This is a genomic window from Flavobacteriales bacterium (assembly GCA_029248105.1).
Taxonomy (GTDB): Bacteria; Bacteroidota; Bacteroidia; order Flavobacteriales; family UBA7312; genus UBA8444.
The window spans coordinates 1-108,904 of record JAQWJZ010000003.1; the positions used below are offsets into that span (position 1 = coordinate 1).

86 protein-coding genes, 6 tRNA genes, 3 pseudogenes and 1 riboswitch are annotated in these 108,904 nt (G+C 35.5%); of the genes and pseudogenes, 60 read left to right on the forward strand and 35 right to left on the reverse strand.

Annotation, left to right across the window (positions count from 1 at the left end; all coding sequences use genetic code 11):
* From P8I29_00110 to P8I29_00120, 3 genes are all read left to right on the forward strand, one after another.
* The coding region (locus P8I29_00110) for a MazG nucleotide pyrophosphohydrolase domain-containing protein (protein ID MDG1916207.1) at positions 1 to 201 on the forward strand (201 nt) is incomplete at its 5' end.
* Positions 202 to 390: 189 nt separating this feature from the next.
* The gene (locus P8I29_00115; protein ID MDG1916208.1) at positions 391 to 759 is read left to right on the forward strand and encodes a hypothetical protein; all 369 of its coding nucleotides are present in this window, start codon (positions 391 to 393) and stop codon (positions 757 to 759) included.
* A 4-nt stretch (positions 760 to 763) separates the two neighbouring features.
* Positions 764 to 1,186: a hypothetical protein gene (locus P8I29_00120; GenBank protein MDG1916209.1), complete on the forward strand. Its 423-nt coding sequence runs from the start codon at positions 764 to 766 to the stop codon at positions 1,184 to 1,186.
* Here P8I29_00120 and bioB read toward each other — a convergent pair.
* From bioB to atpD, 7 genes and pseudogenes are all read right to left on the reverse strand, one after another.
* A pseudogene (bioB, locus tag P8I29_00125) lies at positions 1,176 to 2,275 on the reverse strand (biotin synthase BioB). The gene P8I29_00120 and the pseudogene bioB overlap by 11 nt on opposite strands.
* A 31-nt stretch (positions 2,276 to 2,306) precedes the next feature.
* Complete coding sequence (locus tag P8I29_00130; protein ID MDG1916210.1) at positions 2,307 to 3,473, reverse strand: beta-ketoacyl synthase N-terminal-like domain-containing protein; 1,167 nt, start codon at positions 3,471 to 3,473, stop codon at positions 2,307 to 2,309.
* A 16-nt stretch (positions 3,474 to 3,489) separates the two neighbouring features.
* Positions 3,490 to 4,755, reverse strand: coding sequence for an adenosylmethionine--8-amino-7-oxononanoate transaminase (gene bioA, locus P8I29_00135; protein MDG1916211.1), 1,266 nt, complete (start codon positions 4,753 to 4,755; stop codon positions 3,490 to 3,492).
* Positions 4,755 to 5,366: a dethiobiotin synthase gene (gene bioD, locus P8I29_00140; protein ID MDG1916212.1), complete on the reverse strand. Its 612-nt coding sequence runs from the start codon at positions 5,364 to 5,366 to the stop codon at positions 4,755 to 4,757. Before bioD ends, bioA begins: the two co-directional genes overlap by 1 nt.
* Positions 5,363 to 6,430 carry a pyridoxal phosphate-dependent aminotransferase family protein gene (locus P8I29_00145; protein MDG1916213.1) on the reverse strand — a complete coding sequence of 356 codons (1,068 nt, stop codon included), beginning with the start codon at positions 6,428 to 6,430 and terminating at the stop codon, positions 5,363 to 5,365. Before P8I29_00145 ends, bioD begins: the two co-directional genes overlap by 4 nt.
* Positions 6,431 to 6,501: 71 nt before the next feature.
* On the reverse strand, positions 6,502 to 6,738 hold the full coding sequence (atpC, locus tag P8I29_00150; protein MDG1916214.1) for an ATP synthase F1 subunit epsilon: 237 nt from the start codon (positions 6,736 to 6,738) through the stop codon (positions 6,502 to 6,504).
* 10 nt (positions 6,739 to 6,748) lie between these two features.
* A complete protein-coding gene (gene atpD, locus P8I29_00155) occupies positions 6,749 to 8,257 on the reverse strand; it encodes a F0F1 ATP synthase subunit beta (GenBank protein ID MDG1916215.1) in 1,509 nt (502 codons plus the stop codon).
* A 157-nt stretch (positions 8,258 to 8,414) separates the two neighbouring features.
* Between atpD and P8I29_00160 the strand changes: the two genes are divergently transcribed.
* Both P8I29_00160 and P8I29_00165 read left to right on the forward strand, forming a co-directional pair.
* On the forward strand, positions 8,415 to 9,341 hold the full coding sequence (locus P8I29_00160; protein MDG1916216.1) for a bifunctional riboflavin kinase/FAD synthetase: 927 nt from the start codon (positions 8,415 to 8,417) through the stop codon (positions 9,339 to 9,341).
* A 61-nt stretch (positions 9,342 to 9,402) separates the two neighbouring features.
* Positions 9,403 to 10,404, forward strand: a complete 1,002-nt coding sequence (locus P8I29_00165; GenBank protein MDG1916217.1) for a hypothetical protein — start codon at positions 9,403 to 9,405, stop codon at positions 10,402 to 10,404.
* Between the two features lie 52 nt (positions 10,405 to 10,456).
* On the opposite strand, the gene P8I29_00170 is transcribed toward P8I29_00165, so the two are convergent.
* The 5 genes from P8I29_00170 to P8I29_00190 all read right to left on the reverse strand — a co-directional run bounded on the left by P8I29_00170 (position 10,457) and on the right by P8I29_00190 (position 14,925).
* Positions 10,457 to 12,661, reverse strand: coding sequence for a TonB-dependent receptor (locus tag P8I29_00170; protein ID MDG1916218.1), 2,205 nt, complete (start codon positions 12,659 to 12,661; stop codon positions 10,457 to 10,459).
* Positions 12,662 to 12,714: 53 nt separating this feature from the next.
* Positions 12,715 to 12,805: riboswitch (TPP riboswitch) on the reverse strand.
* 23 nt (positions 12,806 to 12,828) lie between these two features.
* Entirely contained in the window at positions 12,829 to 13,332 is a 504-nt protein-coding gene (locus P8I29_00175; GenBank protein ID MDG1916219.1) for an ATP-binding protein, read from the reverse strand.
* Positions 13,333 to 13,335: 3 nt separating this feature from the next.
* Positions 13,336 to 13,596 (reverse strand): YkoF family thiamine/hydroxymethylpyrimidine-binding protein, encoded by a 261-nt coding sequence (locus P8I29_00180; GenBank protein MDG1916220.1) that lies wholly within the window; start codon positions 13,594 to 13,596, stop codon positions 13,336 to 13,338.
* Positions 13,574 to 14,347, reverse strand: coding sequence for a geranylgeranylglyceryl/heptaprenylglyceryl phosphate synthase (locus P8I29_00185; protein MDG1916221.1), 774 nt, complete (start codon positions 14,345 to 14,347; stop codon positions 13,574 to 13,576). The genes P8I29_00180 and P8I29_00185 overlap by 23 nt, the downstream gene beginning before the upstream one ends.
* Before the next feature lie 14 nt (positions 14,348 to 14,361).
* Positions 14,362 to 14,925 carry a 4'-phosphopantetheinyl transferase superfamily protein gene (locus tag P8I29_00190; GenBank protein MDG1916222.1) on the reverse strand — a complete coding sequence of 188 codons (564 nt, stop codon included), beginning with the start codon at positions 14,923 to 14,925 and terminating at the stop codon, positions 14,362 to 14,364.
* Positions 14,926 to 14,990: 65 nt separating this feature from the next.
* Between P8I29_00190 and ahcY the strand changes: the two genes are divergently transcribed.
* Together ahcY and P8I29_00200 are read left to right on the forward strand one after the other, a co-directional pair.
* On the forward strand, positions 14,991 to 16,304 hold the full coding sequence (ahcY, locus tag P8I29_00195; protein ID MDG1916223.1) for an adenosylhomocysteinase: 1,314 nt from the start codon (positions 14,991 to 14,993) through the stop codon (positions 16,302 to 16,304).
* A gap of 55 nt (positions 16,305 to 16,359) precedes the next feature.
* Positions 16,360 to 18,123 carry a T9SS type A sorting domain-containing protein gene (locus P8I29_00200; protein MDG1916224.1) on the forward strand — a complete coding sequence of 588 codons (1,764 nt, stop codon included), beginning with the start codon at positions 16,360 to 16,362 and terminating at the stop codon, positions 18,121 to 18,123.
* On the opposite strand, the gene P8I29_00205 is transcribed toward P8I29_00200, so the two are convergent.
* A complete protein-coding gene (locus P8I29_00205; protein ID MDG1916225.1) occupies positions 18,120 to 18,530 on the reverse strand; it encodes a hypothetical protein in 411 nt (136 codons plus the stop codon). The genes P8I29_00200 and P8I29_00205 overlap by 4 nt on opposite strands.
* Before the next feature lie 127 nt (positions 18,531 to 18,657).
* Here P8I29_00205 and P8I29_00210 point away from each other — a divergent pair, with 127 nt between their 5' ends.
* The 5 genes from P8I29_00210 to P8I29_00230 all read left to right on the forward strand — a co-directional run bounded on the left by P8I29_00210 (position 18,658) and on the right by P8I29_00230 (position 28,463).
* Positions 18,658 to 22,320, forward strand: a complete 3,663-nt coding sequence (locus tag P8I29_00210; GenBank protein MDG1916226.1) for a carboxypeptidase-like regulatory domain-containing protein — start codon at positions 18,658 to 18,660, stop codon at positions 22,318 to 22,320.
* A gap of 22 nt (positions 22,321 to 22,342) precedes the next feature.
* Positions 22,343 to 26,467, forward strand: a complete 4,125-nt coding sequence (locus P8I29_00215) for a hypothetical protein (GenBank protein MDG1916227.1) — start codon at positions 22,343 to 22,345, stop codon at positions 26,465 to 26,467.
* A 19-nt stretch (positions 26,468 to 26,486) separates the two neighbouring features.
* A complete protein-coding gene (locus tag P8I29_00220; protein ID MDG1916228.1) occupies positions 26,487 to 27,518 on the forward strand; it encodes a PorV/PorQ family protein in 1,032 nt (343 codons plus the stop codon).
* 79 nt (positions 27,519 to 27,597) lie between these two features.
* A complete protein-coding gene (gene greA, locus P8I29_00225; protein MDG1916229.1) occupies positions 27,598 to 28,071 on the forward strand; it encodes a transcription elongation factor GreA in 474 nt (157 codons plus the stop codon).
* On the forward strand, positions 28,071 to 28,463 hold the full coding sequence (locus P8I29_00230) for an HIT domain-containing protein (protein ID MDG1916230.1): 393 nt from the start codon (positions 28,071 to 28,073) through the stop codon (positions 28,461 to 28,463). The genes greA and P8I29_00230 overlap by 1 nt, the downstream gene beginning before the upstream one ends.
* Here P8I29_00230 and ruvC read toward each other — a convergent pair whose 3' ends face one another.
* Positions 28,464 to 29,021 carry a crossover junction endodeoxyribonuclease RuvC gene (gene ruvC, locus P8I29_00235; GenBank protein MDG1916231.1) on the reverse strand — a complete coding sequence of 186 codons (558 nt, stop codon included), beginning with the start codon at positions 29,019 to 29,021 and terminating at the stop codon, positions 28,464 to 28,466. It abuts the gene before it with no gap.
* Between the two features lie 19 nt (positions 29,022 to 29,040).
* Between ruvC and P8I29_00240 the strand changes: the two genes are divergently transcribed.
* Genes P8I29_00240 through P8I29_00250 form a run of 3 tightly spaced genes read left to right on the forward strand, consistent with a single transcriptional unit; the run spans position 29,041 to position 32,116 of the window.
* Complete coding sequence (locus P8I29_00240; protein ID MDG1916232.1) at positions 29,041 to 30,012, forward strand: lysylphosphatidylglycerol synthase domain-containing protein; 972 nt, start codon at positions 29,041 to 29,043, stop codon at positions 30,010 to 30,012.
* Positions 30,009 to 31,070 carry a glycosyltransferase gene (locus tag P8I29_00245; GenBank protein MDG1916233.1) on the forward strand — a complete coding sequence of 354 codons (1,062 nt, stop codon included), beginning with the start codon at positions 30,009 to 30,011 and terminating at the stop codon, positions 31,068 to 31,070. The genes P8I29_00240 and P8I29_00245 overlap by 4 nt, the downstream gene beginning before the upstream one ends.
* Positions 31,043 to 32,116 (forward strand): ABC transporter permease, encoded by a 1,074-nt coding sequence (locus P8I29_00250; GenBank protein ID MDG1916234.1) that lies wholly within the window; start codon positions 31,043 to 31,045, stop codon positions 32,114 to 32,116. Before P8I29_00245 ends, P8I29_00250 begins: the two co-directional genes overlap by 28 nt.
* On the opposite strand, the gene P8I29_00255 is transcribed toward P8I29_00250, so the two are convergent.
* The 3 genes from P8I29_00255 to P8I29_00265 are packed head-to-tail and all read right to left on the reverse strand — an operon-like array spanning position 32,113 to position 34,710.
* On the reverse strand, positions 32,113 to 33,444 hold the full coding sequence (locus P8I29_00255) for a TIGR00366 family protein (GenBank protein MDG1916235.1): 1,332 nt from the start codon (positions 33,442 to 33,444) through the stop codon (positions 32,113 to 32,115). The two genes, P8I29_00250 and P8I29_00255, sit on opposite strands and share 4 nt — an antisense overlap.
* 4 nt (positions 33,445 to 33,448) lie before the next feature.
* Complete coding sequence (locus P8I29_00260; GenBank protein MDG1916236.1) at positions 33,449 to 33,808, reverse strand: DUF3127 domain-containing protein; 360 nt, start codon at positions 33,806 to 33,808, stop codon at positions 33,449 to 33,451.
* Positions 33,805 to 34,710, reverse strand: a complete 906-nt coding sequence (locus tag P8I29_00265; protein ID MDG1916237.1) for a flavin reductase family protein — start codon at positions 34,708 to 34,710, stop codon at positions 33,805 to 33,807. The genes P8I29_00260 and P8I29_00265 overlap by 4 nt, the downstream gene beginning before the upstream one ends.
* A gap of 121 nt (positions 34,711 to 34,831) precedes the next feature.
* Between P8I29_00265 and P8I29_00270 the strand changes: the two genes are divergently transcribed.
* Positions 34,832 to 34,913: transfer RNA gene (locus tag P8I29_00270), tRNA-Leu, on the forward strand.
* 30 nt (positions 34,914 to 34,943) lie between these two features.
* Here P8I29_00270 and P8I29_00275 read toward each other — a convergent pair.
* The gene (locus P8I29_00275) at positions 34,944 to 35,162 is read right to left on the reverse strand and encodes a helix-turn-helix transcriptional regulator (protein MDG1916238.1); all 219 of its coding nucleotides are present in this window, start codon (positions 35,160 to 35,162) and stop codon (positions 34,944 to 34,946) included.
* 165 nt (positions 35,163 to 35,327) lie between these two features.
* Between P8I29_00275 and P8I29_00280 the strand changes: the two genes are divergently transcribed.
* Positions 35,328 to 35,819: a hypothetical protein gene (locus P8I29_00280; protein ID MDG1916239.1), complete on the forward strand. Its 492-nt coding sequence runs from the start codon at positions 35,328 to 35,330 to the stop codon at positions 35,817 to 35,819.
* Positions 35,820 to 35,992: 173 nt separating this feature from the next.
* Here P8I29_00280 and murB read toward each other — a convergent pair whose 3' ends face one another.
* Complete coding sequence (murB, locus tag P8I29_00285; GenBank protein MDG1916240.1) at positions 35,993 to 36,997, reverse strand: UDP-N-acetylmuramate dehydrogenase; 1,005 nt, start codon at positions 36,995 to 36,997, stop codon at positions 35,993 to 35,995.
* Positions 36,998 to 37,057: 60 nt separating this feature from the next.
* On the opposite strand from murB, the gene P8I29_00290 reads away from it, so the two are divergent.
* Positions 37,058 to 38,140 (forward strand): glycosyltransferase, encoded by a 1,083-nt coding sequence (locus P8I29_00290; protein MDG1916241.1) that lies wholly within the window; start codon positions 37,058 to 37,060, stop codon positions 38,138 to 38,140.
* Here the strand turns inward: P8I29_00290 and P8I29_00295 are convergent.
* Together P8I29_00295 and P8I29_00300 are read right to left on the reverse strand one after the other, a co-directional pair.
* Positions 38,115 to 38,996, reverse strand: coding sequence for a glycosyltransferase (locus P8I29_00295; protein ID MDG1916242.1), 882 nt, complete (start codon positions 38,994 to 38,996; stop codon positions 38,115 to 38,117). The genes P8I29_00290 and P8I29_00295 overlap by 26 nt on opposite strands.
* The gene (locus tag P8I29_00300; protein ID MDG1916243.1) at positions 38,997 to 39,662 is read right to left on the reverse strand and encodes an ATP-binding cassette domain-containing protein; all 666 of its coding nucleotides are present in this window, start codon (positions 39,660 to 39,662) and stop codon (positions 38,997 to 38,999) included.
* A gap of 144 nt (positions 39,663 to 39,806) precedes the next feature.
* Here P8I29_00300 and P8I29_00305 point away from each other — a divergent pair, with 144 nt between their 5' ends.
* The 3 genes from P8I29_00305 to gyrB all read left to right on the forward strand — a co-directional run bounded on the left by P8I29_00305 (position 39,807) and on the right by gyrB (position 46,625).
* The gene (locus P8I29_00305; GenBank protein ID MDG1916244.1) at positions 39,807 to 42,878 is read left to right on the forward strand and encodes a tetratricopeptide repeat protein; all 3,072 of its coding nucleotides are present in this window, start codon (positions 39,807 to 39,809) and stop codon (positions 42,876 to 42,878) included.
* Positions 42,868 to 44,565 (forward strand): hypothetical protein, encoded by a 1,698-nt coding sequence (locus P8I29_00310; GenBank protein ID MDG1916245.1) that lies wholly within the window; start codon positions 42,868 to 42,870, stop codon positions 44,563 to 44,565. The genes P8I29_00305 and P8I29_00310 overlap by 11 nt, the downstream gene beginning before the upstream one ends.
* 122 nt (positions 44,566 to 44,687) lie before the next feature.
* The gene (gene gyrB, locus P8I29_00315; GenBank protein MDG1916246.1) at positions 44,688 to 46,625 is read left to right on the forward strand and encodes a DNA topoisomerase (ATP-hydrolyzing) subunit B; all 1,938 of its coding nucleotides are present in this window, start codon (positions 44,688 to 44,690) and stop codon (positions 46,623 to 46,625) included.
* A 68-nt stretch (positions 46,626 to 46,693) separates the two neighbouring features.
* Here gyrB and P8I29_00320 read toward each other — a convergent pair whose 3' ends face one another.
* The 3 genes from P8I29_00320 to P8I29_00330 form a co-directional block, all read right to left on the reverse strand.
* Positions 46,694 to 49,183 carry a gliding motility-associated C-terminal domain-containing protein gene (locus tag P8I29_00320; protein MDG1916247.1) on the reverse strand — a complete coding sequence of 830 codons (2,490 nt, stop codon included), beginning with the start codon at positions 49,181 to 49,183 and terminating at the stop codon, positions 46,694 to 46,696.
* A 194-nt stretch (positions 49,184 to 49,377) separates the two neighbouring features.
* Positions 49,378 to 50,385 (reverse strand): gliding motility-associated C-terminal domain-containing protein, encoded by a 1,008-nt coding sequence (locus tag P8I29_00325; protein ID MDG1916248.1) that lies wholly within the window; start codon positions 50,383 to 50,385, stop codon positions 49,378 to 49,380.
* A 244-nt stretch (positions 50,386 to 50,629) separates the two neighbouring features.
* Complete coding sequence (locus tag P8I29_00330; protein MDG1916249.1) at positions 50,630 to 51,778, reverse strand: hypothetical protein; 1,149 nt, start codon at positions 51,776 to 51,778, stop codon at positions 50,630 to 50,632.
* A gap of 137 nt (positions 51,779 to 51,915) precedes the next feature.
* Here P8I29_00330 and mdh point away from each other — a divergent pair, with 137 nt between their 5' ends.
* Complete coding sequence (gene mdh / locus P8I29_00335) at positions 51,916 to 52,851, forward strand: malate dehydrogenase (GenBank protein MDG1916250.1); 936 nt, start codon at positions 51,916 to 51,918, stop codon at positions 52,849 to 52,851.
* 51 nt (positions 52,852 to 52,902) lie between these two features.
* Here mdh and P8I29_00340 read toward each other — a convergent pair whose 3' ends face one another.
* A complete protein-coding gene (locus P8I29_00340; protein MDG1916251.1) occupies positions 52,903 to 55,086 on the reverse strand; it encodes an FG-GAP-like repeat-containing protein in 2,184 nt (727 codons plus the stop codon).
* 151 nt (positions 55,087 to 55,237) lie between these two features.
* On the opposite strand from P8I29_00340, the pseudogene secDF reads away from it, so the two are divergent.
* A pseudogene (gene secDF, locus P8I29_00345) lies at positions 55,238 to 58,198 on the forward strand (protein translocase subunit SecDF).
* Positions 58,199 to 58,304: 106 nt separating this feature from the next.
* The gene (tatA, locus tag P8I29_00350) at positions 58,305 to 58,529 is read left to right on the forward strand and encodes a twin-arginine translocase TatA/TatE family subunit (GenBank protein MDG1916252.1); all 225 of its coding nucleotides are present in this window, start codon (positions 58,305 to 58,307) and stop codon (positions 58,527 to 58,529) included.
* 66 nt (positions 58,530 to 58,595) lie between these two features.
* Here tatA and P8I29_00355 read toward each other — a convergent pair whose 3' ends face one another.
* Positions 58,596 to 59,603 (reverse strand): glutamine synthetase beta-grasp domain-containing protein, encoded by a 1,008-nt coding sequence (locus P8I29_00355; protein ID MDG1916253.1) that lies wholly within the window; start codon positions 59,601 to 59,603, stop codon positions 58,596 to 58,598.
* Positions 59,604 to 59,775: 172 nt separating this feature from the next.
* On the opposite strand from P8I29_00355, the gene P8I29_00360 reads away from it, so the two are divergent.
* From P8I29_00360 to P8I29_00515, 32 genes are all read left to right on the forward strand, one after another.
* Positions 59,776 to 61,806: an OmpA family protein gene (locus P8I29_00360; protein MDG1916254.1), complete on the forward strand. Its 2,031-nt coding sequence runs from the start codon at positions 59,776 to 59,778 to the stop codon at positions 61,804 to 61,806.
* A gap of 63 nt (positions 61,807 to 61,869) precedes the next feature.
* The gene (locus tag P8I29_00365) at positions 61,870 to 63,036 is read left to right on the forward strand and encodes an AIR synthase-related protein (protein ID MDG1916255.1); all 1,167 of its coding nucleotides are present in this window, start codon (positions 61,870 to 61,872) and stop codon (positions 63,034 to 63,036) included.
* Positions 63,037 to 64,107, forward strand: a complete 1,071-nt coding sequence (prfA, locus tag P8I29_00370; GenBank protein ID MDG1916256.1) for a peptide chain release factor 1 — start codon at positions 63,037 to 63,039, stop codon at positions 64,105 to 64,107.
* A gap of 2 nt (positions 64,108 to 64,109) precedes the next feature.
* Complete coding sequence (gene pyrF, locus P8I29_00375) at positions 64,110 to 64,928, forward strand: orotidine-5'-phosphate decarboxylase (GenBank protein ID MDG1916257.1); 819 nt, start codon at positions 64,110 to 64,112, stop codon at positions 64,926 to 64,928.
* A gap of 36 nt (positions 64,929 to 64,964) precedes the next feature.
* Entirely contained in the window at positions 64,965 to 67,403 is a 2,439-nt protein-coding gene (locus P8I29_00380) for a TonB-dependent receptor (protein ID MDG1916258.1), read from the forward strand.
* 4 nt (positions 67,404 to 67,407) lie between these two features.
* Positions 67,408 to 68,325, forward strand: a complete 918-nt coding sequence (locus tag P8I29_00385; protein ID MDG1916259.1) for a DUF4249 family protein — start codon at positions 67,408 to 67,410, stop codon at positions 68,323 to 68,325.
* Positions 68,326 to 68,707: 382 nt separating this feature from the next.
* The gene (locus tag P8I29_00390; GenBank protein MDG1916260.1) at positions 68,708 to 69,280 is read left to right on the forward strand and encodes a DUF2851 family protein; all 573 of its coding nucleotides are present in this window, start codon (positions 68,708 to 68,710) and stop codon (positions 69,278 to 69,280) included.
* Positions 69,281 to 69,822: 542 nt separating this feature from the next.
* Positions 69,823 to 70,845 (forward strand): potassium channel protein, encoded by a 1,023-nt coding sequence (locus P8I29_00395; protein MDG1916261.1) that lies wholly within the window; start codon positions 69,823 to 69,825, stop codon positions 70,843 to 70,845.
* Positions 70,838 to 71,002: a PspC domain-containing protein gene (locus P8I29_00400; protein MDG1916262.1), complete on the forward strand. Its 165-nt coding sequence runs from the start codon at positions 70,838 to 70,840 to the stop codon at positions 71,000 to 71,002. Before P8I29_00395 ends, P8I29_00400 begins: the two co-directional genes overlap by 8 nt.
* Positions 71,003 to 71,007: 5 nt before the next feature.
* On the forward strand, positions 71,008 to 71,904 hold the full coding sequence (locus P8I29_00405) for an SDR family oxidoreductase (protein MDG1916263.1): 897 nt from the start codon (positions 71,008 to 71,010) through the stop codon (positions 71,902 to 71,904).
* A gap of 16 nt (positions 71,905 to 71,920) precedes the next feature.
* Positions 71,921 to 73,432, forward strand: a complete 1,512-nt coding sequence (locus P8I29_00410) for an alanine/glycine:cation symporter family protein (GenBank protein ID MDG1916264.1) — start codon at positions 71,921 to 71,923, stop codon at positions 73,430 to 73,432.
* Positions 73,433 to 73,600: 168 nt separating this feature from the next.
* On the forward strand, positions 73,601 to 74,110 hold the full coding sequence (locus tag P8I29_00415; GenBank protein MDG1916265.1) for a helix-hairpin-helix domain-containing protein: 510 nt from the start codon (positions 73,601 to 73,603) through the stop codon (positions 74,108 to 74,110).
* Positions 74,079 to 74,606, forward strand: a complete 528-nt coding sequence (locus P8I29_00420; GenBank protein ID MDG1916266.1) for an adenine phosphoribosyltransferase — start codon at positions 74,079 to 74,081, stop codon at positions 74,604 to 74,606. Before P8I29_00415 ends, P8I29_00420 begins: the two co-directional genes overlap by 32 nt.
* Positions 74,607 to 74,609: 3 nt before the next feature.
* Positions 74,610 to 75,749, forward strand: a complete 1,140-nt coding sequence (locus tag P8I29_00425) for an acyl-CoA dehydrogenase family protein (protein MDG1916267.1) — start codon at positions 74,610 to 74,612, stop codon at positions 75,747 to 75,749.
* 55 nt (positions 75,750 to 75,804) lie between these two features.
* A complete protein-coding gene (rpsU, locus tag P8I29_00430) occupies positions 75,805 to 75,996 on the forward strand; it encodes a 30S ribosomal protein S21 (GenBank protein MDG1916268.1) in 192 nt (63 codons plus the stop codon).
* An 85-nt stretch (positions 75,997 to 76,081) separates the two neighbouring features.
* Entirely contained in the window at positions 76,082 to 76,963 is an 882-nt protein-coding gene (locus P8I29_00435; GenBank protein MDG1916269.1) for a tyrosine-type recombinase/integrase, read from the forward strand.
* A gap of 11 nt (positions 76,964 to 76,974) precedes the next feature.
* Positions 76,975 to 77,274 (forward strand): ribosome-associated translation inhibitor RaiA, encoded by a 300-nt coding sequence (raiA, locus tag P8I29_00440; GenBank protein ID MDG1916270.1) that lies wholly within the window; start codon positions 76,975 to 76,977, stop codon positions 77,272 to 77,274.
* A gap of 125 nt (positions 77,275 to 77,399) precedes the next feature.
* A tRNA-Thr gene (locus P8I29_00445) sits at positions 77,400 to 77,473 on the forward strand.
* Positions 77,474 to 77,502: 29 nt separating this feature from the next.
* Positions 77,503 to 77,584, forward strand: a tRNA-Tyr gene (locus P8I29_00450).
* 13 nt (positions 77,585 to 77,597) lie between these two features.
* Positions 77,598 to 77,671: transfer RNA gene (locus P8I29_00455), tRNA-Gly, on the forward strand.
* A gap of 10 nt (positions 77,672 to 77,681) precedes the next feature.
* Positions 77,682 to 77,753: transfer RNA gene (locus P8I29_00460), tRNA-Thr, on the forward strand.
* A gap of 68 nt (positions 77,754 to 77,821) precedes the next feature.
* Positions 77,822 to 79,009, forward strand: coding sequence for an elongation factor Tu (tuf, locus tag P8I29_00465; protein ID MDG1916271.1), 1,188 nt, complete (start codon positions 77,822 to 77,824; stop codon positions 79,007 to 79,009).
* 64 nt (positions 79,010 to 79,073) lie between these two features.
* Positions 79,074 to 79,146 (forward strand) — tRNA-Trp (locus tag P8I29_00470).
* A gap of 18 nt (positions 79,147 to 79,164) precedes the next feature.
* Complete coding sequence (gene secE, locus P8I29_00475) at positions 79,165 to 79,356, forward strand: preprotein translocase subunit SecE (protein MDG1916272.1); 192 nt, start codon at positions 79,165 to 79,167, stop codon at positions 79,354 to 79,356.
* Between the two features lie 8 nt (positions 79,357 to 79,364).
* Complete coding sequence (gene nusG, locus P8I29_00480) at positions 79,365 to 79,907, forward strand: transcription termination/antitermination protein NusG (protein ID MDG1916273.1); 543 nt, start codon at positions 79,365 to 79,367, stop codon at positions 79,905 to 79,907.
* An 83-nt stretch (positions 79,908 to 79,990) separates the two neighbouring features.
* Positions 79,991 to 80,437 carry a 50S ribosomal protein L11 gene (gene rplK / locus P8I29_00485; GenBank protein MDG1916274.1) on the forward strand — a complete coding sequence of 149 codons (447 nt, stop codon included), beginning with the start codon at positions 79,991 to 79,993 and terminating at the stop codon, positions 80,435 to 80,437.
* Between the two features lie 4 nt (positions 80,438 to 80,441).
* A complete protein-coding gene (gene rplA, locus P8I29_00490; protein ID MDG1916275.1) occupies positions 80,442 to 81,131 on the forward strand; it encodes a 50S ribosomal protein L1 in 690 nt (229 codons plus the stop codon).
* A 14-nt stretch (positions 81,132 to 81,145) separates the two neighbouring features.
* The gene (gene rplJ, locus P8I29_00495) at positions 81,146 to 81,667 is read left to right on the forward strand and encodes a 50S ribosomal protein L10 (protein ID MDG1916276.1); all 522 of its coding nucleotides are present in this window, start codon (positions 81,146 to 81,148) and stop codon (positions 81,665 to 81,667) included.
* Positions 81,668 to 81,747: 80 nt separating this feature from the next.
* The gene (gene rplL / locus P8I29_00500) at positions 81,748 to 82,125 is read left to right on the forward strand and encodes a 50S ribosomal protein L7/L12 (protein ID MDG1916277.1); all 378 of its coding nucleotides are present in this window, start codon (positions 81,748 to 81,750) and stop codon (positions 82,123 to 82,125) included.
* Positions 82,126 to 82,231: 106 nt separating this feature from the next.
* On the forward strand, positions 82,232 to 86,047 hold the full coding sequence (gene rpoB, locus P8I29_00505; GenBank protein ID MDG1916278.1) for a DNA-directed RNA polymerase subunit beta: 3,816 nt from the start codon (positions 82,232 to 82,234) through the stop codon (positions 86,045 to 86,047).
* A 34-nt stretch (positions 86,048 to 86,081) separates the two neighbouring features.
* Entirely contained in the window at positions 86,082 to 90,383 is a 4,302-nt protein-coding gene (gene rpoC, locus P8I29_00510; GenBank protein ID MDG1916279.1) for a DNA-directed RNA polymerase subunit beta', read from the forward strand.
* Between the two features lie 12 nt (positions 90,384 to 90,395).
* On the forward strand, positions 90,396 to 90,704 hold the full coding sequence (locus P8I29_00515; GenBank protein MDG1916280.1) for a DUF3467 domain-containing protein: 309 nt from the start codon (positions 90,396 to 90,398) through the stop codon (positions 90,702 to 90,704).
* A 56-nt stretch (positions 90,705 to 90,760) separates the two neighbouring features.
* Here P8I29_00515 and P8I29_00520 read toward each other — a convergent pair whose 3' ends face one another.
* The 3 genes and pseudogenes from P8I29_00520 to P8I29_00530 form a co-directional block, all read right to left on the reverse strand.
* Positions 90,761 to 91,840: an acyl-CoA desaturase gene (locus P8I29_00520; GenBank protein MDG1916281.1), complete on the reverse strand. Its 1,080-nt coding sequence runs from the start codon at positions 91,838 to 91,840 to the stop codon at positions 90,761 to 90,763.
* Positions 91,841 to 91,921: 81 nt separating this feature from the next.
* Positions 91,922 to 92,893: pseudogene (locus tag P8I29_00525) on the reverse strand (cysteine synthase family protein).
* A gap of 30 nt (positions 92,894 to 92,923) precedes the next feature.
* Positions 92,924 to 94,141 (reverse strand): ABC transporter permease, encoded by a 1,218-nt coding sequence (locus tag P8I29_00530; protein MDG1916282.1) that lies wholly within the window; start codon positions 94,139 to 94,141, stop codon positions 92,924 to 92,926.
* A 2-nt stretch (positions 94,142 to 94,143) separates the two neighbouring features.
* Here P8I29_00530 and P8I29_00535 point away from each other — a divergent pair, with 2 nt between their 5' ends.
* The gene (locus tag P8I29_00535) at positions 94,144 to 95,295 is read left to right on the forward strand and encodes a DUF1343 domain-containing protein (protein MDG1916283.1); all 1,152 of its coding nucleotides are present in this window, start codon (positions 94,144 to 94,146) and stop codon (positions 95,293 to 95,295) included.
* A gap of 90 nt (positions 95,296 to 95,385) precedes the next feature.
* The gene (locus tag P8I29_00540; GenBank protein ID MDG1916284.1) at positions 95,386 to 96,042 is read left to right on the forward strand and encodes a phosphoadenylyl-sulfate reductase; all 657 of its coding nucleotides are present in this window, start codon (positions 95,386 to 95,388) and stop codon (positions 96,040 to 96,042) included.
* Between the two features lie 3 nt (positions 96,043 to 96,045).
* Here the strand turns inward: P8I29_00540 and P8I29_00545 are convergent, their stop codons facing one another.
* From P8I29_00545 to P8I29_00555, 3 genes are all read right to left on the reverse strand, one after another.
* A complete protein-coding gene (locus tag P8I29_00545) occupies positions 96,046 to 96,528 on the reverse strand; it encodes a YkgJ family cysteine cluster protein (protein ID MDG1916285.1) in 483 nt (160 codons plus the stop codon).
* Positions 96,528 to 97,727, reverse strand: a complete 1,200-nt coding sequence (locus P8I29_00550) for a pyridoxal phosphate-dependent aminotransferase (GenBank protein MDG1916286.1) — start codon at positions 97,725 to 97,727, stop codon at positions 96,528 to 96,530. Before P8I29_00550 ends, P8I29_00545 begins: the two co-directional genes overlap by 1 nt.
* A 66-nt stretch (positions 97,728 to 97,793) precedes the next feature.
* On the reverse strand, positions 97,794 to 98,252 hold the full coding sequence (locus P8I29_00555; protein ID MDG1916287.1) for a DUF1573 domain-containing protein: 459 nt from the start codon (positions 98,250 to 98,252) through the stop codon (positions 97,794 to 97,796).
* Between the two features lie 133 nt (positions 98,253 to 98,385).
* Here P8I29_00555 and P8I29_00560 point away from each other — a divergent pair, with 133 nt between their 5' ends.
* Positions 98,386 to 100,995: a valine--tRNA ligase gene (locus P8I29_00560; protein ID MDG1916288.1), complete on the forward strand. Its 2,610-nt coding sequence runs from the start codon at positions 98,386 to 98,388 to the stop codon at positions 100,993 to 100,995.
* Positions 100,996 to 100,999: 4 nt separating this feature from the next.
* On the opposite strand, the gene P8I29_00565 is transcribed toward P8I29_00560, so the two are convergent.
* Both P8I29_00565 and hemG read right to left on the reverse strand, forming a co-directional pair.
* Complete coding sequence (locus P8I29_00565) at positions 101,000 to 103,807, reverse strand: T9SS type A sorting domain-containing protein (GenBank protein ID MDG1916289.1); 2,808 nt, start codon at positions 103,805 to 103,807, stop codon at positions 101,000 to 101,002.
* A gap of 15 nt (positions 103,808 to 103,822) precedes the next feature.
* Complete coding sequence (gene hemG / locus P8I29_00570) at positions 103,823 to 105,151, reverse strand: protoporphyrinogen oxidase (protein ID MDG1916290.1); 1,329 nt, start codon at positions 105,149 to 105,151, stop codon at positions 103,823 to 103,825.
* Positions 105,152 to 105,206: 55 nt separating this feature from the next.
* Here hemG and P8I29_00575 point away from each other — a divergent pair, with 55 nt between their 5' ends.
* A complete protein-coding gene (locus P8I29_00575; GenBank protein MDG1916291.1) occupies positions 105,207 to 108,575 on the forward strand; it encodes a methylmalonyl-CoA mutase family protein in 3,369 nt (1,122 codons plus the stop codon).
* Positions 108,576 to 108,610: 35 nt separating this feature from the next.
* Here P8I29_00575 and P8I29_00580 read toward each other — a convergent pair whose 3' ends face one another.
* On the reverse strand, positions 108,611 to 108,868 hold the full coding sequence (locus P8I29_00580) for a hypothetical protein (protein ID MDG1916292.1): 258 nt from the start codon (positions 108,866 to 108,868) through the stop codon (positions 108,611 to 108,613).
* Positions 108,869 to 108,904: the final 36 nt, after the last annotated feature.

The window sequence follows — 108,904 nt, forward strand, 5'->3', positions numbered from 1 at the left end:
ATAGCAAGAAAATATGGCGAACAATCGTATAAGGATAGCGACAACTCCGATTTAGGAGAAGAATTAGCAGATGTCTTATTTGTTCTTTTGTGTTTGGCCAATCAAACCGATACCAAGCTGCAAGAAGCCTTTGATAAAAAACTGAAAGTCAAGACAGTAAGAGATGCTGAGCGCCATCTAGGAAATTCTAAACTAAAATAATTAGCTATATTTGACACACTTAATGACGTCTAATCATGAAAAAACGAAGCCCTTTTAACACTACTTCACCTATTCATTTATTATCTACTCTCTTTGCTTACATCTTGAGTTTTGTACGGTGTTATCGCTTTAGTTTTATCTTATAAGATTAACGCCTATCAGAAATAAATAACCTTAAAACTTAAAACAATGAATCAGCTTACAAACCTATACTTTTCAAGTAAATACCGCTTTACTTTTCTATGTATTACCTTTTCGTTCTTGATATTTTTTATCCTTTTAAATCGATCGTTTATTTTTCTATTCTTTTTTGTGAATATGCTCTATATCTTCTTAAAGTATGTCAATAGACCAACATTGACTATTACTGATAATGAGTTAATTCAAGATGGATTTTATTTCAAAAAATTAAAGATAAATGAGCTAGTCGATATAGATACTACTGAATCAAAGGTCGTCTTCAGAACTAATCATGATCAATTAATGATTAAACTCAACTTCGTGGATAGTGATACCAGAAAGAAGTTGTTGAATTTTATTGAAAATCAATCTTTATAGAATTATGGGTAAAGACTTAAAAATTTATTATTCCAAGAGCTACAAGAAGAAATGGTTCATTGCCTTAGCTGTTATATCTATTCTCTATTTGTTAATTGTTCTAATGGTAGACGAACCTTTTCTGCTCGATGTATTACTAGCTCTTTATCTTGTTATAATTGTAGTTTCTTTACAAAAACCTTACTTGCATATTAAAGGCGATCGTATAAGAAGTGGCTATAATATGTCCCAAACATTAAGCCTTTCTAAATTAAAAGGTGTTTTTATTGAAGATGGTGATTATGTATTTAGAGAAACACACAAAGTCTTATATATAAATTTAGATTTAGTCAGCCTAGAGGATAAAAAGAAAGTTATTCGTTTTTTAAAGGAAAAGGAATTGCTAAAGTCTACTTATGATGCCGTTCAAGACTTGTTTAAGATGTAGTTAAGTTGCTTTTTTCTTGCTTAGCTTTTGCTTTAGCCTTCTCGTTGCGTTCAATGCTATGTTCGGGTCTATTCCATTTAACATTACCTTTTGTTGATAAGCATTTCTTGTAGTTTTCGTTGGTCACAGGTTGCTCACCATCTACAAATGGTTCTTTAGGGGTGATGCCCAAAATATCAAAGAGTTTCATGTCTTGGTTAATGTCTGGGTTAGGAGTGGTTAGTAGCTTATCCCCAGCAAATATGGAAGATGCACCAGACATGAAACACAAGGCTTGTCCTTCGTCACTCATCTCAGTTCTTCCAGCAGACAAACGAACTACTGCTTTAGGCATTACAATACGAGTAGTCGCTACCATACGTACCATTTCCCAAATAGATATTGTTTCTTGCTCTTCTAGTGGTGTTCCTTCAACAGCTACCAGCGCATTAATAGGAACAGACTTAGGTTGTGGATTCATATTAGCTAAAGTGACGAGCATTCCGCAACGGTCTTCAATAGATTCGCCCATGCCTACGATACCGCCAGAACATACGCTAATCCCCGCCTTTGAGGCGTTCTCAATCGTTTTTATCCTGTCGTCATAATCTCTAGTAGAAATAATTTCTTTGTAGTGTTCTTCCGAAGTGTCCAAATTGTGGTTGTAAGCATATAGTCCTGCATCGGCTAGGCGTTGAGCTTGTTCTTCTGTCATCATTCCTAAAGTGCAACACACTTCCATTTCTAGGTTGTTGACGGTTTGTACCATTTCCAAAACTTGATCGAATTCTTCGTTGTTTTGAATGTTTCTCCAAGCTGCTCCCATACACAAACGAGATGAGCCATTGGCTTTGGCTCTAAGGGCTTGTGCCTTAACTTGTGAAACGCTCATAAGGTCATTGCCTTCAATGCCTGTATTATAACGTGCCGCTTGAGGGCAGTAGCCACAGTCTTCAGGACATCCACCTGTTTTAATGGATAATAAAGTGCTAATTTGAACTTCAAGTGGATTGTGATTTTGTCTATGAGTCTGAGCTGCTTCATAAATCAACTCATTAGAGGTTTGTTGTAAACGTCTAAAACTTCCTGTAATGTCCAACTTTTATTCATATCGATTGCATTTGTGTAACAAATATAGTTTTTAATCTGCTTTTTGAACTATAATACTGACTGCATTTCCACCAAATCCAACAGCATTAACCAAAATGCTTTTTGGTGCTTTTTGTTTCTGTTCTACTTCCGTTTCGTAAGGGAAAGAAATCAGTTCTTCTTTTTGTAGCATTTCTATTGCTAAATCTAAACTTATGCCGCCAGATGCCCCAAAAGTATGACCGCTTTGGTGTTTGGTGCTTATAAGGTGAGGTGTTTTTTCTCCAAAAATGTTTTGTATGGCTTGTATTTCTGCCTTATCCCCTTGAAGTGTGCCGGGAGCGTGCATTATTATAGCATCTACTGTCTTTAATCCACTATCTTTTAGTGCCATTAGCATACTTTTTTGCATACATTGAGCGTCTGCAGATAATGAGGCGGGGTGTTCTATCTTCTCTGTGGCATAGCCTAATCCAATGATTTTAGCTAGACTCTTCTGACCTTTATCTTTCTCTAAACAAAAAACGGCAGAGCCCTCGCCAAGCACCATAGTATTCGATTGTTTGCTTATTCTGAGTGGAGAACAAGGCCAATCGTTAGTCTTCTTTGAATATATACCTATGCCCCGCATTTGAGCAATAGTAAAGTCGCTAAGTGGTGCTTCGCTACCACCAGCAATGAAGCGTTGACTCATTCCGCTTTTTATCCAAACACAAGCGTTAAGTATAGAGTGTAATGCTGTACTGCAAGTGATGGAATGAGAAAGAGTCGCTCCCTTTGTGCCTAAATCGAATGCTAGCCAAGAGGCAATATTTCCTAATGTTGTAGTGGGCGATACTAATGGTGACATTCTATCGTTGGGTGACTCGATGAAGTGTTTGTGATATTTTTCAAAAAGTTGAGTAGCGCCTCTTGATGAGCCCATATTTATACCAACCTCAGATAAATTGTTCCAATGACTTTCTGATAAGGCTTGACGACCTGCCATTATGCCCAATAAAACACTTTTATCTAACCTTCTGTAATGATTATTTTCTTGTCTTAGCTGGAGTAATTTCTTTTCTGTTTCGGCATTTAATTTGCCTGTTGGCGTATCTCTATCGTTAAAACAACAAATGGTTAAGGCCGATTCTTTACTCTGATATTGAGCCCAAATACGTTCTCTTTCGTGCCCAAGTGCTGACACACTTGCTTTTGCTATTATCAGTATAGGTTGCATGGGGTTCAAAGATACACTATTCGACCTTTTCTAAGGCCTCAAAAATGCTATTATAAACGGTGTTAAGTTCTTGGTCAGTAATGCAGTATGGAGGTAAGATATAAAGCACATTTCCTAGTGGACGCAGTAGCACACCTTTATCAATAAAATACTGGTAGAGCAATTGCTTAACATTACTGGAATATCCTTTTTTATCACTTACAATATCCATAGCTAAAATTGTACCGCATTGCCTGACATTTTTGACCTTCGAATGTTGGGAAATTTTATGAGCAAATTCATGATGCTTAGTAGCAATGTGTTGGATTTTCTTCTGACATTTTTCTTTTTCTAATAATTCTAAACTAGCAATGGCAGCAGCACAACCAATAGGGTTGCCTGTGAAAGAATGACCATGAAGAAATGCTGTACTGAGGTCGTCCCCTAAAAATGAATCGTAAATATCTTGACTGCAAGTGGTTAATGATAATGGTAGGGTTCCCCCTGATAAACTCTTAGATAGACACATTAAGTCAGGACTTTCAGTCAATTGATTGCAAGCAAAATAAGTTCCTGTTCTCCCGAATCCAGTCATTACTTCATCGGCAATACACAAAACCTCATATTCTTTACATAAGGCTATCATTTTGTCAAGTGTTGTGGCTGAATACATTTGCATCCCTGATGCGCCTTGAACTAAGGGTTCAAAGATAAAACAGGCTACTTCTCCGCTTTTCAATTGTTCTTTTAGTGCTGAAAGCGTAGCCTCTTCATCGGATGGAAAGGGTAGGTGTTCTACCTTAAATAAGTAATTTTCAAATGGTGCAGAAAATATGCTTTTAGCTCCTGCTGACATAGCACCAAAAGTTTCGCCATGATATCCACCCTCTAGTGCCAAAATACGATAACGTTTCAAGCCTTTATTTTTCCAATATTGTATGCTCATCTTTAGGGCAATCTCTACGGCTGAAGAGCCGTCTCCGGAAAAGAAAAACTTCTTTTGATTTTGAGGTAGGTAGGTGCTCAGTTTAGAACATAAGTTTGTGGCTGCCTGATGAGTGAACCCCGCAAACATAACGTGCTCCAAGTCGCTCATTTGTTCGTTAACTTTTTGAGCAATATAGGGGTTGGCATGTCCGTGTAAATTTACCCACCAAGAGGAAATAGCATCAATGTAAGTTTTGCCATTTTCATCTATAAGTAGTGTGCCTTTTCCTTTAACTATGGGAATAGGGTTTTCGGCCGTTTTCATCTGTGTGAAAGGGTGCCAAATGTATTGTTTATCATCTTTAGAAATGCTCATTACTTGATGTGTTTAAACTGTTGAGCAATTGTTTTAACACTGTTTTTATCTATTTTATCTATTTGCGGAATTCTCCCCAAAAGCTTAAGTCCTGTTTTAGACAAAATAATATTTTCAGTGTCTTTGTTTTCGTCACCATTAAAGATGATGCCCTTTATTTTTAGCTCTCTGTTTTCTAGGGCTTCCACACTCAATAAAGTGTGGTTGATACTACCCAAATAATGCTGACTTACTAATATGGTTTCCGCTTTAAATTGAGCAATTAAATCGATAATACAATCGGTGTCATTAAGTGGAACGTGTAAGCCACCAGCTCCTTCAATAATTAATCGATTTTGTGTTTGAGGAAGTGTGCAATTAGCCGTTTGAATTTCAATGTTTTCTCTTTGGGCTGCAGCGTGTGGTGACATGGCTGCCTTAAGCCGATAACTTTCTTGGTGAAATTGGCTTTTGTTATTGGAGATGAGGGCTTTTACTTTTAGAGTGTCACTATTTTCTAATTCACCAGATTGTATGGGTTTCCAATAATCGGCTTCTAAAGCTTCGACTAATATGGATGAAGTTAAGGTTTTGCCTATTTCTGTTCCTATGCCTGTTACAAAATACCTCATTGAAATGAATTGATTTGTTGGCAAAGGTTATAAATTTCTTCTTTAGTATTGAAAGAATGAAGACAAATTCTTAAACGCTCTTGACCGATAGCTACGGTTGGGTGTAGTATGGGTCGTACGTCTAAATGGTGTTTTGATAATTGTATAGCGGCTTTTTTAGTAGGGCTATTACCGCCAATAAGAACGCATTGTATTGCCGAATTACTTTCTATAAGCTTAGTGTTTTTACAATTCGCTTTAAAGTATGCTATGTTTTGTTTTAGTTTTTTTCTTTCTTCTGTGTTTTCAATATTTTGATATGCCCAGCTAATGCGTTCTATAGCGTGAGGGGGCAAGGCGGTTGTATAAATGAATGGTCTAGAAAAATTGAGTAGGTAATCGTGTAATAACTGACTGCCTACAATAGCGGCGCCATGACTTCCTAATGCTTTTCCATAGGTGTATATACGAGCAAAAGTGTCTATATTTTGGCATAAGCCCTGACCTTTGTCTCCAAAAATACCAAAAGCGTGTGCCTCATCAACAATGAGTTTTGCGTCGTATGTTTTACAAATTGAAGCTATTTTTTCTAGAGGTGAATGATCGCCATCCATTGAGTATATACTTTCAACCACTACAAAGGCTTGTCCAGTAGCTTGTTTTAATTTTTCTTGTAGCTGAATTGTATCGTTGTGTTGGAAGGCAAAACTACGTGCTAGTCCTAATCGTATGCCATCACGTATGGAGGCATGGCACAGTTGGTCGTAGATTACAGTATCTTCTTTTTGAGGAATACAAGAGAAAAAGCCCAAATTAGCATCGTATCCTGAATTGAAGATTAATGCCGCTTCTGTTTGGTGGCATTTTGCAATTTCTTTTTCTAGTAAAAGGTGCAATGGGGTGTTTCCGCTTATCAGTCGGCTACCAGTACTGCCCATCGCTTGTTGATTAGGGTTTTGTTTTTGGGCAAATCCTAAGTAGTCGTTAGAACAAAAATCGACCAAGCCAGAAGTTATGCTTAGCTGACGAAGAGAGTTGTTTTTCTCTCTTTCAGATAATTTATTTTTTAATTTGTCCTCGAACATATACGTCCAAATATAGCATAAAAAAAGAGGGTTACTAAGTAGCCCTCTTTAAATTACAAATAGTGAAAACGTTATTCAGCAAGAACAATAATCTTATTGTTTTGCATTTCAATTACACCACCATTGATTTCAAAAAGTTCAGTATTGTTGTTAGTGTCAATAACTCGAACATTGCCTTTTGTTAAAGTAGAAATGATAGGAGCATGGTTGTTCAAAATTTCAAACTTACCATCAACTCCTGGAAGTTGAACGGAGCTTACTTGCCCTTCAAATACTTTGTGTTCAGGTGTGATAATTTCTAATTGCATCTGTCAATAATTATTTAGCTTCTGCTAACATTTTTTCACCTTTTTCTTTAGCTTCTTCAATAGTTCCAACTAGGTTGAAGGCAGCTTCAGGATATTGATCCATTTCACCGTCCATAATCATGTTGAAACCTTTTATCGTGTCTTGTATATCTACCAATACACCTTTAAGACCAGTAAACTGCTCTGCTACGTGGAATGGTTGAGATAAGAAACGTTGTACACGTCTAGCTCTAGATACAGCCAATTTATCTTCGTCAGATAATTCTTCCATACCAAGAATAGCGATAATATCTTGTAACTCTTTGTAACGCTGTAAAAGCATTTTTACTTTTTGGGCACAATCGTAGTGCTCATCACCTACTACATCTGGAGATAGAATTCTTGATGTAGAATCTAATGGATCTACCGCAGGATAGATACCAAGCTCAGCAATTTTTCTTGAAAGTACTGTCGTTGCATCCAAGTGAGCAAATGTTGTTGCAGGTGCAGGGTCTGTCAAGTCATCGGCAGGTACATATACTGCTTGTACAGATGTAATAGAGCCGTTTTTAGTGGAAGTAATACGCTCTTGCATCGTTCCCATCTCTGTTGCTAGAGTTGGCTGATAACCTACTGCTGATGGCATACGACCTAGAAGTGCTGATACCTCAGAACCAGCTTGAGTAAATCGGAAAATATTGTCAACGAAGAATAATACATCACGACCTTTTCCTTTTCCATCACCATCACGGAAGTATTCCGCTAATGTTAGTCCTGATAAAGCCACACGAGCACGAGCCCCTGGAGGTTCGTTCATCTGACCGAATACGAAAGACGCTTTAGAGTCGCCCATTTTAGAGGCATCTACTTTAGATAAATCCCATCCGCCTTCTTCCATAGAGTGCAAGAAATCTGGGCCGTAATCAATAATACCAGACTCTAACATCTCTCTTAATAAATCGTTTCCTTCACGAGTTCTTTCACCTACACCAGCAAATACAGATAAACCACCGTGTCCTTTGGCGATGTTATTAATTAACTCCTGAATAAGTACTGTTTTACCTACACCAGCACCACCAAACAAACCAATCTTACCACCTTTTGCATAAGGCTCGATAAGGTCAATAACTTTGATACCAGTGTATAATACTTCTGTTGAAGTAGATAAGTCTTCAAATTTTGGTGCTTCACGGTGAATAGGAAGTCCATTCTCACGGTCTAAATTTTCCATACCGTCAATAGCTTCACCAATTACGTTAAATACACGTCCTTTGATATGCTCACCAGCAGGCATTTTAATTGGTGCGCCTGTAGCGACTACTTCAACGCCTCTTTTTAATCCGTCAGTAGAATCCATGGAAATGGCACGAACTGTATCTTCTCCAATGTGTTGTTGACATTCTAGGACTAATTTTACACCATTATCTTTAGTTATCTCTAGAGAATCATAAATATCTGGTAATCCTGCTTCGTTGTTTTCGAAAGTAACATCGACAACTGGTCCGATGATTTGTGAAATTTTACCTTTATTCTGTGACATCTTGTTATGCTTAATTATTTCAGTTAAATATAGGTTTAAATCCTATGTTAATTTCGGGCAAAAATACGTGAATTATTTAGTTTGTCGCAAAGATTTATTCAATAAATTAATTAGTACTTTTGAACAAGGTTTTAACATTCAAAATAGAAATCAAAATTTGAAGGTATATCATTCCATTTCTGAGTTCAAAAATGTAAGTCGTCCTATCCTAACTACAGGTACTTTTGATGGTGTTCATTTTGGTCATAAAATCATTATTGATCGCCTAAAAGAGATTGCTCAAAAACAAAAGGGAGAAACGGTTTTGCTGACTTTTTCTCCGCACCCTCGAATGGTTCTTTTTCCTGAAGATCATCAGCTTCAGTTGATTAATACTATGGAAGAAAAAATTAAACTGCTGGAAGAAGCGGGAATAGAGCACTTAATTATACATCCATTTACTAAAGCATTCTCACGTACAACCTCTATGCAATTTGTAAGGGATATTATTGTTAACCAATTGCATACCCACAAGCTCGTTATTGGCTATAATCACCATTTCGGAAGAAATAGAGAAGGCTCTTTTGAACACCTTAAAGAATACGCTCCTTTGTATGGCTTTGAAGTGGAAGAAATATCGGCCCAGCTAATCGATGATGTTAGTATCAGTTCTACCAAAATTCGCAAGGCTCTTTTGTCTGGAAATGTTTCAAAAGCATCTGAGTATTTGGGTTATAATTATTCTTTTCAAGGGCGAGTTGTGGAAGGCAAAAAAATAGGAAGAACTATTGGTTTTCCAACCGCTAATCTTTCTATTTCTGATGAAACTAAGTTGATACCTAAAGATGGTGTTTATGCCGTTAATGTTGAGGTCAAAGGGCAATTGCACAATGGAATGATGAATATTGGAAACAACCCTACCGTAAAAGGAAATCAACAAAGTGTTGAAGTTCATATTTTTGACTTTGATTCTAGTATTTACGATCAACTTCTTAGAGTGTATTTCGTTTGTCGTTTGAGAGATGAAATCCTTTTTGAAAATCTTGATGACTTACAAAATCAATTGCAATTAGATAAGGCTAAAGGTCTAGAGGTTTTGAGATAGCTTTTTTTTTGTAAATTAGTTTCCCTTTTAAAAGCCTATTAATATAAAAAAGCTAACCCTTATGGCTGTGCTGTGTCTAGCATTGTCTTTTTTTTCTTGTAGTAAAGATTATCCTATTGAACCTATTCCAGAACCCATTTTTAATACCAATTTGCCTTCTTTTCCATTGTCGTATTTGTACATAATAGAAAAGGAGTATGATTTGTTACATTCCACTGATTTTAAGCAAAGTAGGGAACACTATTTTGAGAAACGATTAATTGAATTATTTCCAAATACAGCATATGATGGAATGACTCGTGAATCAAAAGTTGAAGCCGAACATTTTGAGGAGTCCTATAACCAATATATTAAGAGTGTCACTAATTATAGTATGCTTACCAACTCTGTGGACTCTTCTTTAATGGTTGAAGAATATCAGCCATATATGTCTTACGAACAAGAGGTTATTAATATGAATTTATCTCATTCAGAAGTGGTTGCTTTGAGTGTTTGGGATAACATAGCATTACTTCAGTTGAATAAGAGTCAAATGGATAGTGCATTTCACGCTTTTGGCCGATTTTGGATTAATGATGTAAACATCTCTTATATGCTTATCCCTTTAGCAATTGCAGTTGAGTATTCTGTTTTTAGGATACTACAATCGAGGATTAGAGCTCAACAAAAAGCAGAATTTTATTTTCCCAATGCTTTAGGTAGTGGCTGTCGGGGCGATGCGTTTAGGCATGTCTATGTGAGTATGATGTTGAGAAGGTATTTGGGGTGTTCGGGTTCTGCTATGGTTATGTCTACTTATGAACGTTTAAATTCCAACCCTAAAGTCAGTGATAAATATATGGATCTACATAATAATAAAGTAGGTAGAGGCCGCAAATATTGGTCGTTTAGAGGCGGGTATTTTAAACATCGCTACGATTGGGAAAGGTGGGCTGTCAATACCAAAAACTACATTAATAATTTGCAAAACGGTGCCGATATGGATTGGGAGAGTGGAAGTTTAGAAAGTTGTGAGTCCGATGCTGAAAAGGTGTCTTCAAAAAAGTATATCTATTATAGATAATCACGCCCTTCAATTCGATCAAAGGGCGTGATTGTAGAATTTATATTAGCCTCTAAAAGCCGAGTGTCAGTCCCAATAAAAAGTTTCTTTTAGCTTGAGGAAAATATCCTGCCATATCGTAGCCGCCATCACTATTAGCCGTTACATATGGGTCGTCAGGTCTTGGGTCGTAGCCGTCAGATTTGAAGCGGTAAATCCATGCGTTGTTGACATAGTTTTCATCCAATAGGTTATTGATTTGAAAGCTTAATTTTGCCGATTTGAATAACTGACTTTTTATGTTCCATATCATTCTTGCATGATGAACTAAATAGGAATCAAGTTTTCTGTCATCGCTTGAGGTGTTATCAATATACTGTTCATCTACATATTTTGAAATGAATTGCAAGTCGATATTATCTTTGAATTGGTAGTCCAACTTACTTGACCAAATCAAATCAGGAGAAAATGCAATAGTTGTGTTGGAATAAGTATTAATTTCTTGTCCCCAAGTATGCCAATTATCTACATATTCGGTATAGTGAGCAATGGTGTTTTCGCTAAACGATGCGTTAGCAGACCAGTTTAACTTTTCAATGATTTTAAAGGCAGCTTCTAGTTCTATACCTTTTCTTTCGCTATAGTCCACGTTTTCTCTAGTATATGCGCCTACATCGTTTATTTTACCTGTCAGTATGAGTTGGTTTTCATAAATCATATAGTATGCCGTTGCAGAGAAAGCAAACCTGTCACCATTTAATTTATAACCCAGTTCTGTATCGTACAAAGTTTCGTGTAATGGTCTTGAGTTAGGAGAAGATTCTACAAAATCCGCACGGTTGGGTTCTCTGTTTGCTATAGCAAAAGAGGCAAAGGCTGAAGAGTTAGCATCGATTTGATAAAAAGCACCGAATTTAGGGTTGAAAAATTCAAAATTTACAGTGTCGTTTCTTTGGGCACCATTTTCATCTTTCCCCAAAAAAGAATAGTCAATTTGGCGGTGCTGCAAATCAGCATAAATGGTGATGTCATCGCTGTAATTATACAACCCTTTAGCATATACATTAAAGTCCGTTTTAATACCATCGTTGTCATAATATATGTGGTCGATTGTACTGTTGCTAGCATATTCGGCCCAACGGACAACACCATAATGTCTGCCGTCATAAGTATTCCACCCACCACCAATGGTATAGTCTAGTTTATCTGCTGAATTGTTATAAGAAAATATAGCGCCATAAAAATCATTATCTAACCATTTTCTTCTAATGAGGTCTGTTTCAGTGAGTGTGTCGTTACCAATGGTAACATTATTCAATCCGTAGTCGGCAAAGTCTTCACCACTTTTGTATTGCTCATAGTAGCCTTTGCCCTTTGTGTAGTGTAAGCCTAAACTATAACTAGCATCTTTGTCAACTTGCTTGGAATAATGCAATAAGTAATGGTCTTGCCAATAGTTGTCTGTTTCGTTTTCATAAGTGTATGAATTGAAAGTTCTTAGACTATCGTTATCCAAATAGGAGAGGGGTACTCCATTCCATGCCTGATAGGTTTTTTCTTTTCCTGAAATTACGCTCAGTTTAAGAATGTCATCACTGCCATAGTAAGCTCCAGAAAGGTATAGCGATTTGAGGTCAGAGGTAGCTCGGTCGATGTAGCCGTCAGAGCTAATTTTTGATAATCTACCGTCTAAGGTAAATTTATCGGCAAGCAACCCTGTGCCAAATTCAATATTGTTTTTGAGTGTGCTATACGATCCTATTGTATTGTTTGTAGTAGCATAGGGTTTTGCTCTTAGCGATTGCGTTTTTAGGTTTACGCTTGCGCCAAAAGCACCAGCTCCATTGGTTGATGCGCCTACACCCCTTTGGATTTGAATATCTTCGACCGATGAAGTGAAGTCAGGCATATTGACCCACCATACCCCTTGCGATTCAGGGTCGTTTAGTGGGATGCCGTCAATGGTCACATTGATTCGTGTTGGGTCGCTACCACGTACCCTAAAACCAGTATAGCCAATCCCTGCCCCAGCATCTGAGGTGGTAACTACAGAAGGGGTTAGTGACAACATATAAGGGATGTCCTGCCCTAAGTTCTGCTCTTCCAACTCCTCTTTGTTGATGTTGGTAAATGACATGGGTGTTTGTTGGGAAGCTCTCAAGGCCTTAATTTTTACTTCTTGAAGTTCCGGATAAATAATGAGTGTATCGGCATTTTGTGCAGATAGCGTTAAGCTAGTGAGCAGTAGGCTCAAGCTTAAAATAGTTTTGATTTTCATCTTTTAGATAATTTGCGTTAAACACTACCAACTGCACGGAGTTGCAGTCGGATAATTATGTTAAACTCCCTTCCCTTCCAAGAATTACCTTGGCAGGTTCGATGGGTATAATCTCAGCCTGTGAAGGCACCCCGTAAAGACAGGGCAAATCTACCATTTTTTATAGACTATTTGTTTAAATAGTCTAAAATTTCAATTGCAGATTCGAGTCTGTTTTGACCTCTGATAATAGAGTAGGGTTTGTTGAGCTTATTAAGTTCGCCTTCATAGATGTCGAAGAGTTCTTGACGGTGATTTGGGTGCTCCCTTTGTTGGTCTTCTTGCCAAGGCAAATCGATGTCACACAGCAGATAATAGTCATAATAACGATTTTGTATTTGCTCTAAAATCCAAGGATGGCAGTTGCCGTATTTGAATTCGCTCCATACTTTACAAACGATGAGGTCTGTATCGCAAAATAAATAGTCGCCTTGTGGCTTTGCAGTATTTTCTAGTGTTATTTGTTTTTTGGCAATATTCAGAATATCGTCTTGAGTGTATGAGCGCTCCAAATGGTCAATATATTCTCTAGCGCACTCTTCCACGATGGCGGTGTTGTAATGCTGTCCTAATGCTTTTGTAAGACTACTTTTCCCAGTGCATTCTGGGCCTATAACAACCACTTTTTTCATTAGCTAAAAGCTAGGCTTTTCTTGCAAATGGGCATTAATGACTTTCATATTGAAGACTACTTTGTTTTGCATTAAAAAGTTGTTCTTCATCTCTTTATTAATGGCAGACATTACATTGTCATAATCGCCAAACACTTGTGTACTCATGCCATTAGTTTCTAATGTGATGAATGGATGTTTTCTGAGGCTTTTAATAAAATGTGTAATCAGATTGATGTAGTTGTTGTCGAGAGGGTACATGCTAATTTCTACTGAGCACTTCATTGTTTTTCATGGTATTATATTGGTGGATAGATTGAGCAATTTCTTCTATAAGGTTAGGGTTTTTTTCTATGCTGTTGCCAACAACAATAACATCTGCTCCTGCTTGGCAATTAGCGACTGCTTTTTCTGCGCTACAAATACCACCGCCAATAATTAAGGGTACGTCCAAAGACTGACTCACCATACTAATCATAGACTCAGAAATAGGGTTTGTGGCGCCGCTTCCACCATCCATAAAAATGAGTTTAAGTCCTAGCATCTCACCAGCCATAGCTGTACAAAGTGCTACATCGTTTTTGTCATGAGGTATAGGCGTGGTATTACTCATATAGGACACCGTAGTTGGTTTGCCGCTATCGATAAGAATGTAGCCAGTAGATAGCACCTCTAAATTAGAATGTTTAAGGATAGGAGCAGCAATAACTTGATTGCCGATGAGCATGTCTGGATTTCTTCCAGAAATCAAGGATAAAAATAAAATACCATCAGCATCTTTATTGACCTGCATAGAGTTTCCAGGAAAAATCACTACTGGAATGGTGCAATTAGATTTAATAGTTTCTATACAATGAGCAAAACTACCATTAGTTAAAAGGCTTCCACCAACAAAAATTAAATCTACTTTAGCTAGTACAGATCTTTGTATAAGCTCCAGTAATTCTTCTTTGTTTTGTTTGTCAGGGTCAATTAAAACCGCAAACAATTTGTTGCCTTTTTGTTTATTTGATGTTATGTAATTGTAAATATTCATCGCTGCAAATGTAACTAATCAAAATAATACACTAGCCAATGTTCTTTAAATTTTTCATATTTCAATTGGTAATCTTGTTCAAAAATAGAACATTTTATAGTGTTCTTTTCAATGCTATATAGGATTATATCTTCTGAAAAGTTCACTTTGCCTTTCTGATGTATTTTATACAAACATTCTTTAGCACACCACATAAGAGTTGCTATATCCTCATTTTTTGCTAGTGCAATCTCTTCGGCACTCAAGAATTTATTTTTTAGTCGAAATGCCTTTTCACTTATGGGCTCAATGTCAATTGCAGCTATGTTCTCTGCTATTATGCACGCTAAAAAATCCTTGGAATGAGATAATGAAATGGCTTTTTTATTAGACAAAATCGGTGCACCGTATGAGTTGTGTGATAAGCAGACTTTGGGGTAAAGTTGTTTTATCAAATTTTGAGTGGCCAATTTTTCTCTTTCTCTTTTGGTTTTACTGCTGAAAGAATTAACGTCTTTATCCCATGAACATAGCTCATCTACACCTTCAATTATTAACTGAAATTGAGCTTCAATTTTTAAAAATAAAAAATCTGTCATCGAAAGGCCAATATAAGTCAAAATGAGGAGTTAATTTCGTATTTTTGTACCCTAAAATTTAACAAATGGAAACTAAAGTGGAAAAATTAACTTATAAAGTCAAAGATATCTCCCTAGCAGAATGGGGAAGAAAAGAAATTGAATTAGCTGAAGCAGAGATGCCAGGTCTAATGTCATTAAGAGAAGAGTTTGGGGACAAAAAACCTCTGAAAGGAGCTCGTATTGCTGGTTGCTTACACATGACCATACAAACAGCAGTTTTGATAGAAACCCTCATAGAATTAGGTGCTGATGTAAGCTGGTCTTCGTGTAACATATTCTCTACCCAAGACCATGCAGCGGCGGCAATAGCTGCAGCAGGTGTTCCTGTTTATGCATGGAAAGGAATGAATGAGGATGAGTTTAATTGGTGTATTGAGCAAACCTTATTTTCGTTTGAAGGAGACAAGCCATTGAATATGATTTTAGATGATGGTGGTGATTTAACAAATATGGTATTTGATAAGTATCCTGAGTTAGCAGAAGGTATTAATGGTTTGTCAGAAGAAACAACAACGGGTGTTTTACGCTTGTTTGATAGAGAAAGAAATGGCACCCTATACACGCCAGCAATAAACATTAACGATTCTGTGACTAAATCTAAGTTTGATAACAAATACGGTTGTAGAGAATCTTTAGTGGATGGTATTCGCCGTGCTACTGATGTTATGATTGCAGGTAAAGTTGCTGTTGTAGCAGGTTTTGGTGATGTGGGTAAAGGTTCTGCTGAATCTTTGAGAGGAGCAGGTGCTCGAGTTATTGTTTCCGAAATCGACCCGATTTGTGCATTGCAAGCTGCAATGGAAGGTTTTGAAGTTAAGAAAATGTTAGACGCTATTCCAGAGGCTGATATAATTGTTACTGCAACAGGAAACAAAGATATCATCAAAGGTGAGCATTTCGAAATTATGAAAGACAAAGCCATTGTATGTAATATTGGTCACTTCGATAACGAAATCGATGTAGCTTGGTTAAACAACAATTGGGGAGATAGCAAAGACACCATTAAGCCTCAAGTAGATAAATATACTGTTGGTGATCACGATATTATCTTATTGGCTGAAGGCCGTCTGATTAACCTTGGTTGTGCAACTGGTCACCCTTCATTTGTAATGTCAGCATCTTTTACCAATCAAGTTATAGCTCAGATGGAATTGTGGAATCATATCGATAACTACGAAAAGAAGGTGTACACTTTGCCAAAGCATCTTGATGAAAAAGTAGCACGTCTCCATTTATCTAAAATTGGTGTTGAGTTAGATGAACTCACTACCGATCAAGCGGACTACATTGGAGTTCCAGTTGTTGGGCCATACAAGCCAGACTATTACAGGTACTAAACTTGTAAATTATAAAAATATATCATAATCTTGTTGTGCTTAACAAGATTATGATATGTTTAAATCTACTTTTTTTTCAATAGTTTTCACTTTTGTAAGTGTTTACCTTCACGCTCAATGTATTCCTGACGAGGACTATATTCCTATTGGAGCAAATTATGGATTATCTCCTGACACACTATCGGTAGGATACGTTAATCAAAATTACGATCAAGATTTAACTTTTGTTTTGCCAGTTGATACCTTGGTTGAAATTGAGGGTTTTGGAGAACCGCTGATAGCCTTTGAAGACTATCATATTAGTTCTATTTCTTTACCAATTGGCCTCTCTTGGGAGTGCAACAATTCTGACAGTCAATGTCATTATAATCCATCTGTTAGTCAGTACGGTTGTGTAAATATATACGGTATGCCTCTCGAATATGGGGAGTTTGATGTAGATGTTACTGTTGTGGCAACGCATGAGTTGTCTTGGGCGGTTGGTCCAGAGGAAATTATGTTTAGTTTGCCTTTAACAATTCTTCCTAACACATCGGCTAATGACGGTTTTGCAATGTCTAATTTTTCAGGATGTGCTCCGCTAACAGTATATTTTATAAATAACAATCCCAATAATGCGGCTTATTCTTGGGACTTTGGCAACGGTAATCAGAATGGCTTAGAAAATCCGTCAGCTCAATTATATACAGATCCAGGAATGTATGAAGTTCATTATTTGGCGTATTCATCTACCGAAACGCTCCATTTTTTGTCCTCAATACAGGTAAGTAATGCTTCGGGATGGGGCGGCGATATAGACGATGCTTTTGGAGCATTAAACCCGGATCCATATTTCAAATTGTTTGACGGTGATGGCAATGAAATATACAGTTCCAGTGTAGAAGTCGATAATTCCTTTCCTGTTTTATGGACTTTAGATAATATAGCTTTGTCTAACCAAGATTATACCATTCAAGTATGGGATGAAGACGGAGTAACTTCAGATGATAATTTGGGTTCTGTGAGTTTTAATGGTTTTTCTACCTCTTCGACGTTAAATAATGGTGACCTGGTAGTAGATTATACTATTTTAGAAATTGAGCCCTCGCCAATTGCTGATGTTGTGGATACTATTTATGTTTATGAATCACCTAATCAATTCAATATCAGTTTTGATGAGCTAAATACTGTGTTGTCCGTTGATTCAGACTCACTAAACTTAAATTACCAGTGGTATTACAATCAAAGCCCTATTCCTAACGCTAATAGCTTAAATTACTCACCTGTTTATTCGGGTTTTTATTATTTGCTACTAACTAATGAATTTGGGTGTTCGTCTCAGTCTGAAGAGCTTTTGGTAGTAATTTGTGAAGATGACTACAGCCCAGATATTGACGTCAGTTTTGATACGCTAAGTTATATCCAATCTTCCATTTATGAATATCAATGGTTGTATGAAGGGGTAGAAATTATGGGAGCTAATTCTTATATGCTAATAGCACAAGATGAAGGGAATTACAGTCTGTTGCTTACTGACCAATGGGGATGTAAATTTGTTTCAGAAGATGTGTTTTTTAGTACGGCATCTCTTTACGATTATGCGAGTAATAAATTATCTGTTTTTCCTAACCCTGCAAATGACTATATAGATATTGTCATAGATAGTAAACATTCATTTACTTTTTTGGAATTGTATGATATGCAAGGGCGAAAAGTGTTTAGTCAAGAGTTGTGGGGTGTTAAACATCGTTTAGACTTAAGAGCTCTTACAAGGGGTGGGTATATTTTAAAATTACATTCTAATGGTCAGCAATTAGCTAAGCGTATCGTTCTGAATTAATTAGAAATATATACATAGGTTCCATCGAAACTAGTAACGTATTGTTTTAGTGGGAGTAAGGCTGGGCCGCTGAAAGGCGTGCCATCGTCTAGTAGAAAATTAGAGCTGCAACAGCTGTCCGTTAAAAAGCTTGGATTTAGCTCGTCATTTAACTGAATTACCTCACAATTATTTGAAGGCCTGTAAGAACATGCTCTTTCAAAAGCGACGTATTCGTTGCTATTTTTATGATAAATTATGATTCCTCTAACACCATAGACTTCTGGAGTATAAATAGCGCTGCCGACGCCTCCAAGTTCAGAGGCTTGAATTCTAAAATTTACCGGCACATTAGGGATTATATTTTCATCCTTAGTACAAGATAGAAGCCCGATAAATATCAAAAGGAATGTAAAGAATTTGTTCATGATTGGTCTTTTTATTTCGATATGTAAGATTACAAATTTTTTGAATTAACTTTTAGATAATCTTTATTTAATGTCTATATTTACGGACTTTAGTTAAAGCAGAATATGAATAGAATTTTATAAAACTATGTTCAATAAATTGTACTTGCTTGTAGTGGGCTTAATTTTCACTAGCTCATCAATATTTGCTCAGTCGGGCTCTTTAGAAGGAAAAATATCAGATAAAAATACAGGAGAAACGGTGCCATTTGCCAATGTCGTTGCCAAGAGAAATGGTAACCAAATTGCAGGTGTTACCACTGACTTTGATGGAAATTATACCATTAAACCACTTGATCCTGGTACTTATGACTTAATAGTGTCTTTTGTAGGATATGGTCAAGTAACTTTGGAAGGTATTGTCGTTTCTTCAAACAAAATAACCTTTAGAGATGTTCAATTGTCTGAGGGTATTGATATTGAAGAGGTTGTGATTAAAGATGAAAAACCTCTTTTAGATCCAGATAACCTTGGAGGTAAAACAGTTACCAGTGAAGAAATTCGATCTATGCCAACTAGAAGTGTCACTTCTGTGGCGGCAACTGCGGCAGGTGTTTATCAAAGTGACGAAGGTTCTTCTGTAAATGTGAGAGGTTCTCGTTCTGAAGCCACTGATTATTATGTGGATGGAGTCAAGGTAAGAGGTAGTTTAGCTCTACCCCAGAGTGCTATTGAACAAATCACAGTTATGTCAAGTGGTTTATCTGCAATGTATGGTGATGCTACTGGTGGTATAATTAGTGTAACTTCAAAAGGACCATCGAACCAATTGTATGGTGGTGCTGAAGTTGTATCTTCTCATTTATTCGATGACTATAATTATGGACTTGTTGGTTTTGGCTTGTCTGGTCCAATATATAAGGAGATAAAAGAAGATGGTTCTAAGGGTAGAGCCATATTAGGTTATTTCTTAGCAGGTGAATTTAGAAATATAGACGACAACAGTCCGTCTGCAGTAGGAGTATGGAAAATAAAAGATGATGCGTTGACTAGATTAAAGGATAATTTATTTGTTGCAGTGCCTAATCAACAATCTTCTTCTATCGGATTGCTTAGTAATGCCACATTCCTAAGAGATACAGATTTTGAAAATGTTCAAGCTAAAATGAACACAAATACAAATGGATTTAATCTTTCTGGTAAGTTAGATTTTAAGCCAACCTTAAAAACAAACTTGACTATTGGTGGTGCTGTTAGTCATTCGGTAGATCGCCCTTTTGTTTATACCTATTCATTATTGAATTGGGATAATAATCCTGAAGAAGAAAGAAACACTTGGAGGACATATGCTAGATTTACCCAAAGATTTGGTGCTCAAGAAGGCGATGAAGAATCAGCTTCTAATATTAAGAACGCATACTATAACTTAACAGTTGACTACACCAAAAATGATTTTGAAAGAAGAAATCCTAATCATGGAGATAACTTGTTTAGATATGGTCATGTTGGTAAGTTTAAAACTTACAAAAACAGATTCCTATCTTTTGGTCAAGATACAGCTAGTGGTGTGTTTGGTTACATCCACAGGGGCTTTTCTGATACACTAATGACATTTGACGGTAGTAACTCGTCAAATCCTGATTTAGCTGCATATACCCAGCAGTATTATGATATGTTTAGAGAAAACGAACTTCAGAGTTTGTCATTTGGAGGAAGTAATAACAGAGGTGTCATAAGAACTGCTAACGATTTAGGTGAATTAGGGCTTTTAAATGGTCAAGGCCCAAGGAATGTATATTCTTTATACTATAACTATGGCGATCAGTACGGTTCTTATGGAAAGCAAAAAGCTGAGCAATTCTCTATAAGAGCTAATGGTTCAGCCGATATTAAAGATCATGCTATTCAGTTTGGTTTTGAGTATGAAAAAAGAACAGATAGAAGTTGGTTTGTTAGTCCTATGTCGCTGTGGGGTCTTGCAAGGCAGTTGTCAAACTTCCATATTCAAGAGTTAGATTTAGCTAACCCTCAATTTAATCCATTGGGGACTTATGATGAGATATATTATGATCGTTTAGTAAATAGTGAGGCTCAATCACGTTTTGACGCCAACTTGAGAGAAAAATTCAATATTGCTGATGACGAGTTTATTGATATTGATTCATATGATCCGGAGCAATTATCTATAGATATGTTTAGTGCCGACGAATTAAACGAAAACAGCTTAATATCTTATTATGGATATGACTATAAAGGAGAACTGTTAAATTCTTCCTCATCTATAGAAGATTTCTTCTCTAAAAGAAATGACAACAACGATTTTACTAGAAATATTGGTGCATTTGAACCTATTTATACAGCAGGTTATATTCAAGATAAATTTGCCTTCGATGATTTAATTTTTAGTGTCGGCTTACGTGTTGATCGCTACGATGCAAACCAATCTGTTTTAGCCGACGAATATTGTCTGTATGATACATATTCTGCAGGTTCTAACACTACTTTATTGAGTGGAGACTATGTTAAGCCTGTTGGTATCGGTGATGACTATGTTGTTTATGTAAATGACTTGGATAATCCTACTGAAGTAGTGGGTTATAGAAATGGTCAAGATTGGTTTGACCAAAATGGAGAAGCTATCAATGATCCTAAAGCACTTGCTCAATCATCAACCACAGGTCAAATCACACCATACTTAGTCAATTCAGAAGATAGTATTCCTGTATTTAAAGATTATGAGCCACAGACAGAATTCTCACCAAGAATTTCTTTCTCATTCCCTATTTCCGATGAGGCTCAATTCTTTGCTCACTATGATATCCTTACACAAAGACCACCTTCTGGAAACAGATTAGAACCAATTGACTACTTATATCTTGAAGATAGGGTAAACACATTGGTAAATAACCCTAACCTAAAATCTGAAAAAACAGTAGATTTTGAATTGGGATTTGCTCAGACTCTTAATTTAAATTCTTCTCTTACTCTTTCGGCTTTTTACAGAGAGTTAAGAGATATGATTCAGATTGTTAAGACCAATTATTCTTACCCTATATCTTACCTTACTTATGGTAATATTGACTTCAGTACTGTTAAAGGGTTTTCTGCTTTGTATGAATTAAGAAGAAGCGGAAATATTTCAATGTCTGCTAACTACACCCTTCAATTTGCAAACGGTACAGGTTCATCTGCTAGTTCAGGTTACAGCTTAGTCAATTCAGGTCAGCCTAACTTAAGAACAACTATTCCACTGAGTTATGACCAAAGACACGCTTTCAATTTAAGTATGGATTATAGATTTGATGATGGTAAAGATTACAATGGTCCTGTATGGTTTAATAAACAAGTATTTGCCAATACTGGTGCTAACTTTATTGTTATTGCTGGTTCAGGTACACCTTACTCAAGACAGTCTAATATTACTCAAGATGGTGCTTTTGGAATTAATCAAAGGTCTACATTAGATGGTAGTTTAAATGGTTCTCGTAACCCATGGACAGTGAGGATTAATACCAAGATTAACAAAAAGTTTACTGTTGATGTTGGTCAGTTAGATAATAAAAAGAAATTAGGATTCAATGTTTACCTACAAGTACAAAACTTGTTAAATACGAAGAATGTAAGATCGGTTTACCGTGCTACAGGAAATCCTGATGATGATGGTTATTTGTCAGATGCTTCAGCACAGACAGATATCAATGCTCAAAATGATCCACAATCATTTAGAGATATGTATTCGATGAAAATTAATAACCCATCAAATTATAGCTTGCCAAGAATGGCACGTTTAGGAATAGAAATTAACTTTTAGTCTAAGATAAATTAATATAGACATGAACAAAATAGTATTAGTCGTTTTAGCAGGTATATCTTCTTTAACATTACTCGCTAAGGAAAATGTAGGAACATCCGGATCTAATTCACAATCTAGCTTAGCTAGGGTTGCAGCTGACTGTACACCTTCACAAGCCATGACAGATTTGAATATCAATAATGTTAGAACTACCATTATGGGTGGTGGTGACATGTGGTGGAACTTAAGTGATGCCAGATATGAAATTCCTAAAAACAGTAATAAGCACTCTATGTTTGCTGGTGCTTTATGGATTGCAGGTATTGATGCTGGTGAGCAACTGAAAGCTGCAGCCATGACTTACCGTCAGACAGGAAATGACTTTTGGACTGGTCCTTTGGATGATAATGGAGATATTAGTTCAGAAACCTGTGATGACTACGACAAGCATTTCAGTATTACTCGTCAGGAAGTGGACGAGTTCATCGCATGGTATAATGATAATTCTGCCTATCCTAATTATACAGTGCCACTAAGTATAATCAATTGGCCTGGAAATGGTATTGATGGCGATTACCAATTTTTGGCACCTTATTATGATGCTAATGATGATGGTGAATACGACCCTAATGATGGTGATTATCCAAAATACGATATAGACGGAAATTTGGATTGTAATGAAGATGACCTTATCTATGGTGATCAAACTCTTTATTGGATATTTAATGATAAAGGAAATATACACTCCGAAACAGGTGCTGACCCTATTGGTTTAGAAATTCGTGCTCAAGCCTTCGCTTTTGCTACGAATGACGAAATCAATAATATGACATTTTATAATTATAAAATCATTAACAAAGCAACCATTCAGTTAAATGATGCCTATTTTGGTCAGTGGGTTGATCCTGATTTAGGAAAATACGATGACGATTATGTCGGATGTGATGTAGCTAGAGGTTTTGGATATTGCTATAATGGCGATGACAATGATGAAGGTGCAACGGGCTATGGAACAACACCCCCAGCTATTGGAGTTGATTTTTTCCAAGGTCCTTTAGCCGATATAGATGATGGTATTGATAATGATAGAGATAGTATAATTGATGAGCCAGGTGAACAAGCAATCATGTCACGTTTCGTTTATTATAATAATGACTTCACTGTAACTGGTAATCCTGAAAATGGACAACACATTTACAACTATCTTGTAGGAAAATGGAAAGATGGATTAGATATTACCTACGGAAGTACAGGTCGTGGTGGTTCAACTCCTGCTAAATTTATGTTCCCTGGAGATACAGATCCTTATGGATGGGGTACAGACGGTTTAATCACAAGTGCTGATTGGGACGAGCCAGATGGGTGGACAGAAAAAAATTCTGGTAATGACCCTGCCGATAGACGTTTTGTACAGTCTGCAGGTCCTTTTACTCTTGAGCCTGGTGCAGTTAATAGAATTACTACAGGTGTAGTATGGGCAAGAGCTACTGCAGGTGATAACTTAGCATCCGTAGAGTTAATCCGATTAGCTGACGATAAAGCACAAGCGTTATTTGATAATTGTTTCCAAGTACTTAACGGTCCAGATACTCCAGATGTAGGTATTATTGAATTAGACCAAGAGTTAGTACTTAATTTATCGAATGGTACTACTTCTAACAACTTCTTAGAAGAATACATAGAGTTTGACCCTTTAATTATTTCACCTCCAGGACAAACATGGGATCCATACTTTAGATTCCAAGGATATCAAATCTATCAATTAGCATCTGTAGCAGTTAGTGTTACTGACTTAGATAACCCTGATTTGGCTCGTTTAGTTTATCAATGTGATATTGAAGATACCGTTGAAAATTTGATAAATTATAACTTCGACGTTTCCATTGGAGCAAATGTCCCTACACTTGAGGTTTCAGCTACTAACAATGGAATACAACATTCTATCTCTATTACCGAGGATCAGTTTTCTTTAGGAAATAAGACTTTGGTTAATAATCAAGCTTACTATTTTATGTCTGTTGCGTACGGATATAACAAATACAAAGATTACGATCCGACAAATCCTAATAAACTTGATGGTCAGCAAAAACCTTACAAAGCTGGTCGTAAAAACATTAAGGTTTATACGGGTATTCCACACAAGCCATTTACTACACAACTCAATGCTAGTGTGGGTGATGGTGTAGAATTGAAGAGAATTTTAGGTGCAGGAAATGGAAGTTTTGAACTTGCATTAACTGAAGAAACAGAAAATGAAATTTTAACATCTGCTACTCATTCTTCTGCTGAGCCTGTGTATCAAGCCTCTCTAGGTCCTGTTGACGTTCAAGTCGTTGACCCAAGATACTTGACTCAGTCTGAGTTTGCATTGAAGATGTACGGAGAATTATATAACGCTTCTTCTTCAGACCCTAGACATATTGTCTTAGACCAAAATAAAAGTAAGTGGGAATTAGTTAATTTGAATACTAATGAAAGCATGGTTGCCGATGCAACTATTGGTGATGGTAATCAACAACTATTCACCAACTTTGGCTTTTCTGTTGAGGTTAATCAAGAAAACCCACCTGCTTGGGATTATTTAAATAATGTAGCTAATTATGACGAAAGTAATCGTCTTATCTCGTCTTCTATTGAATTTGCTGACGAATATAACCCGTGGTTAGGTGGTGTAAGAGATGTAGATGAAGAAGATGGTGAAGTTTCAGTATCTAATACTTTCCTTTGGGGTAGAAACTGGATACATGCAGGATCTTATTCAACCGCAACTCACCCAGTATTTAACGATATTGACGGTGACCCTGATGGAGTTTTTGAAGATGTTGTTAATGGTACTTGGGCACCATATAGATTAGTTTCTCCTTATTTAGACGGACCAGGGTATACCATAGATCAAAACTTTTCAAATACATCTTACTCCATTCCACAATCTCAGTCTGGAAATAGAATGAGAAATTTACAAAGTGTTAAAGTGGTTATTACAGATGATAATACAAAATGGTCTAGATGTGTAGTTTTAGAATCACAAGACAGCCCTGTGTTTGCCAAAGGCGGTGCAGCAAAACTTGATTTACGTACCGATGAATCTGTGGGTAAAGACGGTAGTCCTGATGGTACTGGAACAGGAATGGGTTGGTTCCCTGGTTATGCTATTAACAAAGAAACTGGTGAACGACTCAATATTATGTTTGCTGAAGATTCTTGGTTGTCATCCGATAATGGTGACGATATGGTATGGAATCCTTCAACTAGATTACAAACTCAAATACCTACTTGGGCAAATGGTAGTTATTACTTAGGCGGTAAGCACTTTATTTATGTACATTCTTCCAAGTACGATGGTTGTGAACAAGCTAAGTTAGATTTGGCTTCTCCAAGTTCCAAGTTAAGTTTCTTTAGAAATATGATGTGGACATCAGTACCTATGTTAAATGAAGGTTATGATTTGTTATCATCAGATGTTACTATAAACATAGATGTTTCTAGAGAATATAGAGAAATGGTTGAAGTTGATGAAACAGAATACACAGACAATATCTCTATAACAACAGAATCTACTCCATTAAAAGATTACTTATCTAACTATGATAGATTATTTGCCTATGAAATAACTTCAATCTCTGTATCCGATTCAGTTAAAGTGAATGACGATTGGAGACAAGCGGGTAGTCTTGGTGATATCTATTATGTCGATAAAGTTAGTGGTGGTACACAAAGTTCCCCTGTAACGATGACAGTTTCTTACAAAAAAGTAAACTATCCTAATTATCGTTTTTCAACTGCAGGTATTGCACCTACTGTTTTAACTGAAGAAAACCTAGTAGATTCAGTTATGGACTTAATCAACGTAGTGCCGAATCCATACTATGCATATTCTACTTATGAAGGTGTAGAGAATGGTGGTCAGTTAGATACAAGAGTAAGAATTACTAACCTACCTGACGAGTGTGTTATTTCCATATACACTATTAATGGTTCATTAATAAAACAACTTAATAAAGATAGTCAAGGTTCTGCATCAATTGATTGGGACTTGAAAAATCAAAAAGGTATTCCTATTGCAAGTGGAGCATACATTATAAATGTAAGTGTCCCTAGTTTAGGTAAAGAAAGAAATTTAAAATGGTTCGGTGTGTTACGTCCAATTGACTTAGACACCTTTTAATATTTAATTGTAATTAGAAATGATACGATCATTAAAATACTTTGGGGTTTTACTATTAGCTTGCGCTTTTACAACTAACCTTTCAGCTGGTAATCCGGATCGAGTTGGCTCTGCTGGAGCTAGTCAGTTATTGATTAACCCATGGGCTAGATCTTCTGGTTGGGGTGGTTCAAATATCGCCTCTGTAAGAGGTTTAGAATCTTTGTACGGCAACGTTGCAGGTCTTGCCTTTACCGAAAAGACTGAGCTTATATTTTCTCGTTCTTCATGGATTGCTGATATACCTATTAATTCGTTTGGTTTCTCACAGCGAATGAGTGAATCATCTGTATTAGCAGTAGCTATATCTTCTATATCGTTGGCAGATATCATGATTACTACCGAATTACTGCCCGATGGTGGCTTAGGAACTTATAGTATATCTGCTACAAACCTTAATGTAGGGTACTCTAAATCATTCTCTAATAGTATTTATGGTGGTTTTGTGCTAAAAGCTATCATTGAAGGGACTTCAGATGTAACGGCTAGTGGTATTGCCTTGGATGCAGGTATTCAATATATTACAGGTGAACAAGATCATATTAAATTTGGTATTGCATTGAAAAATGTAGGCCCTACTATGGTTTTTGATGGTGACGGTATTTCTTTCAGAGGGATTGCTCCGGATGGTGAATATACCATGACGCTAGAGCAACGTACCAACGCATTTGAATTACCATCCCTATTGAATATAGGTTTAGCATACGATGTGCCGGTATTACCTGAAAATCATAGACTAACCACTGCAGGAACCTTTACTTCTAACTCGTTCCAAAATGACCAATTTCGTTTTGGTTTAGAGTATTCTTTTAAAGAACTTGTAACCCTAAGAGGTGGTTATGTATACGAAAACGATTTGTCTGATGGGAGTACAGATTTAACAGGACCCTCAGCTGGTTTTACCGTCGAATTACCTCTAAGTGGTGAAACTACTTTCGGTGTTGATTATTCCTTACGAGCAGCTGACCATTTTGGGATGTTGAACACTATAGGCGTACGTATAGACCTGTAAATAAAAATAAATTTTGTAATTTAGTGAGAAGAGAAGGCTATTATGGTCTTCTCTTTTGAATTTTTTAATACATTGAAAAATGTCTGAAATTGTATATTATACTGAAGAAGGATTAGAAAAACTCAGAAATGAGTTGGAACATTTAAAAACTACTGAACGTCGTAATGTGGCTAGACAGATTTCCGAAGCACGTGATAAAGGTGACCTATCTGAAAATGCTGAATACGATGCTGCTAAGGAAGCACAAGGGCTTTTAGAGGCTAAGATTGCTAAAATGGAATCTGAATTTTCAAAAGCTAGGATCTTAGATGAATCACAAATTGATGTCTCTAAGGTTTTAATTATGTCAAAGGTGACTATTAAAAACGTTCAGAATGGTGCTACGATGTCTTATGAGTTGGTTCCTGAAAGCGAAGCCGACCTAAAGTCAAAGAAAATTTCTATCAGTTCTCCAATAGCTAAAGGGCTACTCGGAAAACAAGTTGGAGATTTGGCCGAAATTCAAGTCCCTAATGGGCTTATGAAATTCGAAATCGTAGATATTAGTCGTTAATGTCTTCCATCTTCACCAAAATAATTAAAGGAGAAATTCCTTGTTACAAGCTTGCTGAGAACGATGAATTCTTGGCATTCCTTGATATTGCCCCTTTGGCAAAAGGCCATGCTTTGGTTATACCTAAGCATGAAACAGATTATATTTTTGATATAGAAAGTGATGCTTATGCTCGATTGTGGCAGTTTGCTCAAAACGTAGCCGTTGCTCAAAAGAAAGTCATCCCGTGTGAGCGTATTGGTGTTGCTGTAATAGGGTTAGAAGTTCCTCATGCACATATACACCTTATTCCTATCAATGGTGTACAGGACATAAACTTTTCTAGACCTAAACTAACACTTTCTAAAGAAGAAATGGAGGACGTGGCGGCTTCTATTGCTCAAGCATACTAATTAACCCAATCTATCGGGGTTATCTTTTAGAAAGGAGCCCCAACCAGAATACGATTTACCACCACTAATTTTCCCATTTTGAAAATAATGACAAACTGCAGCGGCTAAGCCATCCGAAGCATCTAAGTGTTTAGGCATTTCTTTAATCTTCAATAGACTTTTTAGCATAGCAGCAACTTGCTCTTTCGATGCTGTTCCTTGCCCAGTAATAGACATTTTTATTTTTTTAGGAGCGTATTCAAAAATGGGAATATCTCTATATAAACCAGCTGCCATAGCAACACCTTGAGCACGACCTAGTTTGAGCATCGATTGTACATTCTTGCCAAAGAAAGGGGCCTCAAGTGCCATTTCATCAGCCTTATACTCATCTATCAAAACAAGTGTGCGTTCAAATATTCGTTTTAATTTATCAGCGTGGCTATTTAATTTGGATAAATGTAAAACACCCATAGTTATCAATTCCATTTTATTACCCTTGACATGTATGAGTCCATAACCCATAATAGTGGTTCCGGGATCAATACCTAAAATAATTCGGTCTGTTTTACTTTTCAATTTCGTATTATTGTTGCTGATGCAAAGTAGCAAAAAAATAAGTGTCTTTCTTAAGTTAACCATTGTTTGCTTGGCTTTTTGGTTTTTATATCAAAAGGTATTTTCTAATGAGAGTTTTGCCGAGATAAAAGCACAATTCTTATCTATTCTCAGCCAGGGAAGTTTTCTAGATATTCTTATTGTTTTTATTCTGATGTTTGTTAATTGGTCTATTGACGCCATTAAATGGCAGTTTTTAGTTTCAAAATTGGAGAAAGTCTCTTTTTGGCTAGCTTTAAAAGCTGTTTTCTTGGGTATTACTGTTTCTATCTTTACGCCTAATAGAGTTGGTGAGTTTGGTGGTCGTGTATTTTGTTTGCAATATGCCGATAGGATAAAAGCAGTTTTGGTTACTATTTTTGGAAATATTACTCAACTAGTGTCAACAGTTATCTTTGGCACATTAGCTTTTCTTTATTTCAGTTCGCAATACACTTATCTTATTTTCACTAAAAGTGACTACGGCATTTATATTTTATCTTTACTATCGATTGTTGTCGTATCCGTTTTATTGTATTTGTTGTTCAACGTTTCTAAGTTATCTGGACTTTTTACAGCTTGGAAGTTTTTAGAAAAATATAAATCCTATGCGCCTGTTTTTTCTTTGTTTTCATCAAGTGATATTTCTAAGGTATTGTTTTTAAGTATGCTTAGGTATGGGGTTTATTCTTTTCAATTTTTCTTGCTCATTAGATTTGTTAATATCGACATTAGCCTTTTACAATCTTTGACCATGAGTTCGCTTACCTTTTTAAGTATGTCCATTATACCCACGATTGCCTTGACCGAAATAGGTGTTCGAGGCTCGGTAGCGATTTACTTCTTTGGCTTATTGTCAGAAAACAGTATTGGAATAATGACCGCTTCGTTTGCATTGTGGATTATCAATTTAGTAGTACCAGCTATTTTGGGTGTTTTCTTTGTTTATCAGCTTAAATTCTTTAGAAAATGATTAGCTTGGTAGTAGTCATAGCATTGATTTATTTGCGTCAAGTTTATCTTTTTTACAAGGGATGGCATAATTTAAAAGTCTATGGCACTGATTTTAGCCCTAAGGTTTCTGTAGTTATTGCACTTAGAAATGAAGAAGTCAATATACCTTATTTATTGGAAGATTTATTTAAGCAAGATTATCCCCAAGAGGATATAGAATTTATTCTAGTTGACGATTTTTCTACTGATGCGTCTTATGACTTACTCCAGCAATCAAATTTCCCAATAAAGGTTATTCGCTCTTCTAAGGAAGGCAAAAAAGCAGCTATAAGTAGGGGTGTTTCTTCAGCACAATATGATTTTATTTTAACTACGGACGCTGATTGCCGTCTATCGTCAGATTGGGTCAAACAAATGTTATCGCCATTTGCTGATGATAACGTTCACTTAGTTTCGGGGCCTGTATCTTACACTAATTTAAATACCGTATTTGATAAGTTTCAAGCCATTGAGTTTATGAGTTTGATAGGTTCTGGTGCTGGAGCTATTGGAGCTGACACAGCCTTTATGTGTAATGGTGCTAATATGGCTTTTCGTAAATCTATTTTCTCTTTTACCAATGAGCATATAGCCTCAGGTGATGATGTTTTCTTATTACACCATGTTAAAAAATCTAATGCTAAAATAGCGTTTGTCAAAGAACAATCAGCTATAGTTTTTACTAGTCCAAAGAAAAGTGTAACAGCATTTATAAATCAAAGGAAACGTTGGGCGTCGAAAAGTTCTTCTTATACTGATATTGCTGCACAGTGGGTAAGTGTCGTCGTATTTCTAACGAACTTATTGATATTACTTCTTTTGTTTATAGGAAAATTCAAGTTGTTACTTATCTTATTCTTGGTTAAAGTTTTAATTGACTATCGTTTTGTAAAGTCATTATCTCGATTTTTCTTTTATGAAAAATACTTATCTTATTATTGGTTAATGTCTATACTTTACCCGTTTTATATTGTATGGGTAGCCTTAAGTTCTCAATTGAGTTCTTATGAATGGAAAGAAAGAAAACACCAACGATGAATAGTCTGTCTCAAATAGCATGGTCTAAATTCAAAAAAGATATTTTGGGTGTGAGTGCTTTATGCGCTATCGTTTTGGCAGTTGTTGCAAGTATTTTTGGTTACCATATTTTTCCTGACTCATCGCCTTATGCCAATCAAATGCATTTGGAATTATCCAAACAGCCACCCGGTTTTGAGGTCGATATAATTCTAATACCAAAGTCAGATGTTGAGTCTGTCTCTTTTTTCGAAAAAATGATTTATGGACAAGAAAATCCATTTAAAGAAATTCCTATTTCGGAGTATAGGGAAGTAGATGGGCAACTGTATTATTCTTCTTTTGGTACTGATTATGAACAGCTTTTACAATATGATAATTATACTCTAATAAATCGTTGCTATACCCTTGGTACAGACTCATTTGGTAGAGATCTGTTGAGTCGTATTTTATGTGGAACTAGGGTGAGTCTTTCGGTTGGTTTCATAGCAGTATTAATATCATTGATTATTGGAATTACCTTAGGTGCGATGGCGGCATATTTTAGAGGTAAAGTTGATGCTGTTATTATGTGGTTAGTCAATGTGGTGTGGTCTATACCAACCTTATTGATGGTGATTGCTATTTCTTTAGCTTTAGGCAAAGGCTTTTGGCAAGTCTTTGTTGCTGTTGGACTGACTATGTGGGTAGAGGTGGCTCGTGTCGTTAGGGGCGAGGTGTTGAGCATTAGAGAGAAAGAATATGTTGAAGCTGCTCAATCTTTGGGCTTCGGTCATTTTAGAATTATTTTTAAACACATTTTGCCGAATGTTATGGGAGCAGTAATTGTTATTTCAGCTGCTAACTTCGCTTCGGCAATTCTCATAGAGTCTGGACTGAGTTTTTTGGGTATTGGTGCACAACCGCCTATGCCTTCTTGGGGAACGATGATAAAAGACCATTATGCCTATATCGTTATGGGCAAATCTTACTTAGCTATTTTCCCCGGTTTAGCCATTATGTATTTGGTATTGTCTTTCGTATTGGTGGGCAATGCCTTGCGTGATGCCCTTGATGTGCGCCACTAGAAAAGTAATAGTCCTATTACAAAAATTGAACCACCTGCCAGTAACAATAATAAACTGTAAGGTAAAATTTCCTTAGCTTTTAATCCTGTAATGCCCAGTAGTGGCAAGGCCCAAAAGGGTTGTAACATATTGGTTAGTTGGTCGCCGTAAGCCAGAGCCATTACGGCTTTCCAATAAGGCACATTGAGCTGACTTGCCGCCTCTACAATAATAGGTCCTTGCACACCCCACTGACCACCTCCACTCGGAACAAATACATTCACTATTCCTGCACTGATAAAGGCAAATATAGGAAAGGTCGTTGTGTTGGAGATACTAACGAAGAAATCGGAAAATACTCCGACTAAGCCAGAACTGTTCATTATTCCCATTATGCCAAAGTACAGGGGGAATTGAATAAGTATGCCACTAGCTCCACCAATAGCTTGATTTATGCCTTTAAGAAAGTGATTAAAGTTTCTGTGTAATAGTATGCCTAGACCCAATAAAAATAAGTTGATGAAGTTGGGTGTGATAAAGGATAGAGATAGTTCTTGAGGTAATATCAAGGCTTTGTATAGGCAATACAATACTATTAATCCTCCAAACAAATAAGCGAGAATATTGGAATGGTCCAAGCGTTCTGCTCCTTCAATTTCTACTTTTTCATCTTCAATAGGCGCTGATACTATGTTGATGGCTTTGGATTGGCCCTTTTTGCCCAAGACATACATTAGAAACGGCAATACAATCAGTAACACCAAACTAATAGTGATATTCATAGAAGAAAATATAGTTTCGGATTGAGAAATAACTCCGATCTGTTCTTCTAAGAAATGCCCTTTTTCAGCAATTTTTATGGGGGCTGAACCCGAAATTCCACCATGCCAAACCATTAAGCCAGAATAACCTGCCGCTCCGATGAGTGGATAATTTAGTGGGATATTATTTTTAGTAGCATGTTCTCCAACTTTACGAGCAAATATTGCTCCAAAGACTAAGCCTAATCCCCAATTGAAAAAGCTGACTAATAAGGTTAGCAAGGTAACCCATGCAGCCGCTTGAGCAGTGTTATTGCAAAATTGAGTGGCTTTGTCTATCCAATTACTAATAGTTGTGGTGAGTGCTAATACATGACCTAAGACGAGCATAAGCATCATCTGCACAGCAAAAACCAATAAAGGTGAATTCCACAATCCTTTTTCCCAATAGCTGAGAAGCGATAATGGGGTTTCTTGGTTTGGACTTAAAGAATAGGCTAATACAAACGTGACCAAAGTAAGTACCACTGCAATAGTGAAGGGTGCAGGTAGTAGGGCTTTAAATACACGGATTAGCCGAGCCGACATCTATTTAGAATGGTAAGTCGTCTTCTTCAGCGTCAGAAGCTTCAAGCGGTGCTTGTGGCATAGATGCATCTTCAACTACAGCTGCTGCTGCTCTATTTATTCTCCAAGCATCTATGTTGTGGTAGTACTTGCCGTTATATTCTCTGGAAGAAAGGTTGAAAGAAACTTCTATTTCGGTTCCTGGCTGAATACCTTCAATCATAGCGATTTTGTCTTCGCCAAAAAGGCTAAAACACACTTCTGGATTGTACTGTGCGCCAGTATCAATCACAAAAGATTGTTTTTTCCATTCTTTGCCGGCTTTACTTGTGCCACTCTCTACGTCTAATGCTTTGACTAATTTTCCTGTAATTGCTAAACTCATGTTCTATTTAATTTATCGATCAATAATGTTTTCCAAGCCTCACTAATTCGGCCTTTTTTTAATAATTCTTTAGCACGATAATGCAAAGCTTCTCTAGCCTCTTCATCTTCAGCACTAAAATTTAGTATTTCTTTTATGGTATGATTTTCTTCCTTGTATTTTTCTACCTCTTCTATACTAGGGATAGATTCCACATTGCCCAACATACCCAAGTCGTTGCCTGTTAGGATATAGCTATTTTTTATTCTAGATGGAATATTATCCACACCGATACCTAAGGTTCGAATGGGCTTTTCCACTTCAAACAAAGCATCTTGCGATGAACGGCAATACCAATTACCACCCATACGACCTACCAAATCAATTTTGTTAGGGTCGATAGCTCCCATATCGTTAAGTATATCTTCGTTGATGTGAATCATCTTGATTTCACATATCACCAAATTACCTGCCCCACCTTCTTCTCCCAAAGCTATAACTTCATTAACGGTGCATTCCATTTGAACAGGCGATTCTTTCACACGAAACGGTTTTACCAATTCCGATGCTAGAGGTGTCAGTCCTGCTTTTGTAAACTCATTAATGCCAGAATCGTATTCTGTACTTGAAAGTGAAGTTTGTTGAACGATGTCGTAAGAAACCACATTAATAACAACCTCTTTATTGTCAAGTACATTTTCAAGTGTATGTTTAGTGGTGTTGTTACGCACTCGCCTAGCGGGTGAAAAAATAGCAATAGGTGGGTTAGCACTAAACACATTGAAAAAACTAAAGGGACTAAGGTTAGGATTGCCGTATTGGTCAAGTGTACTTGCTAGAGCAATTGGACGTGGACCAACAGCCCCCAAAAGGTATTGGTGCAATTCGCCAACAGGAATATCTTTAGGTTTTAATTGTAACATAAAGGTTAAAAATGATTCTTAACAAAAATAGTATTTTGACTGTAAAATTGCTGATGTATATAGAATAAATATTTTTTATTTAGAATTGACTAAAAACTATATATTTGCAAACCATTTTGCTGCGGATGTGGTGGAATTGGTAGACACGCTAGACTTAGGATCTAGTGCCGCGAGGCGTGGGGGTTCGACTCCCTTCATCCGCACACAAAAGCAACTCAACTGAGTTGCTTTTTTTATTTCAAAAAGGATTTGCAATCCAAGTGAATTAACTTTTGTGGCGATACTTTTAAGGCTTTAGAGATGCGTTCGATACATTCATCATCCAATTGTATTTGTCCTTTTTCAATTCGTGAAACGTGTTTTTGAGAATAACCGATAGCAGATGCTAATGCCTCTTGAGTGAGGTTGCGCATTTCCCTAACGATGCGAATATTTTTACCAAGCTTTTTCATAAACTCAAATTTAAAAAAACAATTACATTCTCAATGTTAAGCAAAAGTTAAATTCAGCTGATATGTCTAAATTAGACATAAACAGTAGTTATTTTCTTTCAATTTTTAGCTAACATTGTACAAAGCAAAGGCACAAAGTCTTAGCAAAACTTAAAACTTATAAAAATGAAAAATTTACTTTATGGCACCCTATTCCTCGCCTTAGTAGGAATAACTTTTGTAGGCTGTGAGAAAGCGGACACTTATTCTGTTGATAGTTCTAAGCGTTTGACTCCAGACAATTTTAAAAAACATATTGAATCAGTTGAAATGAACTTTGATGAAAATTCTGCTTTTATAGATGATTTTTTAACTAAAGCAAAAACAAATAGCCTTGACAAAAAGTCATTTGAAAAAATGTTAGTTATGTTAAATATTGACTCTTCAATCAATGTTGATGAATTAGACAATTATAATTTGGAAAATGGAGTATATGATTCAATAGAGTTGTATAAAAATAGAGTTAGAGTAAAGAAAAAAAAGAAATCTAGATGTGATAGATTAGTTGAAATTAGAGATGCTTTATTACAAGAGTGTAGTAAATATGTAATAGGAATTGATGAATCTTGTGCAGCGGCTGTAATGATAGCTTATTGGTATAAATCAAGAAATTGTTGATTTTATGATTAGAAAAGAATGGCTTAGAATTGTATACTTTTTGATAATTTCATCTTTCTATATAGCAACGGATTTTGGTTTTTTTATTGCTATTGTTCACCTCATTTTGGCGTGGGTTAATCCCAAAAAATTCGGAATGAGCCGACTGCTAATGAAGATGTTAGCTAAGAGAACTATATAATATTCACTTCCGCTTCTAGAGCGATGCCAAATGTTTCTTGAATGGATTTCTGTATGTCTCTTGAAAGTGCTACTATTTCATCTCCTTTAGCAGTGCCATAATTTACCAATACTAGAGCTTGATTTTTGTGTACGCCAGCATCGCCTTTGCGGTAACCTTTCCACCCGACACGGTCGATGAGCCATCCGGCAGCAACTTTTATAGAATGCTCACCATTAGGGTAGCCAACAATATTTGGAAATTGTGCTTTTAGCTGTTCAAACTGAGATTTTGGAATTGTAGGGTTTTTAAAAAAGCTACCACTATTTCCAATGTCTTTGGGATTGGGTAGTTTTCGCTGACGAATATTAATGACTGCCTGACTGATTGACCTCAAGCTTTTATTCGCTCCCATTGCTTTAAGCTCATCCTCTATAGCGCCATAGGAGGTGTTAAATTGGGGGTGTTTACTTAACTTAAAGCTCACCTTACAAATAATATATTGACCTTTTAGATCCCCTTTAAATATAGAGTATCGGTATGCAAATTGACAGTCTTTATTATTAAAGGTCTTTACGGTTTTATCATCCATATGTACTGCCTCTAATTCTTCAAAGACTGATTTTATTTCCACACCATAAGCACCAATATTTTGCATAGGTGCAGCGCCAACGCTTCCGGGGATTAGCGATAGGTTTTCAATTCCTCCTAAGTTATGTTCAATACTCCACATAACGAAATCGTGCCAAACCACTCCACCGCCAACTTTTACAGTAACACTATCCTGATCTTCATGCGTTATTTCTATATCTGAGATTTCATTTTTCAGAACAGTTCCATTAATGTTGTTAGTGAGTAAGATGTTACTGCCACCGCCTAAAATAGTGAGGGGTTTTTGCGTTTTGCCCAATAAATCAATTAGCTCTTCTTTGGATGAAAAGGGTGAAAAGTATTCGGCTTGTGCTTTAATGCCAAATGTGTTGAGCGATTGTAAAGGGTAGTTGTGTAGTAACGCCATAGAGTTCAAAGGTATAAATACTTATGATTTACTGCTTCTATTTTATGTATTTTCGCAAAGATGAGGAAAAAAGTCATAGTTTCTGTAACCAATGATATTAGTACAGACCAACGGGTGCACAAAGTCTGCCAGAGTTTGCAGTCTATGGGCTTTGAGGTGCATTTATGGGGAAGGGTTTTAGCTGATAGCCAACCACTTAACCGTCCTTATGCCACCAAGCGTATGTCCTTGCTTTTTTACAAAGGACCATTTTTTTACCTCGAGTATAATATTCGACTGTTTTTTATTCTGTTATTTAGCAAATGCCATTTGTTATTGAGTAATGATTTGGATACACTACTAGCCAATTTTATGGTTTCCAAAATAAAAGGTCTTCCACTAGTCTATGACAGTCACGAGCTGTTTCCTGAGGCTCCTGAATTACAAGAGACACCATTTAAGAAGAAGATTTGGGAAAGTCTTGAGTCCTGGCTTTTGCCTAAAATCAATCACACTTATACCGTTTGCCATTCTATAGCGCAATTCTACAATAACAAATATGGGCTTAAAATGAAAGTGGTTCGCAATATGCCATATTTAAAAGATTCATCACGACCTAATGCGGTTTCAAAAAGCATTATTTATCAAGGAACGATGAATCCGGGCAGAGGCTTAGAATTAGCTATTGAGATGATGCCTTACTTAGAAGATTATAAGCTAATACTTATTGGTGATGGTGAGGGATTGGCATCTCTTAAAGTATTGGCACAAGAAAAAGAGGTGAGTAGTCAGATAGAGTTTTTAGGGCGATTACCTTTTGAAGATTTAAAAACTTATACCGAACAGTCTAGTATTGGCATATTGTTCGAAGAGGCTAGGGCCTTGAGCTTTGAATACAGTTTGCCCAATAAGTTATTCGATTATATTCATGCTAACACAGCGGTTTTGGCTTCGCCCTTAGTTGAGGTAAAAGCCATTGTTGATACATATTCGGTGGGAGAATTGCTGAAAGCTAGAAACCCTCAAAGCGTAGCTAAGCAAATTGATGCCATGTTTGAAAAAATAAATTCCTATGAATTCGCAAAAGCCAAAAATGATTTGAATTGGCAAAAGGAAGAAGAAGTGCTTAAAACTATTTTCAGTCCTTTTTTAAGCAAAGCATAAAGCTAAGTTTGTACAAATCGAATACGGCCAAATTGGTGTTACCTTTCATTAATAACATGCGACAGAGATATTTACAAAGCAGAAAAAACCCTTTGCTTAAAAACAAAGTTTTTCTGAATGTATTATAGTATTTATTTAGTTTAATATTTCTGCATGTTAAAGGGTGGCTTTTTTGAATGGATAATAGATTAGCTAGAGCTAATTCAGTTTTTTCTAAAAATACAGACAAATCATCTATGCCAAGGTGTATGATAGGGTTGTCGATATGCATTACCGTTAGCGAGTGCTGTTCCAATTCAAAACCATATAAAGTGTCTTCATGACCATACTTTGTTAAGCTTTCGGTAAAACGGATTTTTTGGCTGACTTTTTTGCTAATTAACATATTACAGGCACTAAAAGAGGTATATGGTCTTTGGTTTCTAAAATGAGCTTTTCTTTCTTCTCTATTTTTGCCGTATTTCCATCGCAATAGCTTGTCTTTTTCCAAATAGTCGTAATCGGCATAGCTTACTCCACCAACAACAACTTCACTTTTGTCTTTAAATTCAATGTATTTTTTTAGAAAATCATGACCTATACTTATATCACAATCTAAAAATAGTAGGTAATCGAATTGAGCTTTGTCAGATAGTAAATTTCTTATGGTAGAACGCCCTATATTATTTTCGAGTTGTTGGTAGCTAACCCCTTTGATTTTGCCTAAATCCTTGTTGAGTTCCAAATAGTTTGCTTTGGATTTATCGTCAATGCATAATATTTCAAAAGGAATATTTAAGCTTTCAGCCTCACTGGATAATTCGTTAACTAACTCCTTAACAGCAAAATTATATATGGGGATTAAGATGGATAACATCTATTCAGTAAAAGCGACTTTTCCGTTTTCGCACTTCAATACTTTGGAAGGAAAACGATTAAGTAGATTATGCTCATGAGTCGCCATTAAGACGGCACATCCACTTGCGCATAAATCGTGAATGAGTTTCAGAATCTTATCCGTAGTGTCAGGGTCTAAATTTCCCGTTGGCTCATCTGCTAAAATTAGCTTAGGGTCGTTTAGTAAAGCACGTGCAATGCATACACGTTGTTGTTCGCCCCCAGAAAGTTCAAAGGGCATTTTGTCAATATGATCTAGCATCTCTACCTTGTCTAAAACGTTTTCTATTCTAGCGTTTATTTCCTTTTTATTTTTCCAGCCAGTAGCTTTTAGCACAAACTCTAAATTGTCGTAAACGGAACGGTCGGTAAGAAGTTGAAAATCTTGAAATACAATACCTATTTTTCTTCTTAAAAATGGAATTATAGATTTTTTAATTTCGAAAAGTTGATGGTCTACAACTTCACCTAGCCCTTTCTTCAATGGTAAATCGGCATATAGCGTTTTTAGTAAGCTGCTTTTTCCACTCCCAGTAGCGCCTATTAAATAAACAAATTCAGTAGGTTGTATGCTAAAAGAGACATCGCTTAAAATAAGTCGGTCGGATTGAAATACATCGACGTGTTTGAGTTCTATAAGAGGCATTTCTCGAGATTTCTGTTTCTACAAATTTACTTTTTTTAAATCGTTGGTCAAGTGTTGTTTATGCACACATAATCTGTTAATAACTTATTGCTTGCACAATAGTACTAGGGAATTTCTTTGATAAATTAGCATCAAATTTTACAAATGAAACTTAGAGTTTACGTTTTATTTTTACTTTTCAGTCAATTTTCCTTTGCACAAAATTGTGATGTTGATCAAATCAATGATCTTCTTCAAAAACAGCAATACGCTCTGGTTTATTCTATGGCTGATGCTTTGAAAGAATGCGGTGAAGTTAGCGACTCTGATTTAGAATGGGCTCAATTTCAACAAGCCTTTTGTGCATTGGAATTGTTTAACGATGAGGCCCAGTTTCTTCTAGAAAAATACCTTGACGGTTATCCCAATGGAAGCTATAGAAAAGAAGCCTTCCTATCTTTAGCCAAATTGCATTTTAGAAATAAGGAATACGATAAGGTAATTGCCAAACTTAACAATGTTGATGTCTACGATTTAGAGTTTCAGGAAGAAGCAATGTATTATTTTCGCTTAGGTTATTCCTATTTTTCATTACATAAATATGACCAAGCTAAGGTTGCTTTTTTTGATTTAAAATCAATTCAATTTACCTATTCAGAGCTAACAACCTATTGCTTGTCTCACATGGCCTATGAGGAAGGAAATTATGCCACTGCTCTTCAAGGATTTGAGCAATTAGTTTCTACGCCTACACTAGGATTTATTAGTAAATATTATATTACTCATATCTTTTATTATCAGGGGCGTTATCAAGAATTGTTGGCTTTTGCGAAACCATTATTAGAGAAAAGTTATAACCCCAAAAGAGATAATGAGCTGAAGAGATTGATTGGAGATGCATACTTTGCTATGGGTGAGTATGAGCAGTCAATTGAATACTTAGAAGATTATATGTCTGACGATGCCTCGAGCTCATTAGGTAGAATAGAAAAATATCAACTGGCTTTGGCCTATTTTGAACTTGATAACTTTAAAAAAGCTACGGACTACTTTGAAGATGTCTTGCTTGATAAAGATAGTCTTTCTCAATTCGCTGCTCATCAACTGGCTCAATCCTATTTAAATTTAGATGAAAAATCCTTAGCTATAAACGCTTTTAAATATGCGTCTTCAATTGATTACGATTATAGCTTAAAAGAAGATGCTGCATTTAACGCTGTAAAGTTGATTTATGACGAGCAAACCTCCTATGATAATGCTATTGAGAGTATAGAACAATTTCTTGAAGATTACCCAGAGTCTATTCATCTTGACTATGTTCAAGATTTATTAATCAAAGCCTTTACATCTACCAAGGATTATCAGTCTGCTATTGACAAACTTTCTAGTTTGAAAAGTATGACATTAACACAGCAAGAAGCCTATCAGAAACTTAGCTATTATTTGGCAGCCGAGCATTTTGTCAATAAACGCTATAATGAATCCGTCTCTTGGTTTGATAAAACAATCCAGTATCCGATTAATAATACATTATTTTCACTAGCATATTATTGGAAAGGAGAAGCGTTTTATCACTTAGAGGATTACACTAACGCTATTCAATCGTTTGATATTTTTAATGTCAAAGACGGTTCGTTTTTATTAAAGGAATACAAGCAATGTCAGTATTCATTGGCCTATGCATATTATCAGTCCCAAAAATATAAGGACGCCATTGTATGGTTTAGAAAATTTGTTAAATCATCTGATGATGAAGATAAGCTCACAGATGCATACCTGAGGTTAGGAGATGCGTATTATATGACAAATGATTATGCTAGAGCGCAAGAGTTTTATGCTTTGGCTGAAGAGAAAGCATCTTTTGATATGGATTATTCCATATATCAGCAAATACAATGTTTTGGCTTGACTAATCAGAGAAACAAGAAAAGAACAGCTCTCATTCAATTAATTGCTGATTATCCACAATCGCTATACAATGATGATGCAATGCTTAATTTAAGCTCTATGTATTTGAACGAAGATAGGCAAGAAGAGTCCGTCGCTCTATTGTCTGATTTAATCAAAAAACACCCTCAAAGTGTATTAGTGAAAACAGCTCTTCTTAAATTAGGTCTCAACTTTTATAACGAAAGTAATTCTGATTCTGCAGTTTATTATTTCAAGTCAGTCATAGATAAATACCCAAATACAAAAGAGTCTAAAGAAGCACTTATAGCTTATAAAAATGTTTCCATAGAATCTGGTGATGTAAAATCGTATTTTGACTATGTAGGGCAGTTGTCCAATGTGAGTGTAGATATAGCATCGAAAGATTCCATAAGCTATGAAGCTTCAGAAAACTTATACCTCAATCAAGATTATGAAAAGGCGTCACAAGCATTTAGCAATTATTTAAGTGAATTTGCCTCGCCTATCTTTAAGTTAAATGCCCACTTTTATAAAGCAGAATCTTTATTTAATACTAATCCTGAGCTGGCTGTTGAGGATTATCTTAGTGTTTTGGAGTTTCCTCAAAACATGTTTTCTGAACGTTCTCTTATTCGTTTAGCTCGAATAGAATTTAAAAGAAATGAGTATGGTGTTGCTGCCCTACATTACACTGGTTTATTAGATATTGCCCAAGATAATAGCATCAAAAGAGAATCTACTATTAAGCTATTCTATTGTTACAAAAATTTGGGTTTAAAGGATAGCTTTTTAGAGTATGCCAAAACAGTTCTTACATTAGACAAATTGGATGCTGACTTAGAAAATGAAGCTCGCTTAGTTATAGCAAACGCTTATTTTAATGAGTCAGAGTTTCATCTAGCTAAGAAAGATTACCTAATTATTTCTGAAGCTACACAATCCCAAATTGGGTCTGAAGCCAAGTATCAGCTGGCATATTTAGCTTTTCTAGAGAGTGATTTTGATACTTCTGAGAAAATTATTTTTGAGCTTTCTGAAAATTATTTTAGCGATTTTTATATTGCCAAGGCCTTTATATTACTAGCAGATATATATTTAGAAAGGAATAATCTATTTCAATCTAAAGCGACTTTACAAAGTATCGTTGATAATTATGAAGGTCAAGATCTAAAAGATATATGTAAACAAAAAATAGCTCAAATAGACTTGCTTAATGAGAAGGAGCAAGATGAGACTGAAAAAGACGACTTAATAATTGATCTTTTAAACGATATTGAACTAAACGAATTGTTTGAAGAAGAAAATACTTTAGAAGATGAAGAATAAAATATTTACAATCATTTGTATTTCGATAGGTGTTCTTTTAGAGATTAACGCATTTGCTCAGTCTGATGAAAATTTAGGGGTTCAGGAAATTCAAGTTACTGAATCCTTTATTCCTGATGTGCCAGAGGCTAACAAACTAACTGATATACCTACGCTTTCTGATACCATTAAAACGGTCAAAAATGTAAGTTATTCGCCAATCAATAAGCGTTTTGAAAGTCAATTGAAGCTTAATCCAATTAAGGCTGCAAAAATCAAAGGAGAACCCCTAAATAAACTGTATCATACATATATCTATGGTGGTCTTGGAAATATGAGTATGCCAACATCAAAACTATTTTATAGCTCAGACAGGAATAAATCCATATCCTACGGACTATCTTTGTCTTATATTGAGTCGTATTCTGATGTGAAAAGTGCTTTTGATGAGGAGATAAAAGTATCCGCAGCATTTAGAGAAACAGATTTTTCAGCATTTTTGAAAAAAGATTTTGAATTCGGAATTGTTAATGCTTACGCTTCAAGACAAGGGAATATGTTTCAAGCATACGGTTATGACCCTAGCCTCAATTTGGAAGAAAAATTTACTGAAGAATATTGGGGGTATTCAACTGTGAGCTTATCCTTACAGAGCAAAAATACCGATAAGAGTAAAGCGAGTTACTATGCTAAATTATTTGCATACGATTTAAACGAACAAACAGAGAATTCAATTTCATTTCTTTTGACTGCAAAACAATCGGTGGGATTAAACGCATATACTATTGACTTAGGAATGGACTACGATTTTAATAATCTTTCTAAAAAATATGTTTTTGCAGATAGTTTGGCTAAAGAGCTGATAATAACCTTTCATCCGTCTGTAAGTAGAGAATTGGCTGGTGGAGATTTAAATTTAGGTTTTGAGCTCAAGTCAATGGATACTAGAGATTCTGCTGATATTAGTTTGGTTGTTTTTCCTCACGTACGTTATGATTATGTCTTTTCAGATAACTTCCAAAGAGCTTTCATTGGTGTTAGAGGTGGCTTAGATGAAAATTCATATTGGACTTTAAGCAAGAAAAATCCATTTATATTAAATGCGCTAACTACAGATGGCGGCAGTTTAGAATTAATAAATAGCCAGATTAAATACGATTTTTATGTTGGAATGAATTCCTATTTAGGATCAGATGTGAATTGGTCCTCTGAATTATCATACGCTAGGGTTCAGGATATGTCATTTTTTGAATTAGATCCTCATTCATTATATCAGAATAAGTTTAAGGTTGTTTATGACAATGTTAACCATTTGCAATGGTCGTCTACCCTAGGCTGGGATGTGAACCCTAATGCTAATGTCAATTTACAACTGAACTACCATAAGTATGATTTAGACTCCTTGCAAGAGTATGCCTATAAGCCTGCAATCATATCTAAATTAGGTTTTTCATATGATATTGGCGATAAAATTTTACCTCAAATTGAGCTTGTCGGTGCTTTTGATCGCTCTACTGCTAGTGATTCATCTTCAGCAACCCCCATATTGAATGATATAGTCGATGTTAATCTTGCCTTAGAATACAAATACAACACTATTTTTTCTGCTTATTTTAAAGCCAAAAATCTGATAGGAGGTTATCAAATTTGGGAGAATTATCCTGTTCTAGGTCCACAAGTCTTTTTTGGACTCTCATTCCGTTTCTAGACTTATTCACTATTTGTTAATAAGTAGGCACTTTATTTAGTACTTTTTTGTAGTGATTTATTGTCCTTTTTTTACTTTTGTTTTAATCTAGTAAATAGCCAAGTTAATAAACAAAAATAATAATGAGTGAAAATTTAGAAAACAAAGCCGATTATGGCGCTGGTAATATTCAAGTACTTGAGGGTCTTGAAGCAGTTAGAAAAAGACCAGCGATGTATATTGGCGATATTGGTCAGAAGGGTCTACACCATTTAGTATATGAGGTTGTCGACAACTCTATCGATGAGGCACTTGCAGGACATTGCTCCGAAATAGATGTGGTTATCAATGAAAATAATTCTATTACAGTAATTGATAATGGTCGTGGTATCCCTACAGATATGCACCCTAAAGAAAAAAAATCAGCACTTGAAGTTGTCATGACTGTACTTCACGCTGGTGGTAAGTTTGACAAAGACTCTTATAAAGTGTCAGGTGGATTACATGGTGTTGGTGTATCTTGTGTGAATGCCCTATCTATTCATTTGAAAGTTGAGGTACATAGAAACGGGAAAGTCTATCATCAAGAGTATGAAAGAGGGGTTCCTATGTATGATGTTAAAGAAGTTGGAACTACCGACAAAACAGGTACTATTGTAACCTTTTTACCTGATAATGAAATATTCCATGAAACAGTATATCACTTTGATATACTTCAAAGTCGTTTGAGAGAATTATCTTTTCTAAATAAAGGGATAAAACTTTCATTAACCGATAAACGCCGACAAGACGAAGAAGGTAATGACATTAAAGATAATTTTGTCTCAGAAAACGGACTAATTGATTTTGTTGAATTAATAGATGAGAATAGAGAAAAATTGTTGGATAGCGTTATTCACATGGATACCGAAAAGAATGGTGTTCCTGTAGAAATAGCGATGCACTACAATACTTCATATAGTGAAAATATTCACTCATACGTGAATAATATTAATACTCACGAAGGAGGTACACACCTTTCTGGTTTCAGAAGAGCACTTACAAGAACGTTAAAACGTTACGCTGATGAGTCTGGAATGTTGGATAAAGTGAAGTTTGAAATTGCAGGAGATGACTTTAGGGAAGGTTTAACGGCAGTTATTTCAGTTAAAGTTATGGAGCCTCAATTCGAGGGACAAACCAAGACAAAATTAGGGAATAAAGAAGTTACAGGTGCAGTAGATCAAGCTGTTGGTGAAATGTTGACTAATTATTTGGAAGAAAATCCAAATATGGCTAAACAGATCGTCCAAAAAGTACTTCTTGCTGCACAAGCTAGAAATGCCGCAAGAAAAGCACGAGAGATGGTTCAAAGAAAGAATGTTCTTTCTGGTTCCGGCCTTCCTGGCAAATTAGCAGATTGTTCTGATAAAGACCCTGAAAAATGTGAAATATTCCTAGTCGAGGGTGATTCTGCAGGGGGTACGGCAAAGCAAGGAAGAGATCGATTTTTTCAAGCAATTCTTCCTTTGCGAGGTAAAATCTTGAACGTTGAGAAGGCAATGCAACATAAAGTCTTCGAAAATGAAGAGATTAAAAACATGTACACCGCATTAGGTGTTACCATTGGAACTGAGGAAGATTCCAAAGCGTTGAACCTCGAAAAGCTAAGGTATCATAAAATTGTAATTATGACGGATGCCGATGTTGATGGTTCTCATATTGCAACTCTTATCCTTACGTTCTATTTCAGATACATGAAAGAATTAGTCGAAAGCGGGTATTTATATATTGCTACACCTCCTTTATATCTTGTGAAGAAAGGGAAGGAGCAGCATTATTGCTGGTCTGATGAAGAGCGTGACATGATGGTGGAAAAGATGAATGGTGCAAGTATTCAGCGTTATAAAGGTCTTGGTGAGATGAATGCTGAGCAATTGTGGGACACTACAATGAATCCTGAAACCAGAACCTTAAGACAAGTAACTATTGATAGTGCTGCAGAGGCAGATAGAATATTCTCTATGCTAATGGGTGATGAGGTGCCTCCTCGTAGGGCATTCATTGAGCAGAATGCTAAATATGCTAAGATTGATATTTAGAGTTATAATTGGTACTAATAAAAAAGCCCTCATTTGAGGGCTTTTTTTATTTAAAATATCTTATAAAATTATCTTACTAGTGTAATTGTTCCTGTACAATTTTCACAATTGGTGTGATCGTAAATACGATACTCAAAATCTTGATAGCTTAATACATAGGAATAGGTTCCAGTAATTAGAGGATTACCTGTTCTCATATTCGTTCCATCCCATGCCATATCAGGATCGTTTGATTGAAATACCATTGAGCCATATCTATCAAAGATAGCTATTGAAAACGTTTCTGTTCTCATAGCATGATGAAAGACTTTAAAGGTGTCGTTATTTCCATCTAAGTCTGGTGTAAAACCATTAGGAACAAATAAAGTGTGTTCTTCTTTTATGGCAAGGGTGCCATATATACTGTCTTTACACATGAACTCATCTGTAACGACTAATTTTAAGTCATAATATTTAATTCCAGAGCTGTCCAGATCAACGGATAAGTCTAAATTCAAGACATCCTGTGAGTTAGCCGTAAAGCCGTTACTCAATTCCCATTGCCATTCTACTACATTACCTTCTGAATTATCGTAAATATTGATAATAGGATAATTAGTTGTTACCGTATCATCAAGAACTCTATAGTCTGCTATAACAAAAGGAGGTTGAGTAATTTCAAAAGTTAATTCGTTAAAACATTGATTAGCATCTTCTACCATAATTGTATAAAAGCCTTCAGACAAATCGTATATGTTCTGATCAGTAGAGTAAAAAGAATTTTCTCCTTTCCAAACAAATGAAATTGGTAAAAACTCTTCAGAATAAGGTGGGTTGTCTGGTCCTCCCCAAGAAGAAACCTCTATAAATCCATCGTTATTATAGGTGCAGCTTTTATGGTTGTAGTTTGCTATGTCCAGAGCTAGCGAGTCCGGTTGGGTAAGATCGAATATAATATTATTCGGGCAGCCCTCAGCGTCTTCAACAGTAAATGAATAATTTCCTGATGGAAGATTGTATATATCGGCTTGTCTTGAAATCGTATCATTATTTGCTAGGTCAATCCAATAGTAAGAATATGGAAGTAGACCTCCACTAGCCAAACAAGAAACCCAAGCATCGCTACCATCATAACATCTTACGTTAAAACCATTGTAGTCAGAAACAGTACTGCTTAATGATATCGATGAGTTTTCAGTTAATAAGTATGCTGCAGAATCTTCACAATTATTGTTGTCTGTTACATTTATCTGATAGTTTCCCGAAGCTAGGTTATTTATTGTTGTGGTTCCATTGCCAGTAATTGGATTGTCTCCACTCCAACTGTAATTGTATGGTGGTGTTCCACCGCTAACAGTAGTGCTTATAATACCATCGCTAAATCCAAAGCAACTAACAGGATCAATCGATTCGAATATTTCGATATCTTGAGGAGGCGTTGAGATAGTGTAAGGGCCTGACGTATAATTGCAACCCAGGTTATCAGTAATCGTTAAGTTGTAAATATCAGCTTCAAGGTTAAATATATCCTCACTGTCAGAACTGTAATTGTTATTCACTGACGACCATTCGAAAGTAAATGGAGGTGAACCGTTTGAAGTATTGATTTCAATAGCTCCAAATATTTCGCCAGGGCAAATGTTATCATCTATCACAGCATCAACGATTACTGGTGTAGAAACAAATACGGTGACTTCATCTGTATAAACGTCTGGGCATTCCGATGCTGTTACGGTGTATGTTGTTGTCGTAACAGGAGCAACAGTAATATCTGTTCCTAAACCAATAACAGTACCTGTTTCATCTTCCCAAACAACATTATTGTTATTAGCACCATCAGGAACAAATCGGAAGGCTTGATTATTTCCTGTCATTTGAGTGTTATTCCAACCATTTTCGATTAAAAATTGACTCTCATCTTCGTTGACAATTCCCAATACTGATTCGCCATTATTCCAATTGGCACACAAAGGTTGATCTTGAATGTGAATTTCAATAACGTTTGTGGTTTCATAAATCTTTATTTGCCCGTTGAACTGAAATCCTGCACAATTGAAATATCCAAAATCTTCAAAAGAGGCTACGAATCTTCTAAATGGTGCAACACCATATACATTGTAAAACAGTCCGCCACCATTATTTGGGTTTAAATCCATCCATGGACCTAAAATTGCATTAATGACTTGTCCTGGAGGTAATGCACTTGGAATAGTATAGGTGTTCCAAGCAGAGTATGCATTTGCATTGGTCAAGTCGAATGTTAAATAATTATTAGTTGAAATTAAAAGTTGATCGTAGATATTACCATAGAAACAAAAATTGAAGCCTATGTCAATAACTCCAGAATGTACATCATCACCAAGTCCATTAAGATTAGTCCCCGAATTGAGAGGGTCCATGTCTAATGGTATGTTTTCAATAGTGTAATCGCTTGTTCCGATTGAGTTTGGTGTGTAATCAGCAGACAAGTCAACATCTTGAAGGTCGCATATGATAACATCTGCGCCAGCATCAATCTGTGCTTTTGCTTGATTGCTATATATTAATACTAATGTAATTATAAGGGTTAAGTATCTCATAAATGAACAGATTTTACTTGTTAAATGTTCAGTCTATAAAGATACAAATAAAATCAAATATCTGAAAGTTAATTTATCATTGAACCTTATAGGCTCAAATCAATTATTATTTAGTTACCTCGTAATCGTGATGGTTCCAAAACAATTACTACAGTTTGCTCGATCATAAATCTGATACTCAAAATCTTGATAACTTAAAATGTAGAAAAAGCTCCTACAGGTAGGGCTCTTGAAGAAAAGCTAGTTCCGTCCCATTCAAAGTCAGGGCTTGAAGACGTATAAATCATAGAGTCCCAACGGTCATAAATAGCTATTTTGAATGAGCCTTCTAAGATGCCGTGATGCTCAATCTTGAATATATCGTTCTTTCCGTCAAAGTTTGGTGAAAATCCATTTGGAATAAATAGGGTGTGCTCATCTTTTATTGAAAGTTGGCCATAGGTGCTATCAGTACAGCCAAATTCATCAACCACAACAAGTTTTAAATCGTAGTAAATAATACCCAGAGAGTCTAAATCAATATTCGAAAAATCTATTCCATAAATATTCTCTTCGGTCGAAGTTAACCCATTACTTAACTCCCAATACCACTCAACAATATTGCCTTCAGAGTCATCAAAAAGATTCATGATAGGATTGTTTTTTGTAACTGGATTGTTTTTAGTTCTGTATTTTGATTTGACCTCCGGTGGTTGTTGTATTTCAACCGATAGCTCCTCTATGCAATTATTAGCATCTGTAACTATCACTGTGTATATGCCTTCGGATAAATTATTGATGTTCTGGTTATTTGAGTGAAAAAATGATTCATGTTTTTTCCACTGAAATGATTTTGGCAAATACAATTCAGACCCTACAGGATGATTTGGACCACCAACAGTAGATGTTTTTATAAATCCATCGTTATTGTAGGTGCAACTTTTGTGTTTAATGTCAGAGACTTCAATCCTCAATGCCTCAGGCTCCGTAAATATAAAATCGGTGTTAAGTATACAATCTTTGGAGTCAATGACTTTTAGTAAATATTGACCAGATTTAAAATTTTTGTAATTAGAGTTTTGACTTATGGTATCGTTAGATTCAGAATTAATCCAATAGTATTTGTATGGCGAGATCCCTCCTGTAACATTATTTGATACGGAAGCATTACCACCTTTGCATCTAATATTGTATCCGTTGTAGTTAGAAATTTCACTAATCAATTCAATTATACTGTTTTCTGGAACATAGAAAGTTGAAGAAATTTCACAGCCATTATTATCGGTTAAATTTAGTTGATAATTACCAATACTAAGCTCACTGATTGTATTTCCATTTTCTGTGAATCCATTTTCGCTTACCCAATTGTATTGGTAAGGAGGAGTTCCGCCACTTACTAAAACTTCGATTAAGCCATCACTAAATCCACTACATCTAGCTCCAATGATACTATCTTGTATAACTAAATCAGGGGGGGGTAGGAGATATAATAAACGATTGATTTATTTCACAATCCATACTATCGGTTATAGTTAAGTTATATGTATCTGCGATTAAATTGTTAATGTTTTTTGATGTTGATGTGAAAGTATTGCTATTATTTGACCATAAATAAGTAAAGGGATGAGTTCCGCCCGTATGCTTTATGTCAATTGCGCCATATATCTCATCGGGACACATATTATCATCTATTGTAGGGTTAATGTCAATTGTTGATGAAACAAAAATAGTTACTTCATCTGAATAAGAATCTGGGCATTCAGATACACTAATGGTATATGTAGTTGTTGTGTCTGGGTTAACTAACATAGTTGCACCATAACCTATGAAGCCTCCTTGATTGTCATACCATTCAATACTATTTTCTCCATCGTTTGGTGTGAACCTAAAAGCTTGGTTATCTCCTGTCATTGTAGTATTGTTCCAACCATTTTCTATTAGAAACTGCGTTTCATCTTCGTTTATTATACCCAGAACAGATTCCCCATTATTCCACGAATCACAAAGAGGTTGATCTTGTATGTGTATTTCAATATTGTTGGTAGATTCAAATAGTTTTATTTGACCATTAAATTGCATATTCGAACAAGAAAAGTATCCAAAATCGTTGAACGATACTATGAATCGTCTGAATGGTGCTTTTCCTTCAATGCTATGGCTTATGTTGCCACCATTAGAAGGGTTAAGGTCTATCCATGGGCCTAAGATGGCATTGACTACCTGGCCTATTGAAGATATACTTGGAATAGGATAGGTGTTCCATGGAGAATAAGCGTTTACATTTTCTATGTCAAAAGAAAGGTAATTATTTGTTGAAGCGACTAACTGATTATACACATTGCCATAAAAGCAAAAGTTAAATCCAATATTAATTATGTCTGTATGAGAATCATCAGATAATAGATTTATAACAACGGGATTAGTCAATGTTTCCATTTCAATGGAAATAGGTTCAATAGTGTAGTCTGATGTTGAAACGGAATTAGGGGTGTATTCAATGGATAAATTCACATCTTGTGGTTCACAGATTACTATGTCTGGTCCAGCATCAATTTGAGCATAGATGGAGAAAGTTTGAAAAAAAATAAAGAGGAATATTGATATAAATTGTCGCATTTAAAAGTAAGTTTGGCTCTAAACAAAATTACATTTTTATTTTCAAAACGTAAAATTTGATTTTTTTAGAATTTATTTAAATAAAATTAAGGGGTTGAATTCTATTTTTATAATTAATTTTGCCAAAAATTTATACTATGAAAGTAACAGTTGTAGGCGCAGGAGCCGTAGGTGCTAGTTGTGCAGAATATATTGCTATAAAGAATTTTGCATCTGAGGTGGTTTTAGTTGACATTAAAGAAAATTTTGCCGAAGGTAAAGCTATGGACTTGATGCAAACAGCATCGTTAAATGGTTTCGACACAAAAATAGTTGGCAGTACTAACGATTACTCCAAGACTGCAAATAGTGATATTGCAGTTATTACAAGTGGTATTCCACGTAAGCCAGGAATGACGCGTGAAGAGCTAATCGGAATTAACGCAGGTATTGTTAAAATGGTTTCTGAAAACCTGATAAAACATTCCCCCAATGTTATACTTATTATAGTAAGTAATCCTATGGATACCATGACTTATTTGACACATAAAGTTACCGGACTACCAAAACACAGAATTATTGGTATGGGCGGAGCTTTAGATAGTGCTCGTTTCAAGTATAGGTTAAGTGAGGCTTTAGAATGTCCTTCTTCGGATGTTGATGGGATGGTTATTGGTGGGCATAGCGATAAAGGAATGCTCCCATTGACTCGACTAGCGACTAGAAATAGCGTTAGGGTTTCTGAGTTTATCAGTGAGGAAAGATTAAATCAAGTTAAGGAAGATACTAAAGTAGGAGGCGCTACTTTAACTTCTATGCTAGGTACTTCAGCTTGGTATGCGCCAGGAGCTGCGGTATCGTCTTTAGTTCAATCAATTGCTTGTGATCAGCATAAAATGTTCCCTTGTTCTGCATTATTAGAAGGTGAATATGGCATGAGTGACTTGTGCATAGGAGTTCCTGTAATTTTAGGTAAAAATGGTATCGAAAAGATCGTAGAAATTGACCTTAATGATGAAGAAAAAAACAAACTTGCTGAATCAGCAGAAGGTGTTAAGGCAACTAACGGTTTGCTTAATGAAGTGAACGCTTAATACTTTTCAATAATAAAAATCATAAATAAAAGAGAGCGATTGCTCTCTTTTTTATTTTTTGATAATTTTTTTCCACTCTGATAACTTATCTTGTTGAATATGAACAAAATAAGAGCTTGTTGGCAGGTGTCCAAGGCTGATGGATGAGGGCTGATATATTTTTTCTTTTTGAACTAAACGCCCCAATACGGAGTAAATGGATAAAATAGTTTCTTTATCAGTGTCAATATTTATATAATCGTTGAATGGATTAGGAAAAATATCAACTGCAGATTTGTAAATGTTGTTCTTGATGCCAGTTCCAACACTATCATTTTTAAAGTAAAATAACCCACCTGTCTCCATTCCTAAAAATAAGTCTCTTTTATTGTCAGCTGTAAAATCTTCAAAAAGAACAGCTGTATTTTTACCGTCATTTATCCATTGAAAATTATTTGAAATGAGTTCAAAATTGGAAGAAAGGTTGTTGTTAACACTTTGGTAATGGTAAATTAGTCCGCTTTCACTACCAATAAGAATATTGATTTCATTGTCTTTCTCAAAAACATAGGGAGTGCTAAACCCATACAAGCTCTCGTCGTTATTAACTGATATTCCGCCAAAGTCATCAATTAATGAGTTAAATATTGGACTATAGGGTGTTCCAGTATTTTCAGCATAACTTAATGTGCCATCTACTTGACCAATAATTAAGTCAAATAGATTGTCATTATTCATGTCGTATAAAAAAGGGGTAGCATGTTGGCCTATATCTATGGAAAAGAAGCTAACGTTTTCAAGTTCAAATAATGCATCTTGTCCATCGTCTGCATTATTTTGAAAGTAGTGCAGTTTTCCGTTATTATCACCCAATATCATATCTACATCTCCATCGTTATCTAAATCTGCAAGGGTAGGGTAAAGTCCGTTAACTGTTTCGTTTAGAATTGTATCTAGTGCTATTGATGAAAGGCCACCATAATCTCTGTTAATCACTTCAAAGTTAGGTTCTGTTTGACTTCCTATATTTCTTAATAACGCAAGCTGAGATGAAGGGTTGCTATTGTTGAAATATCCGTAATTACCAATGAGTAAGTCTTTTAATCCATCGTTATTATAGTCTATTACAGCAGGGTAAGCGCCTGACCCAAAGTCCAAGGTGTTGTCTTGCAGAAAATCTTTTTGACTGAATTCAAATGTTGGATTGTTATCTGCGCCAGTATTTAGGAATACCATGATGCTCTCAAAGTTTTCAGCGTTATTATTTATGTTAGGGCTAACAACTAAATCCCTGATATTATCATTATTAATGTCAAGGTAAAATGCAGCAGGAAATGAGTTTATTTCAGCACTAATATCACTTCCGTTTCCGATGGGAAAATCTTGATTTACAGAAACCATATTTGCACTTTGAGAATCACCGCCGTTGGTTAACATATTTAAATTGTTAAACGATACATCACCCAGAATAAAATCCATGTCGTTATCGCCATCTATGTCAAGAGCAAGTGTTGATGAGCCGCTATGAGCTCCAGAAGATCGAATTTGAGGCTGATTAATTATAGCATCTTCTTCACAACTGTTGAAATCATAAGTGTTTAATCCTTCAAAAAATTCTCCCCAACAATCTGTCTTTAATTCAAAAACTAAGCTGTCGCAATTGCCATAAAGCTCTTGGCTTTGATTCTGATGATATTCAACATAACCACCACTTTGTTTGAACGTTAACACATCGACATCCCCATCTCCATCTACATCTACAAAAGAGGGGATATCTACTTCTGAAATTATTATAGCACTTAGTATAGGGCCTAAATCGCTTATTAAGGCAGTCGTTTCGATTTGAAAATTTATATTTTCTCCTTGTGAAGTGTTTTTGTAGACTTTAACGTAACTGTCGTTGTAGGTAAAGATATCTTCTTTTCCATCGCAGTTGTAATCAATTAATAAAGCCCATTTCTTTAGCTCAGGAAAATCATGGCTATATTCTACAGAATAGTCAAAATCTGTTCCTACCCCGTCATTAGCATTCAAAAAACATAATACTCTATCACCGATTCTTTCAAATACAAAAATATCTTTTTTGCCATCGTTATTGAGGTCTATATTAGATAGTTGACATGAATTGAGTCCGCCTGTAAGGGGATTTTTTATTAGGCTTCCGTTTTCAATAATTGAAATGTCTGATCTATTGAGGAACTGACTAAATAGCGCCAATGGAGCTATAAGAAGAAATAGAATAAGGGCATTTTTCATACATGCAAATTTACGATTAAAATTCTATGTGTGTGATAGTATTTGGGAATAGAATAATAGACCATTCTAAACCTAATAATTTAGTTATCCTCATTTCAATTGCTATTTCAAAATTGAAATTCTATATTTGCCCGTTCTAAATTAAAATATTATGCAAAATAAAAGTTTTATCTCTCTGTTCGCATTAGTGTTTGCAATTGTTTGTCTATACCAATTGTCTTTCACATGGATAGCTCAAGGAGTTGAGAAGGATGCAGTAGAGTATTCGAATGGAGATGAGTTTAAAGAAAAAGCTTATTTAGATTCCATTTCATCGGAGCCTATCTACAATATCGGAGTTAAAAACTACACTTATAACGAGTGTAAATCAAGAGAAATAAATCTTGGTTTGGACCTTAAAGGTGGTATGAATGTTACTCTTGAAGTATCTGTTGTGGATGTGATAAGAGCAATGTCTAATTAAAACAAAGATGAAGCGTTTAATTCGGCTATTAACTTGGCAGTGAATAAACAGCTAGATAGTCAGGATGACTTTGTTACTCTATTCGCTCAATCTTTTACTGAGTTAAACCCAGAGGGAAAGCTTGCCTCAATTTTTTATACACCTGAACTAAAAGATAAAATAAACTCTACTTCGACAAACGATGAAGTAATGGGAGTGATTCGTACTGAAGTTGAAGATGCGATTGACCGTTCATTTAATATTTTGAGATCTAGGATAGATAGATTTGGTGTTTCTCAACCAAACATTCAGCGTTTAGAAGGCTCAGGAAGAATTTTAGTTGAATTACCAGGTGTTAAAGATCCAGAAAGAGTTCGTAAACTTCTACAAGGAACAGCACAATTAGAGTTTTGGGAAACGTATGAAAATGCTGAGATTTTAGGTGCGATTGATCAAATTAATACATTTCTTAAATCTCAAGTTGAATTAGAAGATACAATTGCTGATTCTGAGGAAATTGTTGAAAACACTGAAGTTGAAGAAGATTTTAATTCAGATTTATCTATTGATGAGTTAAGCACAAACTCAGAAGCTTCTTCTGATACTGCAGCTATGACTGCTGAACAATTTTCAAGAGAAAACCCATTATATGCCGTTTTATTTCCTAATCTGAATCAATCCAACCAACCTAACGAAGGTCCTGTTTGTGGAATATCTTCTGTAAAAGATACTGCTGCGGTCAATGCTTTTTTAAAGATGGACGAGGTTAAGAATATATTACCTAGAGATGTGCGTTTTTCTTGGACTGTAAAGCCATACGATCCCGAAGGAAAGTTTGTTCAGTTAGTTGCTTTAAGAGTTACTTCAAGAGATGGTAAAGCGGCTATGGAAGGAGATGTCGTTACTGATGCTCGTACCGACTTTGGTCAGTTTAACGGCTCACCTGAGGTGTCTATGGCAATGAATGCTGAAGGTGCAAGAATGTGGAAAAGATTAACAGCTGACAACATAGGTAAAAGTGTTGCTATTGTTTTAGATGATTATGTGTATTCATTTCCGACAGTTCAATCAGAAATTTCTGGTGGAAGATCCCAGATAACAGGTAACTTTACCATCAACGAAGCAAATGACTTATCTAATATCTTGAAGTCAGGTAAATTACCCGCACCTGCAAGAATCATTGAAGAAGCAATTGTTGGACCATCATTAGGTCAAGAGGCTATTGATTCAGGCTTGAGATCATTCATTATAGCCTTGTCAATTGTATTGTTGTACATGATGTTCTATTACAGTTTTGCTGGTTTAGTATCAAATATTGCCCTTTTGGCAAACCTTTTCTTTGTGTTTGGTGTTTTATCCTCATTAGGTGCTGTACTTACGCTTCCTGGTATTGCAGGTATTGTATTAACAATTGGTATGTCAGTAGATGCAAACGTTCTTATTTATGAAAGAATACGTGAAGAGCTAATGAACGGCAAAGGGCTAAAGCTAGCTGTTTCAGATGGTTACAAAAATGCTTACAGTTCAATTATTGATGCCAACGTGACCACTCTATTGACAGGTATTGTTCTTTATATATTTGGAAGTGGACCTATTAAAGGATTTGCTACAACTCTTGTAATAGGTATTTTGACATCTTTATTCTCAGCTATTTTCTTAACACGTCTAATATTCCACTGGAGATTAGAGAAAAAGGGTGTAGCATCTTTTGATAACTCAATTACCAGAGGTGCATTCAAAAACACAGCTATTGATTTTATTGGTAAGCGTAAAATTTTCTATGGAATATCATCTCTTATTATTTTGATAGGAATAGGTTCTTTAGTAACCAAAAAACTAAATTATGGTGTAGACTTCAAAGGGGGTAGAACTTTCGTTGTTCGTTTTGATGAACCTGTTGATAACGAAGCGATTAGAAATTCACTAGCTAATTATTTTATCGACGACTCTGGTCTTAAAATGTATCCTGAAGTAAAAACCTTTGGGGATAATAATCAAGTGAAAATTACTACTAAATACCTTATTGATAGTAAAGAATTGAGCGCCGATGCTATTGTTAGTGGCAAGTTAGACGATGGATTGGTAAGTATTGGTGATTATGAGGTGATGAGTTCTCAAAAAGTAGGACCAACTATTGCAGATGATATTAAAGTATCAGCATTATGGTCTATAATGTTCTCATTACTTATAATTTTCTTATATATCCTATTGAGATTTAGAAAATGGCAATTTAGTTTAGGTGCTGTTGCAGCAGTATTCCACGATGTATTAATTGTCTTATCAATATTCTCTTTGTTTTATGGGGTATTACCATTCTCATTAGAGATTGATCAAGCGTTTATTGCAGCTCTTTTAACAATAATTGGTTATTCTCTTAATGATACTGTTGTTGTATTTGATAGAATTAGAGAACATATGAATATCTTTAAGAAAAAAGAATTCAATTCACTAGTGAATAATGCATTAAATAGTACATTAAGTAGAACAGTAAACACGTCGCTTACTACATTCTTTGTGTTATTAGTAATATTCTTGTTTGGAGGTGAGGTAATTCGAGGATTTATGTTTGCATTAATGGTAGGTGTAATTGTTGGGACTTATTCTTCATTATTTGTCGCTTCACCAATAATGGTCGATACGGTCAAAAAATCAGAAGAAGATAAAAAATAAAATTCTTTATTTCTTAAGATTAAAAGTGCCCCAAAATTTGGGGCATTTTTAATTTAATGCAATTACTTTTATTATTTAACTTTGCGTTGTTAAGAACACATATTATATGACTTCTATTTTATTATTTATAGGCGGACCAGAAATTGTAATTATTATGTTGGTGGTCGTTATGTTATTTGGCTCAAAAAAAATACCTGAAATTGCGCGAGGCTTGGGTAAGGGTATGAGAGAGTTGAAAGATGCATCTAACGATATAAAAAGGGAAATTCGTTCTAGTGCAACATCAGTTAAAGAGGAGATACAAAAGGTCGAAAAAGACTTAGAGAAATAATCCATAAAGCTAAAAAAAACTAACAAGAGCTCTTGTTAGTTTTTTTATTTACTTAAGTAAAATAATCTACTCGGCGCTTTTGACAGTTTTTATAATCCTAGCCGCAATTTTATAAGGATCGCCATTTGAAGCTGGTCTTCTATCTTCTAACCAACCTTTCCATCCATTTTCAACTACCATAATAGGAATTCTTATAGATGCACCTCTATCAGAAACACCATAGCTGAAATCATTGATTGATGCTGTTTCGTGTAAGCCAGTAAGCCTTTCGTCATTATAGGCACCGTAAACAGAGATATGCTCTTTAGTTACTGGTCTGAATGCTTCACAAATCTTTTCATACGTTTCTTTAGAACCACAAGTTCTTAGGGTTGTGTTTGAAAAGTTAGCATGCATACCTGAACCATTCCAATCGCCTTTAACTGGCTTTGGGTGGTATTCAATGTAATAGCCGTAGCTTTCGGTTAATCTGTCTAAAAGGTATCTTGCAATCCAAATTTCATCACCAGCTTTTTTAGCTCCCTTAGCGAATAATTGAAATTCCCATTGTCCACTAGCAACTTCTTGGTTAATTCCTTCAAAATTAAGCCCAGCCTCAATACATAAGTCAGCATGTTCTTCAACAAAATCTCTACCATGAGTATTTCTTCCGCCAACAGAACAGTAATACAGTCCTTGTGGACCAGGATACCCGCCTAATGGAAATCCTAAGGGGAGTTGTGTTTGAGTGTCCATAATGAAATATTCTTGTTCGAAGCCGAACCAAAAATCATTATCATCATCATCAATGGTTGCTCTTCCGTTTGATGAATGATTGCTACCATCCGCATTTAAAACCTCAGTCATTACAAGATAGCCATTAATTCTTGTAGGGTCAGGGTAAATTGCGACAGGTTTAAGTAGGCAGTCTGAAGATCCACCTGAAGCCTGTAAAGTAGAACTTCCATCAAAAGACCATATAGGGCAGTCTTCTAGCTTACCACTAAAATTATTGATAATTTTAGTTTTACTTCTCATATTTTGAGTTGGCTCGTAGCCGTCAAGCCAAATGTACTCGAGTTTACTTTTAGTCATTTTTTAACTGTGTTAAATTAGATAGTGTATTAAGTACACAAATATAGTTGATAATGTCGTTTATTTGCGGTAAAATTACCAAAAATATTAACAACTTTTTAATAGATATTAGATTGTAATGTTATCGAATGAAATAAATCCTTATTTTAGCAAAAATTCTATGATTTAAAAAATGAAACATTTACTTTCACTTACGATGTTGTTTTTTTTGGTGTCTACAACATCACTTTTGTCACAATCTTCTAAGAAAAACAAGATGTCTAAGGCTGATAAAGCCTATATGATGCAGAATTATTATGAGGCTGAAAAGCTTTATAAAGCAGATTATGCTAAGGAGAAAAATAGAGCTAAAAAGGCTGAATTAATTTTTCTTCAGGCTGAATGTGCACGAAATATAGGTACGCCGATTTACTTAAAGAAAGCAATGGCTATGTACAAAAGAGCCATTAAAGCAAAATACCCTCATGCAGAAGTGTATCTTAGGTATGCGCAGGTGTTACAAAAGCAACAAAAGTTCTCAGATGCTATAGTTCAATATGAAAAGTATAAAGAGTTTAAGCCTAACGATGATAGAGCTGACAAAGGAATACAATCTTGTATGTTTGCCCTTGACGCACTTCAAAACCCAAGTCGCTACGAGTTAACATCTTTTCAGCACAATACTAACCAAGAGGAATACTCTCCGTGTTATGCTAGTAGAGATTATGATGAGTTGTTTTTTACATCTTCTCGTGACGGTTCGTTAGGAAAATCTGCTGATGGATTTACTGGTAATTCTTTTACTGATATCTATTGGTCTAAATACGATAAAAAGAAGAAAAGATGGTCCAAGCCATCTCCATTTGAAGAGCCGATGAATACTTCTGACCACGAAGCATCTCCTTCACTCAACAAAAGAGGAAATGAATTATACTTTACCAGGTGTATGGAAAACTCGAAAATCAAGCCTATTCCTACATGTGAAATATATTTCTCCAAGAAAAAAGGCAAGAATTGGATTTCTCCAGTATTGTTGCCGCTACCTTACGACAGCGTAAGTAGTTTTGCACATCCTTCACTAAGTTCTGATGGAAAGGTACTTTATTTCTCATCTGATATGAAAGGCGGTTATGGAGGTAAAGATATCTGGTATATCAAAAAAGTTAAAAGAGATGAATGGAGTGAGCCTATTAACTTAGGGGATGAAATAAATACGAGTGGAAACGAATTGTTCCCTTTTATACATGCAGATGGTTCTCTTTATTTTTCATCAGACGGTCATGTTGGTATGGGCGGGCTTGATATTTTTAAAGCGGTATTTGATGCTGAAAATAACCTTCGCTCTGTAAATAATATGAACAGCCCAATCAACTCATCAAATGATGATTTTGGAATTATTTTTGAAGACGAAGAAGAGAGAGGATACTTATCTTCAAATAGATTAGGTAGTAAGGGAGACGATATATACAGATTTAATTTGCCTAAACTTAATTTAACTCTTTCAGGGATTATCACTGATTTAAAGACTAAGCAAATTATTTCAGGTGCTACAATTGATATAGTAGGTAGTGACGGGAGTATTTCTCAAACTGTTACTGACAATTCTGGAAGATATTTATTTGATGAAGAGTTCGTCAAGGAGAATGTTTCTTATAGCATAACGGTGTCAAATGAAGGTTACTTATCTTCTAATTTTACGCAATCAACAATAGGAGTAAATGAATCAGTAAATATGGTTCAAGATATTGTCCTTGAAGCAACTCTTAAAGAAATAGTCTTGCCTAAAATCGAATACGACTTTAATAGTGCTGAGTTAAGAAAAGAATCCAAGGAAGCGCTTAATACACTAGTTGCAGTTCTTGTAGAAAACCCTAACGTTGTGATTCAATTACGTTCGCATACAGATAACAGAGCTGGAGATGAGTTCAATATGGAGTTATCTCAAAGAAGGGCTCAAATTTGTGTAGACTATATGGTCGATAAAGGAATAAAACCTATGAGGTTAATTGCAAAAGGAGTGGGTGAGAATGAGCCATTTGTTATGGATGTAAAAGATGGTAAACTAAAACCTGGTGCAATTCTAAATGAAGCATTCTTTGAAAAATTAAAAAGAAAGAAAGATATCGAAAAGGCGCATCAATACAACAGGAGAACAGATTTCAAAGTTGTTCTTGATTCATTTTACGATGCCGAGTCGGATAGAGTGCTTCCCAAAAAGAAGTAGCTTAATTTAACAATTTTAAAAGCGTCTCGATTTTTTTTCGAGATGCTTTTTTTTTACAAAATAATGAGCAATAATAGATACAATTTAAGAGGTGTTTCTGCTGACAAGGAAGATGTTCACAATGCTATCAAAAATGTAGATAAAGGGTTGTTCCCTAAAGCATTTTGTAAAATAGTTCCTGATTATCTTGCGAATGACGATGATTATTGTGTGGTTATGCATGCTGATGGCGCAGGCACCAAATCATCTTTGGCTTATATGTATTGGAAAGAAACCGGAGACATTTCTGTATGGAAAGGCATTGCCCAAGATGCCTTAGTAATGAATATAGACGATTTATTGTGTGTTGGTGCAGTCGATAATATACTATTATCATCTACAATAGGAAGAAATAAAAACTTAATACCTGGTGATGTTATATCTGCTATAATTAATGGAACAGAAGAGTTGCTAGCCGATTTAAGAGGTTTTGGTGTGGATATACACTCAACTGGAGGAGAGACTGCAGATGTTGGTGATTTGGTTAGAACCATAATTGTTGATTCTACCGTTGTAGCAAGAATGAAAAAGTCTAAAGTTATTTCCAATAGTAATATTAAGGATGGTGATGTTATAGTAGGTTTGTCATCATTTGGACAAGCTAACTATGAAAGTGACTATAATGGAGGTATGGGGAGCAATGGTTTGACATCAGCACGACACGATGTTTTTGCCAAGTATCTTTCAAAAAAGTATCCTGAAAGTTTTGACGCCTCTGTGCCAGAAGAATTAGTTTATTCTGGGAGTAAATCGCTAACAGATACTTTAGAAGGATTAAGTATAGATATTGGTAAATTAGTGTTGTCACCAACTAGGACTTATGCCCCTATAATCAAAGAAATTCTAGAAAGACATAGAGAAGATATTCACGGAATGGTTCATTGTAGTGGTGGAGCACAAACAAAAGTATTACATTTTGTAGATGATGTTCACATTATAAAAGACAATATGTTTGATATTCCCCCTTTGTTTGACTTGATTCAAAAAGAATCTGGTACGGATTGGAAAGAGATGTACAAGGTTTTTAATATGGGGCATAGAATGGAATTATATGTCTCTCAAGAAATCGCTGACTCACTAATTTCTATTTCAGAATCATTTGGTGTTGAGGCTAAAATTATTGGCAGAGTAGAGTCCCACAATGGTAAAAAATTAACTATCAAAAGCTCCTATGGAGAATTTATATACTAGATGTTAGACAAGTTAGAAGCGATAAAAAATAGATTTGATGAAGTGTCAGAGCTTATTGTTGATCCCAACATAATTTCTGATATGAAACAGTATATCCAACTTAATAAAGAATACAAAGACCTTCAGCCGATTATTGAGGCTTATCACGAATATAAAAATATATTATCCAACATTGAAAATGCAAAAGAGATGTTGAAAGATGATGAAATGAAGGAAATGGCAAAAATAGAGTTAGACGATTTGATGCCAAAACAAGAAGTCTTGGAGGAAGAGATAAAGGTTTTATTAATTCCTAAAGATCCTGCTGATTCTAAAAATGCAGTTGTCGAGATACGTGCTGGTGCGGGTGGTGATGAAGCAAGTATTTTTACGGGCGATCTGTATAGACTTTATAGTAACTATGCTAGTTCAAAAAGTTGGAAAACAGAGGTTGTTGATGTGGCAGAAGGAACTTCTGGAGGGTATAAAGAAATCATTTTTAATGTCAAAGGTGAAGATGTTTATGGAATGCTAAAATTTGAATCTGGGGTACACCGTGTTCAAAGAGTGCCTCAAACTGAAACTCAAGGAAGAGTGCATACATCGGCTGCTTCTGTAGTGGTCATGCCTGAGGCTGAAGAGTTTGATGTTGAAATAAAAGATAGTGATATAAGAAAAGACACCTATTGTTCTTCGGGTCCAGGTGGTCAGTCGGTAAATACAACTTACTCCGCTGTTAGACTAACACACATACCAACAGGTGTTGTTGCACAATGTCAAGATCAGAAATCGCAGCACAAAAATTACGATAAAGCCTTGAAAGTATTGCGTTCTCGTATTTATGAAATTGAAATGCAAAAGCGTTTAGAAGAGTTGTCTGGCCAACGTAAATCAATGGTCGTAACTGGAGATCGTTCTGCAAAGATCAGAACTTACAATTATCCTCAAGGTCGAGTAACAGATCACCGTATTGGACTCACACAATATAACCTATCTAATGTAATGGATGGCGAAATTGATAAATTTATCGAGGAGTTACAATTGGCTGAAAATGCAGAAAGGCTAAAAGAAGGCACCACTAATGATAATTAACAATGACTAAAGAAGAGTTATTTCAGCAAATACAAAAGAAAGAATCTTTCCTATGCATAGGTTTAGATACCGATTTGCAAAAAATACCAAAACACCTTCTTGATTCAGAAGATCCAATATTTGAGTTTAACAAACAAATAATTGATGCTACTCACGATTTGTGTGTGGCTTATAAGCCCAACATAGCTTTTTATGAAAGTATGGGACTTAAGGGTTGGGATAGTTTACAAAAGACACTTAATTATATTCCTAAAGAGATATTTACAATTGCTGATGCTAAAAGAGGTGATATCGGAAACACATCTAATATGTATGCCAAGACCTTTTTTGAAACTTATAATTTTGATTCAGTTACAGTTGCGCCATATATGGGTTCTGATTCAGTAAAACCTTTTCTAGATTTTGAAGGTAAGTGGGCTATTGTTTTAGCATTAACATCAAACCAAGGCGGATTAGATTTTCAGATGATTAAAGATTATGATGGTAATATGTTGTATCAAAAGGTATTGGAGAAAGTACAAACCTATGGGCAGAACATAATGTTTGTAGTGGGTGCTACTAGATCAGAATCTTTAAAAAAGGTTCGTGACATAGCCCCTGATAACTTTTTACTTGTTCCTGGTGTAGGTGCTCAAGGCGGTAGTTTAGAGGATGTTGCTAAATACGGAATGAATGACCATTGTGGTTTGTTAGTCAATTCATCAAGAGGAATTATTTACGCTAGTTCTTCGGAAGACTTTGCCATTGCCGCTAGAAGAAAGGCCTTCGACTTGCAAGGTGCTATGAGTGAAATGTTGAAAAAAGCATCACTCGTACAATAAAAGATACAAAAACACATTATACTCATTAAACTAATAATGATGAAAAACTTCTCTATACTATCTTTTTTGATAGTACTGTCGCTTAGCTCTTTTTCTCAACAAAAGTACACTATTAGTGGTTTTATTAACGACAAGGAAAATGGAGAATCTCTTATCGGTGTAAATGTCTTAGTAAAAGAAAAGCTAGTTGGTACAACATCGAATACTTATGGTTTTTACAGTCTTACTCTTCCTGAAGACACTTATGAAGTATCATTTACTTACATTGGTTTTGAAACGCAAACTAAAAGCATTAACCTAAATAAAAATGTTTCCTTCAACATTGACCTCGGCACAGGTAGCACCGATATTGATGAGGTAACAATAGTAGCTGAGGAAACCGTTGTTGAGCGAACTCAAACTAGTATAGTAGAAGTCCCTGTACAACAAATAAAAAATATACCAGCTTTATTGGGTGAAGTAGATGTGCTAAAGGCTATTCAGTTATTACCAGGTGTTCAGTCTGGAGGTGAAGGTACAAGTGGATTCTATGTAAGAGGTGGAGGCCCTGATCAAAATTTAATTTTATTAGATGGCGTACCAGTATATAATGCTTCGCATTTATTTGGCTTCTTTTCTGTTTTTAATGCTGACGCCATAAAAAATGTAAGACTTACCAAAGGGGGATATCCTGCTCGTTTTGGTGGTCGTTTGTCTTCCGTTCTAGAAATAGATATGAAAGAAGGTAATATGAAGAAGATTGAAGGAGAAGGAAGCATAGGATTGATATCTTCTAAGCTCACACTTCAAGGACCTATCATAAAAGATAAAACCTCATTTATTGTTTCAGGAAGAAGAACCTATATAGATATTTTAGCTCAACCGCTCATAAAAAGTGCTAATAATGGTAACCCTGGGGGGTATTATTTTTATGACTTGAACGCTAAATTAAATCATAAAATTTCTGAGAAAGACAGATTGTATCTAAGTGCATATTTAGGTAAGGATAGATTTTATTTAACGGATAGTAATAACGATGACTTTATAGATCAAGACCTAAATTATGAATCTACTTCAGAAAATGATTTTGGTCTAGATTGGGGAAATGTAACTTCATGCTTAAGATGGAATCATCTTTTTTCAAACAAGCTATTTGCCAATACAACTCTAACATATAGCAAATATCAGTTTAATACATTATATGATAGCAGGAGTTCAACATCAAGCCCTTTTCAATTGACTAAAGATACTGCCCATTTTAATTATTTTTCTGGTGTCAAAGATTATGGTGCAAAAATAGATTTTGATTATTTGCCTAACCCCAATCACTATATCAAGTTTGGTCTGAATTATGTGCGTCATAATTTTTATCCAGGCTCGTTTGAGTTATATCTCAGTACTTTTGAAAGAGATTCTTTAGGTGTCGAAACATATATCGTTCCTTATGATACTACCTTTAACTTTTCGGAAGCATTGGAAAGTAACGACGCTTTCTTTTATCTAGAAGATGACATAAGAGTAAATGACCAACTGAAAATTAATTTAGGAATGCACTTAGGTTATTTCAACACCAATAACAAAACCTATTATTCTTTTCAACCTAGATTTTCATCACGTTTTTTAGTTAATAAAGATTGGTCTATTAAAGCATCGTATGCGGAAATGCAACAAAATATACATCTACTAACTAGTAGCGGAGCGGGTTTGCCCACTGATATATGGGTGCCAAGTACGGATTCTGTACCTCCTCAATATTCTAAACAGCTGGCTATGTCTGTAAATAAAAACTTCCTAAATGGACTATTGGAGGTCAGTATAGAGGGGTATTACAAGCAAATGAATGACTTGATAACACTTAAGCCTGGTGCTGAGATAATTGGCTTTGAAGATTGGAAAAATAAAGTTGATACCAACGGAGTTGGAAGATCTTATGGGGCGGAGTTGTTTGTACAGAAGAAAAAAGGTAAAACAACAGGTTGGATAGGCTATACCTTATCCTTTAGTGAAAGGAAGTTTGAAAACGTAAACTTTGGCAGGTGGTATCCTTACAAATACGATAGAAGGCACGATTTCTCTATAGTTATGGCGCATAAATTTTCAGATAATTTTGACATCGGTCTTACATGGGTTTATGGTACGGGAAATAACATGACTTTTCTTGAGGCAAGATATCCTACCGTAAATATTAATGGTAATACAAATGGAATTGATGAAGGCAGTGTCAACGAAATAGAATATTTCCCAACAAGAAATAATCTGAGATTACCGGCTTATCACCGATTAGATATAGGCTTAAACTTTCATAAAAAAACCAGATGGGGAGAAAGAACAATTTCTGTAGGTGCATATAATCTCTACAATAGGAAAAATCCATTTTTCCTATCTATTAATGACAAGATTCAAGTTCAAAATGGAGTGCCAGTTAGTGCTAGAGTTGTTCAACAAACTTCTTTGTTCCCAATAATACCATCGATTTCATATAAATTTAAATTTTAGACAAATGAAACATATCATATACACTACCCTTATTATTTTTTCATTTGTTTCTTGCGATAATATGCAAACTGTTATTGATGTCGATCTTCCTAAGCACGAACCAAAGCTAGTTGTCAATTCTGTAAATTCAGTTGGGGAAAATTGGAAAGCATACATTAGTGTTTCTCAGGCTCCTTTATCGACTGACAATTTTGTTTTTTTAAGTAATGCAACCGTATTGTTGATGGAAGGTGAAAATGTGATAGATACCTTAGCATATAATGCTTCAAAGCATAGATATGAATCAGACTTAATCGTTCAACAAGGAGCAAATTTTGATATTCGTGTTTCACACCCTATGTATGAAACAATATCTTCAAGTTTATATTCCTTTGAAAGAATAAATATTAAATCTGTTGAAGAATTACAGATGGTAACCAATGATAATGTTAGCTTAAAGTTTACTTTCGATGATCCAGAGTCTACTAATAATTACTACATGATAAATCTTAAAGGCTATTTTCCTGAGCAGGATAATGGAACAGATAGTTTATGGGGAGACTATTACGCTGATAAAGAAAAAATATATTTTGATAGTGATGACCCCTCGTTGAATCAAGGACAGTTTTCAAGAGGTAAAGTGCTTTTTAATGACGTGTTGTTTGATGGGACAACAAAAGAGATTAATATATTATTCAGCAGCTATTTTCTTCTGGAAGGTGAAGGCGCAGATTCCATTCAGTTGAATCTATGGAGTGTAGACTATGCCTTTTATCAGTACTTCACAACTAAAATAGTTCAATCTAATACAGGAGATAATCCCATTTTTAACTCCGAACCTGTAAATGTTTATAACAGTTTCCTAGACGAAAATGAAGAGATTAAAGGATATGGTATTTTTGCTGTATCATCGAAAGATAGTGTTATCATACAAACGGAATAACTTTACTTGATTGCCATGAACGAAATTACTTCATTATATCTGGCAATTTAGTCATTTTGATATCACATCATTATTTACCTCTCTAAATCTGCCATTATCGATTTATTCTGTTGGCAAGCCTAATCATGATGCTGGACCAGACTTTCTTAATGCTAGAGTAAATATTGATGGTTTAGATTGGCATGGCGATGTAGAGATACATGTTAACTCTTCTGATTGGTCCAAGCATAAGCATCAAAATGATAAAAGGTATAATTCTGTAATACTTCATGTCGTATGGCAAAACGATAAAGAAATCAGAAATAATAATGGAGATTGTATTCCATGTTTAGAGCTCAAGCCTTTAGTCGATAACAAGCTGCTCAACTTTTATCAACAATTGATGCATAGTAAGAACTGGATTCTTTGTGAATCCTACATTACACAAGTGGATGAATTCATTGTCAGTCAATTTTTCGAGAGGTTATTAATTGAACGATTAGAGGAAAAATCAAATGTGTTGTCAAAAAAATTGAGGAATTCTAAAAACAATTGGGAATGTATATTTTATCAATCCTTGTGTCAGTCAATTGGCTTAAAAATAAATGCTGAATCTATGCTTAGTTTATCCAACAGACTTCCGTTTAGTATTTTAGCCAAACACAGAAACAATTTATTTCAAATTGAGGCATTATTGTTCGGCGTAGCAGGTTTCCTAAACGATGTCGACGACAGCTATGGTCAATCTCTCAAAAAAGAGTATTCTTTTTTAAAGCACAAGTATGATCTAAAAGAGATGGAGGTTGAACAATGGCTGTTTATGCGTTTACGCCCATCATCGTTTCCAACAGTTAGAATAGCGCAATTGGCAAAGCTCATTTTTAATAATGCTAATTTGTTTTCTAAAGTTGTTGAGGCCAAATCTATTGATAGATTAAAAAAATATTTGAATCCTCTGTTAGTGACTATTGGTTAACTCATTATCATTTCAAGAAGAAATCTCACCATAGAAAAAAGTCGATAGGAATTAACCTTTTTCATAGTATTGTTATCAATTCCGTTTGCTCTCTATTATTTGTTTATGCCAAAGAGAAAGGTAATATCGCTTTTCATGAAAAATCCATACAGTTTTTGCAGGAGGTAAAGGCTGAAAATAATAATGTTGTTAAGCGATTTAATGGTATGGGGTTAGTTGTTCGTAACGCAGCTCAATCTCAAGCACTAATACAACTTAAAAGAAAATACTGTGAAGCTAAAAAATGTTTAAATTGCAACATCGGTAATTACTTGATTACAAAAAATGAATAGTTTGCTAAATTTTTTTGAGAAACAATTCTTCGGAGTTAGCGCATGGTGGGCAAGTAAGTTAGGCTTAAAGCCTTCTTTTGTCCGTTTGTTTTTTATATACTTATCCTTTGTAAATTTTGGAATTCCTTTGTTTTATCTCAGTATGGTCTTTATCTTAAGAGTAAGAAATCATTTTAAATATCGTAAACGACCTAGTGTTTTTGATTTGTGATGAAAAAGAGAATATTTGTTTTTGCCAAAATCTATTATGCAGTTTTTTTTATTCTGTTAATAGTTGTTATTGGCATTTTTGGTTTTATCCACATAGAAAATTACTCTCTTTTGGATGCCATTTATATGACGGTAATCACCGTTTCATCAGTAGGTTTCCAAGAAGTTGTTGAGTTGTCTGAAAATGGTCGATTATTTACAACCTTTTTAATCATCGCAAGTTTTGGTACATTTGCTTATTCAGTATCTGTGGTCACGACCTATATTGTTGGTGGAGAATTCAACATGTACTTTAAAGATTACAAAGTGAAAAAAGAAATTAAAGGAATAAAGGATCACACCATAGTATGTGGTTTTGGAAGAAATGGTTCTCAAGCTGTAGACAAATTAGCTGCTCACAATCAGGAATTTGTGGTCATTGATAATAACCCACAGAGCATTGATAAATTAAGAGATACACAACGCTACTTATTTGTTAAGGGTGACGCTACCCTTGACGAAACATTGGAGTTAGCAGGAATTTCAAGAGCCAAAGCATTAATCTCTACTCTATCTTCAGATGCCGACAATCTGTATGTTGTTCTTTCTGCAAGACAAAAAAAGAATGATTTAATAATTATTAGTAGAGCGTCTTACGATGAATCACTTGATAAATTAAAAATAGCTGGTGCCGATAATGTGATTATGCCTAATAAATTAGGTGGCGCACATATGGCTTCGCTAGTCACAACACCTGATGTTGTTGAGTTTTTAGACAACATTACTTTAGAAGGTAACGCAGAAATTAATCTAGAAGAAATATCACTTAATCATTTGCCTGGCGACTTTCAGAACAAGACCGTCAAAGATTTAAATGCGCGTTTACACACCGGCTGTAATATTATTGGTTTCAAAACACCTGAAGGTAAATATGTAATTAACCCCAGTGCTGAAACCATGCTCATACCGAACTCTAAATTATTTGTTTTAGGGTCTAACGAGCAAATAAAGAAACTTAATAAATTATTAAAAACTCATGATTGAAAAAAAGATTTTAGGAGTTTGCGCTTGGATTGCTGAAAAATTTGAACTTGATGTTTCAGGCATTCGGATGCTATTCATTGTTGCTGCTATTCTTGGTTTTGGTTCTCCCATAATAATATACCTTATTTTATATTTGATAAAACCAAAAAGCCTGTAATTTAAATGAGTAAATCAATTTTAATAACAGGAAGTAATGGATTGCTAGGACAAAAACTTGTTCATTTATTAAAAGAAAAAAACAATGTTATAGCAAGTTCAAAAGGTTCGTGTTTAATTTCTAATCAATCCGATTTTATCTATCATAGCTTAGACATTACAGATGAAGAAGCTATTTTCGAGACATTCGAAAAATACAAGCCAGATGCTGTAATAAACACGGCTGCAATGACGAATGTAGATGGCTGTGAAGATCAAAAAGAGTTGTGTGATAAGATAAATGTTAGGGCTATCGAATACTTGTCTAAAGCATGTGAGCAATATGACACACATTTAATCCATATTTCAACAGATTTTATTTTTGATGGTGAAAATGGACCTTACTCTGAAGACGATATAGCTAATCCTTTAAGTTATTATGGGCTCTCTAAATGGAAGTCTGAAAAGGTTCTTCAAGATTCAAGTTGTAAGTGGGCAATTTTAAGAACCATAATATTGTATGGAACAGCTGAAAACCTACAAAGAAACAACATTGTTCTTTGGGGAAGAAAAGCATTAAAAGAAGGGCAAACATTAAATATAATTGACGATCAATTTCGTTCTCCTACTTTAGCTGAAGATTTGGCTCAAGCATGTCGTTTAGTTGTCGAAAAACAAGCAACAGGAATATATAATGCCTCAGGTAAGGATATTATGAGTATTTATGAAATGGTAGAAAGAATGGCTGATTTTTATCAGTGCGATAAATCTCAAATAAATAGAATATCTTCATCGACTTTAAATCAAAAAGCAAAACGACCACCTAAAACAGGTTTCCTTTTAAACAAAATTATAAATCAACTAGGTTATGTCCCTCATTCTTTTGAAGAAGGGTTAGCACTATTAGAAAAACAAATTAATTAATATCAATTACATCCATATGAAACGTATTTTATTTTTACTATCATCGTTACTTTTCGCTAACTCCCTTTTTGCTGAAGGAACTAACAATTTAGGCGATCGAATAAACGACTTCTTTGTGCCTATTGTAGATGTCATTGCTCAATTTATTTTTTGGGATCCTATTGCCGCTATGGGCTTTGATATTGGAACGTCAATACCAATTGTTGTGGTGTGGTTAGTATTTGGGGCTATCTTTTTTACCTTAAAGATGAATTTCATCAACATTAGGGCTTTTAAACATGCTATAGATTTAGTTCGTGGTAAGTATGACGACCCTAATGACGAAGGAGAGGTATCTCATTTTCAGGCATTAGCGACCGCACTATCAGCCACTGTAGGACTAGGTAATATTGCGGGTGTTGCTGTAGCTATTACAGTAGGTGGTCCTGGAGCTACCTTTTGGATGATTGTGGCTGGATTATTAGGTATGTCATCAAAATTTGTTGAATGCACGCTAGGGGTAAAGTATAGAGTTGTCAATGAAAACGGTGAAGTTTCAGGAGGCCCCATGTATTACCTTAAAAACGGATTAGCAAAATACGGATTTGCAAATGTTGGTAAAGTATTAGCTGTAATATTTGCCATCCTCTGTATAGGCGGTTCTTTTGGTGGAGGCAACATGTTTCAGGCTAATCAGGCCTATGCTCAACTTTCTGGGCAGTTCCCTATGCTTTCAGGTAATGGACCTATGTTTGGTTTTCTTTTAGCCATTTTAGTGGGTACAGTAATAATAGGAGGTATTAAGAGTATTGCCAAAGTCACAGAAAAAATAGTTCCTTTTATGGCAGTTCTTTATGTTGCAGCTGCCTTAGTTATTCTAGTTGTTAATTTTTCAGAAATAGGTAACGCTTTTGCAATGATTATTGAAGGTGCGTTTGCGCCTAGTGCTGCATTTGGAGGTTTTATAGGCGTAATCATTCAAGGATTTAGAAGAGCAGCATTTTCAAATGAAGCTGGTGTAGGGTCTGCCTCTATTGCACATTCAGCAACTAAAACTAATGAGCCAGTCAGCGAAGGCATTGTCTCTTTACTTGAGCCATTTATTGATACAGTAGTAATTTGTACCATGACAGCCTTAGTAATTATTGTAACAGGTATGTCAGGTGTGCAAGGAGTAGAAGGAGCTCAACTTACTTCACAAGCATTTGAAAGTGTGATATCGTGGTTTCCATATGTTCTAGTTATAGCCATATTTTTATTTGCTTTTTCTACTATGATATCTTGGTCATATTATGGGTTGAAATCATGGACTTACTTATTTGGTTCCTCTAAAAAATCTGAACTTGTTTATAAGCTTATATTTTTAGCGTTCATTATAGTTGGATCATCTGTTAAATTAGGTGCAGTTCTTGATTTTTCTGATATGATGATTTTAGCTATGGCATTCCCTAACATATTAGGCTTGTTGATTCTGTCAGGAGAAGTGAAAATAGATTTAAAAGAGTACTTAAACAAAGTAAAAACAGGAGTGATTAAAAAAGTGAAATAATCACTCATCAAGTCCATGAAAAACTTTTTTTATTTTAATTATTCGCATCGAAATGGTATAGTGTTTTTATCTATTGTAGTAATTCTTATGTCTTTTTTCAAAGATGTATAGAGAAAACACACCCCGATTTCTTATGATTTTTCAGCTTACAAAGAAGAGGTTAATCGATTGAGAGAAGAAGATAAGAAGCAAAAATATAATTACAAAATTAAAAACGTAGTTACACAAAATAAGCCGTTGATATATAATAGGCTTAGTGTTGAGGTCAATTTAGCAGACACTACAAGTTTTAAATCATTACCATCAATAGGTACTGTCTTTGCAAATCGAATTTGTAAGTATCGACATTTACTTGTAGGTTTTTATTCAATCGATCAGCTAAAAGAAGTGTATGGAATGGACTCTTTGAGATACGCCACTATCAAATCGCATTTGATTATTGACACCAATCAAATTAAAAAAATCAATATTAATTTTTCAGAAGCAAAAGATTTACGAAGACACCCATACATTTCATACAAGATGGCAAATTTAATTGTTAGCTATAAACAGCAGCGCGGTGTATATAGAACACTAACTGATTTACTCAATTTACATTTGATAGACTCCCTTAAATTCCGTAAAATTGCACCTTATTTAACCACCGATGAAAACGAGTCTGTTAGTCGAATACATTAGGGAAGTAAAAGACTTTCCAAAAGTTGGAATATCCTTCAAAGATATTACCCCCATCTTGTCAAGTCCTGAGGCGTCATCTTTAGTTGTAAATTCATTTGTTGAAATTTTAAAAGATAAAAAAATTGATGCAATTGTAGGTGTTGAAAGTCGAGGGTTTCTATTTGGAATGTTATTAGCTAATGCTTTGAATGTACCATTTGTACCTGTTCGAAAAGCTGGAAAATTACCTGCTGACATAATTTGTGAGGAATATGATTTGGAATATGGGACAGCTAAGGTAGAAATTCATACAGATGCAATAAAAGACGGCTGGAATGTAGTCATTCATGACGATTTACTCGCTACTGGTGGTACGGCTGTTGCAGCCTCAAAATTAGTACAGCGACTAGGAGGAAATATACTATCATTTTTATTCGTTGTGGAGTTGTCCTTTTTAGATGGTAGAAATAATTTGTTAAAATTTTCAGAAGATATTAATTCACTGATAAAATATTAAAGAATGGATTTTAATTACAATGAAAATCAAAAGCTAATCTCAGAAATGATTCGTTCATTTTCAGAAAAGGAAATTGTGCCATTTATGAAAGATTGGGATGACAATCAGACTTTCCCTGTTGCCGTATTTAAGAAATTGGGCGAGTTGGGTTTGATGGGCGTTTTAGTGCCTCAAGAGTATGGCGGTTCAGGTTTCGGTTATGCAGAATACGTTACAGCTATTGAAGAATTAGCAAAAGTAGACCCTTCAATAGGTTTGTCTATGGCGGCTCACAACTCTTTGTGCACAGGTCATATTATGCAATTCGGTAATGAACTACAAAAGAAAAAGTACTTGCCTAAATTAGCAACAGCTGAATGGATAGGAGCCTGGGGCTTAACAGAGCACAATACTGGCTCGGACTCTGGTGGTATGTCCACAACAGCCGTCAAGGATGGTGATGAGTGGGTGTTGAATGGTGCTAAGAACTTTATCACTCACGCTATAAGCGGTGATGTTGCAGTAGTGATTGTAAGAACTGGTGAAAAAGGTGACTCTAAAGGCATGTCAGCTTTTATTGTTGAGAAAGGAACACAGGGCTTTAGTTCAGGTAAAAAAGAAGATAAACTCGGTATGAGAGCGTCTGAAACTGCAGAGTTAGTTTTTGACAATTGTAGAATATCAAACGATAATCTTCTTGGAAATATAGGTGAAGGGTTTATTCAAGCTATGAAAGTCCTTGATGGTGGAAGAATTTCAATTGCAGCCTTATCATTAGGTATTGCCAAAGGCGCATACCAAGCGGCATTAAAATACTCTAAGGAAAGAGTTCAATTCGGCAAGCCAATAGCTCATCATCAAGCCATAGCTTTTAAATTAGCTGATATGGCTACAACCATTGAAGCTTCAGAGTTGTTGATATACAAGGCAGTTGATAAGAAAAACACAAACCAAAAAGTCACATTAGACGGAGCCATGGCAAAGTATTATTCTTCTGAGGTTGCGGTACAAGTTTCAACGGATGCTGTTCAAGTTTTAGGCGGGTATGGATATACTAAAGACTTTCCTGTTGAACGATTTTACCGAGACTCCAAGTTATGTACAATCGGAGAAGGCACCTCAGAAATTCAAAAAATAGTTATCGCTAAGCAAATTTTAAGTTAAGCAGTTGTATGTGAAGTAGATATTTGTATATTTGCAGCCCAATAAAAAACAGAAGATGATTATTATTCCAGTAAAAGACGGAGAATCTATTGATAGAGCACTTAAGAAATTTAAGAAAAAATTCAATATGACAGGTACGATGAAGCAATTAAGAGCTCGTCGTGAATTCACTAAAAAGTCAGTTGAATTGCGTAATCAAAAGATTAAAGCCGCTTACAAAGAGACTTTACAGAGAGAAGAAGACTAAACGTCTTTGCTCCATTTATTTGAGACATCATTTGAATTTTTGATACTATTTTAGTATATTCGTTCAAACCGTTGTCTCTTTTTTTATGCCTTTGATTCAAAACTATCTTGATTACTTACTTTTGGAGAAACGCTACTCCTCACATACGGTAAAAGCATACCGTACCGATCTCAAATTATTTCAATCATACTTAAAAGAGATTTACACTATTTCTATTGATAAAACTAATCATGCAATGATAAGAAGCTGGTTGGTAGAAGAGTTAAATAATGGAAATTCAGCTCGAACCGTAAATCGAAAAATTACGAGTTTAAAATCATTTTTTAAATATTTAGTGAAAGAAGAAGTCATAAAAGATAATCCAACACTTAAGATATCTTCTTCAAAAACTTCTAAAAAATTGCCTCAATTTGTTGGATTAGATGACATGAACAAGTTGTTAGATAAGCTGAACTTTAATAATGAGTATTCAGGTAAAAGAGATAAGTTAATTATTGAAATATTTTATTCAACAGGCATAAGGTTATCAGAACTCATCAATATTAAATTAAAAGATGTTGATACTATAAAAAGCCAAGTTAAAGTGCTTGGAAAGCGCAATAAAGAACGTATTATTCCGTTAACCAAAGAGTTGAAAAAGTCTATCGATAATTATATGGGTTTAAGAATGAACGAAAAAGCAATTGACCGTTCTTATTTATTACTTACAGATTCAGGAAAGAAACTTAATCCAAGTATGGTATACCGAAAAGTAAATGATTTACTAAAGGGTGTAACTACAATTGATAAAAAAAGTCCTCACATACTTAGACACACCTTTGCTACACATATGCTCAACAATGGAGCAGACCTTAATGTCATAAAGGAATTGTTAGGCCATGCAAGTTTATCCGCTACCGAAGTCTATACTCATAATTCGATAGGTAAACTAAAACAAATATTTAATAACGCTCATCCAAGAGCATAAAAAATCACATTATGCAAATCACTATTCATTCAGTACGTTTCGACGCAGACCAAAAATTATTAGATTTTACAACTAAGAAAATTGAAAAATTATTGCAATTTGATGATGAGTTAATATCGTCGGATGTTTTTCTTAGAATAGAAAATGCCTCAGACAAGTCAAATAAACTAGTGGAAGTCAAAGTCAATACTGGTTTTAGTGAGTTGTTTGCAAGTAAAAAATGCGAGTCTTTTGAAGAGGCTGTTGATCTTGTCCAAGAAATTTTGGTAAGACAAGTCAAGAAAAACAAGCATAAAAAGCGCTTAGTTTAGCCTTATTTTCCCCTTAAAATAGATATCATAAAAAAAAACAGTATTTGTTATTTGTGTGAAACAAAAACTTTAATACATTTGCAAACCCTTTTTCAAGAGGGGCTGTTTTTTTATTTATTGAAATTGCCGCTATAGCTCAGTTGGCTAGAGCAGCTGATTTGTAATCAGCAGGTCGTGGGTTCGAGTCCCTCTAGCGGCTCAGTTCTTAGTTTAAGAGCTAATTGTTATGGGGAGATACTCAAGCGGTCAACGAGGACAGACTGTAAATCTGTTGGCTTCGCCTTCGTAGGTTCGAATCCTGCTCTCCCCACATTAACAAATTTGCGGGAGTAGCTCAGCTGGCCAGAGCATCAGCCTTCCAAGCTGAGGGTCGCGGGTTCGAATCCCGTCTCCCGCTCTTAACCTAAGCCGATGTAGCTCAGGGGTAGAGCGTTTCCTTGGTAAGGAAGAGGTCACGGGTTCAATTCCCGTCATTGGCTCAATAGAAATAAAAAAACAGCCTTTCTTTATAGGAGGACTAACTTTAATTAATTAAAAATAGCTAGCTATGGCAAAAGAGAATTTTAATCGTACCAAACCACACTTAAACATTGGTACAATCGGTCATGTTGACCACGGTAAAACTACCTTGACTGCCGCTATTACTAAGGTATTGGCGGACGCTGGATTGTGTGAAGCTCAAGCGTTTGACTCTATCGATAACGCTCCAGAAGAAAAAGAAAGAGGTATAACTATTAACACTGCTCACGTAGAGTATGAAACTGCTAATCGTCATTACGCTCACGTTGACTGTCCAGGTCACGCCGATTACGTAAAAAACATGGTTACTGGTGCTGCTCAGATGGATGGTGCAATCTTAGTTTGTGCGGCCACTGATGGTCCAATGCCTCAAACGAGAGAGCATATCTTATTAGCTCGTCAGGTAGGTGTTCCTGCTGTCGTTGTATTCCTTAATAAAGTGGATATGGTTGACGATGAGGAACTTTTAGAATTAGTAGAGATGGAAGTGAGAGAATTACTTTCTTTCTATGAGTATGATGGTGACAATGCTCCAGTTGTTGCAGGTTCTGCTTTGGGTGCACTTAACGGTGAAGCTCAGTGGGTTGATTCTGTAATGAAATTAATGGAAGCTGTTGACGCTCACATTCCAGAGCCAGTTCGTGATAATGCTAAAGACTTCTTGATGCCTATCGAGGATGTATTTACTATTACTGGACGTGGTACTGTTGCTACAGGTCGTATCGAAACAGGTGTTGCAAACACAGGTGATTCGGTTGATATCATCGGTATGGGTGCTGAGAAATTAGGATCTACAGTAACTGGTGTTGAGATGTTCCGTAAAATCTTAGATAGAGGTGAAGCGGGTGACAACGTAGGTATCTTACTTCGTGGTATTGAGAAATCTGATATCAAAAGAGGTATGGTAATCTGCAAACCAGGTTCTGTAACACCTCACACTAAATTTAAGGCTGAGGTTTATATCTTGAAAAAAGAAGAAGGTGGTCGTCATACACCATTCCATAACAAGTACCGTCCACAGTTCTATTTAAGAACGACTGACGTAACTGGAGAAATTCAGTTGCCAGAAGGTACTGAAATGGTAATGCCAGGTGACAACCTAACAATTACAGTTGAATTAATCAATAAAGTAGCGATGAGCCAAGGTCTTCGTTTTGCAATCCGTGAGGGTGGTAGAACTGTAGGTGCTGGTCAGATTACTGAGATTATCAGCTAGTAATAATTTTTACTAACAGCATTCAAGGGAAAGGTCTAAATTAGACCTTTCCTATTGCTGTTTTACGGGTGTAGCTCAATTGGTAGAGTAGTGGTCTCCAAAACCATTGGTTGGGAGTTCGAGTCTCTCCACCCGTGCAATAAATATTAAATGAAATGGCAAAATTTGTCGAATACATAAAAGAATCAGCTGACGACTTAATGAATAAAGTCTCTTGGCCTACATGGAAAGAGCTACAAAGTAGCTCAATTGTAGTTGCAATTGCTTCATTAATCATTGCACTAATAGTTTATGTTATGGATTTAAGTTTCCGTAATATTCTAGAAGTGTTATATGACTTATTTTAAAAATTGACATGGCAGATAAACACTGGTACGTAGTAAGAGCAATAGGCGGACAAGAAAAAAAAGTTTGCACATATATTGAAAACGAAATCTCAAGATTAAATCTCTCTGATTTTGTTTCTCAAATTCTTGTGCCTACTGAAAAAGTTTTTCAAATAAGAAATGGTAAAAAAGTCAGTAAAGAAAGAAATTTCTTTCCTGGATATATTCTTGTTGAAGCCAATCTTGTCGGTGAAGTTCCTCACATCATCAAATCTGTACCTGGTGTCATAGGTTTTCTTGGTGCTACCAAAGGCGGTGAGCCTGTACCAATGAGAACATCTGAAGTGAATAGAATACTTGGTAAAGTTGATGAGTTGGCTATCACTGACGAAGAAATAGTGATACCTTACGTAGTGGGTGAGTCAGTGAAAGTAATTGACGGACCATTTAACTCTTTCAGTGGTTTCATTGAAGAGATAGATGAACAAAAGAAAAAATTAAAAGTTACAGTAAAAATATTTGGTCGTAAAACTCCTGTTGAATTGAGTTTTATGCAAGTTGAAAAAGAATAAATATTTAAACAACCGATTTTATTTTGTTGAAACATTAATGCTTCCAACTTTCAATAGAATAATATCTTAAACAAACTTAAGTAATGGCTAAAGAAGTAAGTAAAATAGTAAAATTACAGGTTAGAGGGGGCGCAGCTAATCCTTCACCACCAGTAGGTCCTGCACTAGGTGCCGCTGGGGTAAACATCATGGAGTTCTGTAAGCAGTTTAATGCTAGAACTCAAGAAAAGCAAGGGAAAATTGTTCCTGTTGTTATCACTGTTTTTGCTGACAAATCTTTTGAATTTGTTATCAAAACTGCACCGGCAGCAGTACAATTGTTGGAAGCATCTAAAAAGAAAAAAGGTTCTGGTGAACCTAATAGAACTAAAGTAGGTTCTGTAAGCTGGGATCAAATCAAAACCATAGCTGAGGATAAAATGGCAGATTTAAATGCCTTTTCAGTAGATTCAGCTATGATGATGATAGCTGGTACAGCAAGAAGTATGGGTTTAACAGTTAAAGGTGGTACTGCACCACAAAAAAAATAAGGATATGGCTAGAGTTAGTAAAAATACGAAAGAAGCTTCAGCTCTTATAGATAAGGCTACTGCTTACACTCTTACTGATGCAGCTGGTTTAATGAAATCTATTTCTAAAACTAAGTTTGATGCATCTGTAGATATCGCTGTAAAATTGGGTGTTGACCCTAAACAAGCTAATCAGATGGTCAGAGGTGTTGTTACACTTCCACATGGTACAGGAAAAGATGTAAAAGTCTTAGCTCTGGTATCTGCTGACAAAGAAGCTGAAGCTAAAGAAGCTGGCGCTGATTTTGTTGGTCTTGAAGATTACATTGAAAAATTAAAAGGTGGTTGGACTGATGTCGACGTTATTATAACAATGCCTTCGGTAATGGGTAAATTGGGTGCTCTAGGTCGTGTTTTAGGACCAAGAGGTTTAATGCCTAACCCTAAGACTGGAACTGTTACTATGGAAATAGGCAAAGCGGTTTCTGATGTTAAAAAAGGTAAAATCGATTTCAAAGTTGATAAATTTGGTATCATCCACTGTGCAATTGGTAAAGCCTCATTCGATTCGTCAAAATTAGTTGACAACGCTAATGAGTTATTACAAACTATTTTGAAACTTAAACCATCGTCCTCAAAAGGCACATACATGCAAAGCGTATACATGTCATCGACGATGAGCCCAAGTATTCGAATTGATGAAAAATCTATCTAAATCAGTTATTAGTTATGACAAGAGAAGAAAAAAATAAAGCAATTGATGAGCTAAGTGCTCAACTAGTCGAAAATAAAAACTTTTATCTTACTGATATTGCTGGTTTAAATGCTGCAAGTAACAGTGACTTAAGACGTTTATGCTACAAGAGTGATGTCCAAATCCAAGTGATTAAAAACACATTACTTAGAAAAGCAATGGAGAAAAATGACATTGATTTTGCTCAAATGTATGATTCTTTAAAAGGAAATACAGCAATTATGTTTGCAGAGTCAACAAACGCTCCAGCAAAAATTATTAAAGAATTCAGAAAGAAACAAGATAAGCCGCTTTTAAAATCGGCATTTATTGAAGAAAGCTTCTATTTCGGAGACGATCAAGTTGAGGTATTATGCTCACTTAAATCGAAAGACGAATTGATTGGAGAAATTATTACTCTACTACAATCGCCACCGAAAACGGTTATTTCTTCACTGCAATCAGCAGGTGGAAAACTTTCTGGAATTTTAAAAACTTTATCTGAGAGATCAGAATAATAATCTTAGTGATTACGCACCACTAATTTTTTAATGCTTCCACATTAAATAAAATGTATAACAATTAAACTAAATTAAACATGGCAGATTTAAAAGCTTTCGCAGAACAGTTAGTAAACTTGACTGTAAAAGAAGTAAGTGAATTAGCTGATATCTTAAAAGACGAGTATGGAATAGAGCCTGCAGCTGCTGCTGTAGCTGTTGCTGGACCTGCTGCTGGAGGTGGCGGAGACGCTGCTGAAGAGAAATCAGAATTCGATGTAATCTTAAAAGCCGCTGGAGGATCTAAGTTAGCTGTTGTAAAACTTGTAAAAGAGTTGACAGGTCTTGGTCTTAAAGAAGCTAAAGATATTGTAGACGGTGCACCAGCTCCAATTAAAGAAGGTGTATCTAAAGACGAAGCTGAAGCATTAAAAACCCAACTAGAGGGTGCTGGTGCTGAAGTGGAACTTAAATAAGTTTACATTACCATCCTTAATGGTTTAGGCTTTAAACACCCGTTTAAAGCTTAAACCCTTTTGTGTTTACAAACGATTTATTTTTTTAACAAAAACATATACCAAGTTGGCTTCAAATAAAACTACCAATAGAATCAATTTTGCATCTATCAAAAATCAGCTTAATTATCCTGATTTTTTAGATATTCAAATAGGTGCTTTCAAAGACTTTTTCCAAATCGGTGTTTCTGCTGATACAAGAAAAGAAGAAGGTTTATGGCAAGTGTTCAATGATCATTTTCCAATCTCTGATTCGAGAAATAACTTCGTATTAGAGTTCATTGATTACAACATTGATCCACCGAGATACTCAATTAAAGAGTGTATCGAAAGAGGTTTAACCTACAAAGTTCCTCTAAAAGCAAAACTTAAATTATACTGTACAGATCCTGATCATGAGGACTTTGAAACTATCGAACAAGAAGTGTTCTTAGGTTCAGTCCCTTATGTTACTCCTAAAGGATCTTTTGTAATAAACGGTGCTGAACGAGTGGTAGTTTCTCAGTTACACCGTTCTCCAGGCGTTTTCTTTGGACATAGTTTCCACGCCAACGGAGCAAAATTATACTCAGCAAGAGTTATACCTTTCAAAGGTTCATGGATAGAATTTGCAACTGACATACATAATGTGATGTATGCCTACATCGATAGAAAGAAAAAGTTACCAGTAACAACTTTACTTCGATCTATTGGTTTTGAAAATGATAAAGATATTCTTGAAATATTCAATCTTGCTGATGAAGTAAGAGTAAGTAAGGCTGCTCTAAAAAGAGTAGTTGGCAGAAAACTAGCTGCTAGAATACTTAAAACTTGGATTGAAGATTTTGTTGATGAAGATACAGGTGAAGTTGTTTCCATTGAAAGAAATGAAGTAATCATTGATAGAGAAACAGTTATTGAAAAAGAACACATTGATGATATCATTGATTCTGGATCAAAAACAGTACTTCTTCACAAAGAAGATGTTTCCACTTCAGAGTACGCTATCATTTACAATACATTACAAAAAGATCCTACTAACTCAGAAAAAGAAGCGGTAATTTATATCTATAGACAGCTTCGTAATGCTGAGCCACCTGATGAGGAAACGGCAAGAGGAATAATTGATAAATTATTCTTCTCAGAGCAGCGTTATAGTCTAGGCGAAGTAGGACGTTTTAGAATAAATAAGAAATTAGGTTTAGACGTTGATTCTGACGTTCAAATCCTAACCAAAGAGGATATTATTTCAATCATCAAAAATTTGGTAGAATTAGCTAATTCAAAAACCAATGTTGATGATATTGATCACCTTAGTAACAGAAGGGTGAGAACTGTTGGTGAGCAACTTTCAAATCAATTTAGTTTAGGTCTTTCTAGAATGGCAAGAACCATTAGAGAAAGAATGAACGTTAGAGATAACGAGGTCTTTACACCTGTTGATTTGATAAATGCGAAGACTTTATCTTCAGTAATCAATTCATTCTTTGGTACGAATCAGCTATCTCAATTTATGGATCAAACAAATCCATTAGCTGAAGTAACGCATAAAAGAAGAATGTCTGCATTAGGACCTGGTGGTCTTTCAAGAGAAAGAGCAGGTTTTGAGGTGCGTGATGTTCACTACACTCACTACGGTAGATTATGTCCTATTGAAACTCCTGAGGGACCAAATATTGGTCTTATATCTTCACTGTGTGTTTACGCAAAAGTGAATAACCTAGGTTTTATAGAGACTCCATACCGCAAGGTAGAAGATGGTGTTGTTAAAGTTGACGAGCAACCTATTTACCTTACTGCTGAGGAAGAAAATAACATGACTATTGCTCAAGCAAACGCACCAATTACTGATAAAGGTAATTTTGAGGTTGAGCGTGTGAAAGCAAGATTTGAAGGTGATTATCCAGTGACAGAGCCACAAAACATTACCCTAATGGATGTTGCTCCAAACCAGATTGCTTCTATCGCAGCATCATTGATTCCATTCTTGGAGCATGATGATGCAAACCGTGCATTAATGGGCTCTAACATGATGCGTCAGGCTGTTCCTTTATTACAAGCTGACGCTCCAATCGTTGGTACAGGACTTGAGCCTCAAGTAGCTAGTGACTCAAGAGTTCTAGTAAATGCTGAAGGTAATGGTGTTGTTGAATATGTTGATGCTAACTCAATTCATATTCGCTACGAAGTAACAGATGAACAGAGATTACTATCTTTTGACGATGATGTCAAGGTATATAATCTAACGAAGTTTAAGAAAACGAACCAAAACACATGTATCAATCTTAAGCCAATTGTTGTTAAAGGTGATAAAGTTGTTGAAGGTCAAGTACTTTGTGAAGGATACGCTACTCAAAATGGTGAATTAGCTATTGGTAGAAACCTAAAAGTGGCATTTATGCCTTGGAAAGGTTATAACTTTGAGGATGCTATTGTTCTTTCTGAGCGTGTTGTTAGAGAAGATTTATTTACATCTATCCACATTGAAGAAATGTTGGTTAATGTAAGAGACACTAAAAGAGGCCCTGAAGAATTAACCGCTGATATACCTAACGTCTCTGAAGAAGCGACTAAGGATTTGGATGAAAATGGAATGATTCGTGTAGGAGCTGATATAAAAGCGGGTGATATCATTATTGGTAAAATTACTCCAAAAGGTGAATCTGACCCTACTCCTGAAGAAAAGCTTCTTAAAGCTATCTTTGGTGATAAAGCGGGTGACGTGAAAGATGCATCACTTAAAGCAAGACCTTCATTCAAAGGTGTTGTAATTGACAAAAAGCTGTTCTCTAAATCTATTAAGGATAAAAGAACACGCGCTATGGATAAAGAGACAGTTGCAGTTCTTGAAAAAGAATTCAACCAAAAGGCAACTGAATTAAAATCTATTTTAGTTAATAAGCTATTCACAATACTAAGTGGTAAAACATCACAAGGTATCTTGAGTAATTTAGGTGATGATCTTATTCCAAAAGGAGTGAAATATACTCTCAAGGCTCTTCAATCTATAGATTACGATACAGTTAATACTCGTACAACCAAATGGGTAGTTGATAAAGTCTTGAATGTGAAAATTCAATCTTTAATGAATAACTTCCTATTGAAGAATAGTGAATTATTGAGTGACTTCAGAAGAAAGAAATTTGCAATTACTGTAGGTGACGAACTTCCTGCTGGAGTACTTAAGTTAGCAAAGGTATATGTTGCTAAAAAGCGTAAAGTTCAAGTAGGAGATAAGTTAGCTGGTCGTCATGGTAACAAAGGTATTGTAGCTAAAATTGTTCGTGATGAGGATATGCCATTCTTAGAGGATGGTTCAACAGTTGACATTGTACTTAATCCACTTGGTGTACCATCTCGTATGAACCTTGGACAGATATATGAAACTGTATTAGGTTGGGCTGGGCAAAAGCTTGATAGAAAATACTTTACACCTGTTTTTGATGGTGCTTCCATTGAAGATATCAATAACGAAACTGATATGGCAGGGCTACCAAGATATGGGCAAACCTATCTTTATGATGGTGGTACTGGAGAGCGTTTTGATCAGCCTGCAACAGTTGGTATTATATACATGCTGAAGCTTGGTCACATGGTCGATGATAAAATGCATGCTCGTTCTATAGGTCCTTATTCACTTATTACTCAGCAACCACTTGGTGGTAAAGCTCAGTTTGGTGGACAAAGACTTGGAGAAATGGAGGTTTGGGCACTAGAAGGTTATGGTGCTGCAAATATCCTTCAAGAAATGTTAACAGTTAAATCAGATGATGTTGTTGGACGTGCTAAAGCATATGAAGCTATTGTAAAAGGTAGCCCAATGCCAACACCAGGGATTCCTGAATCATTTAATGTACTGATGCACGAGTTATTAGGTCTTGGACTTAAAGTGACTTTAGACTAATATTTATAATCTTAATACTCTATAATAAATAGATATGGCAATAAGAAAAGGTAAAAACGAAGTAAACACTAGTTTCAATAATATTACAATAAGTCTAGCTTCACCAGAAGATATTCTTTCTAAATCTAGTGGAGAGGTTACAAAACCAGAAACTATCAATTACAGAACCTATAAGCCTGAAAGAGATGGTTTGTTTTGTGAGCGTATTTTTGGACCTACCAAAGATTTTGAATGTCACTGTGGTAAATACAAGCGTATTCGATACAGAGGTATCGTATGTGATCGTTGTGGTGTTGAAGTTACTGAAAAGAAAGTACGTAGAGAACGTACAGGTCACATTCAATTAGTTGTTCCTGTAGCACATATTTGGTATTCAAAATCTAACCCTAATAAAATTGGGTATTTATTAGGTTTACCAAGCAAGAAGTTGGATATGATTATATACTACGAAAGGTATGTAGTTATTCAAGCGGGTTCAGCAACAAATGAAGAAGGTGAGCCTTTACAATTCCTTGACTTCTTAACAGAAGATGAGTACTTAGATGCTTTAGAAAAAATACCAGTAGAAAATCGTTATTTAGATGACGAAGATCCAAAGAAGTTTATCGCTAAAATGGGTGCTGAGGCTTTAATAGAGCTTTTAAGAAGACTTGATTTAGATCAACTTTCATTTGACTTACGTCATAAAGCAAATACAGAAACCTCTCAGCAAAGAAAAGCGGAAGCTCTAAAAAGATTACAAGTTATTGAATCATTTAGAGACGCCAACTCAAGAATAGAAAACAAACCAGAATGGATGATTGTTAAGGTTATACCTGTTATTCCACCTGAGTTAAGACCATTAGTTCCTTTAGATGGTGGCCGTTTTGCTACTTCAGATTTAAATGATTTATATAGAAGAGTTATTATCAGAAATAACCGTCTTAAAAGATTAATTGAAATTAAAGCTCCTGAGGTAATTCTTAGAAATGAGAAAAGAATGCTTCAAGAATCTGTTGATTCGTTGTTTGATAATTCAAGAAAATCAAGCGCTGTAAAAACAGAATCAAATAGAGCGTTAAAATCATTATCAGATAGCTTAAAAGGTAAGCAAGGACGTTTTCGTCAAAACCTACTTGGTAAACGTGTAGATTATTCTGCTCGTTCAGTTATTGTTGTAGGTCCTGAATTGAAAATGCACGAATGTGGTTTGCCAAAAAATATGGCAGCTGAATTATTTAAGCCATTTATCATTCGTAAAATGATTGATAGAGGTATTGTAAAAACAGTAAAGTCTGCTAAAAAAATTATTGACAAAAGAGAGCCTGTTGTTTGGGATATTTTAGAGAATGTGATGAAAGGACATCCCGTTCTACTAAATCGTGCCCCAACACTTCACCGTTTAGGGATTCAAGCTTTCCAGCCAGTAATGATAGAAGGAAAAGCAATTAGACTTCACCCGCTTGTTTGTACAGCATTTAACGCCGATTTTGACGGTGACCAGATGGCTGTTCACTTACCATTGGGCGAAGCTGCAGTATTAGAAGCACAGCTTTTAATGTTGGCTTCTCACAACATTCTTAACCCTGCTAATGGTGCGCCAGTTACTGTTCCTTCACAGGATATGGTACTAGGTCTGTATTATATGACTAAGCCATTAAAAGGAGCTAAAGGTGAAGGCCTAGCTTTCTATTCTGATGAAGAAGTAAAGATAGCCTTTAATGAAGGCAGAGTTGACTTACACGCATACATCAAGGTAAGAGCTAAAGTGAAGAATGATGAAGGCGAATTAGTAAGTAAGTTAATTGAAACCTCTGTTGGTAGAGTATTATTTAATGAATTCGTTCCTGAGGAAGTAGGATTTATTGATACCTTACTTACGAAAAAGGCCTTAAGAGATATTATTGGTGACGTTCTAAATGTCTCTGGTATTGCTAAAACGGCTGAATTCTTAGATAATATTAAAGGTATAGGTTATAATTTCGCATTTAAAGGTGGATTATCATTTAACCTAGGTGACGTTATTATTCCTGAAGAGAAAGATACTATGGTATCCGATGCATACAATCAGGTTGATGAGGTAACGGCTAACTACAATATGGGATTCATTACCAATAACGAAAGATATAATCAAGTTATTGATATCTGGTCTAACACCAACGCTCACCTTACTGAAAAAGTAATGAAACAATTGAGTTCTGATAAAGAAGGATTCAATTCAGTTTACATGATGCTTGATTCAGGTGCAAGGGGTTCAAAAGAACAAATTAAGCAGTTAGGTGGTATGAGAGGTTTGATGGCAAAACCACAAAAATCTGGTGATAAAAGTGGTGCCGCGATTATTGAAAACCCCATTATTGCAAACTTTAAAGAAGGTTTATCTATACTTGAGTATTTTATTTCTACGCACGGTGCTCGTAAAGGTCTTGCCGATACAGCACTTAAAACTGCCGATGCAGGTTATTTAACAAGAAGACTTGTTGATTCATCACAAGATGTTGTTGTTAAGATAGAAGACTGCGGTACTTTGAGAGGTTTAGAAATTTCTGCATACAAGAAAAACGATGAAATCGTTGAACCATTGAAAGATAGAATATCTGGTCGTGTTTCTCTTCATGATTTATATGATACAGATGGCAATGTTATAGTTGCTAATGGCGAGATGATTACTGATAATATGGCTAAAGCTATCGAAGAGGCTCAAATAGAGTCTGTGGAAGTACGTTCAGTACTTACTTGCGAGGCTAAGAAAGGAGTATGTGCTAAATGTTATGGTAGAAACCTTTCAACAGCTAGTATGGCTGTGCCTGGTGATACTGTTGGTGTAGTTGCTGCTCAGTCTATTGGTGAGCCGGGTACACAGTTAACATTAAGAACATTCCACTTTGGTGGTACAGCATCTAAAATAGCTTCAGAATCTAGTGTAGTTGCTAAATTTGACGGTAAAGTTGAAATTGATGATTTAAAACTTATAGATTCTGTAAATGAAGATGGTGAAAAAATCAAAATGGTAATTAGCCGTACTTCAGAAATTAGAATTATAGATGAAAAATTAGGTATAGTTCTTTCTACTAATAACATTCCTTATGGTTCTACATTATATGTTGAAGCAGGAAAGAAAGTAAAGAAAGGAACTAAGATTTGTGATTGGGATCCATATAATGCGGTAATTATTTCCGAGTTTGATGGAAAGATTGCCTTCCAAGATATACAGGAAGGTTTATCATACCGAGTAGAATCTGATGAGCAAACTGGTTTCGAAGAAAAAGTAATGATTGAGCGTAAAGATAAAACGCTTAATCCTACTATTAACGTTGTTAACAAGAAAGGTGAGCAAACAAGATCTTACAGTATCCCTGTTAAAGCTCACTTGTCTGTTGATGATGGTCAAACAATAAAGTCGGGTAAGATTATTGCAAAGATTCCTAGGCTAGCATCTTCTTTAGGTGATATTACTGGTGGTCTTCCAAGAGTTACAGAATTGTTTGAAGCTCGTAACCCATCTAACCCTGCTGTTGTAACTGAAATTGACGGTATCGTTAATTTTGGTCCAAAAATTAAGAGAGGTAACAAAGAAGTAATTATTACATCTAAAACAGGTGAGGTTTCTAAATACCTTATCCCATTATCGAAACATATATTGGTTCAAGAAAATGACTTTGTTAAGTCAGGTATGCCATTATGTGATGGTGCAATAACACCTTCTGATATTTTGAGAATTAAAGGGCCTACTGCTGTCCAAGAGTATATCGTAAATGAAATTCAAGAAGTATATAGACTTCAAGGAATGAAGATTAACGATAAGCACTTTGAGGTTATCGTTAGGCAAATGATGCGTAAGATGAATGTCGTTGACGCAGGTGATACAAAATTCTTAGATGGTCAAGTTATTACTAAGTTAGAATTTATGGAAGAGAATGATAGAATCTTTGGCATGAAAGTGGTAGAAGAAACAGGAGATTCTCAAGTTCTTAAAGCTGGGCAAATTATTTCTGCTCGTAAGCTTAGAGAAGAAAATTCTAGATTGAGAAGAAAAGATTTGAAAACGGTTGAAGCACGAGAAGCAATACCTGCTACTAGTGAACAACGTATTCAAGGTATTACTCGTGCTGCTCTTCAAACGAACAGTTGGGTATCTGCTGCATCTTTCCAAGAAACGACGAAAGTTCTAAATGCTGCTGCCATCAATGGTAAACGTGATGGTTTAGAAGGATTGAAAGAAAATGTAATTGTTGGTCATAAAATACCAGCAGGTACAGGTCTTCGTACTTGGGATGATATTGTTGTAGGTTCACAAGATGAGTTCGATCAATTAATGGCGGCTAAAGAAGAAGAAATAACTTCTGAAGAAGCATAAGAATCTTAGACTATGGCTGAAGAAAAAAAAGGACTTAATATTGAACTTACAGAAGAAATTGCTGAAGGTATATATAGCAACCTTGCTATAATTAACCATTCTCCATCTGAATTTGTAATTGACTTTATTAAAGTAATGCCAGGCGTGCCAAAGGCTAAAGTTAAGTCTAGAATAGTCTTAACCCCTCAGCATGCTAAACGTCTTTTAAAAGCTTTAAATGATAATGTTTCTAAGTTTGAGGCTCAGCATGGGCCAATTAAAAATGTTGATTCTCCGAATAACATTCCGCTGAGTTTCAGTGGGCCAACAGCCGAAGCATAACAACAAAAAAAACCACTCAATGAGTGGTTTTTTTTTATTCTACTTGTTTTAGCTTTTTAAGCTTTACCTAAATTTTTAAGCATTTTTGTATGTTCTATTAAAGCTCTAAGGTAACTCTTCTGGGTGTAATAAGGTAAGTTGTACTCTTTAGCTTTTTCTTTCACTATATGCGAAATATTCTTGTAGTGAACGTGACATATATTTGGAAATAAATGATGTTCAACCTGGAAATTTAAACCACCAACAAACCATGAGAAAAATCTACTTTTTGGTGCGTAGTTTGAAGTTGTTTGTAATTGGTGTATAGCCCAATTATTTTCAATGGTTCCCTCTTTATTAGGATTTGGATGGCCACATTCTGGCATAATATGAGCAGTTTGAAAAATAGTAGATAAGATAAAACCTGCTACAAAGTGAAGGCTAAAAAAGCAAACAAACCAAAACCCAAATGATATACCTCCTATAACAAAGTATGGAATAACGAACATATAGGCATAATAGATAATTTTCCATCCTACCATTTCAAGCATTAATGGTCCGTATTCTTTATCTGTAATAAACCCATCTTTTTTAAAATCATTAAGCTGTTTAAATTCTTTGTTTGTTGACCATGAAAAAGTCATTAATCCGTAAAAGAACCAAGCGTATAGATGTTGTAATTTGTGTACTTTTTTTAGTGGAGCTTCAGGAGAAAATCGAAGTAAGCCCATTGGACTTACATCGGGGTCCATCTCATGAACATTAGTAAATGTGTGATGTAATCTGTTATGTTGAATTCGCCAATTTTTGGCACTTCCCCCCAAAATGTTTAGGGTTATACCAAACAGTTTGTTTACAAATTGATTTTTTGAGTAGGCACCATGATTTGCATCGTGCATAATAGAAAGGCCAATACCAGCCATGCCAACTCCCATGCAAACCCATAACAACCAATAAACCCACTGGTTTGTTACTAGACCTGAAACAGCTAAAGCGTAAGGAACAAAATAAAGGCAAAGCATAAAAATGCTTTTTAATACCATATTGGCATTCCCGTATCTTGTTTTATTATTTTTCTTGAAATATTCGTCGACAGATTTTCTTAGGTCAACTATAAATTCTTTGGAGTGATTTTTATCAAATTTTGCAGTCTTCATCTTTTATTAAAAATAAGTTTTGTAAATATACACATTATAAAAATGCTATAAATATGATTTATAATAGTTTATTAACTACTATAAAAACTTTTGCTCTTTCATCCAGTCGTCATTAAAAATTTTGCCAACGTATCTACTTCCGTGGTCATGTAAAAGAACGACAACAACATCATTATTATTGAGTTTGCCCTTGAGTTGATTGAGACCTGCAATAGCACTACCGCATGAATAACCAGCAAAAATACCTTCTTCTTTGGCTAATCGGCGGGCATATATAGCACCATCTTTATCAGTTACTTTTTCGAAATGGTCAATAAGGTCAAAATCAACATTTTCTGGTAATATGTCTTCACCAATACCTTCTGTAATGTATGAATAGATCTCATTCTCATCGAATTCGCCTGTTTCGTGATATTTCTTATAAACAGATCCATAAGAGTCAACCCCCCAAATTTTCACATAAGGATTTTTCTCCTTGAGAAACTTTGCAATTCCCGAAATAGTTCCACCTGTTCCAACACCAACAATGAAGTGTGTTATTTTACCATCGGTTTGATCCCAAATTTCAGGTCCAGTAGATTCATAATGCGCTAGTCTGTTGGATAAGTTGTCGTATTGATTAGGGTAGAAAGAGTTAGGAATCTCTTCATTAAGTCGTTTAGCAACCGAATAATAAGACTCTGGATGTTCTGGTGCTACATTAGTAGGACAAACATATACTTCTGCACCCATAGCTTTTAAGATATCCATTTTCTCTTTGGATTGTTTGTCAGAAATAGTACAAATAAGTTTATAGCCTTTTTGAATACATGCTAAAGCTAAGCCCATACCAGTATTTCCTGATGTACCTTCAATTATTGTTCCGCCCTCTTTTATAAGTCCCGCTTTTTCAGCATCTTCTACCATTTTGAGTGCCATTCTATCTTTGGTAGAATGGCCAGGGTTAAAACTTTCTACTTTTGCCAAAACTAAAGCTTCAGTGTCTACTACTTTATTTAATTTGACCATTGGAGTATTACCAATAGTTTCTATAATGTGATTGTAAAATTTCATAGTGCAAATTTACTGTTAAAGTTTTGTTTATTATTCAAAACGAATGGCTTTGATGGGATTTATTTTACTTATTAAATAGGAAGGAATTATCAGTATCAACCAACAGATTGTAAAGGTGCCTAAATTCAATGCTAATATATGCAGTATATTAATGTCTATCGGAACGAAGGACATGTAATAGGTGCTTTTGTCCAATTCAATAATTTGGAAATGTTTTTGTATCAAACACAAGCCAATACCCACAACATTACCCCAAAAAATGCCTTTAAGAATGAGGTATAAGGAGTGATAAATAAATACTTTTCTAATATGCCAGTTTTGACTTCCTAAGGCTTTTAGCGTTCCTATGAGTTGAGTTTGTTCTAGAATAAGAATGAACAAGGCGGTAATCATATTTATAGCCCCAACTATAAGCATAAGAATGAGAATAACTCTAACGTTCATATTTTGTAGTTCAAGCCAATCGAAGAGTTGAGGATTATTGTCAATGACTGTTTTGGCATTCAAGTCAAATCCTATATTTGAATAGATGAGCTGACTTATTTCATCTAAATTATCAAAAGAGTTAAGTTGTATTTCTAAACCTCCAGCCTCTTTAGACGACCACTTGTTTAGTTTCTGAATATGTCCTATATCACCAATAACTAGTCTATCGTCAAATTCGGCCACACCACTATCATATATTCCAGCTATTTTAAACTGACGGACTCTTACAGGTTGTTGAATAAAATACATTTGAAAATCGTCACCTACATTGAGGTTTAATTGTCTAGCTATGGCTAGAGATAGCACAACCTCTTTTGACTTTGTAGCTTCACCAAATGAAGGAATTTGCCCTTCTATCAAAATAGATTGTAAAAAGGAATCTTCAAAATCGTTGCCTAATCCTTTTAATACTACACCTTGAATTTCTTCTTCCGTTTTGATAATACCAGCTTTTGTTGCGTAGGTTTGAATATGTTTTATTCCTTCAACACTAGAAAGCGATGTTTTTAAAGAGTCTGTGTTTTTTAAAAGTGTAGATTCGTAGGAGTTTCCATTACTAAAATTACTCACTTGAATATGAGAGCTGAAACCAATAACTTTGCTGGTAATTTCGTTTTGAAAACCTGTGATTATGGCAATCGATAATAACATAACCGTTAAACTCAGAGCAATAGCAGTGATGGCTATACGAATTACAGGTTTAGAAAAACGGTATTCGTTTTTACCAATAAGTCGTTGGGCTATGAAAAAAGATACATTCATAAATTATGCGCTATAAAATTAAACATTTATTCCTTTGCCTATTGGTCTTTTTGCAGTGCTCTTGTGCGCAAGAAACTTTAAGGCTAGGTGCTGATCAGATAGATAAGTATTTTCCTTTGTTGGATAATAAGTCAATAGGTGTGGTGGGCAATCAAAGTTCTCTAATTGGAAGCACTCACTTAGTAGATAGTTTGTTAAGTACCAAGCAACAGGTCGTTAAAGTGTTTAGCCCTGAGCATGGCTTTAGAGGGACTGCCGATGCAGGGGCTCATATAGAAAGTGGGGTAGACGAAAAAACAGGATTACCTATTGTATCGCTTTATGGAAATAATAAAAAACCAACGGCTAATCAACTGCAAGGGATAGATATTTTACTGTTCGATATACAAGATGTGGGAGCACGATTTTACACCTACATTTCTACTTTGCACTATGTCATGGAAGCGGCGGCTGAAAATAGTATTCCTTTAGTTGTTTTGGATAGGCCCAACCCCAACGGCCACTATGTTGATGGTCCTATTTTAGATTCTGCTTATCGTTCGTTTGTTGGTATGCACCCCATACCTATCGTTCATGGAATTACAATTGGGGAATACGCCCAAATGATTAATGGACAACAATGGTTGAAAAATGGAGTGCAATGTCAATTAACAGTTATTACTATGCAAGGCTATTCTAGAACAATGCCTTATGACCTACCTATTAAGCCATCTCCCAATTTACCCAATGCCCAAGCGGTTAATTTATACCCTTCCTTGTGTTTGTTTGAAGGAACAAATGTAAGTGTCGGTAGAGGGACAGACCTGCCTTTTCAACATTATGGTGCACCTTATTTGAAAAATGATTATTTCTTTATTCCAAAAAGTGGAGAAGGTGCCAAGTACCCCAAGCACGAGGGGCAAAAATGTTATGGTAAAGACCTCAGTCAATTTCCTAAGCTTAGTCAGTTGGATTTATCTTATTTGATAGATGCCTATCAACAATCTGCAGACAAAGACACCTTTTTCAATACTTTCTTTGATAAACTAGCTGGTGGAAGTGATTTAAGACTATCCATTATAGGTGGAAAATCAGAAGAAGAAATTAGAAAAAGTTGGGCTGACGGATTGAACGTGTTTAAAGAGCAGAGTGCCCCATACCTAATCTATAAATAACTTTTATAACTTTGCAGAAATAATATAAGCCGATAGCCTTGATAGTCATTTATGATTTTAAAATGAAAATTCATTTTTAATTTTTTTTTAATGTCAGACTTAAAAGCTTACAACAAACGTTACGACTCTTATTCCATTTATGAACGAATGGAGCAATTATACAAGGATTTTGATGAGGATGATATTATGCTGACTTCAGCATTTTCTTCTTATTCTGCCATTCTGCTTAAAGTAATATCGGATATTAATCATTCACAAGTCATCTATTTTATTGATACTGGGCATCATTTTAAAGAAACTTTAGATTATAAAGATTATCTCACTAATCTGTATCAGTTGAATATTGTAAGTATTTCTGCCAGTGATGAGCAGCAATTAAAATGCAATGAACAAGAGCTTTGGCTTCATAAGCCCAACGACTGTTGTTATTTTAATAGGGTAAAGCCATTAGAAGAGGTAAAACAGCGTTATAAAATTTGGGTTAGTGGTGTTATGAAATGGCAAACAGCCAATAGAAGCCGTCTATCATTATTTGAGCCTAAGTCAAATATGATCAAATTTCACCCTTTATTAGATATGGATATTACCGCTAGAGATGAATTTATTAAATCTAATGATTTGCCACCTCATCCTCTACGGAACAAGGGATATGACTCTATAGGTTGTAGTCATTGCACAAAGATTGGAAAAGGTCGCTCGGGAAGATGGGAAGCATCGGACAAAACCGAATGTGGATTGCATTTATAAGCTCTAAATAACACTTTTCAACTTCTCCACAATATGGTAAACCGCTGGGCAAACCGCCACATTTTTTTGAGTTAAGTTGAGTATTTGGTGTTGTTTTATTCGGTCGGTGTGTGGGAACTCTCGACAGGCTTTTGGACGAACATCGTAAATGCTACACCTATTATCATCACCTAAAAAGGTACAAGGTACAGACTGCAAAACATAATCATTATCCTCATCTATTCTTAAGTAACGTTCGACAAATTCGGAAGGTTTTACTCTGAGGTGTTTGGCTATTCGGCTAATATCCTTGTCCGTAAAAAGAGGGCCTGTTGTAGAGCAACAGTTAGCACACTCTAGGCAATCGGTACAAGCAAATACTTCTTCATGCAATTGATGCATTTTACGGTCCAATACCTTGGGTTTTTCTCGCTTGAGTTGCTGAAAGAACTTTTTGTTTTCTTTCCTTTTTTGTTGAACTAAGGCTCGGTGTTTTTCTAGATCCATTAGAGTGTTCTTCCCGGATAAACCTCAAGAGCTTTTTCCAAACATACTATGGCTTGAGCCAAAGCCTCTTGGTTAAGTACATAGGCTATCCTGACTTGATTAGTGCCTGTGTTAGGTGTAGAATAAAAACCAGCTGCAGGTGCTACCATAAGCGTTTTACCTTCGTAATCAAATTCTTCGAGTAGCCATTGAGCAAATTTATCGGCATTATCGACGGGCAATTCTGCGATGCAATAAAATGCACCTTTTGGCTTAGGACATTTTACACCTTCTATTTTATTCAACTCCTCAATAAGTAAATCTCTACGTTGTACGTATTCTGAACTCACTTCATCAAAATAAGATGTTGGTGTTTCTAATGCTGCTTCACCAGCTACTTGACCAAAAGTAGGAGGTGATAATCTTGCTTGTGCGAATTTTAAGGCAGTAGCCATAACCTCTTTGTTTTTGGAAATCATACAACCTACACGAATACCGCACATACTATATCGTTTAGAAGTAGAATCTATTACCACAGCGTGTTGTTCCAAACCTTCAATATTCATTACCGAATGGTGTGTGTTGCCATCGTAGCAAAATTCTCTGTAAACCTCGTCAGCAAATAAGAACAAGTCGTGTTTTAAAACGATATCTCTTAAGGTTTCTAGTTCTTCTTTAGAATACAGATAGCCGGTCGGATTTCCTGGGTTACAGATAAGAATAGCCTTGGTGTTTGGCGTAATTAATTTTTCAAATTCTTCTATAGCAGGAAGGGCAAAGCCATCATTAATACTTGTCGTTATGGGCTTAACTTTTACCCCTGCAGAAATAGAGAAACCGTTATAATTGGCATAAAACGGTTCTGGAATTATGATTTCATCGCCATTGTCTAAACAGGAATTTAGTACAAATAGCAAGGCTTCAGAGCCACCAGTCGTTACCATAACGTCATTGTAGTCGATGTCAATTCCTAATTTTCGGTAATAAGTTGCTAAGCCTTTTCTATAACTTTCAAAACCTGCCGAATGGCTATATTCCACCACTTTATCGTCAAAATTATGAATAGCATCTAACGCTTCTTTTGGCGATTGTATATCTGGTTGACCAATGTTGAGGTGAAAAACGGTTTTACCTTTTTTCTTAGCTCCTTCAGCAAAAGGGACTAGCTTTCGTATTGGTGACTCTGGCATTTGTGTGCCTTTGTTAGAAATTTGTGGCATAGCTATCGAATAAAAAAACACCCCCAATTAAGGAGGCGTTAGTATTAACTAAGTAATCTTTTTCAATTATTTAACTTCTAAAACTGAAGCTTTAGGTTTGGTTGGTGCTGCAGGAGCTTCAACTGGTTTTTTAACTTCACCTTTGATGGTCAAGATTTTTGTCTTTTCAGGTGCGTTTGTTGTCAAGGTAATAGTCTTAGTAAATTTACCAATTCTATTAGTAGCATATTTTACACCGATAGATGCTGATTCACCTGGTGCAATTGGTGCTTTTGGCCATGTTGGCACTGTACAACCACAACTTCCTTTAGCGTTTGCAATGATTAGAGGAGCATTACCCGTATTAGTAAGAACAAATTCTCTTTTACCATCAGCATTGTGTTCAATAAGACCATAGTCTACTACCGAAGTTTTAAATTCCATTTTTGGACCATTTGCAACTTCCTTTACGGTCGAAGTGTTAGTTTGTGCTTGCGCTACTATTACACCACTGATTAATGCTATTGCTAAAACTATTTTTTTCATCTTTAAAACGTATTTTGATTTGTTATATAAATAAGAACAACAAATGTAACAAATTATTGTATTCTAAATATCTTATTTTACTAAGCAATTTTTGGTCTAAAGTGTTATTTTTGGCAATCTGATAAATTTTCAAATGAATATACCTAAAACATACGATTCGAATAGTGCTGAAGCAAAATGGTATGCCCATTGGTTAGCTCAAGGTTATTTTAATTCTACACCTGACCAGAGAGAAGCTTATACTATTGTTATACCACCGCCAAATGTAACAGGTGTTTTACACATGGGGCATATGTTGAATAATACGCTACAAGATGTGTTAATTCGAAAAGCTCGTATGCAAGGTTTCAACGCATGTTGGGTGCCTGGTACGGACCATGCTTCTATTGCTACCGAAGCTAAAGTAGTGCAGAAGTTGGCTAATGAGGGTATTGATAAATCGGATTTAAGTAGAGAAGAATTTATGAAACATGCTTGGCAATGGAAAGACAAGCATGGTGGTATCATTTTAGAACAGCTAAAAAAGCTAGGTGCTTCTTGCGATTGGGATAGAACAAAATTTACAATGGATGATAATATGAGTGAATCTGTCATCAAAGTGTTTGTAGATCTACATAAAAAAGGACTTATATACAGAGGTGTACGTATGGTCAATTGGGATCCTAGTGCACAAACTGCTCTTTCTGATGAAGAGGTTATTCACAAAGAGGTTCAATCTAATTTATACCACATACGCTATAAAATTGAAGGTACAGAAGAATATTTAACCGTTGCTACTACACGTCCAGAAACCATACTTGGTGATAGTGCCATTTGTGTAAATCCTAATGACGACCGATATACCCATCTTAAAGGTAAAAAAGCTATTGTGCCATTAATCAATCGTTCAGTACCCATTATTTTTGATGAATACGTTGATATGGAATTTGGTACAGGGGCTTTGAAAGTCACTCCAGCCCACGACATCAACGATTACCAACTTGGTGATAAACATGGCCTAGAAGTTATAGATATACTTAACGATGACGGTACTCTCAATGATGCCGCTCAACTCTATATTGGTAAAGACCGATTTGTAGTAAGAAAAGAAATTGCTAAGGAATTAAAAGAGACTAATCACCTTGTAGAGGTGGAAAGCCTAGTCAATAAAGTAGGTTTTTCTGAACGTACCGATGCTGTTATTGAGCCAAAGTTATCTATGCAATGGTTTTTCAAGATGGAACATTTTTCCAAGCCAGCTTTGGAAAATGTGATGAACGATACTATTCAATTTCATCCAGAGAAGTTTAAAAACACCTATCGTCATTGGATGGAGAATATTAAAGATTGGTGTGTCTCTAGACAATTATGGTGGGGACAACAGATTCCGGCCTATTTCTATGAAGGAAACAATTATGTAGTGGCAGAGTCTGCAGAAGAAGCATTAATTGAAGCACAAAAGATTAATTCTAGTATAACAATGTCTGATTTAAGGCAAGATGAGGATGTGTTAGATACTTGGTTCTCTTCTTGGCTATGGCCTATCTCTGTGTTCGATGGAATAAGAAACCCTGATAATGAAGAGATCAACTATTATTACCCTACTAATGATTTGGTAACTGCTCCTGAGATTTTATTCTTTTGGGTAGCTCGAATGATTATGGCTGGTTATGAATATAATGATAGTTTGCCTTTTAAGAACGTATATCTTACAGGAATTGTTCGTGATAAGCAAGGAAGAAAGATGTCAAAATCATTGGGCAATTCGCCAGATCCTATTGAGCTAATTGAAAAGTATGGAGCAGATGGTGTAAGAGTAGGGATGTTATTATCTTCTCCAGCAGGAAATGATTTGCCTTTTGATGAATCTTTATGCGAACAAGGTCGTAATTTTTCCAATAAAATATGGAACGCTACTCGTTTGATTAAGGGATGGGAAGTTGCCGAGCTTGAGCAGCCAGAGTCATCCAAAATAGCAGTTGAATGGTTTGAGAATAAATTTCAGCATATACTAGAATTAATTAATGATGCCTACTCTAAATATAGAATCTCTGAGGCTCTAATGCTCACTTACAGACTTGTTTGGGACGATTTTTGCTCTTGGTATTTGGAATCAGTTAAGCCTGACTATCAAAAACCTATTGATAGGAAAACCTTAGATAGCACCATTTTCTACATGGAAAGTCTTTTGAAGTTATTACATCCATTTATGCCTTTCATTTCAGAAGAAATATGGCATTTATTGGCAACAAGAGAAAAAGATATTATAGTTTCGGATTGGCCAAAAAGCACTTCAATTGATGCTCATGTATTACACAATTTCGATTATGCCACCGAAATTGTTTCAGCGATTCGAACTATCAGAAAAGATAAGCAAATACCAAACAAAGATACTTTGAAGCTATTTATTAAAACGAACGAGGATACCTCTAAGTCTGTAGATGCATTAGTATCAAGACTTGCCAATCTTTCAGAATTATCCTATACCGATGATGCTATCGATGGTGCTTTTTCTTTCAGAGTTAAGTCCAATGAATTTTTTGTGCCATTATCTGACAATATAGATGTAGGGGCAGAATTAGAGAAGTTACGTTCTGAATTGGATTACACACAAGGTTTTTTAAAGTCTGTAATGGGTAAGTTGTCCAACGAACGCTTTGTAAATAATGCTCCAGAGCAAGTAGTAGCTATAGAAAGAAAAAAGCAATCGGATGCCGAAGCAAAGATTGCTGTTTTACAAGAGCAGATAAAAGCGATTTCTTAATATTTTATTCTACTATTAGTTTTTGAGTGACTTTTTCATTGTCATTTATAAGTGTAATAAAGTAAATTCCAGGGGCAAAATTATTTGTTTCAATATTTAATTGATTGATTTCTTCTATTGATATGCGGTGAAGTTCTTTTCCTTGAACATCGCTAATTAATAAAGTTTTAAAATTTTGATCTTCTCTCCATTCAACAATACAGAAATCCGCAGCAGGGTTAGGGTATATAGAATTTTTAGTGATAGGAACTATACAACTATCCAAACATTCTGATAAAAGCTCAAACGTTCCTGTTCCATCAATCTTTTCTTCACAAGCCCCAGAAATACACTCGTAAGACCAAATCGAATATATATCGTATATACTGCTGATTTTTGTGCTAAATACACCTGTTCCGTGTGTGCCAACAATTAGCTTTCCGTCACTCTGTCTGTATCGAATATTTTCAACTACGACATTGCCAATTATATCTGTTCCAATTTGAGTCCATATTGTGTTGAAACCCTCAAGCTTATTGGTGCCGTAAAGACCTGTACTACCCCCTACAAGATATAAGGTGTCACTTCCCAAAACAACAATCTCGGCAGTTCGCATAGATGGCCCATTACCTCCACCAGCATTATTGTCTTCTAAATTTCCAGCGACTCTTTTCCAGCTTTGACCTCCATTATCTGTGAATAAAATGCTATAGGTGGAGTAATTAGAGGCTAAGACCATTACTCTGTCAGCATTTGTTGGATCGATTTCTATTGCTGATATATATTTATTGCTTCCAATACCTAAGTTGGATAATTGTATCAATCCAGGATCTCCTTCATTAGCGTTATCAATTCTGTATATCAAACTGTTTTGCGTTCCTATGTAAACGGTGTTAGCAGGTGTAGTGGATACATCCATACAGCTTATTGCCCCTGCACTAAGTTGAGAAAAGGCTTCCCAACCGATATTAGTTCTTGTTTGTGAGTTATTGTAAGGGTAGTTTCCAGCATCATTATTTCTCCAAAGCGTAGTATTATTATTGAAGTAAATAATGTCGTCATTGTTAGGGTCCATTACTATATAATTAATAAAATCATAAGCAGAGGTGTCAGCACTTAGCGGATCCATCCTGTTGTAGGCTAGAACTTGCCCTTGTTCATTTAATTTCATTTTAAATAGCACACCTCTTTGAATTTGTAAATAGAAGTCTTCTTCGTTGTCAGCAACTACACTATAACAGCCATCGCCATTAAATGGCATTACCCAACTATCCGTTTCATCATCACTGATTGTTACAAAATTCCCATTGTCTTGAAAGCCACCAATTAGCAAATCGCTTGTTCCTTTTCCAAAATTAACGGCATAAAGTTGTGTGGTTTGATAACCATTATTTAAACTTGTCCAAAGATGAGGACTTGCCATGCAGTTGGTAGACTTATATACTCCTCCATCATTAGCACTCAAAATAATGTTATTATCGGAGGGTAAAAACAATAAATCGTGTTGGTCAGGGTGGTGCTTACTGTAGATGTCCCAATTACCATAACCGTGCTCTGACCCCTCATAATAACCACCAATCTGCACAGTATTATTATCTGAGGTAAAGCCATCTGTTGATCTCCACAAATTTGTGCCACCTATGAAAACTACATTTGGTTCATCTGGCTTCACTTTTATTAGCAAATCATAGCCCCCTTGAGCATTGAAATTATCAAATGTGGTTGGACGATTAGCAGGGATATTAGCAGAAAGATTCTCCCAATTACCACAAGTGTCTGTACCATCGTCACACAAGTAAGTATATTTCCATAAAGAAGTCCATGTTTCTCCTCCAAAAAATGTATTGGTAAATTGTCCTGAGTTTTCTGTTTCAGAAGTTAGGAAATACACTTCATTTTCATTGGATGGGTTAACGGCTATTGCACTTCTCCCATACACATCACCAAATCCATCAGGGATAATATTTGCCCATTCCATTCCATCATCAGAACGCCAAATGCCTTTTCCATCACCATCTGAGCTTAGCGTGGCATAGACTGTACCTTCAGAGGTGAGCTCAACATTGGTGTAGTAAGCAACATCACCACCCAATTCTTCAACCCAATTTTCACCACCATCAACAGAGCGAAGAATACTACCATAAGTTGCTAAATACATTTCATCTTCATCTAGATTGGTAGGGTCAAGGGCTAAGTTCCAAGAAAAGTCAAAAACATTGAAACCACCAGCAGGATTGTTGTCGGCAGTTGACGCTATGGAATCCCATGTCAGACCATTATCAACAGACTTATACAATCCGTTGCCATCAAAATAGGCGCCATCAGCAGAGGCAGAACTTCCCGATAACTCTCCAGTTCCATAGTACCAAATATTTTCTTTTCCAGGTCTAGTATCTTGAGCTACACAGGTTACGTTATGAAGCTGATAGTGTTTAGTCATCTTACTCCAACTTTGGCCTAAATTGGTAGAGCGCCATATACCACCTGTTGCACCACCAGCAATAAGAATATTTTCATCTGTTACATCATAAGCCAATGCTCTCGTTCTTCCCCCAACATTGTAAGGGCCTTCGGCAGTCCAAACCAAATTAGAATTGTTGAGGTCATTGGGGAGGTCTTGAGCGAATTTCAACTCTTTAGTTCTAATATTTTTTGGAACTGTTCCATCTGAAGATACTAAACGTTTAGTGTTCCATATTTTTCTATCCTTTGATGATTCAGAAGGAACTTTATAAATAGAATTAAAATCTATCGGTTTATTTTTTTCAGGGATTAATAAAAAAGCAGCGATTAATAATGCTGAAAATCCAAAAAGTAGTTTGATTGCTTTCATAATTGAAATGAAAATTTAGTAATTTATCTTTACAAAGTTATTAGCTTTTAAGATACTATCACTGACAGATATGCCATTATAATAGTTTCCTAATATATGAAAATTAGGGTTGTTTTTTTCAAAATTTTCAATGGTATCGACTAGTGACTGATGATTCATATCGTATTGAGGTATCCCTTTTTTATACTTGTAATGATTTGAAAAAATAGGAGTTTGCTCACATTCCATAAGATCCATTAATTCTTTGACAACAATATTTTCTAAGTCTATCGGCTCAAGTTTACATAATTCTTTCTGTCTACTACCACCAACAATTACTGTAAATAGTTCTTTGTCCTTTGGAGAAACGTGAGAAAAAATCCGACTATTAAAAAGTACCCCTAAAAAATGTTTATTATCTGAAGGTTTAGTTAAAACGCCAAAACCTTGAGATTGATTTTTAATATCATTCTTATTAAATCCGAAATGAAAAACATCAACGGGAACGTATTCTACAGCGTTTAATTCACTCTTTAAATTTTCATCAGAAATATAGTTGCTCAGAGCATGAGCCGGTAGAGTAGATATAATTTTTTGACAACTAAAGGTTTCGTCAGTTGATTTTATAATATAACCGTCACCTGATTTTTCAATACTCTTAATAGTACAGTCGTACTGTATTTGTGAACTTAACTTATTCGCCATTGCATCTGTCAACTGGGATAAGCCATTGGGAAAATTGAACATTTTAGCTTTTGCCTTTCGTTCTTTTTTTATCATCCCTTTTATCACACTTCCGTATTCTTGTTCAGCCTCCCAGATTAATTTAAGTGTATGTTTAGCACTCATGTTTTGTGGGTTTCCAGAGTAAATTCCTGTTACAAAAGGTTCTACAAATTGGTGTAAAATTCCTTCGCCGAATCGTTTGCTGATAAATTCGGCTACCGAAGTATTCTGATTGTGTTTAGCGACAAAGGGTTCTTTAAAAAGTCTTAACTTTTGTTTCCAATTTAGGAGAGGGCTTTTGAGAAATTCTAAAGGATTTCTAGGTAATAATTGTAGTCGACTGTTCAATAAAACATATCTGTTATTTTCTGCCGATTCTTTAGGTTTACTCATTACATCCCATAAATCGTATGCTTTAATGAGAGAAGTTATAGAATCGTTATTTAGTAAAACGGTGTTGGGGCCATTTTCGAAAGTAAATCCATTTTTTTGGATCGATTGTATATTTCCACCTACACGATTCTTCTTTTCTAAAACGATAAAGTCCTTGTTTTTCAGAGATAAATAATGTGCGGTGCTAAGTCCAGTAATGCCAGCGCCAAGAATGATAGTATGTTTTTTTATTGATGCGATGCACAAATTTAGCCAAAATAAGCACTGAAAACATATATTTGCATACCCAAGTTATTTAAAAATGCAAGAACCGAAACCATATCAACCCCAAAATAAAATTCGTATAGTAACGGCTGCTAGTCTTTTTGATGGACACGATGCTGCTATAAATATTATGCGTAGAATTATTCAAGCTACTGGATGTGAAGTTATACATTTAGGACACGATCGTTCAGTTGAGGAAGTTGTTAATTGTGCCATAGAGGAAGATGCTAATGCCATTGCTATGACATCTTACCAAGGTGGTCACACAGAATATTTAAAATATATGTTTGACCTTTTACAAGAAAAAGAAGCGGAGCATATACGTATTTTTGCTGGTGGTGGAGGAACAATTTTACCTGAAGAAATAAAAGAACTTCAAGACTATGGAATATGTCGCATCTATCATCCTGATGATGGTAGAGCTATGGGGCTTCAAGGAATGATAAATGATTTGGTTCAAAAATCGGATTTTCCAACAGGTAAAAATGTAAAAGACTGTATTAATGATTTATCTAATGTTCAAAATATAGCGCGATTAATTTCTGCGGCAGAAAATTTTCCTAAAGAAGCCAAAGAAGAGCTTAATCTCATTAAGAAGTTAGCCGACAAGTCCACTACGCCTGTTTTAGGAATTACAGGTACTGGTGGAGCAGGAAAGTCGTCTTTAGTAGATGAGTTAGTTCGTCGTTTCCTATTAGATTTTACAGATAAACGCCTTGCTATCGTTTCAGTAGACCCTTCTAAAAGAAAAACGGGTGGTGCCTTGTTAGGAGATAGGATACGCATGAATGCTATTAAAAATGAACGAGTCTATATGCGTTCATTAGCCACTCGACAGGCAAATTTAGCATTGTCAGCACATGTCAATAAAGCTTTGGATATTTTAAAAGCCGCCAATTATGACTTGATTATATTAGAAACATCAGGTATCGGTCAGTCTGACACAGAAATTTTAGAACATTCTGATGCTTCTTTATATGTAATGACTCCAGAATATGGAGCAGCAACACAGTTAGAGAAAATAGATATGTTAGATTTTGCTGATATTATAGCTATCAACAAATTTGACAAACGTGGTTCGCTAGATGCTTTACGTGATGTTAAAAAACAATATCAGCGTAACCATACCTTGTTTGATATAGATGTCGATGAGATGCCTGTATATGGTACTATAGCTTCACAGTTCAATGACCCTGGTGCTAATTCTCTTTACAAAACTTTGATGAATAAGATTGTAGAGAAAACAGGAGCGAAACTAGAATCAAATTTTGAGATTAGTAAAGAAATGTCTGAAAAGATATTTGTTATTCCACCTAAAAGAAGCCGATATTTAGCTGAGATAGCAGACACTAATAGGTCTTATGACGATTGGTCTAATAATCAAAAGAAAGTAGCTACCGACTTGTATGCTCTTCATACTTCAATTCAAACAGTAGAACAATCGAACTCCAAGGATAAAGAACAGTTAATAAAGCATTTAAAAACTGTTTATAATGAAAGGATGCTGGAATTAGACCCCAAGAACATGCTACTTATTGAGGGATGGGAGGATTTAAAGACGGCTTATCAAAAGGAAAATTATACATTCAAAGTAAGAGGGAAAGAGCTATCTATAAAAACTCACTCTCAGTCTTTGTCGGGTTCTCAAATACCCAAAATATCTGTCCCAAAATATTCTTCTTGGGGAGATTTGTTGCACTGGCAGTTACAGGAAAATTTGCCGGGTAAGTTTCCTTTTACATCAGGTATTTTTCCTTTCAAAAGAGAAGGCGAGGACCCTACACGTATGTTTGCTGGTGAGGGCGGTCCTGAACGAACTAATAAGCGTTTCCACTATGTAAGTTTAGGAATGCCTGCTAAGCGTTTATCTACGGCATTCGATTCTGTAACTCTTTATGGAAATGACCCAGACTATAGGCCTGATATATATGGCAAGATAGGAAACGCCGGGGTGTCTATTTGTTGTTTGGACGATGCTAAAAAACTCTATTCAGGATTTAATCTATGCTCGTCATCAACCTCTGTGTCCATGACAATTAATGGACCTGCTCCTATGTTGTTAGCCTTCTTTATGAATGCTGCAATAGACCAACAATGTGAATTGTATATCAAAGAAAATAATCTTGAAAAAGAAGTTCAGCAAAAAATAGACACTATCTATAAAGGCAAAGAACGTCCTAGTTATCAAGGAGAATTGCCTGAAGGGAATGATGGCTTAGGACTAATGTTGTTGGGTGTTACTGGAGATCAAGTTCTTCCTAAAGATGTTTATAATAACATAAAACAAAATACACTAAAAGTTGTAAGAGGAACCGTACAAGCAGATATTTTAAAAGAAGATCAGGCCCAAAATACTTGTATCTTCTCAACTGAGTTTGCTCTCAGAATGATGGGTGATGTACAGCAGTATTTTATTGATAAAGAAATTAGAAACTTTTATTCGGTATCTATTTCTGGTTATCATATTGCTGAGGCAGGAGCGAATCCTATTTCTCAATTAGCCTTTACTTTGGCTAACGGCTTTACCTATGTTGAATATTACCTTAGTAGGGGTATGGATATCAACAAGTTTGGTCCTAATTTGTCGTTCTTTTTTTCTAATGGTATAGACCCAGAATATGCTGTAATAGGACGAGTGGCTAGGCGTATATGGGCTAAGGCGATGAAGCAACGCTATGGTGCTAATGAACGTGCACAAATGCTAAAGTACCATATCCAAACTTCTGGTCGTTCATTACATGCTCAAGAGATAGACTTTAATGATATCAGAACAACACTACAAGCTTTATATGCTATATACGATAATTGTAATTCTTTGCATACTAACGCTTACGATGAAGCTATTACGACTCCAACTGAAGATTCAGTAAGACGAGCTATGGCCATACAGCTTATCATCAATAAGGAATTAGGACTAGCTAAAAATGAAAACCCATTACAAGGGTCTTTTATTATTGAAGAATTAACAGATTTGGTAGAAGAAGCTGTATTAGTAGAATTTGAAAGAATTACAGAAAGAGGTGGAGTGCTCGGTGCCATGGAAACTATGTACCAACGTTCCAAGATTCAAGAAGAATCCATGCATTATGAGATGCTCAAACATACGGGTGAATTCCCAATAATTGGAGTAAATACATTCTTAAACTCTAAAGGGTCGCCAACGATTATTCCATCTGAGGTAATTCGAGCAACGCAAGAGGAAAAGGAATATCAGATTAAGATGCTTCAAGAACTGATAGCTAATAATTTAGATAATTCTAAAACTCAAATTGAGGAGCTACAACACTCAGCTATCCAAAATCAAAACATTTTTGAAGTGATGATGGAGGCTGCTAAAATTTGTTCTCTAGGTCAAATATCAAATTCTTTATTTGAAGTAGGTGGTCAATACAGAAGAAATATGTAATTATTCATTTTTCCTTTAGAAACTTTTTGATTTTCTTAAAGTGTAAAATCAGCAATCATATTTTCATCATCAATACCTTTAACATCACTTAGTTTAGAATTGTACTTTTTGAAAATATCAGTTGCCGCATCTTTAATGTTATCTTTTGACACCTTGTCAAATCGTATATGTAATGCAGGACTTTTTCCAGAAGAAAATGTATGCTCTGTTTGTATACCTTCAGTAAAATTTTGAGCTGATATCAAATGGCACAGGCCAATAAATGTGATGGTAAGTAAGATTTGTTTTTTCATGTTTTTAAGTTTTGGTTAGAATTTATATCATTCTAT

Bases quoted from the DNA above. Each gene is read 5' to 3' on its own strand.
- P8I29_00245 (MDG1916233.1), top strand. From the start codon at position 30,009: ATGATTAGCTTGGTAGTAGTCATAGCATTGATTTATTTGCGTCAAGTT.
- rpoC (MDG1916279.1), top strand. From the start codon at position 86,082: ATGGCAATAAGAAAAGGTAAAAACGAAGTAAACACTAGTTTCAATAAT.
- bioD (MDG1916212.1), bottom strand. From the start codon at position 5,366: ATGAGGTATTTTGTAACAGGCATAGGAACAGAAATAGGCAAAACCTTA.
- rpsU (MDG1916268.1), top strand. From the start codon at position 75,805: ATGATTATTATTCCAGTAAAAGACGGAGAATCTATTGATAGAGCACTT.
- P8I29_00210 (MDG1916226.1), top strand. From the start codon at position 18,658: ATGTTCAATAAATTGTACTTGCTTGTAGTGGGCTTAATTTTCACTAGC.
- P8I29_00340 (MDG1916251.1), bottom strand. From the start codon at position 55,086: ATGAAAAATGCCCTTATTCTATTTCTTCTTATAGCTCCATTGGCGCTA.
- P8I29_00145 (MDG1916213.1), bottom strand. From the start codon at position 6,430: ATGTTCGAGGACAAATTAAAAAATAAATTATCTGAAAGAGAGAAAAAC.
- prfA (MDG1916256.1), top strand. From the start codon at position 63,037: ATGTTAGACAAGTTAGAAGCGATAAAAAATAGATTTGATGAAGTGTCA.
- nusG (MDG1916273.1), top strand. From the start codon at position 79,365: ATGGCAGATAAACACTGGTACGTAGTAAGAGCAATAGGCGGACAAGAA.
- secE (MDG1916272.1), top strand. From the start codon at position 79,165: ATGGCAAAATTTGTCGAATACATAAAAGAATCAGCTGACGACTTAATG.
- P8I29_00205 (MDG1916225.1), bottom strand. From the start codon at position 18,530: ATGAACAAATTCTTTACATTCCTTTTGATATTTATCGGGCTTCTATCT.
- P8I29_00380 (MDG1916258.1), top strand. From the start codon at position 64,965: ATGATGAAAAACTTCTCTATACTATCTTTTTTGATAGTACTGTCGCTT.
- P8I29_00130 (MDG1916210.1), bottom strand. From the start codon at position 3,473: ATGCAACCTATACTGATAATAGCAAAAGCAAGTGTGTCAGCACTTGGG.
- atpD (MDG1916215.1), bottom strand. From the start codon at position 8,257: ATGTCACAGAATAAAGGTAAAATTTCACAAATCATCGGACCAGTTGTC.
- P8I29_00355 (MDG1916253.1), bottom strand. From the start codon at position 59,603: ATGACTAAAAGTAAACTCGAGTACATTTGGCTTGACGGCTACGAGCCA.
- P8I29_00435 (MDG1916269.1), top strand. From the start codon at position 76,082: ATGCCTTTGATTCAAAACTATCTTGATTACTTACTTTTGGAGAAACGC.
- P8I29_00260 (MDG1916236.1), bottom strand. From the start codon at position 33,808: ATGAGTTTAGCAATTACAGGAAAATTAGTCAAAGCATTAGACGTAGAG.
- P8I29_00255 (MDG1916235.1), bottom strand. From the start codon at position 33,444: ATGTCGGCTCGGCTAATCCGTGTATTTAAAGCCCTACTACCTGCACCC.
- P8I29_00275 (MDG1916238.1), bottom strand. From the start codon at position 35,162: ATGAAAAAGCTTGGTAAAAATATTCGCATCGTTAGGGAAATGCGCAAC.
- ahcY (MDG1916223.1), top strand. From the start codon at position 14,991: ATGGAAACTAAAGTGGAAAAATTAACTTATAAAGTCAAAGATATCTCC.
- P8I29_00405 (MDG1916263.1), top strand. From the start codon at position 71,008: ATGAGTAAATCAATTTTAATAACAGGAAGTAATGGATTGCTAGGACAA.
- pyrF (MDG1916257.1), top strand. From the start codon at position 64,110: ATGACTAAAGAAGAGTTATTTCAGCAAATACAAAAGAAAGAATCTTTC.
- P8I29_00390 (MDG1916260.1), top strand. From the start codon at position 68,708: ATGCATAGTAAGAACTGGATTCTTTGTGAATCCTACATTACACAAGTG.
- P8I29_00540 (MDG1916284.1), top strand. From the start codon at position 95,386: ATGTCAGACTTAAAAGCTTACAACAAACGTTACGACTCTTATTCCATT.
- P8I29_00265 (MDG1916237.1), bottom strand. From the start codon at position 34,710: ATGTTACAATTAAAACCTAAAGATATTCCTGTTGGCGAATTGCACCAA.
- P8I29_00200 (MDG1916224.1), top strand. From the start codon at position 16,360: ATGTTTAAATCTACTTTTTTTTCAATAGTTTTCACTTTTGTAAGTGTT.
- P8I29_00170 (MDG1916218.1), bottom strand. From the start codon at position 12,661: ATGAAAATCAAAACTATTTTAAGCTTGAGCCTACTGCTCACTAGCTTA.
- P8I29_00400 (MDG1916262.1), top strand. From the start codon at position 70,838: ATGATTGAAAAAAAGATTTTAGGAGTTTGCGCTTGGATTGCTGAAAAA.
- P8I29_00560 (MDG1916288.1), top strand. From the start codon at position 98,386: ATGAATATACCTAAAACATACGATTCGAATAGTGCTGAAGCAAAATGG.
- P8I29_00420 (MDG1916266.1), top strand. From the start codon at position 74,079: ATGAAAACGAGTCTGTTAGTCGAATACATTAGGGAAGTAAAAGACTTT.
- rplA (MDG1916275.1), top strand. From the start codon at position 80,442: ATGGCTAGAGTTAGTAAAAATACGAAAGAAGCTTCAGCTCTTATAGAT.
- P8I29_00425 (MDG1916267.1), top strand. From the start codon at position 74,610: ATGGATTTTAATTACAATGAAAATCAAAAGCTAATCTCAGAAATGATT.
- P8I29_00520 (MDG1916281.1), bottom strand. From the start codon at position 91,840: ATGAAGACTGCAAAATTTGATAAAAATCACTCCAAAGAATTTATAGTT.
- murB (MDG1916240.1), bottom strand. From the start codon at position 36,997: ATGGCGTTACTACACAACTACCCTTTACAATCGCTCAACACATTTGGC.
- P8I29_00250 (MDG1916234.1), top strand. From the start codon at position 31,043: ATGGAAAGAAAGAAAACACCAACGATGAATAGTCTGTCTCAAATAGCA.
- P8I29_00320 (MDG1916247.1), bottom strand. From the start codon at position 49,183: ATGAGATACTTAACCCTTATAATTACATTAGTATTAATATATAGCAAT.
- gyrB (MDG1916246.1), top strand. From the start codon at position 44,688: ATGAGTGAAAATTTAGAAAACAAAGCCGATTATGGCGCTGGTAATATT.
- rplJ (MDG1916276.1), top strand. From the start codon at position 81,146: ATGACAAGAGAAGAAAAAAATAAAGCAATTGATGAGCTAAGTGCTCAA.
- P8I29_00410 (MDG1916264.1), top strand. From the start codon at position 71,921: ATGAAACGTATTTTATTTTTACTATCATCGTTACTTTTCGCTAACTCC.
- P8I29_00310 (MDG1916245.1), top strand. From the start codon at position 42,868: ATGAAGAATAAAATATTTACAATCATTTGTATTTCGATAGGTGTTCTT.
- P8I29_00115 (MDG1916208.1), top strand. From the start codon at position 391: ATGAATCAGCTTACAAACCTATACTTTTCAAGTAAATACCGCTTTACT.
- mdh (MDG1916250.1), top strand. From the start codon at position 51,916: ATGAAAGTAACAGTTGTAGGCGCAGGAGCCGTAGGTGCTAGTTGTGCA.
- tuf (MDG1916271.1), top strand. From the start codon at position 77,822: ATGGCAAAAGAGAATTTTAATCGTACCAAACCACACTTAAACATTGGT.
- rplK (MDG1916274.1), top strand. From the start codon at position 79,991: ATGGCTAAAGAAGTAAGTAAAATAGTAAAATTACAGGTTAGAGGGGGC.
- P8I29_00395 (MDG1916261.1), top strand. From the start codon at position 69,823: ATGAAAAAGAGAATATTTGTTTTTGCCAAAATCTATTATGCAGTTTTT.
- P8I29_00305 (MDG1916244.1), top strand. From the start codon at position 39,807: ATGAAACTTAGAGTTTACGTTTTATTTTTACTTTTCAGTCAATTTTCC.
- P8I29_00385 (MDG1916259.1), top strand. From the start codon at position 67,408: ATGAAACATATCATATACACTACCCTTATTATTTTTTCATTTGTTTCT.
- tatA (MDG1916252.1), top strand. From the start codon at position 58,305: ATGACTTCTATTTTATTATTTATAGGCGGACCAGAAATTGTAATTATT.
- greA (MDG1916229.1), top strand. From the start codon at position 27,598: ATGTCTGAAATTGTATATTATACTGAAGAAGGATTAGAAAAACTCAGA.
- P8I29_00575 (MDG1916291.1), top strand. From the start codon at position 105,207: ATGCAAGAACCGAAACCATATCAACCCCAAAATAAAATTCGTATAGTA.
- P8I29_00360 (MDG1916254.1), top strand. From the start codon at position 59,776: ATGAAACATTTACTTTCACTTACGATGTTGTTTTTTTTGGTGTCTACA.
- P8I29_00220 (MDG1916228.1), top strand. From the start codon at position 26,487: ATGATACGATCATTAAAATACTTTGGGGTTTTACTATTAGCTTGCGCT.
- bioA (MDG1916211.1), bottom strand. From the start codon at position 4,755: ATGAGCATTTCTAAAGATGATAAACAATACATTTGGCACCCTTTCACA.
- P8I29_00545 (MDG1916285.1), bottom strand. From the start codon at position 96,528: ATGGATCTAGAAAAACACCGAGCCTTAGTTCAACAAAAAAGGAAAGAA.
- P8I29_00165 (MDG1916217.1), top strand. From the start codon at position 9,403: ATGGCTGTGCTGTGTCTAGCATTGTCTTTTTTTTCTTGTAGTAAAGAT.
- P8I29_00530 (MDG1916282.1), bottom strand. From the start codon at position 94,141: ATGAATGTATCTTTTTTCATAGCCCAACGACTTATTGGTAAAAACGAA.
- P8I29_00190 (MDG1916222.1), bottom strand. From the start codon at position 14,925: ATGACAGATTTTTTATTTTTAAAAATTGAAGCTCAATTTCAGTTAATA.
- P8I29_00175 (MDG1916219.1), bottom strand. From the start codon at position 13,332: ATGAAAAAAGTGGTTGTTATAGGCCCAGAATGCACTGGGAAAAGTAGT.
- P8I29_00580 (MDG1916292.1), bottom strand. From the start codon at position 108,868: ATGAAAAAACAAATCTTACTTACCATCACATTTATTGGCCTGTGCCAT.
- P8I29_00365 (MDG1916255.1), top strand. From the start codon at position 61,870: ATGAGCAATAATAGATACAATTTAAGAGGTGTTTCTGCTGACAAGGAA.
- P8I29_00230 (MDG1916230.1), top strand. From the start codon at position 28,071: ATGTCTTCCATCTTCACCAAAATAATTAAAGGAGAAATTCCTTGTTAC.
- atpC (MDG1916214.1), bottom strand. From the start codon at position 6,738: ATGCAATTAGAAATTATCACACCTGAACACAAAGTATTTGAAGGGCAA.
- raiA (MDG1916270.1), top strand. From the start codon at position 76,975: ATGCAAATCACTATTCATTCAGTACGTTTCGACGCAGACCAAAAATTA.
- P8I29_00180 (MDG1916220.1), bottom strand. From the start codon at position 13,596: ATGAAGTGCTCAGTAGAAATTAGCATGTACCCTCTCGACAACAACTAC.
- P8I29_00300 (MDG1916243.1), bottom strand. From the start codon at position 39,662: ATGCCTCTTATAGAACTCAAACACGTCGATGTATTTCAATCCGACCGA.
- P8I29_00330 (MDG1916249.1), bottom strand. From the start codon at position 51,778: ATGCGACAATTTATATCAATATTCCTCTTTATTTTTTTTCAAACTTTC.
- P8I29_00185 (MDG1916221.1), bottom strand. From the start codon at position 14,347: ATGAATATTTACAATTACATAACATCAAATAAACAAAAAGGCAACAAA.
- P8I29_00550 (MDG1916286.1), bottom strand. From the start codon at position 97,727: ATGCCACAAATTTCTAACAAAGGCACACAAATGCCAGAGTCACCAATA.
- P8I29_00515 (MDG1916280.1), top strand. From the start codon at position 90,396: ATGGCTGAAGAAAAAAAAGGACTTAATATTGAACTTACAGAAGAAATT.
- P8I29_00555 (MDG1916287.1), bottom strand. From the start codon at position 98,252: ATGAAAAAAATAGTTTTAGCAATAGCATTAATCAGTGGTGTAATAGTA.
- P8I29_00240 (MDG1916232.1), top strand. From the start codon at position 29,041: ATGCAAAGTAGCAAAAAAATAAGTGTCTTTCTTAAGTTAACCATTGTT.
- P8I29_00290 (MDG1916241.1), top strand. From the start codon at position 37,058: ATGAGGAAAAAAGTCATAGTTTCTGTAACCAATGATATTAGTACAGAC.
- P8I29_00215 (MDG1916227.1), top strand. From the start codon at position 22,343: ATGAACAAAATAGTATTAGTCGTTTTAGCAGGTATATCTTCTTTAACA.
- P8I29_00120 (MDG1916209.1), top strand. From the start codon at position 764: ATGGGTAAAGACTTAAAAATTTATTATTCCAAGAGCTACAAGAAGAAA.
- P8I29_00295 (MDG1916242.1), bottom strand. From the start codon at position 38,996: ATGTTATCCATCTTAATCCCCATATATAATTTTGCTGTTAAGGAGTTA.
- rplL (MDG1916277.1), top strand. From the start codon at position 81,748: ATGGCAGATTTAAAAGCTTTCGCAGAACAGTTAGTAAACTTGACTGTA.
- P8I29_00565 (MDG1916289.1), bottom strand. From the start codon at position 103,807: ATGAAAGCAATCAAACTACTTTTTGGATTTTCAGCATTATTAATCGCT.
- P8I29_00280 (MDG1916239.1), top strand. From the start codon at position 35,328: ATGAAAAATTTACTTTATGGCACCCTATTCCTCGCCTTAGTAGGAATA.